Source organism: Variovorax sp. Varisp41 (genome assembly GCF_047325085.1).
Lineage (GTDB): Bacteria > Pseudomonadota > Gammaproteobacteria > Burkholderiales > Burkholderiaceae_C > Variovorax.
The window spans coordinates 5,680,758-5,789,672 of sequence record NZ_CP168540.1 but is presented as its reverse complement, the minus strand read 5'-3'; the positions used below and the strand labels follow the sequence as shown (position 1 = coordinate 5,789,672).

115 protein-coding genes and 1 tRNA gene (2 of these 116 running past the window's edge) are annotated in these 108,915 nt (G+C 69.7%); 53 read left to right on the top strand and 63 right to left on the bottom strand.

Going from position 1 to position 108,915, the window contains the following annotated elements:
* Both selB and ACEN9J_RS26895 read left to right on the top strand, forming a co-directional pair.
* Positions 1-1,019 carry the 3' portion of a selenocysteine-specific translation elongation factor gene (gene selB, locus ACEN9J_RS26900; protein WP_413762513.1) on the top strand. Its footprint begins 889 nt before the window's first position, so only the last 1,019 of its 1,908 coding nucleotides appear in the window; the start codon falls outside the window, past its left edge; its stop codon occupies positions 1,017-1,019.
* Between the two features lie 14 nt (positions 1,020-1,033).
* Positions 1,034-1,126: transfer RNA gene (locus ACEN9J_RS26895), tRNA-Sec, on the top strand.
* Between the two features lie 150 nt (positions 1,127-1,276).
* Here ACEN9J_RS26895 and selD read toward each other — a convergent pair.
* Positions 1,277-2,344, bottom strand: a complete 1,068-nt coding sequence (gene selD, locus ACEN9J_RS26890; RefSeq protein ID WP_413762512.1) for a selenide, water dikinase SelD — start codon at positions 2,342-2,344, stop codon at positions 1,277-1,279.
* Positions 2,345-2,418: 74 nt separating this feature from the next.
* Here selD and ACEN9J_RS26885 point away from each other — a divergent pair, with 74 nt between their 5' ends.
* Genes ACEN9J_RS26885 through mnmH form a run of 5 tightly spaced genes read left to right on the top strand, consistent with a single transcriptional unit; the run spans position 2,419 to position 6,837 of the window.
* The gene (locus tag ACEN9J_RS26885) at positions 2,419-3,276 is read left to right on the top strand and encodes a putative selenate ABC transporter substrate-binding protein (protein WP_413762511.1); all 858 of its coding nucleotides are present in this window, start codon (positions 2,419-2,421) and stop codon (positions 3,274-3,276) included.
* Between the two features lie 22 nt (positions 3,277-3,298).
* On the top strand, positions 3,299-4,111 hold the full coding sequence (locus tag ACEN9J_RS26880) for a phosphonate ABC transporter ATP-binding protein (protein ID WP_413762510.1): 813 nt from the start codon (positions 3,299-3,301) through the stop codon (positions 4,109-4,111).
* A complete protein-coding gene (locus tag ACEN9J_RS26875; protein WP_409976575.1) occupies positions 4,102-4,935 on the top strand; it encodes a PhnE/PtxC family ABC transporter permease in 834 nt (277 codons plus the stop codon). Before ACEN9J_RS26880 ends, ACEN9J_RS26875 begins: the two co-directional genes overlap by 10 nt.
* Positions 4,932-5,726: a phosphonate ABC transporter, permease protein PhnE gene (gene phnE / locus ACEN9J_RS26870; protein WP_261214882.1), complete on the top strand. Its 795-nt coding sequence runs from the start codon at positions 4,932-4,934 to the stop codon at positions 5,724-5,726. Before ACEN9J_RS26875 ends, phnE begins: the two co-directional genes overlap by 4 nt.
* Before the next feature lie 40 nt (positions 5,727-5,766).
* A complete protein-coding gene (gene mnmH, locus ACEN9J_RS26865) occupies positions 5,767-6,837 on the top strand; it encodes a tRNA 2-selenouridine(34) synthase MnmH (RefSeq protein ID WP_413762509.1) in 1,071 nt (356 codons plus the stop codon).
* Here mnmH and fdhD read toward each other — a convergent pair.
* From fdhD to ACEN9J_RS26835, 6 genes are all read right to left on the bottom strand, one after another.
* Entirely contained in the window at positions 6,771-7,679 is a 909-nt protein-coding gene (gene fdhD, locus ACEN9J_RS26860) for a formate dehydrogenase accessory sulfurtransferase FdhD (protein WP_413762508.1), read from the bottom strand. The two genes, mnmH and fdhD, sit on opposite strands and share 67 nt — an antisense overlap.
* 61 nt (positions 7,680-7,740) lie before the next feature.
* The gene (locus ACEN9J_RS26855) at positions 7,741-8,037 is read right to left on the bottom strand and encodes a hypothetical protein (protein ID WP_413762507.1); all 297 of its coding nucleotides are present in this window, start codon (positions 8,035-8,037) and stop codon (positions 7,741-7,743) included.
* Positions 8,038-8,051: 14 nt separating this feature from the next.
* Positions 8,052-10,409, bottom strand: a complete 2,358-nt coding sequence (locus ACEN9J_RS26850; RefSeq protein ID WP_413764621.1) for an FdhF/YdeP family oxidoreductase — start codon at positions 10,407-10,409, stop codon at positions 8,052-8,054.
* A gap of 120 nt (positions 10,410-10,529) precedes the next feature.
* A complete protein-coding gene (locus ACEN9J_RS26845) occupies positions 10,530-10,844 on the bottom strand; it encodes a type II toxin-antitoxin system RelE/ParE family toxin (protein ID WP_261214890.1) in 315 nt (104 codons plus the stop codon).
* Entirely contained in the window at positions 10,841-11,122 is a 282-nt protein-coding gene (locus tag ACEN9J_RS26840) for a YlcI/YnfO family protein (protein ID WP_261214892.1), read from the bottom strand. Before ACEN9J_RS26840 ends, ACEN9J_RS26845 begins: the two co-directional genes overlap by 4 nt.
* Positions 11,123-11,181: 59 nt before the next feature.
* A complete protein-coding gene (locus tag ACEN9J_RS26835; RefSeq protein WP_203202580.1) occupies positions 11,182-12,096 on the bottom strand; it encodes a LysR family transcriptional regulator in 915 nt (304 codons plus the stop codon).
* Positions 12,097-12,205: 109 nt separating this feature from the next.
* Between ACEN9J_RS26835 and ACEN9J_RS26830 the strand changes: the two genes are divergently transcribed.
* Complete coding sequence (locus tag ACEN9J_RS26830; protein WP_413762506.1) at positions 12,206-13,066, top strand: NAD(P)H-binding protein; 861 nt, start codon at positions 12,206-12,208, stop codon at positions 13,064-13,066.
* A gap of 6 nt (positions 13,067-13,072) precedes the next feature.
* Here ACEN9J_RS26830 and ACEN9J_RS26825 read toward each other — a convergent pair whose 3' ends face one another.
* The 3 genes from ACEN9J_RS26825 to modB are packed head-to-tail and all read right to left on the bottom strand — an operon-like array spanning position 13,073 to position 15,327.
* Positions 13,073-13,864: an ABC transporter ATP-binding protein gene (locus ACEN9J_RS26825; RefSeq protein WP_057592937.1), complete on the bottom strand. Its 792-nt coding sequence runs from the start codon at positions 13,862-13,864 to the stop codon at positions 13,073-13,075.
* Entirely contained in the window at positions 13,861-14,625 is a 765-nt protein-coding gene (modA, locus tag ACEN9J_RS26820) for a molybdate ABC transporter substrate-binding protein (protein WP_057592936.1), read from the bottom strand. Before modA ends, ACEN9J_RS26825 begins: the two co-directional genes overlap by 4 nt.
* Before the next feature lie 18 nt (positions 14,626-14,643).
* A complete protein-coding gene (gene modB, locus ACEN9J_RS26815) occupies positions 14,644-15,327 on the bottom strand; it encodes a molybdate ABC transporter permease subunit (RefSeq protein ID WP_057592935.1) in 684 nt (227 codons plus the stop codon).
* Between the two features lie 192 nt (positions 15,328-15,519).
* On the opposite strand from modB, the gene ACEN9J_RS26810 reads away from it, so the two are divergent.
* Positions 15,520-15,816 (top strand): hypothetical protein, encoded by a 297-nt coding sequence (locus ACEN9J_RS26810; protein ID WP_261214899.1) that lies wholly within the window; start codon positions 15,520-15,522, stop codon positions 15,814-15,816.
* A complete protein-coding gene (locus ACEN9J_RS26805; RefSeq protein WP_413762505.1) occupies positions 15,813-16,460 on the top strand; it encodes a nitroreductase in 648 nt (215 codons plus the stop codon). Before ACEN9J_RS26810 ends, ACEN9J_RS26805 begins: the two co-directional genes overlap by 4 nt.
* Here the strand turns inward: ACEN9J_RS26805 and tsaA are convergent.
* Positions 16,457-16,954, bottom strand: a complete 498-nt coding sequence (gene tsaA / locus ACEN9J_RS26800; RefSeq protein WP_413762504.1) for a tRNA (N6-threonylcarbamoyladenosine(37)-N6)-methyltransferase TrmO — start codon at positions 16,952-16,954, stop codon at positions 16,457-16,459. The two genes, ACEN9J_RS26805 and tsaA, sit on opposite strands and share 4 nt — an antisense overlap.
* Complete coding sequence (locus ACEN9J_RS26795) at positions 16,951-17,298, bottom strand: winged helix-turn-helix domain-containing protein (RefSeq protein ID WP_057592932.1); 348 nt, start codon at positions 17,296-17,298, stop codon at positions 16,951-16,953. The genes tsaA and ACEN9J_RS26795 overlap by 4 nt, the downstream gene beginning before the upstream one ends.
* A gap of 170 nt (positions 17,299-17,468) precedes the next feature.
* Here ACEN9J_RS26795 and ACEN9J_RS26790 point away from each other — a divergent pair, with 170 nt between their 5' ends.
* Positions 17,469-18,044 (top strand): hypothetical protein, encoded by a 576-nt coding sequence (locus ACEN9J_RS26790; RefSeq protein WP_413762503.1) that lies wholly within the window; start codon positions 17,469-17,471, stop codon positions 18,042-18,044.
* A gap of 34 nt (positions 18,045-18,078) precedes the next feature.
* On the opposite strand, the gene ACEN9J_RS26785 is transcribed toward ACEN9J_RS26790, so the two are convergent.
* The 3 genes from ACEN9J_RS26785 to apbC all read right to left on the bottom strand — a co-directional run bounded on the left by ACEN9J_RS26785 (position 18,079) and on the right by apbC (position 22,161).
* Entirely contained in the window at positions 18,079-19,770 is a 1,692-nt protein-coding gene (locus ACEN9J_RS26785; RefSeq protein ID WP_057592930.1) for an OFA family MFS transporter, read from the bottom strand.
* 140 nt (positions 19,771-19,910) lie between these two features.
* On the bottom strand, positions 19,911-20,858 hold the full coding sequence (locus ACEN9J_RS26780) for a LysR substrate-binding domain-containing protein (protein ID WP_413762502.1): 948 nt from the start codon (positions 20,856-20,858) through the stop codon (positions 19,911-19,913).
* Positions 20,859-21,069: 211 nt separating this feature from the next.
* Positions 21,070-22,161 carry an iron-sulfur cluster carrier protein ApbC gene (gene apbC / locus ACEN9J_RS26775; RefSeq protein WP_413762501.1) on the bottom strand — a complete coding sequence of 364 codons (1,092 nt, stop codon included), beginning with the start codon at positions 22,159-22,161 and terminating at the stop codon, positions 21,070-21,072.
* 76 nt (positions 22,162-22,237) lie between these two features.
* Here apbC and ACEN9J_RS26770 point away from each other — a divergent pair, with 76 nt between their 5' ends.
* A complete protein-coding gene (locus tag ACEN9J_RS26770) occupies positions 22,238-23,455 on the top strand; it encodes a patatin-like phospholipase family protein (protein WP_413762500.1) in 1,218 nt (405 codons plus the stop codon).
* 11 nt (positions 23,456-23,466) lie between these two features.
* On the opposite strand, the gene ACEN9J_RS26765 is transcribed toward ACEN9J_RS26770, so the two are convergent.
* The 4 genes from ACEN9J_RS26765 to ACEN9J_RS26750 form a co-directional block, all read right to left on the bottom strand.
* The gene (locus ACEN9J_RS26765; RefSeq protein ID WP_413762499.1) at positions 23,467-24,147 is read right to left on the bottom strand and encodes a YceH family protein; all 681 of its coding nucleotides are present in this window, start codon (positions 24,145-24,147) and stop codon (positions 23,467-23,469) included.
* Positions 24,148-24,178: 31 nt separating this feature from the next.
* Positions 24,179-24,907, bottom strand: coding sequence for a phosphodiester glycosidase family protein (locus tag ACEN9J_RS26760; RefSeq protein WP_413762498.1), 729 nt, complete (start codon positions 24,905-24,907; stop codon positions 24,179-24,181).
* 25 nt (positions 24,908-24,932) lie between these two features.
* Positions 24,933-25,964, bottom strand: coding sequence for an isocitrate/isopropylmalate dehydrogenase family protein (locus ACEN9J_RS26755; RefSeq protein WP_413762497.1), 1,032 nt, complete (start codon positions 25,962-25,964; stop codon positions 24,933-24,935).
* 112 nt (positions 25,965-26,076) lie between these two features.
* Complete coding sequence (locus ACEN9J_RS26750; protein ID WP_413762496.1) at positions 26,077-26,463, bottom strand: DUF4180 domain-containing protein; 387 nt, start codon at positions 26,461-26,463, stop codon at positions 26,077-26,079.
* 109 nt (positions 26,464-26,572) lie between these two features.
* Here ACEN9J_RS26750 and metG point away from each other — a divergent pair, with 109 nt between their 5' ends.
* Together metG and ACEN9J_RS26740 are read left to right on the top strand one after the other, a co-directional pair.
* Positions 26,573-28,669: a methionine--tRNA ligase gene (metG, locus tag ACEN9J_RS26745; protein WP_413762495.1), complete on the top strand. Its 2,097-nt coding sequence runs from the start codon at positions 26,573-26,575 to the stop codon at positions 28,667-28,669.
* Between the two features lie 29 nt (positions 28,670-28,698).
* Positions 28,699-28,917 (top strand): hypothetical protein, encoded by a 219-nt coding sequence (locus ACEN9J_RS26740; protein WP_177239243.1) that lies wholly within the window; start codon positions 28,699-28,701, stop codon positions 28,915-28,917.
* Between the two features lie 23 nt (positions 28,918-28,940).
* Here the strand turns inward: ACEN9J_RS26740 and ACEN9J_RS26735 are convergent, their stop codons facing one another.
* Positions 28,941-29,693, bottom strand: a complete 753-nt coding sequence (locus ACEN9J_RS26735; protein WP_413762494.1) for a response regulator transcription factor — start codon at positions 29,691-29,693, stop codon at positions 28,941-28,943.
* 139 nt (positions 29,694-29,832) lie between these two features.
* Between ACEN9J_RS26735 and ACEN9J_RS26730 the strand changes: the two genes are divergently transcribed.
* Positions 29,833-31,266, top strand: coding sequence for an amidase (locus ACEN9J_RS26730; protein WP_057597498.1), 1,434 nt, complete (start codon positions 29,833-29,835; stop codon positions 31,264-31,266).
* Positions 31,267-31,270: 4 nt separating this feature from the next.
* On the opposite strand, the gene ACEN9J_RS26725 is transcribed toward ACEN9J_RS26730, so the two are convergent.
* From ACEN9J_RS26725 to ACEN9J_RS26710, 4 genes are all read right to left on the bottom strand, one after another.
* Entirely contained in the window at positions 31,271-34,822 is a 3,552-nt protein-coding gene (locus tag ACEN9J_RS26725; protein WP_413762493.1) for an autotransporter outer membrane beta-barrel domain-containing protein, read from the bottom strand.
* 131 nt (positions 34,823-34,953) lie between these two features.
* Positions 34,954-36,771, bottom strand: a complete 1,818-nt coding sequence (locus ACEN9J_RS26720; protein ID WP_413762492.1) for a sensor histidine kinase — start codon at positions 36,769-36,771, stop codon at positions 34,954-34,956.
* Positions 36,771-37,484 (bottom strand): response regulator, encoded by a 714-nt coding sequence (locus tag ACEN9J_RS26715; RefSeq protein WP_413762491.1) that lies wholly within the window; start codon positions 37,482-37,484, stop codon positions 36,771-36,773. The genes ACEN9J_RS26720 and ACEN9J_RS26715 overlap by 1 nt, the downstream gene beginning before the upstream one ends.
* A gap of 81 nt (positions 37,485-37,565) precedes the next feature.
* Positions 37,566-38,072, bottom strand: a complete 507-nt coding sequence (locus ACEN9J_RS26710) for a YjgB family protein (protein WP_261213951.1) — start codon at positions 38,070-38,072, stop codon at positions 37,566-37,568.
* Between the two features lie 41 nt (positions 38,073-38,113).
* Between ACEN9J_RS26710 and ACEN9J_RS26705 the strand changes: the two genes are divergently transcribed.
* The 7 genes from ACEN9J_RS26705 (at position 38,114) to ACEN9J_RS26675 (ending at position 43,830) form a co-directional block, all read left to right on the top strand.
* Positions 38,114-38,320: a DUF3460 family protein gene (locus ACEN9J_RS26705; RefSeq protein WP_057597652.1), complete on the top strand. Its 207-nt coding sequence runs from the start codon at positions 38,114-38,116 to the stop codon at positions 38,318-38,320.
* 75 nt (positions 38,321-38,395) lie between these two features.
* The gene (locus ACEN9J_RS26700; protein WP_261213953.1) at positions 38,396-39,238 is read left to right on the top strand and encodes a segregation and condensation protein A; all 843 of its coding nucleotides are present in this window, start codon (positions 38,396-38,398) and stop codon (positions 39,236-39,238) included.
* Positions 39,239-39,364: 126 nt separating this feature from the next.
* Positions 39,365-40,945 carry an L-aspartate oxidase gene (nadB, locus tag ACEN9J_RS26695; RefSeq protein ID WP_413762490.1) on the top strand — a complete coding sequence of 527 codons (1,581 nt, stop codon included), beginning with the start codon at positions 39,365-39,367 and terminating at the stop codon, positions 40,943-40,945.
* Positions 40,946-41,014: 69 nt separating this feature from the next.
* The gene (gene panB, locus ACEN9J_RS26690; RefSeq protein WP_413762489.1) at positions 41,015-41,908 is read left to right on the top strand and encodes a 3-methyl-2-oxobutanoate hydroxymethyltransferase; all 894 of its coding nucleotides are present in this window, start codon (positions 41,015-41,017) and stop codon (positions 41,906-41,908) included.
* A 44-nt stretch (positions 41,909-41,952) separates the two neighbouring features.
* Positions 41,953-42,804, top strand: coding sequence for a pantoate--beta-alanine ligase (panC, locus tag ACEN9J_RS26685; protein WP_057592029.1), 852 nt, complete (start codon positions 41,953-41,955; stop codon positions 42,802-42,804).
* Positions 42,801-43,439: a 7-carboxy-7-deazaguanine synthase gene (gene queE / locus ACEN9J_RS26680; protein ID WP_057592030.1), complete on the top strand. Its 639-nt coding sequence runs from the start codon at positions 42,801-42,803 to the stop codon at positions 43,437-43,439. The genes panC and queE overlap by 4 nt, the downstream gene beginning before the upstream one ends.
* A gap of 28 nt (positions 43,440-43,467) precedes the next feature.
* Positions 43,468-43,830: a 6-carboxytetrahydropterin synthase gene (locus tag ACEN9J_RS26675; protein ID WP_057592031.1), complete on the top strand. Its 363-nt coding sequence runs from the start codon at positions 43,468-43,470 to the stop codon at positions 43,828-43,830.
* Here the strand turns inward: ACEN9J_RS26675 and ACEN9J_RS26670 are convergent.
* The 3 genes from ACEN9J_RS26670 to ACEN9J_RS26660 all read right to left on the bottom strand — a co-directional run bounded on the left by ACEN9J_RS26670 (position 43,761) and on the right by ACEN9J_RS26660 (position 47,506).
* The gene (locus tag ACEN9J_RS26670; RefSeq protein WP_413762488.1) at positions 43,761-45,314 is read right to left on the bottom strand and encodes an amino acid permease; all 1,554 of its coding nucleotides are present in this window, start codon (positions 45,312-45,314) and stop codon (positions 43,761-43,763) included. The genes ACEN9J_RS26675 and ACEN9J_RS26670 overlap by 70 nt on opposite strands.
* A gap of 90 nt (positions 45,315-45,404) precedes the next feature.
* Entirely contained in the window at positions 45,405-46,337 is a 933-nt protein-coding gene (gene rocF / locus ACEN9J_RS26665) for an arginase (protein ID WP_413762487.1), read from the bottom strand.
* A 62-nt stretch (positions 46,338-46,399) separates the two neighbouring features.
* A complete protein-coding gene (locus ACEN9J_RS26660) occupies positions 46,400-47,506 on the bottom strand; it encodes an ornithine cyclodeaminase (protein WP_413762486.1) in 1,107 nt (368 codons plus the stop codon).
* Between the two features lie 117 nt (positions 47,507-47,623).
* Here ACEN9J_RS26660 and ACEN9J_RS26655 point away from each other — a divergent pair, with 117 nt between their 5' ends.
* Entirely contained in the window at positions 47,624-48,082 is a 459-nt protein-coding gene (locus ACEN9J_RS26655) for an Lrp/AsnC family transcriptional regulator (RefSeq protein ID WP_093340944.1), read from the top strand.
* Between the two features lie 133 nt (positions 48,083-48,215).
* Positions 48,216-49,070, top strand: a complete 855-nt coding sequence (locus ACEN9J_RS26650) for a 5'-nucleotidase, lipoprotein e(P4) family (protein WP_413762485.1) — start codon at positions 48,216-48,218, stop codon at positions 49,068-49,070.
* A 9-nt stretch (positions 49,071-49,079) separates the two neighbouring features.
* On the opposite strand, the gene nadA is transcribed toward ACEN9J_RS26650, so the two are convergent.
* From nadA to ACEN9J_RS26620, 6 genes are all read right to left on the bottom strand, one after another.
* Positions 49,080-50,195: a quinolinate synthase NadA gene (gene nadA, locus ACEN9J_RS26645; RefSeq protein WP_296728965.1), complete on the bottom strand. Its 1,116-nt coding sequence runs from the start codon at positions 50,193-50,195 to the stop codon at positions 49,080-49,082.
* A gap of 13 nt (positions 50,196-50,208) precedes the next feature.
* Entirely contained in the window at positions 50,209-51,084 is an 876-nt protein-coding gene (nadC, locus tag ACEN9J_RS26640; protein WP_413762484.1) for a carboxylating nicotinate-nucleotide diphosphorylase, read from the bottom strand.
* 40 nt (positions 51,085-51,124) lie between these two features.
* Positions 51,125-52,153 (bottom strand): NAD(P)H-dependent glycerol-3-phosphate dehydrogenase, encoded by a 1,029-nt coding sequence (locus ACEN9J_RS26635; RefSeq protein WP_057592034.1) that lies wholly within the window; start codon positions 52,151-52,153, stop codon positions 51,125-51,127.
* Positions 52,154-52,182: 29 nt separating this feature from the next.
* The gene (gene secB, locus ACEN9J_RS26630) at positions 52,183-52,647 is read right to left on the bottom strand and encodes a protein-export chaperone SecB (RefSeq protein WP_057592035.1); all 465 of its coding nucleotides are present in this window, start codon (positions 52,645-52,647) and stop codon (positions 52,183-52,185) included.
* Between the two features lie 129 nt (positions 52,648-52,776).
* Positions 52,777-53,043 (bottom strand): glutaredoxin 3, encoded by a 267-nt coding sequence (gene grxC, locus ACEN9J_RS26625; protein ID WP_057592036.1) that lies wholly within the window; start codon positions 53,041-53,043, stop codon positions 52,777-52,779.
* A gap of 20 nt (positions 53,044-53,063) precedes the next feature.
* Positions 53,064-53,447: a rhodanese-like domain-containing protein gene (locus tag ACEN9J_RS26620; RefSeq protein WP_281077002.1), complete on the bottom strand. Its 384-nt coding sequence runs from the start codon at positions 53,445-53,447 to the stop codon at positions 53,064-53,066.
* 108 nt (positions 53,448-53,555) lie between these two features.
* Between ACEN9J_RS26620 and gpmA the strand changes: the two genes are divergently transcribed.
* The 3 genes from gpmA (at position 53,556) to ACEN9J_RS26605 (ending at position 56,708) form a co-directional block, all read left to right on the top strand.
* On the top strand, positions 53,556-54,299 hold the full coding sequence (gene gpmA / locus ACEN9J_RS26615; RefSeq protein ID WP_057592037.1) for a 2,3-diphosphoglycerate-dependent phosphoglycerate mutase: 744 nt from the start codon (positions 53,556-53,558) through the stop codon (positions 54,297-54,299).
* Between the two features lie 109 nt (positions 54,300-54,408).
* A complete protein-coding gene (locus ACEN9J_RS26610) occupies positions 54,409-55,851 on the top strand; it encodes a S41 family peptidase (RefSeq protein WP_413762483.1) in 1,443 nt (480 codons plus the stop codon).
* Positions 55,852-55,943: 92 nt separating this feature from the next.
* Positions 55,944-56,708 carry a HesA/MoeB/ThiF family protein gene (locus ACEN9J_RS26605; protein ID WP_296742399.1) on the top strand — a complete coding sequence of 255 codons (765 nt, stop codon included), beginning with the start codon at positions 55,944-55,946 and terminating at the stop codon, positions 56,706-56,708.
* Between the two features lie 11 nt (positions 56,709-56,719).
* Here ACEN9J_RS26605 and ACEN9J_RS26600 read toward each other — a convergent pair whose 3' ends face one another.
* Positions 56,720-58,738 carry an AsmA family protein gene (locus tag ACEN9J_RS26600; protein ID WP_413762482.1) on the bottom strand — a complete coding sequence of 673 codons (2,019 nt, stop codon included), beginning with the start codon at positions 58,736-58,738 and terminating at the stop codon, positions 56,720-56,722.
* Positions 58,739-59,017: 279 nt separating this feature from the next.
* Here ACEN9J_RS26600 and ACEN9J_RS26595 point away from each other — a divergent pair, with 279 nt between their 5' ends.
* On the top strand, positions 59,018-59,416 hold the full coding sequence (locus tag ACEN9J_RS26595) for a response regulator (RefSeq protein WP_057592040.1): 399 nt from the start codon (positions 59,018-59,020) through the stop codon (positions 59,414-59,416).
* A gap of 24 nt (positions 59,417-59,440) precedes the next feature.
* On the opposite strand, the gene ACEN9J_RS26590 is transcribed toward ACEN9J_RS26595, so the two are convergent.
* Complete coding sequence (locus ACEN9J_RS26590; protein WP_057592041.1) at positions 59,441-60,073, bottom strand: response regulator transcription factor; 633 nt, start codon at positions 60,071-60,073, stop codon at positions 59,441-59,443.
* 131 nt (positions 60,074-60,204) lie between these two features.
* Here ACEN9J_RS26590 and ACEN9J_RS26585 point away from each other — a divergent pair, with 131 nt between their 5' ends.
* The 6 genes from ACEN9J_RS26585 (at position 60,205) to ACEN9J_RS26560 (ending at position 63,806) form a co-directional block, all read left to right on the top strand.
* Positions 60,205-61,515 (top strand): CHASE3 domain-containing protein, encoded by a 1,311-nt coding sequence (locus ACEN9J_RS26585; RefSeq protein ID WP_261213971.1) that lies wholly within the window; start codon positions 60,205-60,207, stop codon positions 61,513-61,515.
* Between the two features lie 212 nt (positions 61,516-61,727).
* On the top strand, positions 61,728-61,892 hold the full coding sequence (locus ACEN9J_RS26580) for a DUF1328 domain-containing protein (RefSeq protein WP_082321940.1): 165 nt from the start codon (positions 61,728-61,730) through the stop codon (positions 61,890-61,892).
* A gap of 51 nt (positions 61,893-61,943) precedes the next feature.
* On the top strand, positions 61,944-62,315 hold the full coding sequence (locus ACEN9J_RS26575; protein WP_057592043.1) for a hypothetical protein: 372 nt from the start codon (positions 61,944-61,946) through the stop codon (positions 62,313-62,315).
* A gap of 33 nt (positions 62,316-62,348) precedes the next feature.
* On the top strand, positions 62,349-62,732 hold the full coding sequence (locus ACEN9J_RS26570; RefSeq protein ID WP_261213972.1) for a hypothetical protein: 384 nt from the start codon (positions 62,349-62,351) through the stop codon (positions 62,730-62,732).
* Complete coding sequence (locus tag ACEN9J_RS26565) at positions 62,719-63,255, top strand: hypothetical protein (protein WP_413762481.1); 537 nt, start codon at positions 62,719-62,721, stop codon at positions 63,253-63,255. Before ACEN9J_RS26570 ends, ACEN9J_RS26565 begins: the two co-directional genes overlap by 14 nt.
* Positions 63,252-63,806 (top strand): ferritin-like domain-containing protein, encoded by a 555-nt coding sequence (locus ACEN9J_RS26560; protein WP_261213976.1) that lies wholly within the window; start codon positions 63,252-63,254, stop codon positions 63,804-63,806. Before ACEN9J_RS26565 ends, ACEN9J_RS26560 begins: the two co-directional genes overlap by 4 nt.
* Positions 63,807-63,881: 75 nt before the next feature.
* On the opposite strand, the gene ACEN9J_RS26555 is transcribed toward ACEN9J_RS26560, so the two are convergent.
* The 20 genes from ACEN9J_RS26555 to serA form a co-directional block, all read right to left on the bottom strand.
* Entirely contained in the window at positions 63,882-64,388 is a 507-nt protein-coding gene (locus tag ACEN9J_RS26555; RefSeq protein ID WP_261213978.1) for a BON domain-containing protein, read from the bottom strand.
* A 68-nt stretch (positions 64,389-64,456) separates the two neighbouring features.
* Positions 64,457-64,654 carry a CsbD family protein gene (locus ACEN9J_RS26550; RefSeq protein ID WP_413762480.1) on the bottom strand — a complete coding sequence of 66 codons (198 nt, stop codon included), beginning with the start codon at positions 64,652-64,654 and terminating at the stop codon, positions 64,457-64,459.
* Positions 64,655-64,801: 147 nt separating this feature from the next.
* Positions 64,802-65,647, bottom strand: coding sequence for a DUF429 domain-containing protein (locus ACEN9J_RS26545; protein WP_413762479.1), 846 nt, complete (start codon positions 65,645-65,647; stop codon positions 64,802-64,804).
* Positions 65,648-65,650: 3 nt separating this feature from the next.
* Positions 65,651-66,532, bottom strand: coding sequence for an EamA family transporter (locus tag ACEN9J_RS26540; protein WP_413762478.1), 882 nt, complete (start codon positions 66,530-66,532; stop codon positions 65,651-65,653).
* A gap of 74 nt (positions 66,533-66,606) precedes the next feature.
* A complete protein-coding gene (locus tag ACEN9J_RS26535) occupies positions 66,607-67,029 on the bottom strand; it encodes a BLUF domain-containing protein (RefSeq protein WP_057592051.1) in 423 nt (140 codons plus the stop codon).
* Between the two features lies 1 nt (position 67,030).
* On the bottom strand, positions 67,031-67,762 hold the full coding sequence (gene folE / locus ACEN9J_RS26530) for a GTP cyclohydrolase I (protein WP_057592052.1): 732 nt from the start codon (positions 67,760-67,762) through the stop codon (positions 67,031-67,033).
* 73 nt (positions 67,763-67,835) lie between these two features.
* The gene (locus ACEN9J_RS26525; RefSeq protein WP_057592053.1) at positions 67,836-68,591 is read right to left on the bottom strand and encodes an endonuclease/exonuclease/phosphatase family protein; all 756 of its coding nucleotides are present in this window, start codon (positions 68,589-68,591) and stop codon (positions 67,836-67,838) included.
* A complete protein-coding gene (gene nudB / locus ACEN9J_RS26520; RefSeq protein WP_296729575.1) occupies positions 68,588-69,052 on the bottom strand; it encodes a dihydroneopterin triphosphate diphosphatase in 465 nt (154 codons plus the stop codon). The genes ACEN9J_RS26525 and nudB overlap by 4 nt, the downstream gene beginning before the upstream one ends.
* A gap of 84 nt (positions 69,053-69,136) precedes the next feature.
* A complete protein-coding gene (gene aspS / locus ACEN9J_RS26515; RefSeq protein WP_413762477.1) occupies positions 69,137-70,948 on the bottom strand; it encodes an aspartate--tRNA ligase in 1,812 nt (603 codons plus the stop codon).
* A gap of 35 nt (positions 70,949-70,983) precedes the next feature.
* Complete coding sequence (locus tag ACEN9J_RS26510; RefSeq protein ID WP_057592056.1) at positions 70,984-71,619, bottom strand: DUF502 domain-containing protein; 636 nt, start codon at positions 71,617-71,619, stop codon at positions 70,984-70,986.
* 43 nt (positions 71,620-71,662) lie between these two features.
* On the bottom strand, positions 71,663-71,989 hold the full coding sequence (locus tag ACEN9J_RS26505; RefSeq protein WP_057592057.1) for an FmdB family zinc ribbon protein: 327 nt from the start codon (positions 71,987-71,989) through the stop codon (positions 71,663-71,665).
* A 107-nt stretch (positions 71,990-72,096) separates the two neighbouring features.
* Positions 72,097-73,545, bottom strand: coding sequence for a sodium:solute symporter family protein (locus ACEN9J_RS26500; protein WP_261213993.1), 1,449 nt, complete (start codon positions 73,543-73,545; stop codon positions 72,097-72,099).
* Positions 73,546-73,620: 75 nt separating this feature from the next.
* Positions 73,621-75,186, bottom strand: coding sequence for a ubiquinone biosynthesis regulatory protein kinase UbiB (gene ubiB, locus ACEN9J_RS26495; RefSeq protein ID WP_413762476.1), 1,566 nt, complete (start codon positions 75,184-75,186; stop codon positions 73,621-73,623).
* On the bottom strand, positions 75,183-75,749 hold the full coding sequence (locus tag ACEN9J_RS26490; RefSeq protein ID WP_057592116.1) for a hypothetical protein: 567 nt from the start codon (positions 75,747-75,749) through the stop codon (positions 75,183-75,185). The genes ubiB and ACEN9J_RS26490 overlap by 4 nt, the downstream gene beginning before the upstream one ends.
* A gap of 51 nt (positions 75,750-75,800) precedes the next feature.
* Positions 75,801-76,817 carry a Tim44 domain-containing protein gene (locus tag ACEN9J_RS26485; RefSeq protein WP_261213994.1) on the bottom strand — a complete coding sequence of 339 codons (1,017 nt, stop codon included), beginning with the start codon at positions 76,815-76,817 and terminating at the stop codon, positions 75,801-75,803.
* Between the two features lie 31 nt (positions 76,818-76,848).
* Positions 76,849-77,580 (bottom strand): bifunctional demethylmenaquinone methyltransferase/2-methoxy-6-polyprenyl-1,4-benzoquinol methylase UbiE, encoded by a 732-nt coding sequence (gene ubiE / locus ACEN9J_RS26480; RefSeq protein ID WP_057592061.1) that lies wholly within the window; start codon positions 77,578-77,580, stop codon positions 76,849-76,851.
* A gap of 147 nt (positions 77,581-77,727) precedes the next feature.
* A complete protein-coding gene (locus ACEN9J_RS26475; RefSeq protein ID WP_296729585.1) occupies positions 77,728-78,141 on the bottom strand; it encodes a DUF971 domain-containing protein in 414 nt (137 codons plus the stop codon).
* A gap of 10 nt (positions 78,142-78,151) precedes the next feature.
* Positions 78,152-78,601, bottom strand: a complete 450-nt coding sequence (locus ACEN9J_RS26470) for an HIT family protein (RefSeq protein ID WP_261213998.1) — start codon at positions 78,599-78,601, stop codon at positions 78,152-78,154.
* The gene (locus ACEN9J_RS26465) at positions 78,598-82,476 is read right to left on the bottom strand and encodes an FAD/FMN-binding oxidoreductase (protein ID WP_261214000.1); all 3,879 of its coding nucleotides are present in this window, start codon (positions 82,474-82,476) and stop codon (positions 78,598-78,600) included. The genes ACEN9J_RS26470 and ACEN9J_RS26465 overlap by 4 nt, the downstream gene beginning before the upstream one ends.
* 129 nt (positions 82,477-82,605) lie before the next feature.
* Positions 82,606-83,838 (bottom strand): phosphoglycerate dehydrogenase, encoded by a 1,233-nt coding sequence (gene serA / locus ACEN9J_RS26460; RefSeq protein WP_057592118.1) that lies wholly within the window; start codon positions 83,836-83,838, stop codon positions 82,606-82,608.
* A gap of 231 nt (positions 83,839-84,069) precedes the next feature.
* Here serA and ugpB point away from each other — a divergent pair, with 231 nt between their 5' ends.
* From ugpB to ACEN9J_RS26430, 6 genes are all read left to right on the top strand, one after another.
* Positions 84,070-85,383: a sn-glycerol-3-phosphate ABC transporter substrate-binding protein UgpB gene (gene ugpB, locus ACEN9J_RS26455; protein ID WP_057592064.1), complete on the top strand. Its 1,314-nt coding sequence runs from the start codon at positions 84,070-84,072 to the stop codon at positions 85,381-85,383.
* A 128-nt stretch (positions 85,384-85,511) separates the two neighbouring features.
* Entirely contained in the window at positions 85,512-86,393 is an 882-nt protein-coding gene (gene ugpA, locus ACEN9J_RS26450) for a sn-glycerol-3-phosphate ABC transporter permease UgpA (RefSeq protein ID WP_057592065.1), read from the top strand.
* Between the two features lie 63 nt (positions 86,394-86,456).
* Positions 86,457-87,305 carry a sn-glycerol-3-phosphate ABC transporter permease UgpE gene (ugpE, locus tag ACEN9J_RS26445; protein WP_057592066.1) on the top strand — a complete coding sequence of 283 codons (849 nt, stop codon included), beginning with the start codon at positions 86,457-86,459 and terminating at the stop codon, positions 87,303-87,305.
* Positions 87,306-87,322: 17 nt separating this feature from the next.
* Positions 87,323-88,330: a sn-glycerol-3-phosphate ABC transporter ATP-binding protein UgpC gene (gene ugpC / locus ACEN9J_RS26440; protein WP_413762475.1), complete on the top strand. Its 1,008-nt coding sequence runs from the start codon at positions 87,323-87,325 to the stop codon at positions 88,328-88,330.
* Positions 88,331-88,337: 7 nt separating this feature from the next.
* On the top strand, positions 88,338-89,078 hold the full coding sequence (ugpQ, locus tag ACEN9J_RS26435) for a glycerophosphodiester phosphodiesterase (protein WP_296729598.1): 741 nt from the start codon (positions 88,338-88,340) through the stop codon (positions 89,076-89,078).
* Positions 89,079-89,148: 70 nt separating this feature from the next.
* Positions 89,149-91,572, top strand: coding sequence for a DUF3772 domain-containing protein (locus ACEN9J_RS26430; RefSeq protein ID WP_413762474.1), 2,424 nt, complete (start codon positions 89,149-89,151; stop codon positions 91,570-91,572).
* A gap of 18 nt (positions 91,573-91,590) precedes the next feature.
* On the opposite strand, the gene ACEN9J_RS26425 is transcribed toward ACEN9J_RS26430, so the two are convergent.
* Positions 91,591-92,061 (bottom strand): Lrp/AsnC family transcriptional regulator, encoded by a 471-nt coding sequence (locus ACEN9J_RS26425; RefSeq protein ID WP_057592070.1) that lies wholly within the window; start codon positions 92,059-92,061, stop codon positions 91,591-91,593.
* Positions 92,062-92,267: 206 nt separating this feature from the next.
* Here ACEN9J_RS26425 and ACEN9J_RS26420 point away from each other — a divergent pair, with 206 nt between their 5' ends.
* From ACEN9J_RS26420 to ACEN9J_RS26405, 4 genes are all read left to right on the top strand, one after another.
* Positions 92,268-93,242 (top strand): ABC transporter substrate-binding protein, encoded by a 975-nt coding sequence (locus ACEN9J_RS26420; protein WP_409976567.1) that lies wholly within the window; start codon positions 92,268-92,270, stop codon positions 93,240-93,242.
* Positions 93,243-93,318: 76 nt separating this feature from the next.
* Positions 93,319-94,215: an ABC transporter permease gene (locus tag ACEN9J_RS26415; protein WP_057592072.1), complete on the top strand. Its 897-nt coding sequence runs from the start codon at positions 93,319-93,321 to the stop codon at positions 94,213-94,215.
* Positions 94,215-95,009, top strand: a complete 795-nt coding sequence (locus tag ACEN9J_RS26410; RefSeq protein ID WP_093341008.1) for an ABC transporter ATP-binding protein — start codon at positions 94,215-94,217, stop codon at positions 95,007-95,009. Before ACEN9J_RS26415 ends, ACEN9J_RS26410 begins: the two co-directional genes overlap by 1 nt.
* A complete protein-coding gene (locus ACEN9J_RS26405; RefSeq protein WP_413762473.1) occupies positions 95,006-95,506 on the top strand; it encodes a GNAT family N-acetyltransferase in 501 nt (166 codons plus the stop codon). Before ACEN9J_RS26410 ends, ACEN9J_RS26405 begins: the two co-directional genes overlap by 4 nt.
* Positions 95,507-95,516: 10 nt before the next feature.
* Here the strand turns inward: ACEN9J_RS26405 and ACEN9J_RS26400 are convergent, their stop codons facing one another.
* A complete protein-coding gene (locus ACEN9J_RS26400) occupies positions 95,517-95,795 on the bottom strand; it encodes a hypothetical protein (protein ID WP_057592075.1) in 279 nt (92 codons plus the stop codon).
* 93 nt (positions 95,796-95,888) lie between these two features.
* On the opposite strand from ACEN9J_RS26400, the gene hemA reads away from it, so the two are divergent.
* The 6 genes from hemA to ACEN9J_RS26370 all read left to right on the top strand — a co-directional run bounded on the left by hemA (position 95,889) and on the right by ACEN9J_RS26370 (position 101,438).
* On the top strand, positions 95,889-97,160 hold the full coding sequence (gene hemA / locus ACEN9J_RS26395; RefSeq protein ID WP_057592076.1) for a glutamyl-tRNA reductase: 1,272 nt from the start codon (positions 95,889-95,891) through the stop codon (positions 97,158-97,160).
* Positions 97,161-97,256: 96 nt separating this feature from the next.
* Positions 97,257-98,345, top strand: a complete 1,089-nt coding sequence (gene prfA, locus ACEN9J_RS26390) for a peptide chain release factor 1 (RefSeq protein WP_057592077.1) — start codon at positions 97,257-97,259, stop codon at positions 98,343-98,345.
* Entirely contained in the window at positions 98,342-99,193 is an 852-nt protein-coding gene (gene prmC, locus ACEN9J_RS26385) for a peptide chain release factor N(5)-glutamine methyltransferase (RefSeq protein ID WP_413762472.1), read from the top strand. Before prfA ends, prmC begins: the two co-directional genes overlap by 4 nt.
* 29 nt (positions 99,194-99,222) lie before the next feature.
* Positions 99,223-99,549: a Grx4 family monothiol glutaredoxin gene (gene grxD / locus ACEN9J_RS26380; RefSeq protein WP_057592080.1), complete on the top strand. Its 327-nt coding sequence runs from the start codon at positions 99,223-99,225 to the stop codon at positions 99,547-99,549.
* 13 nt (positions 99,550-99,562) lie between these two features.
* Positions 99,563-100,075, top strand: a complete 513-nt coding sequence (locus tag ACEN9J_RS26375) for a cupin domain-containing protein (protein ID WP_057592084.1) — start codon at positions 99,563-99,565, stop codon at positions 100,073-100,075.
* 79 nt (positions 100,076-100,154) lie between these two features.
* Entirely contained in the window at positions 100,155-101,438 is a 1,284-nt protein-coding gene (locus ACEN9J_RS26370) for a hemolysin family protein (protein ID WP_057592085.1), read from the top strand.
* Between the two features lie 15 nt (positions 101,439-101,453).
* On the opposite strand, the gene ACEN9J_RS26365 is transcribed toward ACEN9J_RS26370, so the two are convergent.
* Together ACEN9J_RS26365 and ACEN9J_RS26360 are read right to left on the bottom strand one after the other, a co-directional pair.
* Positions 101,454-102,137 (bottom strand): lytic transglycosylase domain-containing protein, encoded by a 684-nt coding sequence (locus tag ACEN9J_RS26365; RefSeq protein ID WP_057592087.1) that lies wholly within the window; start codon positions 102,135-102,137, stop codon positions 101,454-101,456.
* Positions 102,134-103,879 carry a proline--tRNA ligase gene (locus ACEN9J_RS26360; protein WP_413762471.1) on the bottom strand — a complete coding sequence of 582 codons (1,746 nt, stop codon included), beginning with the start codon at positions 103,877-103,879 and terminating at the stop codon, positions 102,134-102,136. The genes ACEN9J_RS26365 and ACEN9J_RS26360 overlap by 4 nt, the downstream gene beginning before the upstream one ends.
* A 137-nt stretch (positions 103,880-104,016) precedes the next feature.
* Between ACEN9J_RS26360 and ACEN9J_RS26355 the strand changes: the two genes are divergently transcribed.
* Together ACEN9J_RS26355 and ACEN9J_RS26350 are read left to right on the top strand one after the other, a co-directional pair.
* The gene (locus ACEN9J_RS26355) at positions 104,017-104,694 is read left to right on the top strand and encodes an RNA pyrophosphohydrolase (RefSeq protein WP_057592091.1); all 678 of its coding nucleotides are present in this window, start codon (positions 104,017-104,019) and stop codon (positions 104,692-104,694) included.
* Positions 104,615-105,235, top strand: a complete 621-nt coding sequence (locus ACEN9J_RS26350; RefSeq protein ID WP_413762470.1) for a CNP1-like family protein — start codon at positions 104,615-104,617, stop codon at positions 105,233-105,235. Before ACEN9J_RS26355 ends, ACEN9J_RS26350 begins: the two co-directional genes overlap by 80 nt.
* Before the next feature lie 70 nt (positions 105,236-105,305).
* Here the strand turns inward: ACEN9J_RS26350 and proB are convergent, their stop codons facing one another.
* From proB to rplU, 4 genes are all read right to left on the bottom strand, one after another.
* Positions 105,306-106,445 carry a glutamate 5-kinase gene (gene proB, locus ACEN9J_RS26345; RefSeq protein WP_413762469.1) on the bottom strand — a complete coding sequence of 380 codons (1,140 nt, stop codon included), beginning with the start codon at positions 106,443-106,445 and terminating at the stop codon, positions 105,306-105,308.
* Between the two features lie 78 nt (positions 106,446-106,523).
* Positions 106,524-107,600, bottom strand: a complete 1,077-nt coding sequence (gene cgtA / locus ACEN9J_RS26340; protein ID WP_413762468.1) for an Obg family GTPase CgtA — start codon at positions 107,598-107,600, stop codon at positions 106,524-106,526.
* A gap of 71 nt (positions 107,601-107,671) precedes the next feature.
* Positions 107,672-107,932 carry a 50S ribosomal protein L27 gene (gene rpmA / locus ACEN9J_RS26335; RefSeq protein WP_057592096.1) on the bottom strand — a complete coding sequence of 87 codons (261 nt, stop codon included), beginning with the start codon at positions 107,930-107,932 and terminating at the stop codon, positions 107,672-107,674.
* Between the two features lie 12 nt (positions 107,933-107,944).
* Positions 107,945-108,256, bottom strand: a complete 312-nt coding sequence (gene rplU, locus ACEN9J_RS26330) for a 50S ribosomal protein L21 (protein WP_057592097.1) — start codon at positions 108,254-108,256, stop codon at positions 107,945-107,947.
* Between the two features lie 184 nt (positions 108,257-108,440).
* Here rplU and ACEN9J_RS26325 point away from each other — a divergent pair, with 184 nt between their 5' ends.
* On the top strand, positions 108,441-108,915 hold the beginning of the coding sequence (locus ACEN9J_RS26325; protein WP_057592098.1) for a polyprenyl synthetase family protein. Its footprint extends 518 nt past the window's final position; only the first 475 of its 993 coding nucleotides appear in the window; its start codon is at positions 108,441-108,443; its stop codon lies off the right edge, out of view.

The following is a 108,915-nucleotide window of genomic DNA, read 5'->3' as shown; positions in this document are numbered from 1 at the left end:
TGGGCGCGAGCGACACCATGGCCTCGCTCGCGCTGCTCGACCGCGAACTGCTGCAGCCCGGCGAAACCGCGCTCGCGCAACTGGTGCTGCGCGAGAAGATCGCCGCCTGGCACGGCGACCGCGGCGTACTGCGCGATGCCTCGGCCACGCGCACCATGGCCGGCGCGCGTGTGCTCGATCCCTTCGCGCCGGTGCGCTACCGGCGCACGCCCGAGCGGCTGGACACGCTCGCGGCCTGGCGCCTCGACGCGCGCGACGACCGCATCGCGGCCCTGCTGCGCCACGCGCCGCTGGGCCTCGACACCGCGCAGGTGGCGCGTGCCCTCTCGCTGGCCGACGAGGCCGCGCTGCCATTGCCCGCCGAGGCGCAGCGCGTCGCCGGCACCGCCATCGCGCGCGAACAGCTCGACGCGCTCGAGGCCCGGATCGTGGCGCGGCTCGACGACTTCCACCGCGACGCGCCCGACGAGGTCGGCCCCGACGCGCGCCGCCTCAAGCGCCTGGCCGGCCCGCGCACCGGCGACGCGCTGTGGCGGCATGCGGTCGAGTCGCTGGTGGCGCGCGGCGCGCTGGTGCGCAGCGGCACCTGGCTGCACCGCCCCGACCATGCGGCGCGGCTCGGCGAGGCCGAGCAGAAGCTCGCGCAGAAGCTGCTGCCGAAACTGGCCGACGGCGGCTTCGATCCGCCCTGGGTGCGCGACCTCGCCAAGGACTGCGGCGCGAGCGAGGCCGTGGTGCGGCAGACGCTCGCGAGCCTCGCGCGGCGCGGCGAGGCCTTCCAGGTGGTCAAGGACTTGTACTATCCGCAGGCGACGGTCGAACGCCTGGCGGCGATCGCGCGCGATTGCCTGCGGGGGCCCGAGGGCCTGCAGGCCGCGAGTTTCCGGGACGCGACCGGGCTGGGCCGCAAGCGCGCGATCCAGCTGCTGGAGTTCTTCGACCGGGTCGGCTTCACGCGGCGCGTGAAGGACACGCACCTGCTGCGGCCCGACACGGTGCTGTTCGAGGCACGGCCTTGAAGGGCCGTGCGCATGGGAGGGGATCGTCCCTGGTGGGGCGGCCGGGCTTCAAACCCGGTGGGTGGCGCCAGTCGTCGCTTGGAAGGTTCGACTCCTTCCCCCTTCCGCCTTTTGGCGGGCATTCGCCTGCTGCGCGATTCGATCTTGCACCTGCGATGCTCGACGTACCTGAGTACGTCTGCGCTTCTCGGCGCAACCTCGAACCGCTCGCTACGGCGACTGCCCACCAAAAGCTTGGACGATGGGCAACTGTATGGTCAGGGGACGACGCGCAGCGATGGGCCGTTCGCTTCCACGCGGCCGATGACGGCGGCGCGGTCGAAGCCCTCGTCGCCGAACACCTTCAGCACGGCATCGACGGCCTCCGGCGCGCAGCTCACGAGCAGGCCGCCCGAGGTCTGCGGATCGCTGAGCAGCGCCTGCGCGGTCGGCGGCAGGCCGGCGGCGAGTTCGACCTCGGCGCCGTAGCCGGCCCAGTTGCGGCCCGAGGCACCGGTGACGAAGCCCTCGGCGGCCATGGCCTCGACGCGGTCGAGCAGCGGCACCTTCGACCATTCGACGACGGCCGAGAGCTTCGCGCCGCGCGCGAGCTCGAGCGCATGGCCCGCGAGGCCGAAGCCGGTGACGTCGGTCAGCGCATGCACGCCCTCGAGCGCCGAGAGCGCGATGCCGGGCGTGTTGAGCTTCGTCGTGTTCTCGATCAGCTGGCGGTAGCCGGTCTCGGACAGCTGCTCCTTCTTGAGCGCGGCCGACAGCACGCCGACGCCCAGCGGCTTGCCCAGCACCAGCACGTCGCCCGCCTTCGCGTCGGCATTGCGCCGCACGCGCTTCGGATGCACCAGGCCCATGGCGACGAGCCCGTAGATCGGCTCGACCGAATCGATGGTGTGGCCGCCCGCGATCGGGATGCCGGCGGCGCGGCACACGTCCTGCCCGCCGCGCACGATCTCGGCGATGACCTCCACCGGCAGCTGGTTGATCGGCATCGCGAGGATGGCCAGCGCCATGATCGGCCGCCCGCCCATGGCGTAGACGTCGCTGATGGCATTGGTGGCGGCGATGCGGCCGAACTCGTAGGGGTCGTCCACGATCGGCATGAAGAAATCGGTGGTGGCGATCAGCGCCTGCTCGTCGTTGAGCCTGTAGACGGCCGCGTCGTCGGCGGTCTCGATGCCCACCATGAGCTCGGGCGGGATCAGGCCGCCGCCATGGTTCTTCAGGATCTGCGAGAGCACGCCCGGCGCGATCTTGCAGCCGCAGCCGCCGCCGTGCGAAAAACTCGTGAGGCGCAGCGGCGCGAGCGGATTCATGAGAGTCGGGTTCATGGGCCGATTATCGAATCGGGCCCGCTTTCTACAATCCCGACCTTTCCAAAACCGCGAGCCTCCAAGGCGCATCCATGAAAAAGACACTCACACGACTGGCCCTTGCCCTGGCCTTCTCCGCCGCCAGCCTCGGCGCCTTCGCGCAGGGCGTGCTGCGCGTCTCGGCCATTCCCGACGAGGCGCCGACCGAACTGCAGCGCAAGTTCACGCCGCTGGGCGACTACCTCAAGAAGGAAACCGGCATGGACGTGCAGTTCACGCCCGTGACCGACTACGCTGCCGTGGTCGAGGGCCTCGCCACCCACAAGATCGACCTCGCCTGGCTCGGCGGCTTCACCTTCGTGCAGGCGCGCATCCGCACCAACGGCGGCGCGGTGCCGATCGTGCAGCGCGCCGAGGACGAGGTCTTCACCAGCAAGTTCATCGTGCCGCTGGACAGCAGCGCGAAGACGCTCGCGGACCTCAAGGGCAAGACCTTCGCGTTCGGCGCGCCCTCCTCCACCTCGGGCAGCCTGATGCCGCGCTACTTCCTGCTGCAGGCCGGCATCAACCCCGAGAAGGACTTCAAGACGGTCGCGTTCTCGGGCGCGCACGATGCCACCGTGGCCTTCGTGGCCGCCTCGCGCGCCGAGGCCGGCGTGCTCAACGCCTCGGTGTGGGACAAGCTGGTGGAGGCCAAGAACCCCAACGCCGCCAAGGTGCGCGTGCTGGCCACCACGCCGACCTACTACGACTACAACTGGACCGTGCGCCCGGGCCTCGACGCGGCGCTCACGAAGAAGCTCACCGACGCCTTCCTCAAGCTCGATCCAGCCAACCCGGCGCACAAGGAGATCATGGCGCTGCAGCGCGCGAGCAAGTTCATCCCGACCAAGTCGTCGAACTACGACGGCATCGAGACGGCGGGCAAGTCGGCCGGCCTGATCAAGTAAGCACCAGGGAGAGAAAGCGCGCATGGGTTTCTCGCTCGACGGCGTGGGCGTGGTGCACCCCAACGGCCAGCGCGCGCTGGCCGGGGTGAAGCTCGCGGCGCGCGACGGCGAACGCCTCGCGGTCATCGGCCCTTCGGGCGCGGGCAAGACCACGCTGCTGCGCGTGCTCGGGGCCGCGCTGCGACCCGGCGAAGGCGAGGTGCGAACGCTCGACGCGCAGCCCTGGCAACTGCCGGCCGCTGCGCTCAAGAAATTGCGCGCGCGAATCGCCACCGTGCACCAGGCACCGCCGATCGCGCCGCGGCTGCGCGTGGTCACGGCCGTGCTCGCGGGCCGGCTGGGCCAGTGGTCGAGCTGGCGCGCGCTGGCCTCGCTGTTCCATCCTTCCGACATGGCCGGCGCGCACGAGGTGCTGGCGCGCCTGTCGCTCGAGGACCGCCTGTTCGAGCGCTGCGACCGGCTCTCGGGCGGGCAGCTGCAGCGCGTGGGCATCGCGCGCGCGCTCTACCAGCGGCCGGCGCTTCTGCTGGCCGACGAGCCTGTCTCCGCGCTCGACCCCACGCTGGCCGATGCCGCCGTGGGCCAGCTGGTCGCGCAGAGCGAAAGCACAGGCGCCACGCTGGTCGCCTCGCTGCATGCGGTGGACCTGGCGCTGCGCTGGTTTCCGCGCGTGGTCGGCATGCGCAACGGGCAGCTGATGTTCGACCTGCCGACCGCCGAGCTCACGCCCGCGCTGCTCGACGCGCTCTATGCCAGCGAAGGCGGCGTGGCAGTGCAGCGCGCGCCGCAAACCGTGGCGGCCGAGGCGGCCTTCCAGCGGCCGGGCTGCGCTTGAGCGCGAGCGCCGTCCACCGCGATCCGCAGGCGCGGCGCCGGCTCGGCTTCGGGCTCGCCGCGCTGGTCGTCGCCTGGCCGATGCTGACGCTGGCCGAGTTCAAGCCGTGGGCGCTGTTCGGCAGCGGCAACCTCGCGGTCATCGGCGGCTTCCTCGCGGGCTTTCTTCCGCCCGACGGCTCGCCCGCCTTTCTCGCGCTGCTCGCCAAGGCCACGCTAGAGACGCTGGCCATGGCCACGGCCGGCACCGCGCTCGCGCTGCTGATCGGCGCGCCGCTGGCCTTCGTGACCACGCGCGCGCTGTCGATCTCGCGCATCGGCCCCGGGCCGGGCCGCGTGCGCGCGGGCATCGTGCGGCAGGCGGCGCGCTGGCTGCTGATGGTGCTGCGCGCGATCCCCGAGATCGTCTGGGCGCTGCTGTTCGTGCGCGCGCTGGGCCTCGGTCCCGCGGCCGGCGTGCTGGCGCTGGCCATCACTTACGGCGGCATGCTCGGCAAGGTCTACGCCGAGATCCTCGAATCGACCGACACCCGCCCCGCGCGCGCGCTGCTCGAGGCCGGCAGCGGCCGGCTCGCGGCGCTGTGCTATGGCCTCTTGCCGCACACGGCGCAGGAGCTGGCCTCCTACACCGTGTACCGCTGGGAGTGCGCGGTGCGCGCCTCGGTGGTGATGGGCTTCGTCGGCGCCGGAGGGCTGGGCCAGCTGATGGACCAGTCGATGAAGATGCTCAACGGCGGCGAGGCCAGCAGCATCCTGCTGGTGTTCCTGCTGCTGGTGCTGCTGGCGGACGCGATGAGCAACGCACTGCGCAGGCTGCTGGCATGAACCTGCCGCCACGTCCTCCGCCCTGCGTGCGCTGCCGGATCGCACTGCTGCTGATCGCGGCGGCGGTGGTCGCGAGCTTCGTCTACCTCGGCATCGATTACCGCGCGCTGGGCTCGGCCGAGTCGCTCGCGCTCATGGGCAAGTTCATCGCCGAGTTCTTCCCGCCCGACCTCTCGGGCGGCTTCCTCGCCAAGGTCGGCCATGGCGCGCTGCAGACGCTCGCGGTGTCGGCGCTCGGCACCGTGCTCGCGGCGCTGGCGGGTGCCCTGCTCGCGCTGCCCGCATCGGGCCGCGCCGGCTGGCTGCCGCGCCACACCGCGCGCTTCGTCCTCAACCTGCTGCGCAGCGTGCCCGAGCTGGTCTGGGCCGCGCTGATGGTGCTGGCCGCGGGCATCGGGCCCTTCGCGGGCGCGCTCGCGCTGGCGCTGCACACCACGGGCGTGCTGGGCCGCCTGTTCGCCGAGGCGCTCGAGAACGCGCCGCGCGAGCCCGAGCACGCGCTGACGCTCGCGGGCGCCGGCCCGGTCGCGGCCTTCAGCTACGCCAGCCTGCCGATCGTGCTGCCGCAGTGGGTGGCCTACACGCTCTACCGCTGGGAGATGAACATCCGCATGGCCGCGGTGCTGGGCTTCGTGGGCGGCGGCGGGCTCGGCCAGCTGCTGTACTTCCACCTCTCGATCTTCCAGCAGCAGCAGGCGATGACGGTGCTGCTCGCGATGTTCGCGCTGGTCACGCTGGTGGACTTCGCGAGCGCTCGCTTGCGCCGGGGCCTCGGGCCCGCCTACGCCTGAATCCGTCGGAGGCGACAATCGGGGGCATGAGGTTCCCGCCATGAGTCACCGCCAGCCCGTGCGGGTCGTCGATCGCCACGCCTTCGACACGATCATCGACGCCCGTTCGCCGGCCGAGTTCGCGCTCGACCGCATTCCCGGCGCCATCAACTGCCCCGTGCTCGACGACGAGGAGCGCCACATCGTCGGCACCGTCTACGTGCAGACCGGCGCCTTCGAGGCGCGGCGCATCGGCGGCGCGATGGTCGCGGCCAACATCGCGCGGCACCTGCGCGACACGCTGGCCGACCGGCCCGAGAAGTGGAAGCCGCTGGTCTACTGCTGGCGCGGCGGCATGCGCAGCGGCTCGATGGTGACCTGGCTGCGACTGGTGGGCTGGGACGCGCAGCAGCTCGCGGGCGGCTACAAGAGCTTCCGGCGCCACGTGATCTCGCAGCTCGACGCGCTGACGCCGCGGCTCGACCTGCGCGTGGTCTGCGGCGCCACCGGCAGCGCCAAGACCCGCGTGCTGCATGCGCTGGCCGCGCGCGGCGAGCAGGTGCTCGACCTCGAGGACTTCGCGCACCACAAGGGCTCGCTGCTGGGTTCGCTGCCGGGCGTGGCGCAACCCTCGCAGAAGCATTTCGAGACCCGCATCGCGACGGTGCTCGAAGGCATCGACCTGCAGCGCCCGCTGTACGTCGAGGGCGAGAGCATCCGCATCGGCCGGCTCTCGCTGCCGCTGTCGCTGGTGGCGAAGATGCGCGCCGCGCCCTGCATCGAGGTGGTGGCCACGCCCGAGGCGCGGCTGGCCTACCTGCTGCGCGACTACGCCTACCTCGGCGACGACCGCGCGGCGCTGGCCGGCCAGCTCGGCCTGCTCAAGGAACTGCAGGGCAAGGAAACGGTGGCGCGCTGGCAGCAGTGGGCGCACGAGGCGCAGCTGCCGCTGCTCTTCGCCGAGCTGATGGCGCTGCACTACGACCCGCACTACGAGAAGTCGCAGGAGCGCCATTTCAAGACCTGGGCCGCCCGGCGCCGCGTGGCCGCGGCCGACCTCGGCGATCAGGGCATCGAGGCGCTGGCCGACGCGGTGCGCGCGCTCGAGGACGACGCCAGCCCGTCGGCATAGAGCACGCCGCGCGGCGCGCGGCACAGCCCCCACAGCCGCAGTCCGCTGAGCTCGGCCATGCGCACGCCCATCGCGGTGGGCGCCGAGATGGTGGCCATGGCCGCGATGCCCAGCCGCGCGCACTTGCGCACCAGCTCGTGGCTGCCGCGGCTCGACAGCACCACGAAGCCCGGCTCGCCGAGGCGCCCGGTGCGCGCGAGCCGGCCCAGCAGCTTGTCGAGCGCGTTGTGGCGGCCGACGTCCTCGAGCACCTCGACCAGCTCGCCCTCGAGCGTGGCCCAGCCCGCGGCATGGATCGCGCCGGCACTCGCATTGAGCAGCTGGCGCGCGGGCAGCGCCGCGAAGGCGCGCAGTACGGTGGGCAGGTCGATGCGCGCGAGCCAGTCGTGCGCCGGCAGCCGTTCGGACGCGAGGTCGAGCGCCGCGAAGCTCTCGACGCCGCAGACGCCGCAGCCGGTGCGGCCCGCGAGGCTGCGCCGGCGGCCCTTGAGGCGCTCGAAGGCGCGCGTGGAGATCTCGAGCCGCACCTCCACGCCGGGCATGCCCTCGGGCAGGCCGGCATCGTGCGCATCGACCGCCTCGACCTCGATGCCGCGGCAGTCGTCGGCGGCGTCGAGGATGCCCTCGCTGAGCGCGAAGCCCAGCGCGAAGTCCTCGAGCTCCTGCGGCGTGGCCATCATCACCGCGTGCGAGAGGCCGTTGAACACCAGCGCCACCGGCACCTCGGCCGCGAGCGTGTCCTCGCGCGCGATGCCGGCGGGTGGCGCGCCAGCCTCGCCGTAGACGCGCACGCCGAGGCGCGAGATCGAGGGCAGCGGTGCGAGTTCGGTGTCGGTGGACATGGCGCTGAGGCGAAGGAGTGAGCGCCTATTGTGGGCCTGCCCGCCGCGGCGGGCCAGGCGTTCAGGCGGCGGGCGCGTCGCTGACGAGGGATTCGGCCAGCGCGCGGCCGGCGTCGCTCAGGCGCGCCAGCCAGCGCTCGCCGTCGCGCTCGACCGCGACCCAGCCCGGCCCCGGCACGCCGCCGATGGCCGCGTCGCCCATCAGCGCGAGCTGGCGCATCAGCACGCTCGCGCCCTGGCCCAGCCGCTTGCCCAGGCGCGGCAGCGAGACGCTCTCCAGGCCCTCGGCCTTGAATTCAGCCAGCGCGAGCAGGATCGCGGCGGGCAGCGGCAAGGCGTCGTTCGCTTCGTCGGACATGGCGCGCACGCAGCTCAGGCCGCGACTTCCTCGCCCGTGACCGAAGCCGGACCTTCCTCGGCCTGCGCAACGTGCGCCACCAGCATCACGGGAATCGACTTCGAGGTCGGCGTGCCCGCGTTCTCGGCCACCGAGGACAGCGGCACCAGCGGATTGGTCTCGGGGTAGTAGGCCGCGAGGTTGCCGCGCGGAATGTCGTAGGCCACCAGCTTGAAGCGGTCGGCGCGCCGTTCCTGGCCGTCGTCCCACACCGTGAGGATGTCGACCCAGTCGCCGTCCCTGAAGCCCAGCGCGCGGATGTCCTCGGCATGGATGAACACCACGCGGCGCTGGCCGAACACGCCGCGGTAGCGGTCGTCCATGCCGTAGATGGTGGTGTTGTACTGGTCGTGCGAACGCGTGGTCAGCAGGGTGAAGACCTTCGCGTCGCCCTTGCGGCCGTGGCGCGCGCGTGCGCGGTGCACCGGCGTGTCGATCGGCACGGCGTGGGTGAAGAAAACGGCCTTGTGCTGCGGCGTGTTCCACACCCGCTCGCTCGCGGTGTTGCGCAGGCGAAAGCCGCCGGGCACTGCCACGCGCGTGTTGAAGTCCGCGAAGTCGTCGAACACGGCCTCGATCTTGTCGCGGATGCGCGCGTAGTCCTCGATCATCCAGAGCCACGGCGTGCGGCTGCGCGCACCGAGCGTGGCGGCCGCGAGGCGCGCGACGATGGCGGGCTCCGACAGCAGCTGCGCCGAGGCCGGCGGGTTGATGCCCATCGAGATGTGCACCATGCTCATCGAGTCCTCCACCGTCACGCCCTGCGCGCCGGCGGCCTGCATGTCGATCTCGGTGCGGCCCAGGCAGGGCAGGATCAGCGCCTCGCGCCCGTGCACCACGTGGCTGCGGTTGAGCTTGGTCGCGACGTGCACCGTCAGGTCGCACTGGCGCAGGCCCTTCCAGGTCTGGTAGGTGTCGGGCGTGGCGGCCGCGAAGTTGCCGCCGAGCGCGAAGAACACGCGGCCGCGGCCGTCGAGCATGGCCTGGATCGCCTCCACGGTATCGAAGCCGTTCTCGCGCGGCGGCTCGAAGCCGAACACCTGCTGCAGCCGGTCGAGCAGCGCGGCCGGCGGCTTCTCCCAGATGCCCATGGTGCGGTCGCCCTGCACGTTGCTGTGGCCGCGCACCGGGCAGGCGCCCGCGCCCTCGCGGCCCATGTGGCCGCACAGCATCAGCAGGTTGACGATCATCTGGATCGTGGCCACCGAATGCTGGTGCTGCGTGATGCCCATGCCCCAGCAGGCGATGACGCGCTTGGCGCCCAGGTAGACCTCGGCCGCGGCGCGGATGTCGGCCTCGGCCAGGCCCGACTCCTGTTCGAGCAGCTCCCACGACTCGGCGCGCAGGTCGGCGGCCAGCGCCTCGAAGCCGGTGGTGTGGATGGCGATGAACTCGCGGTCGAGCAGCGAGGCGCCGCTGGCGGCGATGCTCCGGTCGTCGCGCTCGATGACGTGCTTCATCATGCCCTTGAGGGCCGCGAAGTCGCCGCCCACGCGCAGCTGGTAGTAGTGGGTGCTGATCGGCGTCGAGCCCAGCGTGGCCATCTCGATCTTGCTCTGCGGATCCTGGAAGCGCTCGAGGCCGCGTTCGCGCAGCGGGTTGAAGCTCACGATGCGCGCGCCGCGCTTCGAGGCCGCGCGCAGTTCGCCGAGCATGCGCGGATGGTTGGTGCCGGGGTTCTGGCCGAAGATGAAGATCGCGTCGGCCTTGTCGAAGTCGTCGAGCGTGACCGTGCCCTTGCCCACGCCGATCTGCGGCCGCATGCCGCTGCCGCTGGGCTCGTGGCACATGTTCGAGCAGTCGGGGAAGTTGTTGGTGCCGTACTCGCGCACGAACAGCTGGTAGAGGAAGGCGGCCTCGTTGCTGGCGCGGCCCGAGGTGTAGAAGATGGCCTGGTTGGGATCGGGCAGCGCGTTCAGATGGCGCGCGATCAGCTCGAAGGCCGCGTCCCACTCGATCGGACGGTATCTGTCGCTCGCGCGGTCGTAGACCATCGGGTGCGTGAGCCGGCCCTGGTCCTCGAGCCAGAAGTCGCTCTGCTGCATCAGCTCGGCCACCGTGTGCTTCGCGAACAGCTCGGGCCCGGCGCGGCGCGCGGTGGCCTCGGCCGCCACGGCCTTCACGCCGTTCTCGCAGAACTCGAAGGTCGAGGCGTGGTTGCGGTCGGGCCAGGCGCAGCCCGGGCAGTCGAAGCCGTCGGGCTGGTTGGCCGACAGCAGGGTCTTCGCACCCTTGATGGGAATGTCCTGCCGCAGCAGCGTGTTCTTCACGCTGCGCAACGCGCCCCAGCCGCCCGCGGGGCCCTTGTAGAACTCGATCTTCTGTTCGCCGATATCGCCAATGCTCATGCGGGAGAGTGTTCGCCGCGCGCGCCGGGAGCGTCAAATTGAATCGGGACATGCTCCGATTCAAAACGGAAATGACGATCCGTCGCGCCCCGGGGCCGGCCCGGCTCAGTGGTAGTCGTCTTCCCGTTGATGCCTGACGGCGGCCACGACGATCGACTCGTTCGTTTCAATCTCGAACAGCGCGACATAGCCGCTCCCGCCGAACGGAATCACAAGCTCGCGGATCCATGGGCTGTCGCCTGCCTTGCGGCAGGTGAACGGCGAGAAACCCAGCGTGGCGATGCCGCTTTCGATGGCGTCGAGCGCTCGCGACGCCAGTGCCAGGTCCCCGCCCCGCGCGAGTTCCCGCTCGATGATGAAGTCATACAGCCGCTCCAGGTCCTCGACCGCCTGGAGGGTGAAGCGGACCTTGTAGTTCACCGGTGCGCCGAACGCTGCCGCTTCCTGGCCACCTCGAGCTTTGTCTTGAGACGATCGACCACCTCGCCCGCATCGACATACGCGCCGCTACGACGTGCGCTGGCCAACGACGCGAGGCCGCGGACCACGAATTCGGCCTGATCCTTGCGCTGCTGAACGCGCGCGCGTATCGCGGACTCGACGAATTGCGACAAGGACTCGCCCTCGCCCAGCACCTGCTCGACTTCGGTACGGAATTCGGGCTCCACGCGCAACGACGGGATGGTGGCGGTTTTCATCGCTCAATTGTATCGCCGATGCGATGCAAGACGATCAGCCGTGCGAGCGCCGGGCCGGCTCAGCCCGCGGCGCGCGGCGCCAGCACCTCCTCGACGAAGCCGATGAAGGCGCGCACCTTGGCGGCCGGCAGGTGGCGCGAGGGATAGAGCACGTGCAGCGAGAAGCGCTCGTCGGGCCAGTCGGGAAAGAGGTCGACCAGTTGCCCGGCGTCGAGCAGTTCCTGGATGCCCAGCGCCTTGATCTGCGCGATGCCCGCGCCCGCGACGCAGGCGCCGAGGATGGTGCCGGGGTCGGTCAGCAGCAGCCGGCCCGCGGTCGGCACCTCGATGGCCTTGCGGCCGCGCCGGAATTCCCAGGCGAAGGGCTGGCCGGTCAGCGGATCGCGCACCTGGATGCAGACATGTCGGGCGAGCTCGGCCGGCTTCGCGGGCCGGCCGTGGCGCGCGAGGTAGCCGGGCGCGGCCACGGTCGCGACGCGGGTCTCGATCAGCTTGCGCGCCACCAGCGAGGAGGCCGGCGGCGTGCCGAAGCGCAGCGCGATGTCGAAGCCCTCGCCCACCAGGTCGCCGAGCTGGTCGCGCGCGATGAGCTCGAGCGAGAGCTGCGGATGCCGCTCGACGAAGCGGTGGATGTGCGGCGCCAGCAGCAGCCGCGAGGTGAAGGCGTCGACGTTGACGCGCAGCCGGCCCTGCACCGCGCCCGCGGAACCGCTGGCGCGCGTCACCGCGTCCTCGATGCCGAGCACCAGCGGATTGATGCTGGCGTAGAGCTCGCGGCCCTCGTCGGTCAGGCCCAGCGAGCGCGTGGTGCGGTCGAGCAGCCGCACGCCGATGCGCGCCTCGAGCCGCGCGATGGCCCGGCTCACGCCCGAGGGCGTGACGCCCAGCGCATCGGCCGCCTTGGCGAAGCTGCCGCTGTCGACGACGGCGGCGAGCACGCTGACGTTGGAAAGCAGTCGTCCGTCGAGAGCCATGGATTCATCCGTGATTTGGAGTCACGAATGATATGAGCTGCCCGGCATTTACTCAAAGGCCTGCGATTCCTAGCATCCACCCCGTCGCATTCGTTCAAGGAGAAATCACATGCATGCCATCACTGGAATCACGGGCAAGGTCGGCGGCGCCGCCGCGCGCGCCCTGCTCGCTTCGGGCCAGAAGGTCCGCGCCGTCGTGCGCGATGCCGACAAGGCCCGGCCCTGGGCCGCGCTCGGTTGCGAGGTCGCCGTCGCCGAGATGGAAGACGCCGACGCGCTGGCGCGCGCCTTCGCCGGCTGCACCGGCGTGTTCGTGCTGCCGCCGCCATGCTTCGATCCGCTGCCGGGCTTTCCCGAGGCACGTGCGTCCATCGCGGCCGTGCGCCAGGCGCTCGAGGCGGCGCGGCCCGCGCGCGTGGTCTGCCTCTCGACCGTGGGCGCGCAGGCCACGCAGCCGAACCTGCTGAGCCAGCGCTCGCTGATGGAAGAAGCGCTGTCGCCCCTGCCGCTGCCGCTCGCGCTGCTGCGGCCGGCCTGGTTCCTCGACAACCTGGCCTGGGACGTGGCACCGGCACGAGAACGCGGCGTGCTGCCCGGCTTCCTGCAGCCGCTCGATCGGCCGGTGCCGATGGTCTCGACGCTCGACGTGGGCCGCGTGGCCGCCGAGCTGCTGCAGGAGGACTGGCAGGGCCGGCGCGTGGTCGAGCTCGAGGGGCCGGCGCGCGTGACGCAGCACGAGATCGCCGCCACCTTCGCGCGCGTGCTCGACCGGCCGGTGCACGCCGAGGCCGTGCCGCGCCAGACCTGGGGCGCGCTGTTCCGCGAACAGGGCATGCGCGACCCGGTGCCGCGCATCCAGATGCTCGACGGCTTCAACGAAGGCTGGATCGCGTTCGAGGGCGACGATGCCTCGGTGCGCAAGGGGCGCGTGACGCTCGAGGACGTGGTGCGCCAGCTCGTGGCCGGTTGAGCCCGCTCAGGCGCCCGGCGCGTCCTGCATCAGCAGCCCGCGCAGCTTGCTGCGCAGCGGCGTGTCCTCGACGGCCGGCACGCCGGCCGCCTCGCGCAGCGAGATCTCGCGGCTCTCGGCGGTGTGCAGGTCGATCTCGCGCACCACCTGGCCGTCCTTGTAGACGAAGGCCACGTCGGCCAGCGCAAGCACGTCCTCGATGTCGTGCGTGATCATCAGCACCGGAATGCCCCAGGCGCGGCGCACCTCGGCGAGCTCCTCGCGCAGCTCGGCGCGCAGCATCGGGTTGAGCGCGGCGAAGGGTTCGTCGAGCAGCAGCACCTGCGGCCGGCAGGCCAGCGCGCGCGCGAGCGCCACGCGCTGCTGCTGGCCGCCCGAGAGCTTCTGCGGCCGGCTGTCGGCCAGCGCGGCCAGGCCGAAGCGATCGAGCAGCGACTGCACATTGTCGGCCTCCTCGCTCGGCAGGCGCCGGCGGCGCCAGGAGGTCAGGCCGAAGGCCACGTTCTCGCGCACCGTGAGGTGCGGGAACAGTGCGTAGTTCTGGAACAGGTAGCCCACGCGCCGCTCGGAGGCCGGCACGTCGATGCCGCCGGCGGCGTCGTAGAGCGTGCGGCCGTCGAGCCGCACATGGCCGCCCGCGGGGCGCAGCAGGCCGGCGATGGCCTGCAGGGTCAGCGACTTGCCGGCACCCGAGGGACCGTAGAGCGCGGCGAAGGGAACGTCGGTCGAGAAGCGCGCGGCCAGGTCGAAGCGGCGGCTGCCGTCGGTGACCGTGAGCTTCAGATCGACATCAATCATGGTTTGCCGAAACCATAGCGCGTGAGCACCTCCTGTGCCGCGTCGGTCGAGAGGAAATCGATGAAGTCCTTGGCGGCGGCCTTCTGCTTGCTCTCGGCCACCACGGCGATCGGGTAGGTCACGGGGCTGTTGCCGCTGGGCGAGAGCACGATCTTGACCTTGTCGCCCATCACGGCGGCGTCGGTGCGGTAGACGAAGCCGGCCTCGACCTCGCCGCGGCCCACGTAGTCGAGCACCTGGCGCACGCTGTCGGCCTGCACGAACTTGGGCTCGAGCGTGGTCCAGAGGTTGGCGGCGTCGAGCACCTGCTTGGTGTAGCGGCCGACCGGCACGGTGGCGGTCTTGCCCACGGCGATCTTCTTCACGGCCGGGCCGGCGAGGTCCTGCAGGCTCTTGACGCCCACGCCGTCCTTCGACGGCTCGATCAGCACCAGGCTGTTGCTGACGAAGTTCTTGCGCGTGTCGGTGTCGATGTGCTTCTGCTCGACGCCGCGGTTCATGGTCTCCTGGTCCGCGCTCGCAAACACGTCGACCGGCGCGCCCTGGCCGATCTGCTGCAGCAGCACGCCCGAGGCGGCGAAGTTGAAGCGCACCGTGGTGCCGGCCTTGGCGGCCTCGAACTTGGGACCGATCTCCTTGAAGGCATCGGTCAGGCTGGCCGCGGCCGACACGGTGATCTGCTGCGCGGCCGCGCCCAGCGGGATCGCGAGGGCGAGGACGGAAGCGAGGGCGAGGGACGACAAGGCGCGGATGGAACGCATGCGAAGCTCCTGGATGAATCAGCGAAGGGAAAAGAAACGGTTGGACAGCACCAGCACCGTGATCGACAGCAGCGAGGTCACGATCACCAGCAGCAGCGCGAGCTCGTCGTGGCCGGCCTGCACGGCGTCGTAGATCGCCATCGACAGGGTCTGGGTCTGTTGCGGGATCGAGCCGGCCACCATCAGCGAGGCGCCGAACTCGCCCATGGCGCGCGCGAAGGCCAGCAGCGTGCCGGCCAGGATGCCGGGCCAGGCCAGCGGCAGGGTGACGCGCAGGAACACCGAGAAGCGCGACTGGCGCAGGGTGCTGGCCGCGGCCTCGAGCGAGCGGTCGACGCCCGCGAAGGCGGCGCTGGCCGACTTGAGCACCAGCGGCAGCGCGACCACGGCCGAAGCCACCACGGCGCCATGCCAGCTGAAGATGATGGTGTAGTCGAAGTGCTCGCGCATCCAGGCGCCGAGCGGGCTGCGCCGGCCCGCCACCACCAGGATGCCGTAGCCGATGACGGTGGGCGGCAGCACCAGCGGCAGCATGAACACCGCCTCGAGCACGCTGTGGCCCCAGAAGCGCTTGCGCGCGAACAGCCAGCCCAGCGCCAGCCCGACGACCAGCGCGAGCAGCGTCGCCACGGTGGCGACCTGGATCGACAGCACCAGCGGATGCCAGTCGGTCTGCGTGATGAGCGATTGCGTCGTGTTCATGAAGATACGGCGTAATTGTTGCATGACGCGCCGGCACGGCTCGGCGATGGAACACGGGTTCCAGGTTTTATTAGGGTAAATCCAGTGTGCGCCGGGAGCACGACGGATGCATATCCCGGGCCTCCTCCATATACTGGCAGATACAGCGTCGAGGACTCTTCACCCCCAGGGCCGCGGCGCGAGATCCACCCCATGTCCCACGAGGACCAGGACCGACCGCCGACCATGCGCTCCTCCGCCCACGACACCGTTGTCCGCTCGATCTCCGGCCGGCCCGAGCTGCGCCAGGTGACGCAGGTCCAGGAATGGCGCGTCGAGCGCACGCTCGAGGGCGACGGCGGCGTGGTGCTGTCGATCGTGGCACCGGGCGGCGAGAGCCAGTCCTTCCTGGTCGGCCAGGCCGACGCGCACGACATCGGCGAGGTGCTGCGCCGCAAGGCCGCCTGGGTCGAGCGGCTCGAACACGGGGATCCGCAGCGCCGGCCATGAGGTGGCGCCACATGACGGGTGCCGAGCGCATCCTCGAGGTGCTGCTGACGCGGCGTTCGGTCTCGCCGCGCCGGCTGCAGCCGCCCGGCCCCAATCCCGAGGAACTCGACGGCCTGCTGCAGGCCGGCCTGCGCGCGCCCGACCACGGCGCGCTGCATCCCTGGCGCGTGATCGAGTTCAGGCCCGCGAGCCGCGAGGCGCTGGCCGATTGCTTCGAGCAGGAGAAGCTGCGCCGCGACCCGCTCGCGAGCCCCGCCGACCTGGGCCGCGCGCGCGAGCATGCGACCCAGCCGCCGCTGCTGCTGGCCTTCGTGGTGTCGCCGCGCGCGCGCAGCCAGGTGCCCGCGCGCGAGCAGTGGCTCAGCGCCGGCGCGGCGCTCGGCAACATCCTGAGCGCGGCGCACCAGCTCGGCTACGGCGCGATCGTGCTCAGTGGCGAGCGCTGCTTCGACGAGACGCTGGCACGCCAGCTCGGCGTGCAGCCCGGCGAGGAGCTGGTCGGCTTCATCAGCGTGGGCACGATCGCGGAGGCACCGCCGCAACCGCGCGAGACGCTGTCGCAGAACGTGTGGTCGTGCTGGCAGGGCGAGGCGCCGTGGGTGGCGTCGCCCGGCGCGCTGCCGCCGCCGCCGGAAGCCGGCTAGCGCATCCGGTCGTCGGAGCGGGTCTCGGGCAAGCGCTCGAGCCGCGCGCCGAACCAGCCCACGCGCCCGGTCTCGCGCACGTCGAAGCGCGGAACGTAGGGCTTGATGTCGAGCACCGGGGTGCCGTCCATCATGTCGTTGCCGCTGAAGTGCAGGATGCGGCCCTCCACCGCCGTGAGCCGCACGATCGACAGCCCGAGCCGGTTGGGCCGCGCGGGCGCGCGGGTGGCGAAGACGCCGTGCGAGCTGTCGTCGAGGAAGGGCACGACCTCGAGCTTCTCGTTCTCGCAGGCATGCAGCCGCGTGATCAGGATCAGGTAGTCGAAGCCCTCGATGTCGCGCAGCCCCGGCGCGAATTCGGGATGGACCTCGACACGGCCCGTCTCCTCGGGCGCGCCCGCGGTCTGGATCGGCATGCCGGTGGCCTCGGTGAAGCGGCTGCGCACCACGCCCACGGGGCGCAGCACGATCTGGTCGCGCGCTTCGGCGCTCATGGCGCGAGCAGCCGCGTGAGGGCGCGGATGTCGGCGGCCGTGGCCAGCCGCGCGGCATTCTCGATTGCGCGGTAGTGCTTGACGATCTCCTCGCCCACGGGCGTGAGCGCCGTGCCGCCGCCATGCGAACCGCCGGCGGCGGTGTTCACCGCGGGCGAGCTCAGCGCATGGTTCATCTCGTCGATCAGCATCCAGGCGCGCCGGTACGACATGCCCAGGAGCCGGGCCGCGCCCGAGATCGAGCCGGTCTCGGCCACGGCCTCGAGCACGGCGATCTTGCCGGGGCCGATGGCGATGACGTCGTCGCGGTAGACGCGCAGGCGGAACTGGACTTTGGATTTCATGGCGGACGGAAAAAGCGCGGGCGTGGGCGAGAAGGGTAAACGATGCGGCGACCGGCCCGGCCGCCGGATTACCCGATGGCGCGGACTCGCCCGTCGAAGTCGTCATGTCAGAATGAACACAGCGCCAGGGCCGGCCCACGCCGGCCCGCCATCGGATGAGGAATCGAACCATGCGCCCCCTGTCCCTCGAAGCCCCCGGCAGCACCGCGCGCCGGCTGCTCGGCATCGCAGCGATCGTCGCCCTGCTCGCGGGCTGCGCCGGCACGCCGCCCACCGCACCGGCCGCGGCCACGGGCCATGGCCCCTCGACCAGCGACGAGGCCTCGCCGGCCTTCACGGTCTCGGGGGCGGTACTGAAGCGCGCGCGCTTCGACCTCGCCGAGCTGCGCGCCATGCCCGCGACCACGCTCACGGTCGGTGCCGACACCTACACCGGCGTGAGCCTGTGGTCGCTGCTCAACGATCCCGCGGTCGGGCTGCAGGCCGATGCGCGCGTGCGCAACCCGCTGCTGTCGATGTACGTGGTGGCGATCGGCAGCGACGGCTATCGCGCGGTGGTGTCGCTGGGGGAAATCTCGCCGGAGTTCGGCAACAGGACGGCGCTCCTGGCCTATGCGCGCAACGGCACGCCGCTGGGCCGCAACGGCGCGGCGCGCCTGGTGGTGGCCGGCGACCAGAAGCCGGGCCGTTCGGTGGCGCGGCTGGCCGCGATCGAGGTGTTCGCGGCGCAGCCTTCGGCGCGCTGAGGATGAAGCCGGGACCGCGGGCCCCGGCGGGAGGTCAATGGAAGAACTTGGCCGCGCTGATCAGCGTCTTGTAGACGCCCCAGGCCAGCGGAATGCCCACCGCGGCCCAGGCCAGCACCACGACCACGGGGCTCACGGTGTCGGCACGGCCCGAGCCCTCGCCCACTTCGGAGGCCGCGGCCTTCTCGTGCGCGAGCTTCTTCTCGATGGCGAGTTCGGCATCGCTCATGAAGTGCTTGTCGGCCACCGGGCGCACCAGCAGGTTGGCGATGAAGCCGATCGCCAGCATGCCCACGAGGATGTACATGGTCTGGTTGTAGACCTGCTCGCGCGGCAGGCCCAGGCCGAGCTGGTACTCGCGCATGTAGTTCACGACCACCGGGCCGAGGATGCCGGCCGTGGCCCAGGCCGTCAGCAGGCGGCCGTGGATGGCGCCCACGAACTGGGTGCCGAACAGGTCGGCCAGGTAGGCCGGCACCGTGGAGAAGCCGCCGCCGTACATCGAGACGATGACGCAGCAGGCGCCCACGAACAAGAGCTTGCTGCCCGCGCCGGCCGACGAGGGAATGCTCGCGTAGAGCACCGCGCCGAGCACGAAGAACACGGTGTAGGTGAGCTTGCGGCCGAGCTTGTCGGACAGGCTGGCCCAGACGAAGCGCCCGCCGATGTTGAACAGCGACAGCAGCGCGGTGAAGCCGCCGGCCACGACCGCGATGGCCGCGAGCTGGGTCTTGTCGAGTTCGCCGAACTTGCCCGGCAGGTCGATCAGCGCGCCGCCGAACACTTCCTGCAGCATCGGCGAGGAGATGCCGATCACGCCGATGCCGGCGCTCACGTTCATGCACAGCACCAGCCACACGAGCCAGAACTGCGGAATGCCCCAGACCTTCTTCACGTGCACGTGGCGCTGCGTGATCATGGCGTTGCCGGCCTGCGCGGGCGGTGGCGTCCAGCCGGCCGGCTTCCAGCCCGTGGGCGGCACGCGGTAGCCGAGCGCGCCGGCCATCATGAAGACGAAGTAGCCGAGCGCCATCACGACGAAGGTCTGCATCACGCCGACGTCGTGCGCATCCGAGAAGCGCTTCATGAGGTCGACCGCGAGCGGCGAGCCGATCATCGCGCCGCCGCCGAAGCCCATGATGGCCATGCCGGTGGCCATGCCGCGGCGGTCGGGGAACCACTTGATCAGCGTGCTGACCGGCGAGATATAGCCCAGGCCCAGCCCGATGCCGCCGATGACGCCCGAGCCGAGGATCATGAGCCAGAACTGGTGCAGGTGGATGCCCAGCGCCGACAGCAGCATGCCGCCGCACCAGCACACGGCCGACACCACGCCGGCCTTGCGCGGACCCGCGCGTTCGAGCCAGCCGCCCCACAGGGCCGCCGAGCAGCCGAGGAAGACGAAGAACAGGGTGTACATCCAGCCCAGCGTGGCCACGCGCCAGTCGCAGTGGGTGGCGAACAGCTCGGCGAAGAAGCTCATCTCGCGCGCGCAGGCCTGGGCGCCGGTGCCGGCGGTGGCAAGCGCCTTCGACAGCGGCAGCCAGAACACCGAGAAGCCATAGGCCATGCCGATGCACAGGTGGATGGCCAGCGCTGCAGGCGGTACCAGCCAACGGTTGTAGCCGGGGCCGGCGATGATGCGTTCCTTGTCGAGGAAGCCGGGCGCGGCGCCCGAGCCTTGGATGCGATCTCCCTCGAGAACGCCTGCAGTTGAACCTGCCATATCACTCCTAAATTGCCGGATCTGGAAAAACGGACTGTTGAAAATTTCCGGCGGCGGAGTGTGGGCGGCACGGCCATGCGCCGTCAAATTCGATCGGCGCATGGGCCGATTCAAGAACTAAATGGCGACCGCCATCCGCACTATTCGCCCAGCGTGCCGCTGTGCAGCGCGGCCTGGGCGAGCCACTCGGGCGTCTGCAGGAAGGCCAGCGCGGCCTCGAGGGCGCGCGAGGCGCGCACGCCGTCCTGGGTCATGAAGCCGATGGGGGTGCGAATCTCGGGCGCCACCAGCGGCAGGGCCTCGAGCTCGCGGTAGCTGCGCACGGCCGCGACCATGGCGCCGGGCAGCACGCTGCTGACCTTGCCCGCGGTGACGGCGAGCACGAGCGCGAGCACGGAGTTGGTCTCGATGGCCGGCGCCACGACGGTGCCGACGGCCTCGCGCAGCGCCTGGTCGACGATGGCGCGGTTGTGCATGTCGGGCGTGAGCAGGCACAGCGGCAGCTTGGCGGCATCGGCCCAGGCCAGGGGCTTGCCGATGCGCAACTGGTCGTCGGAGGGCACGGCGGCGCGGCGCAGCAGGAAGTAATGTTCGACGCTCTGCGGCCAGGCGGTGAGCTTGATGCCGGGCATGTGCATGCGCTCGGTGTAGCCGAGCGCAAGATCGACCGAGAGGCTCTCGAGGCCGGTCTCGAGTTCCTGCGAACTCATGGAGATGACGCCGGGCACGATGCCCGGATGGCGCTGGTGCAGCATGGCCGCGAAGCGCGAGAGCATGGGTATCGCCGTGGGCACGGCCGCCATGCGCAGGCTGCCGCGCGGTTCTCCGGCCTCGCTGCGCAATTCCTGCAGCAGCACTTCGTTGTCGCGCAGCATGCGTTGCGCGGTGGCGAGCACGCGTTCTCCCTCGTGCGTGAGGCCGACATAGACGCGGGCGCGCTTGACGATGACGACGCCGAATTCGGACTCGAGCGCGCGCAGGGCATTCGACAGCGCGGGCTGGGTGATGTGGCAGGCGGCGGCGGCGCGGCCGAAATGCTTGTGTTCGCTGAGGGCTACGAGGTAGCGCATGGAGGCGAGGAGGTTCATCCCGCTGTCCTTGCTTCGAGGCGCTGTTCTTCGGGGCGCGGCGGTGGTGCGAGCGGTTCAACCACGATTGCGTCCCGGCTCACGTCGATGGGGTACTCCCCGCAGCGAAATAAAGGAGGAGCCCGATGGGCGGGGGACATTCGCGGAGGGGAGTACCCCTTCGGCGTGAGCCCACCCCCGCCCACAACTGATCGACCCCCCGAATCCCATCCTAGGTACTCTTGCTGACCGTGATGGTCGGAAACTTGCCCGAGAAATCCTTGGCCTTCTCGGCAATGCCCACCGCCACCTGCAATGCCACGGCACGGTAGAGCCCCGCGATCTCGCCCTCGGGATCGGCCACCACCGTGGGCTTGCCGCTGTCGGCCTGCAGCCGGATGTCGATCGACAGGGGCAGCGCGCCCAGGTAGGCCATGCCGTCCTGTTCGGCCAGCTTCCTGCCGCCATCGGCGCCGAAGATGTGCTCGACGTGGCCGCAGTTCGAGCACACGTGCACCGCCATGTTCTCGACCAGGCCGAGGATCGGCACGCCGACCTTCTCGAACATCTTGATGCCCTTCTTCGCGTCGAGCAGCGCGATGTCCTGCGGCGTGGTCACGATCACCGCGCCGGTCATCGGCACGCGCTGGCTCAGCGTGAGCTGGATGTCGCCGGTGCCCGGGGGCATGTCGACGATCAGGTAGTCGAGGTCCTTCCAGTTGGTCTGGCGCAGCAGCTGCTCGAGCGCCTGCGTGGCCATCGGGCCGCGCCAGATCATGGCCTGGTCGGCGTCGACCAGGAAGCCGATCGACATCACCTGCACGCCGTGGTTCTCCAGCGGCTCCATGGTCTTGTTATCGGTGCTCTCGGGGCGGCCCTCGATGCCCATCATCATCGGCTGGCTCGGGCCGTAGATGTCGGCGTCGAGCAGGCCCACGCGCGCGCCCTCGGCCGCCAGCGCCAGCGCCAGGTTGGCCGCGGTGGTGCTCTTGCCCACGCCGCCCTTGCCCGAGGCCACGGCCACGATGTTCTTCACGTTGGGCATCAGCTGCACGCCGCGCTGCACCGCATGGCTGATGACCCTGGTCGTGATGTTGACCGACACGTTGTCCACGCCCGGCACCGTCTTGGCCGCGGCCACCAGCGCCTTGCGCAGCGCCGCGTGCTGGCTCTTCGCGGGATAGCCGAGCTCGATGTCGAAGGACACGTCGCCCTCCGAGATCTGCAGGTTCTTGAGCGCGCGGGTGGACACGAAGTCCTTGCCGGTGTTGGGGTCTGCGACGCTCTTGAGCGCGTTCGAGACTGCCTCGGGGGTGATGGCCATTGATCTAACTCCTGGAAGGCGGGTAGTCTAGTGCGCCCCACCCGGGGCGACCTCCAACGCCTCGAATAACCGAAAAATGCCAGAGACAAGCCCCCCGACGACCGGCCTGCTGCTCACCGGCGGCGGCGCCCGCGCCGCCTACCAGGTGGGGGTGCTGCAAGCCATCGCCGAGATCCGGCGCGTGGCCGGCGCCGCGGGTGGCGGCAACCCCTTCCCGGTCATCACCGGCACCTCGGCCGGCGCCATCAACGCGGCCGTGCTGGCCTGCGGCGCCGACGACTTCGACGCCGTGGTGGCCCACATCGCGCAGTTCTGGGGCGAGTTTCGCGCCGGCCAGGTCTATCGCGCCGATTCGCTCTCGGTCATCGGCAGCGGCGCGCGCTGGCGCATGCTGCTGGGCCTGGGGCGCTTCGCGGCCAACTGGATGCGCGTGAAGCCGCGCTCCCTGCTCGACAACACGCCGCTGTCGCAGATGCTCGAGCGCATGGTGCCGCTGGACCGCCTGCCCAAGCTGATGCAGCAGGGCCACCTGCGGGCGCTGGCGGTCACGGCCTCGAGCTACAGCTCGGGCGAGCACGTGACCTTCTTCGAATCGGGCACGCCGATGGAACCCTGGGTGCGCTCGCAGCGGCTGTCGGTGGGCTGCCGCATCTCGCACGCCCACCTGCTGGCCTCGGCCGCGATCCCCTTCGTGTTCCCGGCCACGGCGCTGCCGATGGAAGGCCACACCGAGTACTTCGGCGACGGCTCGATGCGCCAGTCGGCCCCGATCGCCGCGGCCATCCACCTGGGCGCGCAGCGCATCGTGGTGATCGGCGCGGGCCGCATGCACGAGCCGCGCGAGGCGCCCGCGCCCAACACCCACAGCGGCTACCCGACCATGGCGCAGATCGCGGGCCATGCGCTGTCGAGCATCTTCCTCGACGCGCTGGCGGTCGACATCGAGCGCCTGCGCCGCATCAACCACACGCTGGGCCTGATCCCCGAGGAGGCGCGCGCCGAGAGCGCGCTGCGACCGATCGACCTGCTGGTGATCTCGCCCTCGGAACGCCTCGACGTGATCGCCGCGCGCCACGTCGACGCCCTGCCCGGCGCCGTGCGCCACCTGCTCGGCGGCTCGCAGGTCGCGGCCGACGTCAAGGGCGGTGCGCTCGCGAGCTATCTGCTGTTCGAGTCGGGCTACACGCGCGAACTGATGGCGCTCGGGCATGCCGACGCGATGAAGCAGCGCGAGGAGGTGCTGCGCTTCTTCGGCTGGGAGGAGGCGCTGCAGCCGCAATCGACGGCGGCCTGAGCGCCGACCGTTCAACCCGCGTCGGAAATCCCGAGCTCCGAGCACACCCGCCCGAGCAGCGCCTTGAGCTGCGCCACCTCGGCCTCGAGCCGCGCCACGTTGGCCTTGAGCGCCGCCACCTCGCCCAGCGAGACATCGTGCGCGGCGCGCGGCGCCTCGTAGCCGCCCGCGGACGCCGGCTCCTCGGCCGGCGTGCCGCTCAGCAGGTGCGCCCAGCGGCTCTCGCGCGCGCCGGGCAGGCGTGCGAGCTTCACCACCAGCGCGCCTGCCGAACGCTCGGACAGCTCGTCGAGGAAGCCCTCGACCGAGGAGATGTCGGCGAAGTTGTGCATGCGGTCGCAGGCGATGCGCAGCTCGCCCGCGGTCTGCGGGCCGCGCAGCATCAGCACCGTGAGCAGGATCACCGACTGCGAGGGAATGCGCAGCACGCGGTCGATGTTGTGCTCGTAGCGCCAGGCGCGGCCGCCGCTGGTCTCGGCCACCAGGCTGTAGCCCTTGAGGCTGTCGATCGCGGCCTGCACCTGCGACTCGCTGAGCTCGAGCACCGGGTTGCGGCTCGTCTTCTGGTTGCAGCCCGACACCAGCGCGTTGAGCGTCAGCGGATAGCTGTCGGGCACGGTGCGCTGCTTTTCGGCCAGCACGCCGAGGACGCGGGTTTCGACAAGGGACAGGACGGGCAGCGCAGTGGTCATGGCTCGGCGGGAAAACGAAGGGGAACGGGATTCAGGGCGAAACGACCGCGAGTATGGGCCCGAGCTCGCGCACGAAGTCGCTGCGCCCGAGCGCGGTCGAATGCAGGGCCGAGACGGTGCCGTCGAGATAGAGCGCGTCGCGGCAATGCAGCACGTCGCGGAAGTAGAGCGCGAACTCGTGGAAGTTCACGGGCGTCTCGCTGAGCACGAAGATCGCCGTGTGGCCCGACACGCCGACGCCGTTGCGGATCTTGCGCGAGGGCGAGTCGACGATGAACGAGCGATGCACCGCGCCATGGCGCAGCAGCAGCGGGCCCGACTGGGTGGCGATCGACAGGCCGCGCAGCCGCGGCGCGAGCGCCGGGTATTCCGACGACTCGATCACGCGCGGCCCCTCGTCCGAGACCAGGAACACGCCGTTGGGCCGGAGGAAGAAATTGCCGGCGCCGGCCTCGAGGTTGAGCGGCGACTCCTCGCGGCCCTCGCGCACCAGGAGGCCCACGGGCGCGAAGTCGGCGTGGTACATGCCGGCATTCACCGCGAAGTCGAGCCGGCGCCCGCGCTCGGCCAGCCAGGCCTGCAGCCGGTCGAAGCGCTTGAAGGCGGTGCCGCTGTCGTCGTTGAGGAACAGCGAGAGCCGGTCCTTGCGCAGGTCGACGCGCACCACCGTGTAGCGCGCCGGCTCGGCGCGCGCCGACGCGGCCAGGCCCAGCACGAGCCCCGCCACCAGCATCGACAGCCACAGCAGGCGCCTGGGCATCGGGATCGTCGCCGGTGCGCGTGCCTCAGGCGTTCTGGATGCGCGCCACCAGCGCCTTCGTGAAGGCTCCGGTGCCGGCGCTGCCGCCCAGGTCGCCGGTGCGCACCTGGTCGATGTTGAGCGTGTCGTCGATGGCCTGGCGCAGGCGCGTGGCGAGCTCGGGCAGCTTGCAGTGATCGAGCATCAGCGCGGCCGCCAGCATCAGCGCGATCGGGTTCGCGATGCCCTTGCCCGCGATGTCGGGCGCCGAGCCGTGCACCGCCTCGAAGATCGCCGCGTTGGTGCCGATGTTGGCGCCGGGCGCCATGCCCAGGCCGCCGACCAGGCCCGCCACCAGGTCCGACAGGATGTCGCCGAACAGGTTGGTGGTGACCAGCATGTCGAACTGCCAGGGGTTGAGCACCAGCTTCATCGCGCAGGCGTCGATGATGACCGTGTCGAGCTCGAACTGGCCCTTGTACTTCTTCTCGTAGAGGTCGAGGCCGGTCTCGAGGAAGATGCCCGTGAGCGCCTTCATGATGTTGGCCTTGTGCACGATCGTGACCTTCTTGCGGCCGGTGGCCACGGCGGTCTGGAACGCGTACTCGAGGATGCGGCGGCTGCCCTGGCGCGTGTTGATGCCGGTGGCCATGGCCACGGCATGCGGGTCGCCGTCGATCGGCACGTAGTGCTCGTGGCCGATGTACAGGCCCTCGAGGTTCTCGCGCACCACCATCAGGTCGATCTTGTCGAAGCGCCCGCCCGGGATGATGGTGCGCGCCGGGCGCAGGTTGGCGTAGAGCTCGAACTCCTCGCGCAGCCGCACGTTCGACGAGCGGTAGCCGCCGCCCGAGGGCGTCTCGAGCGGGCCCTTGAGCGCGAGCCGGGTGCGGCGGATGCTGTCGAGCGTGGCCGCGGGCAGCGGATCGCCCGAGGCCTTGACGCCGCCCAGGCCGGCGATCTGGCGGTCCCATTCGAAGGGCGCTTTCAGCGCGTCGAGCGCGGCCAGCGTGGCGTCGACGATCTCGGGGCCGATGCCGTCGCCGGGGATCAGGGTTGCGGGAATGGGGGTGGTCATGAAGGGCGCCCTTGGTCGAGGAATGGGGAGTCGCGGCCGCCGGGGCGCGCGGAGGCCGAAGAATAACGCCGGGCCCATGGCACCGCCTTGACGAGGCCCGGCGCCGCGAGGGTCATTCGCGGGCCAGCCAGGCCAACGCCTCCTCGCGGCTGTCGAGGAAACGGCAGTAGCGGCCCTGGCGGGCCTCGCGCAGGTATTCGGCGAAGCGCTCGCCATGCTCGGCCGCGGGCGACACCACCACGGCCGCGCGCAGGCGGTAGGTCTGCAGCTTCTCGAGGAATTCGCCCGCGAAGCGGGTGCGCAGCGCGAAGAAGGCCGGCGGCAGCACGGCCTCGTCGAGCAGCAGGCGGTCGGTGTCGTGCTCGAAGCAGGCGCCGACCACGTCGGTGGCCTCGCGGGCGTCGGTCAGCGGATGGGTCCACTCGACGATGCGCGCCGGGCCGTGGACGAGCAGCGCGTGTCGGGCGGGCGGAAATTCGGGGTCGTCAAGCTGCGGCATGGGGTCGATGCTGCCATCGAACCCGCCGGAACGCGGCGCCACCTAAAATGCCCGGTTCTCCCGCTGCGTCGCTTCCGACGCTCCCGCAACTCCGAAAGCGCCTCCCCCGATGTCCGCCCCGCGCAAGCTCTTCGTCACCACCGCCCTGCCGTACGCCAACGGCAAGTTCCACATCGGCCACATGATGGAGTACATCCAGGCCGACATCTGGGTGCGGAACCAGCGAATGAACGGTGCCGACGTCAACTTCGTCTGCGCCGACGACGCGCACGGCGCGGCGATCACCATCGCGGCCGACAAGGCCGGCGTGACGCCGCAGGCCTTCGTGGCCGAGATCGCCGCGGGCCGCAAGCAGTACCTCGACGGCTACCACATCGCCTTCGACAACTGGCACTCGACCGACGGCCCCGAGAACCACCAGCTGGCGCAGGACATCTACCGCGACCTGCGCGCCAACGGCCTGATCAGCACCAAGAGCGTCGAACAGTTCTACGACCCCGAGAAGGGCATGTTCCTGGCCGACCGCTTCATCAAGGGCGAGTGCCCGAACTGCCACTCGAAGGACCAGTACGGCGACAACTGCGAGGTCTGCGGCGCGGTCTACGCGCCCACCGAGCTGATCAACCCTTACTCGGCGCTCTCGGGCGCCAAGCCCGAGCTGCGCAGCTCCGAGCACTTCTTCTTCAAGCTGTCGGACCCGCGCTGCGAGGCCTACCTCAAGGAATGGACCGCCGCGCCCGGCCACGTGCAGCCCGAGGTGCAGAACAAGATCCGCGAGTGGCTCTACAAGGACGACGAGGGCAAGGGCGGCCTCGGCGACTGGGACATCAGCCGCGACGCACCCTACTTCGGCATCGAGATCCCCGATGCGCCGGGCAAGTACTTCTACGTCTGGCTCGACGCACCCGTGGGCTACCTGGCCTCGCTCAAGAACCTGCTCGACAAGCGCTGCATCGAACTGGGCGGCGACGGCATCTCGTACACCGAGTACATGGCCGATCCCGAGCTCGAGCAGGTGCACTTCATCGGCAAGGACATCATCACCTTCCACACGCTGTTCTGGCCCGCGATGCTGCACTTCAGCGGCCGCAAGGCGCCCGACGCGGTCTACGTGCACGGCCACCTGACGGTCAGCGGCGAGAAGATGAGCAAGAGCCGCGGCACCGGCATCGACCCGCTCAGGTACCTGTCGCTCGGCCTCAACGCCGAATGGCTGCGCTACTACATCGCGGCCAAGCTCAACGGCCGCAACGAGGACATCGACTTCAACCCCGAGGACTTCGTCGCGCGCGTCAACAGCGACCTGGTGGGCAAGTACATCAACATCGCGAGCCGCGCGGCCGGCTTCATCGGCAAGCGCTTCGGCGGCAAGCTGGGCGAGGTGTCGGCCGATGGCGACGCGCTGCTGTTCGCGCTGCGCGAGGCGGCCGGCCAGGTCCATGCGCTCTACGACGGCCGCGACTATGCGCGCGCGCTGCGCGAGGTGATGGCGCTGGCCGACAAGGTCAACGAGTACGTCGACCAGAACAAGCCCTGGGAACTGGCCAAGAAGGAAGGCGCCGAGGCGCGGCTGCACGACGTGTGCACGGTCTGCATCGAGGCCTTCCGCCTGCTCACGCTGTACCTCAAGCCGGTGCTGCCGGCGCTGGCCGCGAACGTCGAGGCCTTCCTCAAGATCGCGCCGCTCGAGTGGGCCGACGCCGCGCAGGCGCTGCCCGCGGGCCATGCGATCGGCGAGTACAAGCACCTGATGCAGCGTGCCGACGCCAAGGTGGTCGACCAGCTGTTCGACGCGCCCGAGCCGGTGGCCGCTCCCGCCGCCGCACCTGCGGCCGATGCGCTGCCCGGCGGCGAGGCCATCGCGCCCACCATCGGCATCGACGACTTCGTGAAGATCGACTTGCGCATCGCGAAGATCGTGGCCTGCGAGAAGGTCGAAGGCTCGACCAAGCTGCTGCGCCTCACGCTCGACGCCGGCGAAGGCAAGACGCGCAACGTGTTCAGCGGCATCGCCTCGGCCTATCAGCCCGAGCAGCTCGTGGGCAAGCTCACGGTGCTGGTCGCGAACCTCGCGCCGCGCAAGATGAAGTTCGGCGTCAGCGAAGGCATGGTGCTCGCCGCCAGCCACGCCGACGAGAAGGCCCAGCCGGGCATCCACGTGCTCGAGCCCTGGCCCGGCGCCACGCCCGGCATGCGCGTGCGCTGAATCCCGCGTTCTTCCGAAGAGGTCCCGCCATGACGACACCGCTGCCGATGTTCTTTCGCGCCACCCTCGCGGCGGCGCTGCTGGCCGTGCTCGGCGGCTGCGCGGTGGTCTCGGTGGCGAGCACCGCGGTCAGCGTGACCGCGGGCGCCGTGGGCCTCGCGGCCGACGCGGCGATCGGCACCGCGCGCATCACCGGCAAGGCGGTGGGCGCGGCGGCCGATGCGGTGATTCCCGACGGCGACAAGTAAGCGAGCAGGCGCGGCGTTCGGGCCTATGCGGCCTGCGCGCCCACCAGCCGCGCCATCTGCACCTTGCTCGTGACGCCCAGCTTGGCATAGACCTGCCGCAGGTGATGGCGCACCGTGGCCGGCGAACTGCCGAGCGTGCGCGCCACCATCTTGTAGCTCTGCCCCTGCGCGAACAGCCGCGCCACCTCGGCCTCGCGGCGGCTCAGCAGCGTGAGGGCAGCCGGTGCCGGCACCGGCGCCTCGTGCAATCCCAGCCCCTGCACCAGCACCAGGTGCGGCATCAGCAGCTCGACCAGCGCCTGCGCGCGCGCCCCGAGGCCGGCCGCCTCGCGGCTGTAGAGCGACAGGTGCATCCACCACGGCGAACCGGGCGCGGGCACGATCACGCTGAGCGCCTGGCCGATGCCATGGTCGGCCGCGAAGGCGCGCATCGAGGCCACGGGCGGCAGCTCGTGCGCGGCCAGCGCGACGCCATGGCCGGGCTGCGCCATGGCCGCCGGCACCACGGGATCGATGTGCCGCACGCGGCACCAGTCGTTCACGAAACCGGGCGCCAGGCCGCGCGTGTGGCCGCCCTGCGGCCGCAGGGTGCCAGCCTCGAACAGCGAGCGGCCGAACCAGGCGCCGTCGAAGGCGATGTGGCGCGCCAGCCAGTCGAGCAGCGCGCCCGCGCCCAGCCGCTCGGGCTCGGCCGCCAGCGGATAGAGGCCGAGCAGCATCGCACCGAGCTGCTCGGCGGGAACGCCCGACATCGACGGAAAAGCCTGCTGCGCCATGCGGCGCGATCTTAGGCGTGCCCCGTGCGCCTGGGGCACGGAGATTCCCGCATCGTTCATCTGAACGACTGCCGCGACGGGCCACGCCCACCTACGCTGCGGGCGGCCTTTCACTCCAACGAAGACACAGGACCCCGCCATGCATCTCGCCGACTACAGCCGCCTCGACGCCACCGCGCTCGCCGACGCCATCCGCCGCAAGGAGACCACCGCCGCCGAGGCGCAGCGCTGCGCGCGCGAGGCCGCGGCCGCGCTGAATCCGCAACTCAACGCCATCATCGAGCTGTTCGACGCGCCGCTCGCGCACGAGGCGCAGGGTCCGTTCGGCGGCGTGCCCTTCCTCATCAAGGACCTGGTGCTGCAGGCCGAGGGCGTGCGCTGCCAGGCCGGCAGCCGGCTGTTCGGAGCGGGCCTGCCCGCGCCGGCCGACAGCGCGCTGATGGCGCGCTTCCGCCGCGCGGGCTTCGCCACGCTGGGGCGCACGCACACGCCCGAGTTCGGCTTCAACGCCACCACCGAGAGCGCCTTCGGCGGCGCCACGCGCAACCCCTGGAACCCGGCGCACAGCACGGGCGGCTCCAGCGGCGGCTCGGCCGCGGCGGTGGCCGCGGGCATCGTGCCGGTCGCGCATGCCAACGACGGCGGCGGCTCGATCCGCATCCCGGCCGCGGCCTGCGGCCTGGTCGGGCTCAAGCCCAGCCGCGGCCGCGTCAGCGCGGGCCCGGGCTACGGCCTGCCGCTGATGGGGCTGGGCATCGAGGGCGTGGTGTGCCGCACGGTGCGCGATGCCGCCGGCGCGCTCGACGCGATGCACGGCCCCGAGCTCGGCGATCCCTTCCTGATGGCGCCGCCCGCGCAGCCCTATGCGCAGGCCATCGGCACGCCGCCGCGCCGGCTGCGCATCGCGGTCACGACGCAGTTCCCGGGCACGCAGCCGGCCGCGCGCGCCTGCGTCGAGGCGGTCGAGGCCACGGCGGCGGTGCTCGCCGACCAGGGCCACGTCGTGGAATGGGACACGCCCGCCTATGCGCACGAGGCCTTCCTCGCGGCCACGCGCACCTTCTGGTCCTCGTTCCTCGCGGCCGGCGTGGCGGGGGTGGCGCAGGCGCTGCAGATCACCGTCGACCAGGCGCTGGCCCAGGTGCAGGCCTGCACGCGCGCCACCGCCGAGCACGGGCTGCGGCTGAGCGCGCTCGACCTGGAACTGGCGCTGATGCAGATGAACGCGGTGTCGCGCGAGGTCGCGCCCTTCTTCGCGCGGCACGACATCCTGCTCTCGCCCACGATGCGCACCCCGCCGGTGGCGCTGGGCGTGCTCGACCAGGACGATGCCGCGCGCGATGCGCAGGGCTTCTTCGACCACCTGTTCGACTACGCCGCCTGCACCCCGCTGGCCAACCTCACGGGCCAGCCCGCGATCTCGCTGCCGCTGGCGATGGCCGGCGACCTGCCGATCGGCGTGCAGTGCATGGCGCCGATGGGCGACGAGGCCACGCTGCTGCAACTCGCGGCGCAGCTCGAGCAGGCGATGCCCTGGAGCGCGCGGCGGCCGGCGCTGCACGCGGCGGCCTGAGTTCTCACCAGCGCACGTTGATCCCCGCGCTCGCCTGCACCGAGGCGCGCGAGCGCAGGTTGCCGCCGAGCGCGAAGCGGCGGCCCAGTTCGCCGTAGACGCTGACCGCGGGCCCGAGGCGCCACGAGAAGCCGCCCGCGAGCTCGGCCGAGGTGCCGCTCGCGCCGCTCGCGATGTCGGTGGAGGCAGCCGGCCCCGCGAAGCGCGCGATATCGTGGCCGGCCGAGGTCTTGTAGACATTGAGCCGGCCATAGGGCTCGACCACGCCATCGCCCGCGGCGATGCGGCCTTTCAGGCGCAGGCCGGCGCGCAGCAGCCAGCCGTTGGCGCTGTCCTGCGACACCGTCGCGGCGGGGATCAGCGCCTCGTCGATCGAGCGGCTCTGGTGGATCAGCTGCAGCTGCGGCTCGAGCGCCCAGCCGGCGCCGAGCTCGAAGGGCTGGCCGATCTCCACCGAGGCCACGGTGCTGCGGCCCTTGCCCTCGACCGGCAGCGCGGCCAGCGGACGGGCCGTGTAGTCGTGGCGGCCGAACTGCAGCACCACGTCGGCATAGAAGCCCGCGGCATTCGCATAGGTGGCGTAGCCGCCGAGGTAGCGGCTGCGCAGGTCGGTGCGGCCGATGGCGCCCCACAGGCCGCTCGCGAAGCCCTGCACGTCGGCCTTGCCCTCGAGCTGGCCCACGTAGACGCCGGCGCGCCAACCGGCGCCGGCCCAGAGGTCGGTGCCGGCCTGGAAACCGCCCAGGTGCATCTCGCTGCGCGGGTCGACCGCGCCGCGCTGCGCCAGCGTCGGATCGGCCACGATGACGCGGCCCCAGGCGCGGCGCAGGGGCGGGCCGTCGCCGGCGGCCGGCAGCGCGCCGCTGCGCTGGTGCAGGTTCGACAGCATCGTGAGGTCGCTCTCGCGCAGTTGCGCGGGCAGCGCGGCGAGCATCGGCACCTGCACGCGGTAGGCCGGGCGCTCGACCGGCGCGGGGGCCGGCGGCAGCGTCGGCGGGGGCGCGGGCGGCGGCTCGGCGCTGCCGCCGCCGGACGAAGGCGGCGCGGGGGGCGGAGGGGGCGGCGGCGGAGGTGGCGGCGTCACCCCCACGCTCGAGCGCAGGTACCAGTTCTCGCCGAGCCCCTGCGCATCGGCCGCGTGCAGCCGGTATTCGAAGGCGCCCGCGTCCACGTGGCCGCCCACGAGCGCGAAGGCATCGCGCGTGGTCTGCGCGGTGGTGGTGGCGCCATTGATCGCGCTCACGACCTCGATGCCGTCGCCGGTGGTCAGCGCGCCCAGGCCGCCGAGGTTGACGATCTGCACCTGGGTGCGGCCCGTGACGCTGGCGGCGGCATTGGCGCGCAGGCCGGTCGCGGTGGCGCTCACGGTGCCGGCCTTCAGGGCGAGGGTCTCCTCGCGGACGCCGCCGTCGATCACCAGCCGGTCGCTGAGGCTGCCGCTGTCGCCGAGCCGGGTGCCCAGGCGCAAGGTGCCGTCCTGCCCCACATAGGGACCGCGCACGGTCAGCCGCGTGCCGGGCTCGGTGCCGACCAGCGACACCGTGCCCGCCACCGTGAGGCCCGCCACGGTCTGGTCGTGGCCCGCGAGGTCGAGCGTGCCGCCGCGGCGCACGTCGTGGTGCGAGGCCTCGCTGAAGGTGTTGGCGCGGCCCGCGCGCAGCACGCCCTCGTCGACCGCGGTGACGCCGCCGTGGTCGTTGCGGCCCGCGAGCACCAGCGTGCCGGGGCCGGTCTTGAGGATGCCGCCCGGGCCCTCGATGCCCACGTTGAAGGTGGCGGTGACGCCCGCGTCGACGCGCACCGGCGCCTCGTCCAGCTGCGGCACCAGCCGCCCGGGCAGCGAGCCCTCGGCATGCGAGCCCTCTTCGAGCCGGTAGCCGTCGCTGCGGAACTGCATGCCCTTGAAGTCGAACAGGCCGTCGATGGTGACCGCGCCCGCGCGGCCCTGGAAGATCGCCATGTTGCCGTTCCAGGCCTCCGCGTTGCGTCCCGCGATGTCGGTCCATTGCGGCTCGAGGTAGCGCCAGCTGCCATCGCCGCCCGCGACCACGCCGTCGCCGGCCGTGCCGCCGCCGTCCCAGAACTGGTTGGTGCCGACCGCGCCGCCGCTGACCTCCAGCTCCACCGTCGAGCCGCGCACATGCACCGCGTGCGTGAAGCCCGTGGGCATGGCGCCGAGCTCGAGGCCGTTGTCGGCGATGCTGCCGTCGACCCGCATCAGGGTCTGCACGCCGTTGCCGTAGCCCACGCGCTCGCTGACGTCGAGGCTGCCGTCGAGCGTGAGGTTGCCGGCCACGGTGACGAGGTCGCCGGCGCCCGGCACGCCCGGCGTGCCGAGGTCGTAGTGCAGCCGGCTGCCGGGATCGAGTGTCAGGTCGCCGAGCACGGCGAAGGTGCCCACGCCGCCGTCGCCGGGCGCCAGCGTGCCGCCCGCGCGCACCGTGGCCGCCTTCACCTGCCCGAGGCCGCCCAGGGTGGCGCCACTCGCCACCTCGACCGTGCTGCGCGGCAGCGCGCCGTTGACCAGCAGCGTGCCGCCGAGCACGCGCGTGCGGCCGTCGGTGTCGTGCGCGCCGCCGAGCGCCAGGGTGCCGGCGTTCTCCTTGTCGATCGCGATGCTGCCGCCGATGGCGCCGTCGTAGGCCACGCGGCCCGGGCCGCGGTCGAACACCACGCGGCCGAAGCCCGAGAGGTTGCCCGTGATGGAGCCCGCGTTCGCGCCGTCGCCCACGCGCAGCGTGCTGCCCAGCACGATGTCGCCGCCCTGGGTGTTGTCGCCGGTCAGCGTGACCGGGCTCGAGACCTCGAGCCGGCCCGGGCCGGAGATCGCCGCGCCCAGCACCAGCGGCGCCGTGCCGGCGCGCGAGATGGCCAGCGTCGAGCCCGGCGTGGCGAGCACGATGCGCTCGGCCACCAGCGCATCGACCGGGGTCTCGCCGATCACCAGCACATGGCCGTCGGCCGTGCCCGCCTGCCCGAGCTGCAGCGTGCCCGCGCTCACGCGCGCGCCCTCGTCGAGCTGCATCATCCCGGTGCCGCTGCGGCCGATCTGCAGCTCGCCGGCGACGTTGAGCGCGCTGCCCGCGCCGCTCAGCGACACCGTGTTCTCGGTGCCTCCGCCGCCCTGCGAGACGAAGCGCGCGGCATTCACGATGCCGCCGCCGCCGATGCGCAGCAGGGTCTGCACGTCGCGGCCGTCGCTGCTGCCGAGGTTGAACAGGCCCGTGTCGAGCCGGCCCGCGCCCTCCACCACCATCAGCGTGCCGTTGGAGGCATCGACCGAGGCCGCGCTGGCCGGGCCCGAGACGATGCCGACGACGGTGCCCGGCACGAGGCTCACGGTCACGGCCGTGCCGGCGCCGGGCACGCCCGCGCTCCAGTTGGCGGCGTTGAACCAGTCGGCGCGCGCCATGTCGGCATAGGGCGGCGCGGAGGTCCACGCGCTCTGCGCGAAGGCGCGCGGCAAGGCGGATGCGCACACCAGGCCGGCGACGGCGGCGGCGGCGGCGATCAGGGTCGGCGTGAAGACGGCACGCGGCCGGGAAGCAGGTGTCATGGCGAGGAGGCGCAAAGGGGTGGAACGACCCGTGCGCACGAGGCCTGGCGGGCCTGTGCGATGCGCAGCGGGGGCTGCGTTCGAATCTAGGAAAACGGGGCGCGCGGCGCGCCCCATAAAGATGGCGGTTCCTACGCCAGCGGCAGCCGCAGCACCACGCGCGTGCCGGGCTCGGCCTTCTCGATGCGCAGTTCGACGCCGGCCTGCGCGGCGCGCTGGCGCATCGAGCGCAGGCCGTTGCCGCGCGCCTCGCCGAGGCCGCAGCCGTCGTCGCGCAGCACGATCTCGATGGCATCGCCACCGACCGTCGTGCTGACCGCCGCGCTGACCGCGAGCACGCGTGCGCGCGCATGCTGCAGCACGTTCGAGATCGCCTCCAGCAGCATGTACTGCAGGTGCCGCGTGGCCTCGTCGGAATCGCAGCGCCAGCGCGGCAGGTTCGCCACCGACCAGTCGAGCGCGAGCCCCGCGGCCTCGATGCGCGGCTGCAGCCGGAAGCGCATGCTCGCGAGCAGCGCGTTGGCGTCGCCGGCCGGCAGGTTGATGGCATCGATCGACAGCCGCAGCTGGTCGAGCGATTCGCGCAGGGTCTGCATCACCTCCGACTTGGTGGCCACGCCGCGCTCGAGCTGCAGCATGGCGGTGATCAGGTGCGCGCCGGCGCCGTCGTGCATGTCGCGCAGGATGCGGGCGCGCTCGGCCGCCACCGCGCTCGCATGCTCGAGCCGGCGCAGCTCGGCATGCTTGTCGGCCAGCTCGGATTCGCGCAGGCGGATGCGGTCCTCGAGCGACAGGTGCAGCTGGCGCAGTTCCTCGCGCGTGCGCTGGAAGCGGATGCCCACGATGGCGAGGATCGCGAGGCTCACCAGCACGGCCGCGAACTTGGTCCAGCCGGCCTCGTCGAAGCGCTCGACCAGGAGCCGCGCGATCACGCTGTCGCGCACCAGCGCGACCCAGCCCGCGACCAGGATCAGCAGCATCCAGGCGCGCTCGCCGGCCCGCTGGCGCCAGGTCTCCCAGCCCAGCCGCAGCGACAGCGCGAGCCAGCCGGCCACCAGCAGCAGGATCCAGCCGAGCACCCAGTTCTGCGTCTGCTGCAGCGTGCCGAGCGCCAGCGCCACCGGGCCCAGGCCCAGCACGCCCCAGACCAGCCATTGCTCGCGCCGCGGCCGGCCGTGCCAGACCTCCCGGATCACGAGGTAGGTCGCGATGTGGCCGAGCCAGAACACCGCGAGCACCACCTTGAACCAGCTCGGCCAGGCGAGCAGGCCCTCCTCCCACCAGGTGGCGGCGATGCGCAGGCTCCACAGCGCCTCGCACAGCGCGGCCCAGCCGTAGACGGCCTCGCGCTGCTGCGCCCACAGCATCAGGCAGAACACCGCCACCAGCAGGCTGAACAGCGTGATCACGCGCGGCAGGGTGACGTGGCGCCATTCGAGCGCGTCCCACTGCGGCTGCAGCAGGCGCTCGGCGCCCAGGCGCACCGGCGCGATGCCGGCGCGGCGCGAGGGATCGGCGCGCACGGCGATCTCGAGCAGGTTCTCGCCGTCGCGCAGCAGCGAGGGCGGCACGCGCAGCCACAGCGGGCGGCGGTTCGACCAGCCGTCGTTGATCTGCTCGAGCTTGCCGGCGGCCGCGATCACCTGGCCGTTGAGCTTCACGCGGTAGGCGTTGCCGATGCGGCTGACGAGCAGCGCCTGCGGCTCGTCGGCATGGCCCGCGGGCGCGGCGAAGCGGATGCGCACCTGGGCCCAGCCGACGGCGCGCGGCCAGTGGGCGTCCCAGTGCAGCGGCAGCGTGACCTCGGCCGGCGGCGGCGAAGGGCGGCCGACGAAGCGCAGCTGCAGTTCGCCGCGGTCGAGCGCAAGCACCTCGTGGGTGCCCCCTGCCGCGGCAGGCGCCAGCAAAGCGGCGACCAGCACGAGGACGGCGAGCAGCAGGCGGCGCATCAGCCCAGCATGCGCCCCAGCAGCCCCATGCGGCTGGCCTCGAACACGGCCTCGCCGCGCGAATGCACCGCGAGCTTGCTGTAGAGGTTCTTGATGTGGCCCTGCACCGTGTGCTTGGTCACGCCCTGCAGGCGCGCGATTTCGCCGTACGAGTAGCCGCGCGAGATCAGCTCCAGCACCTCGGTCTCGCGCGGGGTCAGCATCATGGCGGCGGCCGGGTCGGGCGCGGCCGCGGGCCGGGCGTCGGCGCCGCCGCGCACGTGCAGCAGCAGCTTGCGCGCGATCATCGGCGAGATCGGCGAGGCGCCGTGCTTGATGTCGACGATCACCTGCGCGATGTCGGCCGGCGAGGAGTCCTTCTGGATGTAGCCCACCGCGCCCGCGCGCACGCAGTCGAGCACCGTGTCCTCGTCACCGAAGACCGAGACCACCAGCACCTCGCAGGCCGGCTGGCTGCGCACCACCTGGCGCAGCAGCTCGAGCGCATGGCCGTCGGGCAGCGCGAGGTCGGTCAGCAGGATGTCGGCCTGGTGGCTGTCGAACCAGGCCACGGCCTCGGCCATCAGGCCCAGCGAGGCGACCAGCTCGAGCTCGGGATGGGCCGCGATGCAGGCCTCGAAGAAGTGCCGGACCTCGGCATCGTCCTCGAGCAATGCGACGCGCCAGCGCAGCGCGGAGGAGGAAGCGGCGGGGATGGCGGCGGCGTCGGGCATGGCGGTGGCGCCGAGCTTAGTCGGCGCCGCGCGCTTCGCGCCCCCCATTTTCATGGGGTGACCGGGGCGCGTTTCCCGGCCTCAGGGCGCCTCGGTGCCGCGGTCGGGCGACGAGCCGCTGCGCACCACGCGCTGGTCGTCGTTGAGCACCGCGGTGAACACCATCGGCGAGTTGGGCGGCTGCACCCAGCGCCATTCCCATTCGTACTCGCGGCGCAGCGGATAGGGCGTGACCTTGGCGGGCTTGCCGAGCATCTTGCGCAGGTCCTCCATCGCCATGCCGTTGGTCACGCGCGCGAAGTTCTCGGGCGTGAGCACCTGGCGCAGCGCGCTCATCTTTCCGTCGGCGCCGATGGTGATCATGTAGTTCTTCTGGCCCTGGGGCTGGCGGTTGTATTCGAACACCCGGCCGCCGGGCGCGTCCCAGACGTTCTCGGGTTCGCCGAAGCGCGCGCGCACGTCGGCCTCGGTCGACACGCCCTCCTCGAGCTGCTCGATGCGCTGCGAATCGCAGCCCGCGACGAGGGCCGCCACCACCGCCAGCCACACGGCCGCCACCCCGATCCGCCAGACTCGTACCTGCCCCATGCCGTCCCCCGGTAAAATTCGCGCCCACAAAGGTTCAGTCTATGTCCATCTTCCGCCGCCCCCACTACACCTCCGAGATCACCAGCTTCATCGACGAGATGAAAACCAAGAAGCCGACGCTCGAGGCGGAACAGCGCGCGGGCCGCGCCCTGCTCTGGGACAAGCACCTCGACCGCGGCCTGCTCGAGGAATACGCGGAAGCCCGCGTGCCGCAGCAGCCCTACGTCTACCAGACCCAGGCCAAGTAAAAACATGATGCCGATGCGGCATCCGTCGCCCGCCAATGCTGGGCACGGCGCTACTTTTTCGATAGCGCCTGCCCGATGAGCGGACCGCGCGACGAGGACAGCGACACGCTGGTCGTGGCCATGCCCGAGGTGGTCGACCAGGTCGCGCTCGCCCGGCTCTACGGCGAGCCGCTGTTCGCGATGCCGAAGGACCTGTACATCCCGCCCGAGGCGCTGCAGGTCTTCCTCGAGGCCTTCGAGGGCCCGCTGGACCTGCTGCTGTACCTGATCCGCAAGCAGAACTTCAACATCCTCGACATCCCGATGGCCGCGCTGACGCGGCAGTACCTGAGCTACGTCGACGAGATCCGCCAGACCAACCTCGAACTCGCGGCGGAATACCTGCTGATGGCCGCGATGCTGATCGAGATCAAGTCGCGCATGCTGCTGCCGCCCAAGAAGGCGGCCGAGGGCGAGGAAGCCGAGGACCCGCGCGCCGAGCTCGTGCGCCGGCTGCTCGAGTACGAGCAGACCAAGCTGCAGGCCGCCTCGCTCAACGCGATGCCGACCTACGGGCGCGACTTCTGGCGCGCCCAGGTCTACATCGAGCAGTCGCTCAAGCCGCGCTTCCCCGAGGTGGCGGTGGTCGACCTGCGCGATGCCTGGGCCGACATCATGAAGCGCGCCAAGCTCGTGCAGCACCACAAGATCTCGCGCGAGGAGCTCAGCGTGCGCGAGCACATGAGCATCGTGCTGCGCCACCTGCAGGGCCAGCGCTTCGTGGAATTCGAGAAGCTGTTCGACGTCTCGCGCGGCGCGCCGGTGATGGTCGTGACCTTCATCGCGATGCTCGAGCTGGCCAAGGAAACGCTGATCGAGATCACGCAGGCCGAGGCCTTCGCGCCGATCTACGTGCGGCTGGCCTACTCCCCAGCCTGAGTCCCATGCGGCCCACCTCCTTCGCGCGCCACCCGGCGGCGCGGCAACTTCCTCTCACCCTGCCGTCGGGCCGGACCGGTGCGCTGCCGCACCACCGATCCTGACCCTCGTCCCTTCCCGCGCGCCATGGCCTCCTCCCTCGATTTCGACGTCCTCATCGTCGGCAGCGGCCTCGCCGGGCTCTCCGCGGCCCTGCTGCTGGCGCCCGCGCACCGCGTGGCGGTGCTGACCAAGCGCGCGCTGGCCGACGGCTCGAGCGGCTGGGCCCAGGGCGGCATCGCGGCGGTGCTGGCCGCGGGCGACAGCTTCGACGCCCATGTCGACGACACGCTGGTGGCCGGCGCCGGACTGTGCGATGCGGCCGCCACGCGCTTCGTGGTCGAGCACGCGCCCGAGGCCATCGGCTGGCTGCGCGAGCTCGGCGTGCCCTTCTCCGAGGAGGATGGCGACCTGCACCTCACGCGCGAGGGCGGCCACAGCCAGCGCCGCATCGTGCACGTGACCGATGCCACCGGCGCGGCCGTGCAGCAGGTGCTGATCGAGCGCGTGCGCCGCACGCCCAACGTCACGCTGTTCGAGCACCACACGCTGGTCGACCTGGTCGCCGGCGAGCGGCTCGGTGCGCCCGAGGCGGGCTGCGCGGGCCTCTACGCGCTCGACGACGCCAGCGGCGACGTGCTGGCCTTCCGCGCGCCGCACACCATCCTGGCGACGGGCGGCGCGGGCAAGGTCTACCTCTACACCACCAACCCCGACACCGCCACCGGCGACGGCATCGCCGCCGCCTGGCGCGCGGGCTGCCGGGTGTCGAACATGGAGTTCATCCAGTTCCATCCGACCTGCCTCTACCACCCGCATGCCAAGTCCTTCCTGATCAGCGAGGCGGTGCGCGGCGAAGGCGGGCTGCTCAAGTTGCCCGACGGGACCCGCTTCATGCCGCGGCACGACGAGCGCGCCGAACTCGCGCCGCGTGACGTGGTGGCGCGCGCGATCGACTTCGAGATGAAGAAGCACGGCCTGGACTGCGTGCACCTCGACATCTCGCACCAGAGCCCGGATTTCCTGCGCGCGCATTTCCCGAACATCCTCGCGCGCTGCGCCGAGCTCGGCATCGACATCACGCGCGAGCCTATTCCCGTGGTGCCGGCGGCCCACTACACCTGCGGCGGCGTGGTCACCGACCTGGCCGGCCGCACCGACCTGCCGGGCCTCTACGCGATCGGCGAGACCGCCTGCACCGGGCTGCACGGCGCGAACCGGCTGGCCAGCAATTCGCTGGTGGAGTGCATGGTGTTCGCGCGCGCGGCGGCCGCGGCCATCGGCGCCGCGCCGGCACGCGCGCCGGTGGCGCTGCCGGCCTGGGATGCGAGCCAGGTGACCGATGCCGACGAGGCGGTGGTGATCTCGCACAACTGGGACGAGCTGCGCCGCTTCATGTGGGACTACGTGGGCATAGTGCGCACCAACAAGCGCCTGGAGCGCGCCAGCCACCGCATCGCGCTGCTGCAGGCCGAGATCCACGAGTTCTACGCCAACTTCCACGTCACGCGCGACCTGCTCGAACTGCGCAACCTGGTGCAGGTGGCCGAGCTGATCGTGCGTTCCGCGCAGGCCCGCCACGAGAGCCGGGGCCTGCATTTCAGCCGCGACTATCCTTCGCTCGCCGAGCCCACCGCGCCCACGGTGCTGGTACTGGCCGACCGATAGACCCACCCGTTCCCGCCTTCTTCAACCCAGGATGCCCGGCCACCGACGCCCGCAGGGAGAAACCCAACCATGTCCAACGCCTCCACCCCGAACGAAGCCACCACTGCCACGCCCTACGGCACGCTGCCGCCGGCCTCGCAGCCCGCCACGCGCAAGCCGCTCGGCCTGCCGCGGCTGGCCGAGCTGCATGCGCGCGGCGAGAAGATCGCGATGCTCACGGCCTACGACGCCACCTTCGCGGCCGTGGCCGATGCCGCGGGCGTCGAATGCCTCCTGGTCGGCGATTCGCTCGGCATGGTCTGCCAGGGCCTGTCGAGCACGGTCAGCGTCACGCTCGAGACCATGCGCCACCACACCGACAGCGTCTCGCGCGGGCTGCGCCGCGTGCAGGGCACGGCCTGGCTGATCGCCGACCTGCCCTTCGGCAGCTACCAGGAGTCGCGCGAACAGGCGCTGCGCAGCGCCACCGTGCTGATGCAGGCCGGCGCCCACATGGTGAAGCTCGAGGGCGGCGGCTGGACCACCGAGACCGTGCGCTTCCTGGTCGAGCGCGGCATCCCGGTGTGCGCGCACCTGGGCCTGACGCCGCAGACCGTGCATGCGCTCGGCGGCTACCGCGTGCAGGGCAAGGGCGACGCCGCCGCGGCCCGGCTGCGCGAGGAAGCCCAGGCGCTGCAGGACGCGGGCGCCGCGATGCTGGTGCTCGAGATGGTGCCGGCCGCGCTGGCCACCGCGCTCACGGCCGAACTCACGCGCTGCGCCACCATCGGCATCGGTGCCGGCCGCGGCACCGCGGGCCAGGTGCTCGTGCTGCACGACATGCTGGGCCTGAACCTGGGCCGCATGCCGAAGTTCGTGCGCAACTTCATGGACGGCGCCGGCGGCATTCCGCAGGCGCTCGCGGCCTATGTGCGCGCCGTCAAGGACGGCAGCTTTCCCGACGACCGGCTGCACGCCTGGTAAGCCCCCCCTCTTCTTTTTTCCATCGTTCCAAGGAGGACCGCCTCATGTTCATCGCCCGCACCATCCCTGAGCTGCGCGACCACCTGGCGCGCTTCGAGCGCCCTGCCTTCGTGCCGACCATGGGCAACCTGCACGACGGCCACATCGCGCTGGTCACGCAAGCGAAGCCGCTGGGCGACGCCACCGTCGCGAGCATCTTCGTGAACCGGCTGCAGTTTTTGCCGCACGAGGACTTCGACACCTATCCGCGCACCTGGGACAGCGACTGCGCCAAGCTGGAAGCCGCCGGCTGCGACGTGCTGTTCGCGCCCGACGAGAAGGCGCTCTATCCCGAGCCGCAGACCTGCAAGGTGCATCCCGACCCGGCGCTGGCCGACATCCTCGAGGGCCACTTCCGGCCCGGCTTCTTCGTCGGCGTGTGCACCGTGGTGATGAAGCTGTTCAGCTGCGTGCAGCCGCGCGTGGCGGTGTTCGGCAAGAAGGACTACCAGCAGCTGATGATGATCCGCCACCTGGTGCGGCAGTTCGCGCTGGCTATCGAGATCGTGGGCGGCGAGACCCGCCGCGCCGACGACGGCCTCGCGCTCTCCTCGCGCAACGGCTACCTGAGCGAAGGCGAGCGCGCCGAGGCGGTGCAGCTCTCGCGTGCGCTCAAGGAGATCGCCGAGGCCGTGCGCGGCGGCGGCGAGCTCGCGGCGATCGAGGCGCGCGCGATGCAGGCACTGGCCCAGCGCGGCTGGCAGCCCGACTACCTGACGGTGCGCCGCCGCCTCGACCTGCAGCCGCCGGCCGCGCTCGACGGCACCGAGCCGCTGGTGGCGCTCGCGGCCGCGCGCCTGGGCAGCACGCGGCTGATCGACAACCTCGAGATCGAGCCCTGGGCGGCGACGCGATGAGCTATAGCGTCAAGGAGATCTTCTACACGCTGCAGGGCGAAGGCGGCCAGGCCGGCATGCCGGCCGTGTTCTGCCGCTTCGCTGGCTGCAACCTCTGGAGCGGCCGCGAGGCCGACCGCGCCAGCGCCGTCTGCCGTTTCTGCGACACCGATTTCGTCGGCACCGACGGCACGCTGGGCGGCAAGTTCAAGGAGGCCGATGCGCTGGCCGACACCATCGCCGCGCAGTGGCCCGCCGACGATGCCGGCCACCGCCTCGTGGTGCTGACCGGCGGCGAGCCGCTGCTGCAGGTCGACGCCGCGCTGATCGATGCGCTGCATGCGCGCGGCTTCCGCATCGCCGTCGAGAGCAACGGCACCGTGGCCGCGCCCGAGGGCATCGACTGGCTCTGCATCAGCCCCAAGGCCGGCGCGCCCTGGGTGCAGCGGCGCGGCCAGGAACTCAAGCTGGTGTGGCCGCAGGAGGGCATCGACCTCGACGCGATGGCGCGCAGCGGCGAGTTCGCGCACCGCTTCCTGCAGCCCATGGACGGCCCGCGGCAGGCCGCCAACACCGCGCTGTGCATCGACGCCTGCCTGCGCCAGCCGCGCTGGCGCCTCAGCGTGCAGACCCACAAGTTCACCGGCATCCGCTGATGCCCGCTTCCCCGTTCCTGCGTTCCCCATGCGATTCACGATCAGCCAACGCTTCTTCTTCGACGCCGCCCACACCCTGAAACGCGAGATCGAGGCCGAAGGCAGCCGCCGCATCCACGGCCACACCTACCACGCCGAGGTCTGGCTCGCGGGCGAGCGCGATCCCGCGACCGGCATGGTGATCGACCTGGGCCTGCTGCGGCGGCGGCTCGACGATGTGCGCGATCGGCTCGACCACCGGCTGCTCGACGAGGTGCCGGGGCTGCATCCGCCCACGCTGGAGAACCTGTGCCTGTTCATCGCCGAGGCGCTGGGCGAGCTTCAGGCTTCGCTGGCGCGCGTGCGGGTGTGGCGGGAGGCGCTCGGCGATTCCTGCACGCTGGAGTTCTGAGCCGCCGGCAAGTCCTCGTCCACGACGAAACGCATCTCGCGCCAGCGCACGAAGCGCGACTTCTTCATCAGCCTGTAGCCGAGCCAGGTCAGCAGGAACAGCGGGATGCCGATGTAGGTGGCGATCGCCCCGCCCCAGTCGATCCGTCCCTGCGTGAAGGCCTGGTAGTTCTGCCCGAGCGTGATGAGAAGGCACAGCACGAAAGCGATCAACGGCCCGAAGGGAAACAGCCCCGCCCGGTAGGGCAGCCGTGCGAGGTCGTGCCCCTGCAGCACGTAGCCGCGGCGAAACCGGTAGTGGCACACGGCGATGCTGAGCCAGACGATGAACTCGGTCATGCCCGCCGTGTTGAGCAGCCAGATGTAGACCACCTGCGGGCTGAAGATCGCGCTGAACAGGCACAGGCAGGCCAGCGCCGTGGTGCACATCAGCGCATTGAAGGGCACGCCCGCGCGCGTGAGCCGGGCCAGCGCGCGCGGCGCCTTGCCCTCGACCGCGAGGTTGAACAGCATGCGCGTGGCGGCGTACATGCCGGAGTTGCCGGCCGACAGCACCGACGTGAGGATCACGGCATTCATCACCGTGGCCGCCGACAGCAGCCCCGCGCGCTGGAACACCAGCGTGAACGGGCTCACCGCGATGTCGCTGACCTCGCTGCGCAGCAGGTGCGGATCGGTGTAGGGGATCAGGAAGCCGATCACCACGATGGCCAGCACGTAGAACAGCAGGATGCGCCAGAACACCTGCCGCACCGCGCGCGGCACGTTGCGCTTCGGATCCTCCGATTCGCCCGCCGCCACGCCCACGAGCTCGGTGCCCTGGAACGAGTAGGCCACGATCATCGCCACGCCGATCAGGGTGGCGAAGCTGCCGGCGAACGGCGCGTCGCCCGTGTGCCAGTTGGAGAAGCCGACGTTCTCCGCGCCGCGGACGATGCCCAGCAGCATGGCGACGCCGGTCACGATGAAGCCGATCACGGCCACCACCTTGATGAGCGCGAACCAGTACTCGCTCTCGCCGAAGCCCCGGGCCGAGAAGGCATTGAGCCCGACCATCAGCAGCAGGAACAGCAGGCTCCACACGATGCCGGGCATGCCGGGCCACCAGTAGGCCATGACCAGTTGCACCGCCACCAGGTCGACCGCGACCACGATCGCCCAGCTGAACCAGAAATTCCAGCCGAGCGCGAAGCCGAAGCCCTCCTCCACGTAGCGCGAGGCATAGGTCGAGAACGAGCCCGCCACCGGCATGAAGGCCGCGAGCTCGCCGAGGCTGGTCATGATGAAGTAGACCATCGCGCCGACGACCAGGTAGGTCAGCAGCGCGCCGCCGGGTCCGGCCTGCGCGATGGCCGAGCCCGAGGCGACGAACAGGCCGGTGCCGATCGCGCCGCCGATGGCGATCATGGACAGATGGCGCGCCTTGAGCACGCGATGCAGGCCGGCGGGCTCGGCGCGGGGCGCCGGCGCGGAAGAAGAAGGCATGGGCAGTCTCTTTGTCTCGTTGGCGCACCGCCGGCCCGCGGGCCGCGGCGATGCCGTCTTGTTGTGATGCGCGAACCGGCGCGTTGCCGGCTAGCGTTGCCGTGCGGAAGGCACCAGGGTGCTCTTGCCGAACAGGCTTTCCGTCAGGTCGACGACCAGCTCGGCGGTCTGGTTGCGCAGGTCGAGCGCCGGGTTCAGCTCGACGATGTCGAGCGAGCCGAGGCGGCCGGTGTCCGCGATCATCTCCATGCACAGCTGGGCTTCGCGGTAGTTGGGGCCGCCGCGCACCGTGGTGCCCGTGCCCGGCGCGATCTCGGGGTCGAGGAAGTCCACGTCGAAGCTCACATGCAGGTGCACCTCGTCGCCCGCCACGCCTTCGAGGGCCCGGCGCATGGTCTCGCGCATGCCGAGCTCGTCGATGGCGCGCATGTCGTAGACCTCGATGCCGAGCTCGCGGATCATGCGCTGCTCCGACGCGTCGACGCTGCGCAGGCCGACCTGGCACAGCGCATCGGGACGGATGGCGGGCACCGTGTCCGACAGCGCCGAGAGGCCGGGCGGCCCGAGCCCGCAGAGGCTGGCCACCGGCATGCCGTGGATGTTGCCCGAGGGCGAGACCTCGGGCGTGTTGCAGTCCGAGTGCGCATCGAGCCAGAGGATGCGCAGGCGCCGGCCGCGCGCGCGGCAATGGCGGGCCACGGCGCTGATGGAGCCGATCGCCAGGTGGTGGTCGCCGCCTAGCAGGATCGGCAGGCGCTCCGCGCCCAGTTCGGCCGCCACGGCATCGTGCACGGCCTGGTTCCAGCGCACGCACTCGGCGAGGTTGCGCAGGCCGTCCACGCGCTCGCCCTGCGGATTGGGCGGGCCTGCGAGGTTGCCGATGTCCCGCACGTCGATGCCGAAGCGGCGCAGCGCCGGACTGAGCTGCGCGACTCGCAGCGCATCGGGGCCCATGGCGGCGCCGAGCCGGCTCGCGCCCGCGTCGGTCGGAGCACCGATCAGCGTGACGGCACACTTGCTCATCGAAGTACCTTCGTGCTTCGCACTGCGGTGCGAGCTTGCTTGGGAGCGGCCCGGCGCGGCGCTCATGCCGCCACCGCCGTGCGCGCGGCCACTGCCGACTCGGCCGCGGCCGGCGGCTGCAGCAGCGCGTAGAGGTTCTTCGGATCCGCCAGCTCGGGGATCAGCTCCAGCCGCTCGAGCACGCCGGCGGCGCCGGCCAGCGCGCGCATATAGCGCAGCGCCGAATAGTCCTCGAGCGCGAAGCCCACCGAGTCGAACACCGTGATCTGCGCGGCCGAGGTCCGCCCGGGTGCCTCGCCGCGCAGCACGCGCCAGAACTCGGTGACCTCGAAGTCCGCGGGCATCTGCTGCAGGTCGCCCTCGATGCGGGTCTGCGGTTCGTACTCGACGAACACGCGGCCCTTGCGCAGCACCTCGGCCGCGAGCTCGGTCTTGCCGGGGCAGTCGCCGCCGACCGCGTTGACGTGCATGCCGGGCACGACCTGGTGGCCGCCGAGGATGGTGGCGTAGGCCTTGTCGGCCGTGACCGTGGTCACGATGTCGGCGCCGCGCAGCGCCTCATCGGTGCTGCCGCAGCACACCACCTCGAGCGCGTGCGGCGCCAGGTTGGCGGCCAGCTTGCGCGTGGCGGCCGGGTCGACGTCGTACAGCCGCAGCTGGCGGATGCCCAGCAGGCCGTGGAAGGCGAGCGCCTGGAATTCGCTCTGCGCGCCGTTGCCGATCAGCGCCATGGTGCGGCTGTCGGGGCGCGCCAGCCGGCGCGCGACCATGACCGAGGTGGCGGCGGTGCGCAGCGCGGTGGTCAGCGTGAGCTCGCTGATGAACTCGGGCATGCCGGTGTCCACGCTGGCCAGCGCGCCGAAGGCCATCACCGTCGGCAGGCCGCTGCGCGTGTTGATCGGATGGCCGTTGACGTACTTGAAGGCGAACTCGCGGTCGTCCGAGACCGGCATCAACTCGATCACGCCGTGCGGCGAATGGTTGGCGGTGCGCGCGGACTTCTCGAAGTCCTGCCAGCGCCCGAAATCCTCTTCCAGAGCCTGCGCCATGCCGCGCATGGTTTCGACCACGCCGGTGCGCCGGACCAGTTCGGCGGCGCGCGTGGGGCTCAGGAAGAAGGTCTCGAGGTGGTGGGGCGCCGCGTCTCGCGCCGTGTGTTTTCGTGTCATTCGCTCATCTCCTGGTTGGGACGTTCAAAGGCTCCCACAGAAGAAGATCAAATCAAATCGCCAAGACTGCCTTTAATATGGCAATAGTCGATCAATTTGAATGATCCATTTGCCGAAATGAACGATCTCGACGCGAAGCTCATCGCGCAGCTGCACCACAACGCGCGCGCCAGCGTGGCCACCCTCGCGGCCCGCCTCGGGGTCTCGCGCGGCACCGTGACCAACCGCATCCGCAAGCTCGAGGACGCCGGCGTGATCGTGGGCTACACGGTGCGGCTGCGGCCCGAGACCGAACTCAGCGGCCTCACGGCATGGATGAGCATCTCCGTCGAGGGCAACGACACGCGCCGCATCACGGCCTCGCTGCTGGGCGAGCCCGGCGTGGCCTCGCTGCACAGCACCAACGGCCGCTGGGACCTGCTGGCCGAGCTGCAGGTGGGCAGCCTGGTCGAGCTGGCCCACGTGCTGGAACGCATCCGGCTGATCAAGGGCATCAGCAACAGCGAGACCAGCATCCACCTCGAAACCATCAAGGCGCCGCTGCGCAAGGAAAGCCGGACGCCGAAGCCGGCCTGACGAAATGACGCGGCACCGGTGGCGAAATGCACGCAACCGGCGCCAAGCGCGCATTCGGCGCCCTGTGTTCTGCCCGGCGCCCGTGTCACGCTCGGTGCGTTTTTTTCTTCGACACCACAGGGAGGACTCCAGCTTGAAAACCCATTCGACCCCACGCCGCTTCGCGGCCATCGCCGGCGCCACGGCCGCGCTGCTGCTCGCCGCGGGCTGCGCCCAGACGCAGGCCCCGCCCGCCGCCGCGGGCGCCGGCACGAACAACCTGCTGATCGGCGCCGTGGCCTGGAAGCAGACCGCGGCCGAGTACCGCGCGCTCTATCACCAGGGCTTCAACGTGGCGCGCATGCACGTGGAAGCGGCGCTGCAGAAGCGCCGCCCGGGCGACAAGCCGCTGGCGGTGGTGACCGACATGGACGACACGATCCTGCTGCCGCTGGCCTACTGGGGCTACCTGATCAACGAGGGCCAGGACTTCTTCGACGATCCGAAGTGGGACGCGTGGATCCCGAAGAACCAGATCGTGCCCTCGCCCGGCTCGCAGGAGTTCCTGCGCTTCTGCCGGGAGAACGGCGTAGAGGTGTTCTACGTGACCAGCCGCGAACAGGGCGAACGCACCTACGAATACGCGATGGAACACCTCAAGGTGCTGGGCGCGCCCTATGCCGACAAGGAGCACCTGACCGTGCTGCGCGACAGCAGCAACAAGCAGCCGCGGCAGGAGCAGATCGCGCAGCAGTTCGACGTGGTGGTCTACCTCGGCGACAACCTCAACGACTTCCGGCGCAAGTACTACGTGAAGAACGTCGACCAGCGGATCCAGGCGATGGAAGCCGACCGCGAGCAGTTCGGCCGCAAGTACGTGCTGTTCCCGAACCCGACCGACGGCCACTGGATGGCCGCGATCTTCGGCGACTCGGAGCCGCCGGCGAGCGACGCCAACCGCCAGCTGTTCAGGAAGGCCGCGACCCGCTCCGCCTGGGACGGGCGCTGAGGGGCTTCGTCAGGCCGCGCCGATCCCCGCCACCAGGCTGCCCGGCGCGATGCCGTTCTTCAGCCCGGCCGTGAAGGCCAGCATGCGGTCGATCGGCACGCGCGCGCGCAGGCCCAGCGCCGGGTCGACGTGGATCTCGCCGGCGCCGGTCTCGAGCGCGTTCGCGAGGTCGGCCAGCCCGTTCATCGCCATCCACGGGCAATGCGCGCAGCTCTTGCAGGTGGCGCCGTTGCCGGCCGTGGGCGCCTCGATGAAGGTCTTGCCCGGATTGAGCGTGCGCAGCTTGTGCAGCATGCCGTTGTCGGTCGCGACGATGAACTCGGTCGCGTCGAGCTGGCGCGCGGCGTTGAGGATCGCCGAGGTCGAGCCCACGGCATCGGCCAGCGCGATCACCTCGGCCGAGGATTCGGGATGCACCAGCACCTTGGCGCGCGGATGGGCCTGCTTGAGCAGCTCGAGCTCGAGCGCCTTGAATTCGTCGTGCACGATGCAGGCGCCGTTCCAGCTCACCATGTCGGCACCGGTCTGGCGCTGGATGTAGTCGCCGAGGTGGCGGTCGGGGCCCCAGAGGATCTTGCGGCCCTGCGCATGCAGCGCGCCCACCACGTCGAGCGCGCAGCTCGAGGTGACGAGCCAGTCGGCGCGCGCCTTCACGGCGGCGCTGGTGTTGGCGTAGACGACCACGGTGCGGTCGGGATGGGCGTCGCAGAAGGCGCTGAACTCGTCGACCGGGCAGCCCAGGTCGAGCGAGCAGTTGGCGTCGAGGTCGGGCATCAGCACCCGCTTCTCGGGCGACAGGATCTTGGCGGTCTCGCCCATGAAGCGCACGCCCGACACCACCAGCGTGCCGGCCGCGTGGTCGCGGCCGAAGCGCGCCATCTCGAGCGAATCGCTGACGATGCCGCCGGTTTCCTCGGCCAGGTCCTGCAGGTCGGGGTGGACGTAGAAGTGCGACACCATGACCGCGTTGCGCTCGCGCAGCAGGCGGCGGATGCGCTCCTTGAGCGCCTCTCGCTCGGTGGGCGTGGGCTCGGGCGGCACGCGGGCCCAGGCGCGGCGGGTGTCGCAGACGCTCCCTTCGGCCGGCTGTTCGTACTCGACATCGATGACGGCGGAGGAAGCCATGTGCGCGTCTCCCTCAGCGGTCCTGGAAGCGCATCGAGAAATCGATGGCCTTGACGTCCTTGGTCAGCGCGCCGACCGAGATCCGGTCGACGCCGGTCTCGGCCAGTTCGCGCAAGCCCTCGAGCGTGACGCCGCCCGATATCTCGAGCACCGCGCGGCCTTCGCCGGCGGCGTCGTTGATGCGCACCGCCTCGCGCAGGGTCGGCAGGTCCATGTTGTCGAGCAGCACCATGCGCGCGCCGGCGTCGAGCGCCTCGCGCAGCTGCGCCAGGGTCTCGACCTCGATCTCGACGAAATCGGCACGCTCGGCGGCCGGAGCCACGGCGCGCAGCGCGGCGGCCACGCCACCGGCCGCGGCGATGTGGTTTTCCTTGATCAGCACGGCGTCGTACAGGCCGATGCGGTGGTTGAGGCCGCCGCCGGTGCGCACCGCGTACTTCTGCGCCAGGCGCAGGCCCGGCAGCGTCTTGCGGGTGTCGACGATGCGCGCGCGCGTGCCCTCGACGATGTCGCTGTAGAGCGCGGCCTTGGTCGCGACGGCGCTCAGCAGCTGCAGGAAGTTGAGCGCGGTGCGCTCGGCGGTCAGCAGCGCGCGGGCCGGGCCTTCCATCTCGAGCACGACCTGGTTCGGCTCGCAGCGCCCGCCCTCGGCGCAGCGCCAGTCGATGCGCACCTGCGGATCGAGCTGCGCCAGCGTGGCCTCGACCCAGGGCGCGCCGCACAGCACGGCCGGCTCGCGCACCAGCACGCGCGCCTGGGCGCGGCGGCCGGCATCGACCAGGGAGGCGGTGAGGTCGCCGTCGGCGACGTCCTCCTGCAGTGCGCGGGCTGCATCGGCCTGGGCCAGCGCGGCGATGGCCGGCGCGGAGAAATCGAAACGGGAACGCATGGGGCGGCTTGTCTTCCGGATGTTGTTATGGGGGCCGCCTTCAGGGCGGCGGCCGGACCGATTCGGGCACCGGGTCGCGCCCGGTCAGCGCGGCCACAGCATCGGCCGGGCTCACGCGGCCGTCGAGCAGCGCGACCACGCCTTCGGCGATGGGCATTTCCACGCCCAGCCCGCGCGCGCGCTGCACCACGGTGCGGGCGCAGTAGACGCCCTCGGCCACGTGGCCCAGCGAATCGACCGCCTGCGCCAGGGTGCGGCCCTGGGCCAGCAGCAGGCCGACCTTGCGGTTGCGCGACAGGTCGCCGGTGGCGGTGAGCACCAGGTCGCCCAGGCCCGACAGGCCCATGAAGGTGTCGGTGCGGGCGCCGAGCGCGAGGCCGAAGCGGGTCATCTCGGCCAGGCCGCGCGTGATCAGCGCGGCGCGCGCGTTGAGGCCCAGCGCGAGGCCGTCGCACAGGCCTGTGGCAATGGCCAGCACGTTCTTGACCGCGCCGCCGACCTCGACGCCGACGATGTCGTCATTGGCATAGACGCGCAGCGCGGGGCCATGGAAGGCGTCGACCAGCGCGTCGCGCACGGCGGCATGCGGGCTGGCCGCGACCAGCGCGGTCGGGCGGCCCTCGGCCACTTCCTGCGCGAAGCTCGGGCCGCTGAGCACGCCGGCCAGCAGATCGGGCGCGACCTGCGCGCGGATCTCGTGGGCCAGCAGGCCGAAGGAGGAGGCGGTGGTGTTCGCGGCCTGCGCGGGCTCCACGCCCTTGCAGAGCCAGGCGACCGGCACGCGGGTGCCGCTGTCGCGCAGGGTCTCGAGCTGCCGGCGCAGCGCGGCCATGGGCGTGGCCACGATGACCAGGTCGGCGCCGGCCTGCGCCTGGCCGATGCCGCCCGCGCGCACCGCGAGCGAGGCCGGCAAGGCCAGCCCCGGCAGGTAGCGGGTGTTCTCGCGGGCCCGGGAGATGGCCTCGGCCTGGGCCGCGTCACGGGCCCACAGCGTGACCTCGTGGCGGGCGGCCGCATTGACGGCCACCGCCGTGCCCCAGGCGCCGGCGCCATGAACGCAGATCTTCATCGGCGTCGCGGCGTTGCGTGCCGTCAGGCTTACTGCGTGACGATGGGCGAAGGCTGGCCGGCGGCCTGGGCCTGCTGCTGCTCGTACATGGCCTGGAAGTTGATCTCGGCCAGGTGCACGGGCGGGAAGCCGCCGCGCTGGATCACGTCGGCCACGTTGCCGCGCAGGTAGGGGTAGACGATCTGCGGGCAGGCGATGCCGAGGATCGGGCCCATCTGGTCTTCGGGCAGGTTGCGGATCTCGAAGATGCCGGCCTGCTTGGCTTCGACCAGGAACACGGTCTTGTCGCCGATCTTGGTCTGCACGGTGGCGGACACCGACACCTCGAAGATGCCGTCGGCCACGGGCTGGGCGTCCACGCCGAGCTGGATGTCGACGGTGGGCTGTTCCTGTTCCAGCAGGATCGCGGGCGAGTTGGGTTGTTCGAGCGACAGGTCCTTGAGGTAGACGCGCTGGATCTGGAACACGGGATCTTGGGCTTGCTGGTCGGCCATGGCTGAACTTTCGAGGGTCAAAACAAGGCCCGCCGGGGGATGGTTTCCCGCGGCGGGCCGCAGATGGTGAACGGGCGATTATCGCCCGGCGATGTGACGGCTACGGACCGGCGGTCGGCCGGCCTTGAATCAGGCCGCCTGGCCCTGCAGCAGCGGCACCAGGCCGCCGCGGCTGTCGAGCGCCATCAGGTCGTCGCAGCCGCCCACGTGGGTGTCGCCGATGAAGATCTGCGGCACCGTGCGGCGCTGGGTGATCTCCATCATGGCCATGCGCGCCTGGGGATCGCTGTCGATGCGGATCTCCTCGATCTGCTCGACACCCTTGGACTTGAGGATCTGCTTGGCGCGTGTGCAGTAGGGGCACACGGCGGTGGTGTACATCTTGACGGCTTGCATGGTTCGTATCTCGGTGGGGTTCAGGCCTTTTCAACCGGCAGATTAGCCGCTTTCCACGCCTTGAGTCCGCCGGACACCGCTTGGGCCTGCTCGTAACCCAGCTTCTTGGCCGCGGCCACCGCGCGCTGCGCGCGCGAGCCGTTCTCGCACACCAGCAGCAGCGGCACGTTCTTGTTCTTGACCGTGGAGGCCAGCTTTTCCTCGAGCTGGGCGAGCGGCACATTCTTCGCGCCGATCATGTGGCCGGCGGCGAATTCCTCGGGATCGCGCAGGTCCACCAGCACCGCGCGCTCGCGGTTGATGAGGTGCACCGCCGCGTCGGCCGTCAGCGTGCCGCCCCCCGCGCCGCGAATCAGCGGCCAGGCCAGCATGGCGCCCGAGCTGAGCACGATCAGGACCAGCATCCAGTTCGCGGTGACGAATTCGATCAATTTCACGGGGGTTCCTTGGAGAGAGGCAAACCCGGGATTTTAGAATGTCGGGTTTACAAAGCGCTGCCAAAGGCCTCCGACATGCACAAACTGGTACTGATCCGCCACGGCGAATCGACCTGGAACCTCGAAAACCGCTTCACCGGCTGGACCGACGTCGACCTGACCGAGACCGGCGTCGAGCAGGCCAAGCAGGCGGGCCGGCTGCTGAAGGCCGAGGGCTACGACTTCGACGTGGCCTACACCAGCGTGCTCAAGCGCGCCACCCGCACCCTGTGGCACACGCTCGACGAACTCGACCGCACCTGGCTGCCGGTGGTGCATTCGTGGCGCCTCAACGAACGCCACTACGGCGGCCTGCAGGGCCTGAACAAGGCCGAGACGGCCAAGAAGTACGGCGACGAGCAGGTGCTGGTCTGGCGCCGCAGCTACGGCACGCCGCCGCCGCCGCTGGAAGCCGACGACCCGCGCAGCGAGCGCGGCGACGTGCGCTACGCCAAGCTCGCGCCCGAGCAGATCCCGCTGACCGAATGCCTGAAGGACACGGTGGCGCGCGTGCTGCCGTTCTGGAACGAGTCGATGGCCCCGGCCATCCGCACCGGCCGCCGCCTCGTGGTGGCGGCGCACGGCAACTCGATCCGCGCGCTGGTGAAGTACCTGGACGGCATCTCGGACGACGACATCGTCGGCCTGAACATCCCGAACGGCATTCCCCTGGTGTACGAGCTCGACGACGATCTCAAGCCGCTGCGGCACTACTACCTGGGCGATGCCGCCGCCGCCGAGAAAGCCGCCGCCGCGGTCGCCTCGCAAGGCAAAGGCTGAAGCCGCGCTGTAGAAAAACCGTGCCCGCCGCTCCACCCGTGGAACCCCGGCGGGCAATTTGTTTCCAAGCTGTGTATATTGGTTCGACAGCCGACAAGGACACTTACCCATGGGCCAGAAACTCAAGATCACCGGCTGGGTCGCCGCCGGCGCCGTCGCAGGCGTCCTGACCACCGCCTCGCTGCAGACCGTCGCGCGCGGCTCGCTCGCGCCACTGCCGCTCGAGGAACTGCAGCAACTCGCTGCCGTGTTCGGCATGGTCAAGAGCGACTACGTCGAACCGGTCGACGAGAAGAAGCTGATTTCCGACGCCATCTCCGGCATGGTCGCCGGGCTCGACCCGCATTCCCAGTACTTCGACAAGAAGTCCTTCAAGGAATTCAGGGAAGGCACCACCGGCCGCTTCGTCGGCGTGGGCATCGAGATCTCGCAGGAAGACGGCCTGATCAAGGTGGTCTCCCCGATCGAGGGCTCGCCCGCGTTCCGCGCCGGCCTCAAGCCCAATGACCTGATCACCAAGATCGACGACACCGCGGTGCGCGGCCTGTCGCTCAACGAGGCGGTCAAGCGCATGCGCGGCGAGGCCAACACCAAGGTGCTGCTGACGATCTTCCGCAAGGACGAGAGCCGCACCTTCCCGGTCACGATCACGCGCGAGGAAATCCGCACCCAATCGGTGCGCGGCAAGATGATCGAGCCGGGCTACGGCTGGATCCGCCTGTCGCAGTTCCAGGAGCGCACGGTCGACGACTTCGTGAAGAAGATCGACGACCTGTACAAGGAAGACCCGAACCTCAAGGGCCTGGTGCTCGACCTGCGCAACGACCCGGGCGGCCTGCTCGACGCGGCCGTGGCGGTATCGGCGGCCTTCCTGCCCGAGAACGCCACGGTGGTCACCACCGACGGCCAGCTCGCCGAGAGCAAGGCGGTCTACAAGGCGGCGCCCGAGTTCTACCAGCGCCGCTCCGGCAGCGACCCGCTGCGCAGCCTGCCGACCGCGCTGAAGTCGGTGCCGCTGGTGGTGCTCGTGAACGAAGGCTCGGCCTCGGCCAGCGAAATCGTCGCGGGCGCGCTGCAGGACCACAAGCGCGCCACCATCATGGGCAGCCAGACCTTCGGCAAGGGCTCGGTGCAGACCGTGCGCCCGCTCGGCCCCGACACCGGCCTGAAGATCACCACCGCGCGCTACTACACGCCCAGCGGCACCTCGATCCAGGCCAAGGGCATCGTGCCGAACGTGCTGGTCGACGAGAGCGCCGAGGGCAGCCCCTTCGCCGCGCTGCGCATGCGCGAGGCCGACCTCGAGAAGCACCTGGCCAGCGGCCAGGGCCCCGAGGTCAAGGACCCCGAGCGCGAGAAGGCCCGCGACGAGGCCCGCAAGCGCCTCGAGGAAGAAGCCAAGAAGCCGCCGCAGGACCGCAAGGTGCCCGAGTTCGGCTCCGACAAGGACTTCCCGCTGGTGCAGGCGCTCAACCGCCTCAAGGGCCAGCCGGTGCTGGTCAGCAAGACGCAGGTGATCGTCGACAACAAGGAAGAGAAGAAGGAGAACTGACCGGCCGGGGCGCGAGCCCCTTCCGGACGCTCCGACTTCGCATCCCACCGCAGGGGACCGGCCAGACCGGTCCCTTTTGCTTTCTCCCCGCCATGAACGAAGACGACGACCTGCTGCGCTATTCGCGCCACATCCTGCTCGAGGAATTCGGCATCGATGGCCAGGCGCGCGTGAGCGCCGGCCGGGTGCTGGTGATCGGCGCCGGCGGGCTGGGGTCGCCGGCCGTGCTCTACCTCGCGGCGGCGGGCGTGGGGCGCATCGTGCTGGTCGACGACGACGAGGTCGACCTGACCAACCTGCAGCGCCAGGTCGCCCACACCGAGGCGCGCGTGGGCCAGCCCAAGGTGGCGTCGGCGGCGCAGGCCATGCGCGACATCAATCCCGGCATCGCCATCGAGACCCACGTGCTGCGCCCCGACGCCGACCAGCTGTCGGCGCTGGTCGCGGCGGCCGACGTGGTGCTCGACTGCACCGACAACTTCGTGACGCGCCAGGCCGTCAACCGCGCCTGCGTGGCGCACGGCAAGCCGCTGGTGGCGGGGGCCGCGATCCGCTTCGACGGGCAGCTCAGCGTGTACGACGTGCGTGATCCGGCCTCGCCCTGCTATGCCTGCCTGTTCCCGCCCGACGCGGCCTTCGAGGAGACGCTGTGCGCGGTGCTCGGGGTGTTCGGGCCGGTGGTCGGCACCATCGGCACCCTGCAGGCGCTCGAGGCGCTCAAGCTGCTCGCGGGCATCGGGCCGTCGCTGGCGGGCCGGCTGCTGATGTTCGATGGGCGAAGCGCTTCGTTCGACACGCTTCGCGTGGCGCGCGATCCGCATTGCGGCGTCTGCGCGGCGCACCGCCCCGCACCCTAGCCCCGCTCGGGTCAGGGCTGCTGCTTCGCGCCCTTGGCCCGTGCCGCACCGTTGGCGGCGGCACCGGCGGTCGGCTTGTTGGCCTGGGCCAGCACCGCCTTGCAGTCGGAATCCTCGCCGGGACCGGTCTCGATGGTCGCGGCCAGCGCCAGCAGCGGGTTGACCGCGCCCAGCGCCAGCGCAGCCAGCCCGCGGCCCGCCAACGGCCCGACCTGCAGCCCGCCCTTGGGATCGCCGAAGCTGCCGCTGACCACCAGCGGCGTGCGGATCGACAGCAGGCTCTTGCTCTTGGGCTCCTGGTGGACCACGAAGTCCAGCCCCTCGGTGGCGAAATTGGCCTGCCCCGTGGCCGTGAAAAGCGCGTTGGTGGTGTCGACCATCAGCGTGCGGCCGGTCGCCAGCCCCTTGTTCACGTCGAAGGCCACGGCCGCGCAGCGCAGTTCGACGTCGCGGTCGCCGCGCAGCAGGAACTTGAGGATGTCGCCGCCCACCAGCGTTGCGAACACCGGCAGCAGGTTGCCGAACTGGCCGCGGCCGGCCAGCACCGCCACGTCGCCCGAAGCGCCGCCGAGCCAGTTGGCGACCGTGCTGCCCGAGCCCGAGAGGTTGATGCGGCCGTCGAGCCGGCCCAGGCTGTTGCCGGTGGTCTCGAGCTTGGGGAACAGCCGCGCGAGCTGCATCGCGCGCACGTCGAGCGCGGCGCGGATGTCGGCCGGGTTCTTCGAGCCGTCGATGCGGATCGCGCCGCCCAGCTTGCCGCCGGCCACGCCGAGCAGCAGCGGATCGAGCGTGAGCACACCATCCTTGAGCTTGACCTGCACGCTGCCGCTGTCGAGCGGGACGTCGCGCACGTTGCGGATGCGCTCGGCCGTGTACTTCACGTCGGCATTCATCGCGCGCAGGCGCTCGAAGTCCAGCGGCGCGGTCGGCAGCACCTTGCCGCCCGGGCGCTTGACCTGGGTCACGGTCGGCGGCGGCGCCACGCCCTCGACGGTGGCGGCTGTGCGCGCGGTCGGCGGCAGGCCGATCAGCGGGCCGAGGTCGTCCATGTCCATCACCTTGGAGCGCAGTTCGCCCGCGAGGTAGGGCACCTGGGTCGCCTGGTCGAAGCGCATGTCGCCCGCGATGTCGGACAGGCCCAGCTTGCCCTGCAGCGCCTTGGCCTCCCACAGGCTGCCGCGCTTGCTGAGATTGCCGCGTACCGCGTAGGGCGAGGTCTGCGGCAGCGCGATGCCCAGCAGCGGGAACAGCGCGCCCAGGGTCTGGCCACGGATGTCGAACTTCGCATCGATGCCGTCGAGGTCGGCGAGCGAGCCCACGGTGCCGCCCGCCTTGAGCTTGGTCTGGCCGGCGGCCGCGTCGATCTCGAGCGGGAACGGCGGCGCGCCGGCCGCGTTGATCTGCATCACGTTGCCGGTGCGGCCCTGGGCCGTGAGCGGCTGACCCTTGTAGCGGCCCTTGATTCGGTAGTGCACCGGCAGCGCGCCGCGCGCGGTGTCGTAGCTGACATCGGCATGGATGTCCACGCCCAGGTGCTTGGCCAGGAAGTCGATGGCGCCGCCATCGACCTCGATGGTGCCGATGGTGGGCGCGGTGCCGGCGTCGGAGGTGTCCTTGCCGAAGGCCCAGGTGCGCCGGCCGTCGGCTTCCATCTGCAGGCCCACGGTGGGCGAGGCGAGCACCAGCCGCGGGATCTCGATGCGGCGCGACACCAGCGGCCAGAGGCGGATGTCGAACTCGGCGCGCTCGGCCTTCACGAGGTAGGGGTCACGCGCCCACGAGGGGTTGGCGAACTCGATGCCGTCGAACTTGACGGTGGCGCGGCGCCAGCCGAGATCGACGTCGAGCCGGCGCGTGATCTCGAACTTGCGGCCGGTCTTCTCGCTCACGTAGCGGTTGACCGGCTCGCGCAGCACGTCCCAGGGGAAGAACAGGATGGCGATCACCAACGCCGCGAGCAGCGCGAGCAGCAGCACGATCAGCTTCTGCCACAGCGGAAATCTGCGCGGGAGGGTGCGGGTGGAATCCATCGCCATGGCTGCATGATGACCGCATCGCGCGCGCCGTCCAGGTCGGCGCAGGGCCGCATCCCGCGTGCGGCATCACCTACCGCGCGCCGAGCGACGCCAGGGCCCTCGCCTGCGGGGGCGTCGGAACCCGCCTACAGATGCCTCGCACTGAACCCTGCATGATGCGCGGCAGGGAGGCCTCATCGTCCAGAGCCCGGTCCAGCCGCCGCCAGCCACGAGAACACGGCGGGCGCCGCGGCCCACATCATTCGGGCAACGTCGGAGGAAGCGCGGTTCGTCATGGATTCCAGATTGAAGACCTACATCGTCGAGGACAACCTCACGATCCGTGAAAACCTCATCGGCACCCTGGAAGAACTGGCGCGCACCGTGGTGATCGGCTACGCGGAAACCGAAGACCACGCGGTCGAATGGCTGCGCACGCATGCCGCCGACTGGAACCTCGCGGTGGTCGATCTCTTTCTCAAGCAGGGCAGCGGGCTGGGCGTGCTGAAGGCCTGCACCGAGCGGCGCCCCGAACAGAAGGTGGTGGTGCTCAGCAACTATGCGACGCCCGACATCCGCAGGCGTTGTGCGCAGTTCGGCGTGGACGCGGTGTTCGACAAGTCCAACGAGATCGACGCGCTGGTCGATTTCTGCCTGCGCGCGGTGGCGCTGCAGCCACCGGAGCCGGGCTGAGGCCCGGCGCGAACGGTGGCTTTCTCAGTCGATCAGCTTGTTCTTGAGGGCGTAGTACGTGAGGTCGCTGTTGGAGGAGAGGTTCATCTTCTCCATCAGCCGCGTGCGGTAGGTGCTCACGGTCTTCACCGACAGCGACAGCGTCTTGGCGATGTCGCCCGCGGTCTCGCCCTTGGCCAGCTTCAGGAACACCTGGAACTCGCGCTCCGAGAGCTGCTCGTGCGGCGCGGCGTCGTCCTTGCGGTCGAGCTGGCGGGCCAGCAGTTCGGCCACGGCCGGGGTGATGTAGCGGCGGCCCAGCGCGATGGTGCGGATCGCGTTGACGATCTCCATCGGATCGCACTCCTTGTTGAGGTAGCCGCTCGCGCCCTGCCGGATCAGGTTCATCGCGTAGTGCTCCTCGGGGTAGCCGCTCAGGATCAGGATGCCGACGTCGGGCGCCTTGGCACGGATCATGGCAAGCGCATCGATCCCGCTCTGGCCCGGCATCGACAGGTCCATCACCAGCACGTCGAGCTCGGTGGTGCGCACGAGCTCGATCGCCTCGCGACCGCTGGCGGCCTCGCCGGCCACGCGCAGATCCACGTGCTCGGAGAAGAACTGCCTGAGGCCCGATCGCACGATGGCGTGGTCGTCCACAATTCCAATTTTGATCATCTGTTACTTTCGTCGTTGTGTTGCCGGTCCGCGGGCCGCAACATGCCGGTTCCCTGATCGTTGTCAATTATTCACGATCTTGTCTTGAAAGCGGATCCAAAAGTTTCATGCGTTGGCTAGCGTTCCCAAAAATGGCCTTGAGCCTGCTGCTCGCCGCACTGGCGGCGCTGGCGCTCGTCGGCATCAACGAGGCGGGCTACCGGCAGTCCAGTATCGCCCTGGCCGAGATCGACGCCGCGCAGAAGGTGCGCAGCGTGCTCAACCAGCTGCTGCAGAACATCCTCGATGCCGAAACGGGCCAGCGCGGCTATCTGCTGACAGGGGAAGCCGCCTACCGGCAGCCCTACGACAACGCCATCAAGCAGATCGACGGCAACCTGGCGAGCCTGCGCGAGCAGTACGCCGGCCGGCCGGCCGAGACGGCCCAGCTGGCGGAGCTGTCGAAACACGTGCTGCGCAAGGTGTCCGAGATGGACATGAGCGTGCGCCTGCGCTCGGACGGCAAGGAGGACGCCTGGAAGTTCGTCATCACCACCGACGTCGGCCGCGAGGAAATGGATGCCATCCGCGAGAAGGCCCGGGGCCTGGTGGAACTCAGCAACAAGACCCTGCACGACAGCCAGACCCAGGTGATGCTGTCGCTGCGGCTGGCGCGCTTCGGCACCAGCATCGTGGCGCTGGCCGCCCTGTTCGCCTTCTTTCTGTACCTGCGCCAGACGCACGTGCTGCGCTCGATCGGCGAGCGCCAGCAGGAGACCCTGCAGCGCGAGCGCAATGCCCTGGAGGACGAGGTGCGCGAGCGCACCGCCTCGCTGGCCGAGCTGGCGACCCACCTGCAGGACGTGCGCGAGACCGAGCGCGGCTTCCTGGCGCGCGAGCTGCACGACGAGCTGGGTTCGCTGCTGACCGCCGCCAAGCTCGACGTGGCGCGGCTGAAGTCGCGGCTGGCCGACGCGCCCGATGCGATCCAGCGGCTGCAGCATCTGACCGAGCTGCTCAACAGCGGCATCGCGCTCAAGCGCCGCATCATCGAGGACCTGCGCCCGTCGTCCCTGGCCAACCTCGGGCTGGTGGCCTCGCTCGAGATCCTCGGGCGCGAGTTCGGCGAGCGCTCGGGCATTCGCGTCGACATGCAGCTGGAACCGGTCAGCACCGACGAGTCGCGCCAGCTCACCATCTACCGGATGGTGCAGGAGAGCCTCACCAACATCGGCAAGTACGCCGAGGCCACCGAGGCCACGATCGCGATGAAGAACCACGACACGCACGTGGTGGTCGAGGTGCTCGACAACGGCAAGGGCTTCGACGCCCAGAAGATGCGCCCGTCGACGCACGGCCTGGCCGGCATGCGCCACCGCGTGGAGGCCGCGCGCGGCAAGCTCACGGTGACATCGACGCCCGGGCATGGCACGCGCATCGCGGCGATGCTGCCGGTGGCATAGGCCCGGACCACGCCCCCCGCGCCGGCGCATCCGTGCCGGAATTCACGCGATTTCCAGGGCCGCCGGGCGGACTCGGCCATCTCCTACGCCCCGCCCCCCCTGCCACTGACAGGTCCGCCATGGGCCGGCCCTTAAGGTCTGTCCATGCCGTGTTCCTCCTCCTCGGACACGCGGCTTTTCCAACAACGAGGGCAGCCTCCAAGGAGTTCCGCATGTTGCACTACGCAGTGGTCTTTCTGGTCATCGCGCTGATCGCCGCCTTGTTCGGCTTCGGCGGTATCGCCGCCAGCGCCGTCGGTATCGCCAAGATCCTTTTCGTGATCTTCGCGGTGCTCGCCATCGCGAGCTTCCTGGCCGGCTTGCTACGAAGCAAGTAGCGTCGGTACGATCCACAGGCTCTCGCAATTCATTCCCGGAAAGGACTTTTCATGAACACGACCAAGACCCCCCAGCAACTCGCCGACGACGCACGCCAGACCGCCAACGACGCTGTCGATACCACGCGCGCCTATGCACAGAATGCGGTGAATGCGGCGGGCGAAAAGGTCCGCGAGCTGCGTCGCGACGCGGAACCGGCGGTCGAGCAACTGGCGGCGCGCGTGCAGCAGGCCGTGCAGCGCGGCCTCGATGCCGCCTCGACCACCAGCGCGCGCGCGCAGCGCCGCCTCGAGCAGGCCGCCGACGTGACCGGCCGCTACATCTCCGACCAGCCCGTGCGCTCGGTGCTGATCGCCGCCGCGGCCGGTGCCGCCATCACCGCACTGATCGTGCTGGCCAGCCGCCGTCGGGACGACTATTGATCGACTGAAGCATCGGCTCCGCTCCGCAGCACCATGCTTCATCCGATCTTTTCCACGGTGCTCGGGCACCCGGAGCTCATCGCCGAACACATCGCCAACTACGCGGCCCTGGTCCGGCAGGAGTCGGGCACCGCGGCCCGCGGGCTGATCGCCCGCATCGTCGCGGGTATCCTGGCCGCAGCCACCTTCGTGCTGGCGCTGGGACTCATCGGCGTGGCGGTGCTGCTGGGCGTGCTGCACGGCAGCTTTCATTGGGTGCTGGTCGCGGTCCCCGGCGTGGCGCTCGCGATCGCCGCGATCTGCGCCTGGATCGCATCCCGTCCCTTCATCGCCCATGGGTTCGACGATCTGCGTGCGCAGGTCGACGCCGACCTGCAAGCCCTTCACGAAGCCGGAGGCCGCCATGGCCGGCACTGATCCCCGCGCCCTGCTGACGCCGAAGGAAAGGCTGGCGCTCTCGCGCCGCGCGCTGGTGCGCGAGCTCAACGGCGGCCGCGATCCCGAGCCGGAGCACCGCACGCCGCAGCAGGAACGCGCCCGGCGCGATGCCGAGGCGGCCTTCGCGCAGTCCGACCCCGACGATGCCGGCGCCGCCTTCGAAGGCCAGCGCGCGCACGATCCGGGCGGCGGCCGCGGCGGCAATGCCCGCATCTGGGCCTCGGTCGCGCGCAGCATGGCCGAGCGCTGGTGGCGCCGCCATCCGGCGCATGCGGCGGGCCAGCTGGCGCGGCCGCTGCTCGAACGCTATGCGCGCAAGGAGCCGGCCAAGCTGATGGCGATCGCCGCCGCCACCGGCGCGGTGGTGGTGCTGGTCAGGCCCTGGCGGCTGCTGTCGGTGACGGCGGTGCTGGCGGCGGTGCTCAAGACTTCCGACCTGGCCGACATCGTGAACACGCTCATGCAGCAGAAAACAACTCCCCCACGAAAGGATCCCCCATGAAAGCCAATGCCTCCACTCCGGCGAAGGACCACCAGCACCTGGTGCTGGACCAGAAGGGCCTCGACGCCGCGGCCAAGAGCCTCGACGACGGCGCCGTCACCCCGGCCTACGGTCCGTGGCGCGACGACATCGTCAAGCTGCTGAACGACGCGCTCGCCACCGAGCTGGTCTGCGTGCTGCGCTACAAGCGCCACTACTTCACCGCCAACGGCGTGGAATCGCCGGCCATCGCCGACGAATTCCTCGTGCATGCCAACGAGGAATCGGCGCATGCCGACCGCATCGCCGAGCGCATCGTGCAACTGGGTGGCGAGCCCGATTTCGCGCCCGAACACCTGCGCGAACGCAGCCATGCCGGCTACGACGAATCGACCGACCTGCAGGCCATGGTGCGCGCCAACCTCGTGGCCGAGCGCATCGCGGTCGAGTCGTACCGCCAGATGATCAACCTGATCGGCGACAAGGACCCGACCACCCGCCGCATGCTCGAGGACATCCTCTCGGACGAGGAAGAGCATGCCGACGAACTGAAGGACTGGCTGGGCCACTGACCCGGCAGCCACCCAAGAGAAAGCCCGGCATGCCGGGCTTTCTTTTTGGGAGGCGGAAAACGCGGATCCGGAAACTCAGCCCTTCACCTCGAGCCGGTTGTCGACCGAGGTCACGCCCTGCACGCCCTTGGCGATCTGCTCGGCGCGCTCCTTGGCGGCGGCGCTCGGTGCAGGTCCCTGCAGGCTCACGGCGCCGGCCTTGGTGTCGACGTCGATCTTGATGGCGCTGAGATCGGGATCCTTCGCCAGGCCGGCCGAGATGGCGGCTGTGATGGCCGCGTCGTCCACCGTGTTCGCCACGGCGGTACCGGCGTCCTTCACGGCTTCCTTCGCATTGGCGGCACCGTCCCTCACGCTTTGCGAATCGATCTTGGCCTTGGCCTCCTCGGCCATCTGGACGGTCTTGTCGCGCGCGGTGTCGACGGCCTGGCCCGTGCGCGCCACCGCGCTGTCGAGCTTCTCGCCGGCGGTGCGGCCGTCGTTCCTGTCGCAGGCGGCGAGCGCAAGGCTGCCGCCGGCGATCGCCAGCACGGCAAGCCAGGTGCGCGTGCGCGAGGCGGACGGCTGTATCGAGAGGGTCATGGGAACCTCCACATCGATGGAATGAAAAGAAAAATGGCTGCGCGCCCGCGGGCCGCAGCCATGTTGCATCAGAGCTTGTCGGCGCCGGACTTGATGGCGTCCTTGGCCTTTTCCTTCACGTCGCCGTAGGTGCTCTGCACCTTGCCGGTGGCCTGGTCGGCGATGCCCTCGCCCTGGAGCTTCTCGTTGCCGACGACCTTGCCGGTGACTTCCTTGATCTTGCCCTTGGCCTGGTCGACGCGGCCTTCCACTTGATCCTTGTTCATTGCGATGTCCTTCCTGATTCGGTCACGAAGCACCCGGAGACCGGATGCATGAGCCGGCGGCCCATGACTTCAATCTAGCGACGCGACCTGTGAGCCACGCCACGACGGGGGCGCAAAGCGCTGTAGGACAACCGGGGCCGGCCGGGGTCAGGCGGAGACGATCCAGCCCTCGAGCGGATCGATGCCCGCGGGCAGTCCGTAGCCAGGGCCCGCGCTGTCCGCGCGCTGCAAGCCCCAGGCCGCCTGCACCAGGCACAGCACGGCATCGAGGTCGTCGCCGCGCGGGTCGTCGAGCAGCTCGCGGCGCCGCCCGGGCGAGAGCTCGAGGCGCAGGCCGAGCCGCGTGCGGCCGGCCTCGAGCGCGGCCAGCAATTCGACCCGCACGTCACGGCGCTCGGGCGTCTGTTTGACGAGCTCGTCGCTCTTGTAGCTGCGGCGCCCGACCAGCTCGCGCGCCAGCAGCCCGGGATAGGCCTCGAGCGCCACCCGATCGGCCGGCTGCACCGCGCGCAGCCCCGGCAGATGCGCATCGGCCGCGAGCAGCGGCGGCACCCCGGCATGCAGCATGAAGGCCACCGGCGGATTGACCCACTTCATCGACGGGCTCGAACCCGCGGGCGCATCGGTGGCGCGATGCGCGAATTTCCCGCCCACCGGCCGCGCGGCGCAGAAGGCCGCGAAGGTCTCGCGGATCTCGGCACGGGTGAGCGCGGCGTAATGCGCGATCAGCGGCTCGAAGTGCAGCGGCCAGCCCAGGTGCTCGACCAGTTCTCGCGGCAGGCTGAACGGGAAGTCGAAACCGCCGACCCAGGCCGGCGTGGCGTGCAGCCAGCGGCTCCAGGCCTCGAGCGTGCTGAAGCGCTGCAGATCGCGCAGCGCCAGGACGCCATCGGGCATCGATTCGCCGGTGGCGACCACGATCGGCTTGCGCGCGGTCGGTGCGCTCGAGAAGTCGCAGCCGAACAGCAGCGGGCCCGGGCGCGTCTGGCTCATGGCTCAGCCCAGCGCGAGCGCCACCACGCCCGCGGCGATGAAGAGCGCGCCCAGCAGGCGCAGCAGCCGGTCGCCCTCGCGCAGCAGGTGGCCGCCGATCAGCGCCGCGAACAGCATCGACACCTCGCGCGCGGGCGCCACGTGCGAGATCGGCGCCTGCTGTACCGCGTAGAGCACCAGCACGTACGACACCGGGCTCACGGCCGCCACCACCAGCGCGTACTTCCACTGCGCGCGCCACATGCGCGCGGTGGTGGCGCGATCGTGCAGCGCGGCCGGCAGCAGCAGCACCAGGCGCACGAAGTTGCCGAAGTAGTCGAGCAGGATCGGCGACATCGCGAGGAACTTGACGGCGTAGCTGTCGGCCACGGTGTAGGCCGCGATGAAGCCGCCGGTCAGCACGCCGTAGCGGATGCCCTTGTGCACGCGTTCGCGCTGCGCCGGGTCGTGCGCCTTGTGCCAGAGCTTCGGGCCACCGGCGACCAGGAACACGCCGCCCACCACGCCCAGGATGCCCGCCACGCCCACGAGACTGATCTTCTCGCCGAGGAACAGCACCGCCACCAGCGACGACAGCAGCGGGCCCGAGCCCCGCGCCAGCGGATAGACCACCGTGAGGTCCGACTTGCGGTAGCCGCGCAGCAGCACGATGAAATAGAAGATGTGCAGCACGCCGCTGAGCACGACGAAGCCCCACTCGGTCGCGCCCCAGTGGGGCACCACGTTCCAGCCCAGCGCGATGCCCACCGGCGCCCAGATCAGCATGTTGAACACGCTGGTCTGGAAGCTGAAGCGCACGTCGCCGTTGGCCTTCTTGGCGACGATGTTCCAGCCCGCGTGGATGAGCCCTGCCAGCAGGATCAGCGCGAATGCGGAAAGAGGCACGGGATCAGATCAGGGAAGTCGCTCGCCCGCCGGCCGGCGGGCAACAAAAAGGGGGCCGAGGCCCCCGACGCATTTCAGTGGCGCCCGACGATGGCCGCCGTGGCCATCAATTCCTCGAGCAGCGCCAGCGAGACCTTGCCCGAGACCTTGTACGGGTCGAGCTCGGGCTTCTCGGAGTACTTCAGCAGCGTGGAGGCGTTGAGCTTGGAGAGGTTGACCTGCCCCATGGTCCAGCCGCCGAAGCGGCGCTCGAAGATTTCCTCGTAGTGCAGCAGCACCACGTCCTTGTGGCGCGCATCGCGCTGGATGTGGCCGTAGAGCTCGCTGATCGCCATGCGGCCGCCTTCGATCGCCTGCAGGAAGGTGCCGCCTCCATAGCAGAGGATGCCCGTGATGCCGCAGGCCGTGTTGTGCGAGCGCGATTGCGTGAGGATCGCCTCGATGGCCGCGGGGCTGGTGTCGACGGCGCGGCTGGCGTAGAGGAGTCGGACCAGCATGTCAGCTCTTTCGGGGCAGGAGGGACAGGAATTCGCGCCGCAGGCTCGGGTCCTTGAGGAACACGCCGCGCATCACGGAATTGATCATCTTGCTGTCCATTTCCTTCACGCCGCGCCAGGCCATGCAGAAGTGCTCGGCCTCCATGACCAGCGCGAGGCCGTCGGGCTGGGTCTTTTCCTGGATCAGGTCGGCCAGCTGCACCACGGCCTCTTCCTGGATCTGCGGACGGCCCATGACCCATTCGGCGAGGCGCGCGTACTTCGACAGGCCGATGACGTTGGTGTGCTCGTTGGGCATCACGCCGATCCAGAGCTTGCCGATGATCGGGCAGAAATGGTGCGAGCAGGCGCTGCGCACCGTGATCGGGCCGACGATCATCAGCTCGTTGAGGTGTTCGGCATTGGGGAATTCGGTCAGCGGCGGCGCCGGCACGTAGCGGCCGCGGAACACCTCGTTGACGTACATCTTGGCGACGCGCCGCGCGGTGTTGTCGGTGTTGTGGTCGTTCTCGATGTCGATGACCAGGCTCTCGAGCACGCCCTTCATCTTGACCTCGACCTCGTCGAGCAGAGCCTCGAGCTCGCCGGGTTCGATGAACTCGGCGATGTTGTCGTTGGCGTTGAAGCGCCGGCGCGCCGCGTTCAGGCGCTCGCGGATCTTCACGGAGACGGGCGTGCCCTCGTCGTCGTCTTTGGGAACGGGGAGCGTGTCCACTTCGGTTTTCCTCAGCATCGGGCCATCGTACCAGTGAATCGATGCCCGCCGTTCGGGCCGCGAATGCCCGCCCCTTCTGCGGGCCTTGCTATCAATTCGGCAGCAAGAAATCGGTGACCAGCGGCAGGTGGTCCGACATGCGGGCCCAGATCGGGCCGCGCGGCACGCTGCTGGTCAGGGGTTCGAGCTCGCGCCCGTAGATGAAATCGAGCTGCGCCACCGGCAGCCGCGAGGGATAGGTCAGCGTGCGCGGGCCGCGCAGGTCGCTGGTGTCGCGCAGGCCCATGGCGTTCATCGCGTAGCGCATGCGCGCGCCCCAGTCGTTGAAGTCGCCCGCCACCACCACCGGCTCGCCATCGGGTACTTCGCGCTCGATGAATTCGCGCAGCCGCGCCACCTGCCGCACGCGGCTGCCCTTGATCAGCCCGAGGTGCACCACGATGGCGTGCACCGGTCGCCCTTCGACCTCCATCACCACGTGCAGCAGGCCGCGCTGCTCGAAGCGGTGGTCGGAAATGTCCTGGTGGTTGGTGCGCAGCACGGGCCAGCGCGTGAGCAGCGCGTTGCCGTGCTCGCCGTGGCGCGTGACGGCATTGGTCTCGTAGACCGCCGTGTAGCCCTCGGGCGCGAGGAAATCGGCCTGCGGCAGCTCGGGCCAGCGCGGAAAGCGCACCGCGGCCTGGCGGTTCATCTTGCGCACTTCCTGCAGGCAGACGATGTCGGCATCGAGCTGCTCGATGGCGTGGCCGAGGTTGTGGATTTCGAGCCGCCGCGCGGGCCCGATGCCCTGCACCCCCTTGTGGATGTTGTAGGTGGCGACCCGGAAGTTGGGCGTCTGCGAGTTCATCGCGCAAATTCTGGCAGCAACAGAATGGCTTCGGCGTTCGATGGGGAAAAGCAGGCGTCGGCGGCCTCGCGGTACGGCAGCCAGCGCCAGTCGGTGTGCTCGTGCGGCGCCAGCACCGGCACGACGCGCTCGGGCACGCACAGGCCGAACAGGTGCTCGGTGTTGTGCGTGACACCCGGCGCATAGCGCGCGCGCCAGCGCGGATAGATCTCGTAGACGTTGCGCAGCTCCCAGTCGACCAGCTGCGCCGCGAGCGCACTGCCCTGCCCGCACAGGATGCCGGTCTCCTCCGCGACCTCGCGCGCGGCCGTGAGCGCGAGCGGCTCGTCCTCCGCGTCCTTGCTGCCCGTGACCGACTGCCAGAACTCGGTCTCGGCGTCGGCGCGGCGGATCAGCAGCACATCGAGGGCGGGCGTGTGGATCACGACCAGCACGGACTGGGGGATCTTGAAAGACCGCATGGGGCGAGGCTCCTTCGTGTCACCGGCTTCGCAAGGAAGCTGACAAGAAAAAAAAGGGCACTCATCGAGTGCCCCTGTCGCCGATCAGGCCGCCTGCTGCGGCTGCACGTTGCGCAGCCGGATGTGCAGCTCGCGCAGCTGCTTCTCGTCGACCGGGCTCGGCGCCTGCGTCAGCAGGTCCTGCGCGCGCTGGGTCTTCGGGAAGGCGATCACGTCGCGGATCGACTCGGCGCCGGTCATCAGCATGACGAGGCGGTCCAGGCCGATGGCGATGCCGCCGTGCGGCGGGGCACCGTACTGCAGCGCGTCGAGCAGGAAGCCGAACTTGAGCTGCGCGTCCTCCGCGCTGATCTTGAGCGCGCGGAACACCTTGCTCTGCACTTCCTCGCGGTGGATACGCACCGAGCCGCCGCCCATCTCGATGCCGTTGAGCACCATGTCGTAGGCCTTGGCGATGCACTTCTCGGGCGCGGTGTCCATGAGGTCCTCATGGCCGTCCTTCGGCGCGGTGAACGGGTGGTGCACGGCGCTCCAGCGCTGGCCTTCCTCGTCGAACTCGAACATCGGGAAGTCCACCACCCACAGCGGTGCCCAGCGGTCGTCGAACAGGCCGCTCTTCTTGCCGAAGGCGCTGTGGCCGATCTTCACGCGCAGCGCGCCGATGGCGTCGTTGACCACCTTCTCCTTGTCGGCGCCGAAGAACAGGATGTCGCCGTTGCGCGCGCCGGTGCGGGCGATGATCTCGGCCAGCGCGTTGTCGTCGAGGTTCTTCACGATCGGGCTCTGCAGGCCCTCGCGGCCCGCGGCCGCGTCGTTGATCTTGATGTAGGCCAGGCCCTTGGCGCCGTAGATCTTCACGAACTCCTGGTAGGCGTCGATCTCGCCGCGCGACAGGCCGCCCTCGGCACCGCCGCCCGGCACGCGCAGCGCGACCACGCGGCCGCCCTTCATCGTGGCGGCGTTCGAGAACACCTTGAATTCCACGCGCTTCATCAGCTCGGTGAGTTCGGTGAATTCGAGCTTCACGCGCAGGTCGGGCTTGTCCGAGCCGTACTTGAACATCGCCTCGCCGTAGGTCATGGTCGGGAACACCGGCAGCTCGATGCCCGCGGCGTTGCGGAACACGTTGCGGATCATGCCTTCGAACATCTCGCGGATCTCTTCCTCGGCGAGGAACGAGGTCTCGATGTCGATCTGCGTGAACTCGGGCTGGCGGTCGGCGCGCAGGTCCTCGTCGCGGAAGCACTTCACGATCTGGTAGTAGCGGTCGTAGCCGGCCACCATCAGCAGCTGCTTGAACAGCTGCGGCGACTGCGGCAGCGCGAAGAAGCTGCCGTCGTGCACGCGGCTGGGCACGAGATAGTCGCGCGCGCCTTCGGGCGTGGACTTGCCGAGCATCGGGGTCTCGATGTCGATGAAGCCGTTGGCGTCGAGGAACTTGCGCGTTTCCATCGTCACCTTGTAGCGCAGCATCAGGTTGCGCTGCATCGCCGGGCGGCGCAGGTCCAGCACGCGGTGCGTGAGGCGCGTGGTTTCCGACAGGTTGTCGTCGTCGAGCAGGAACGGCGGCGTGACCGAGGGGTTGAGCACCTTGAGCTCGTGCGCCAGCACTTCGATCTTGCCGCTCTTGAGCTGGTCGTTGGTGGTGCCTTCGGGGCGTGCGCGCACGAGGCCCGTGATCTGCATGCAGAACTCGTTGCGCAGGTTCTCGGCGACGGCGAAGGTCGAGGCGCGATCCGGGTCGCACACCACCTGCACGTAGCCTTCGCGGTCGCGCACGTCGATGAAGATCACGCCGCCGTGGTCGCGGCGACGGTTGACCCAGCCGCAAAGGGTGACGGTTTGGCCCAACAGGGCTTCGGTCACGAGACCGCAATAGTGAGTACGCATGGCCATGGCTAGATTCCGGCGCCGTTGCGGCGCGTTCGTTTTTATGGGTTGGACGGTTTGGTCGTCGCGATGCTGGCGGGGCTGCCAGGAACGACCACCCCCATCGAGACGATGTACTTGAGCGCCTCGTCCACGCTCATCCGGAGCTCGATGCAGTCGCTGCGCTTGAGCATCACGAAGTAGCCGCCCGTGGGATTGGGCGTGGTGGGCACGTAGACGCTGAGGAACTCCTCGTTGCCCAGGTGTTCCGCGACCTCGTTGCCGGGCGCGCCGGTGACGAAGGCGATGGTCCACACGCCCTCGCGCGGCCACTGCACCAGCACCGCGGTGCGGAAGGCGTTGCCGTTCTCGGAGAACAGCGTGTCGGAGACCTGCTTGACGCTCGAATAGATCGAGCGCACCACCGGGATGCGGCGCACCACGGCGTCGCCCCAGCCGAGCAGGCGCTTGCCGACGAAATTGCTCGCGGCGGCGCCCACCACCAGCAGGATCGCCAGCGTGAGCAGCACGCCCAGGCCGCGCACCCGGTGGTCGCTGAGCCAGACCTGCCACTGCTCGGGCAGCAGCCACAGCGTCTGGTCGAGCGTGCCGATGATCCAGTTCAGCACGCCGAGCGTGATGACCAGCGGCACGATCACCAGCAGGCCGGACAGCAACCATTTGCGCAGGGCGAGCATCGGGAGGTTTCTCTTCTGGGACAGCGGCGGGCGGTTCGGCGCCTCAGTCGGCGCTCTTGGCGGCCGGCGCGGGGGCGGGAGCCGGCGCGGGTGCCGGGCTGGGCGCGGCGGCGGGCGCATCGGCGGACTTGGCGGCGCCATCGCCCGAGGCGACCGGCGCGGTGGCGGCTTCGGACTTCTTGCCGCCGCCGTCGCGGAAGTCGGTGACGTACCAGCCCGAGCCCTTGAGCTGGAACCCGGCCGCGGTGACCTGCTTTTCGAACGCGCTCGCGCCGCATGCCGGACACACCGTCAGAGGCGGATCGGACATCTTCTGCAGGGCATCCTTGGCGAAGCCGCAGGCGCTGCACTTGTAGGCGTAGATGGGCATGGGAAATCGAGTGGGGAAAGCGGCCAGGCGGCCGCTCGCAAAGCCCTCGATTATAGGGGCGCCCCCCGGCCGCCCGACGTCCCCGGGGATTGCGCCCCGGGTCGGATTCAGGCCGTTTCGGTCGCCAGCGGGCGGTGCGGCGTGTGAGTGTTCACCACCCACTGCGGCGCCAGCGAGCCGAGCACCATGCCCGCGAACGAGGCCAGCACCCCCGCGAGCTGGGCCGGGAACACCGCGCCCCAGGGCATGGCCATGAACAGCAGCCAGGTGCCGATGCCGAACAGGATGGCGGCGATCGCTCCCTGGGTGGTGGCGCGCTTCCAGTAGAGGCCGAACACCAGCGGGACGAAGGCCCCGACCAGCGGCACCTGGTAGGCGCCCGAAACCAGTTCGTAGATCGGCGTGCCCTGCATGCGGATCGCGTAGGCCAGCACCGCGGCGCTGAACAGCAGCACCGTGATGCGCATCGTCATGAGGTTTTCGCGGTCGGTGCCCGAGGGCCGGAACTGGCGCCAGATGTTCTCGGTGAAGGTGACGCTGGGCGCCAGCAAGGTGGCCGAGGCGGTCGACTTGATGGCCGACAGCAGCGCACCGAAGAACAGCACCTGCATCACGAACGGCATCTTCTCGAGCACCAGCGTGGGCAGCACCTTCTGCGGATCCTCCTTGAGCAGCGTGGCGGTCTGCTCCGGCATGATCAGGAGCGCGCTGGCCACGAGGAACATCGGCACGAAGGCGAACAGGATGTACGCCAGGCCGCCGATCACCGGGCCACGCGTGGCGGCCTTGACGCTGTTGGCCGACATCACGCGCTGGAACACGTCCTGCTGCGGGATCGAGCCGAGCATCATGGTGATGGCGGCCGCGAAGAAGAAGACCATGTCGTGCCAGTTCGGCTCGGGCCAGAACTTGAACAGGTCCTTGCTGACCGCGAAGGCGACCACCTTGTCGGCGCCGCCGGCCATGTTGCCCGCGAACATCGCGATGATGGCCAGGCCGGCCACCAGGATGATCATCTGGATGAAGTCGGTGACCGCCACCGACCACATGCCGCCGAACAGCGTGTAGGCCAGGATCGAGACCACGCCGATCACCATGCCGGTCGACAGCCCGATGGCGCCCCCCGAGAGCACGTTGAACACCAGGCCCAGCGCCGTGACCTGCGCCGAGACCCAGCCCAGGTAGCTCAGCATGATGATCAGCGTGCAGGCCACCTCCACGCCGCGGCCGTAGCGCTCGCGGTAGTAGTCGCTGATGGTCAGCAAGGTCATGCGGTAGAGCTTGCCCGCGAAGAACAGGCCCACGAGGATCAGGCAGGTGCCGGCGCCGAACGGGTCCTCGACCACGCCGTTGAGGCCGCCCTCGATGAACTTGGCCGGGATGCCCAGCACCGTCTCGGAACCGAACCAGGTCGCGAAGGTGGTCGTGACGATCATGAAGAGCGGCAGGTGCCGCCCGGCGATCGCGAAGTCGGTGGTGTTCTTCACGCGCCGGGCCGCATACAGGCCGATGGCGATGGTGAGCAACAGATAGACGATGACCAGGGTCAGCAGCACGTCAGGTTCTCCTCTTTCCTCGTTCCAAGGCAGCACGCCTTTCTTCCAGGCCGTGGCGGCCAGCCCCCGCGCGGTTCAGAAAATCCGAACGCGCACCAGCAACTGCATGGCCAGCAGACCCAATACAAAACCTATGCCACCGTAGAGGATGGACTGGAGCAACCGGTTGGTGCGCTTCTGCGCGGCCAGCAGCTCCAGCAGCTCGCGCCGGTGGTCGGGCGGCCGATTCTCCAGGAAATCGTGCAAGAGGCGCGGCAATTCCGGCAACAGCTTGGCGTACCGCGGCGCCTCGTCCTTGAGCTGCTGGAACAGCTTCTTGGGGCCGATCTGGTCGACCATCCACTTCTCGAGGAAGGGCTTGGCCGTGTGCCAGAGGTCGAGTTCGGGGTCGAGCTGGCGGCCCAGCCCCTCGATGTTGAGCAGCGTCTTCTGCAGCAGCACCAGCTGCGGCTGGATCTCGACATGGAAGCGGCGCGAGGTCTGGAAGAGGCGCATCAAGACCATGCCGAGCGAGATCTCCTTGAGGGGCCGATCGAAGTAGGGCTCGCAGACGGTGCGGATCGCGGCCTCGAGCTCGTCGATGCGCGTGCCCTCGGGCACCCAGCCGCTCTCGAGGTGCAGCTCGGCCACGCGCTTGTAGTCGCGCCGGAAGAAGGCCACGAAGTTCTGCGCCAGGTACTCCTTGTCGGACTCGGTGAGCGTGCCGATGATCCCGAAGTCCAGCGAGATGTAGCGCCCGAAGGCCTCGGGCTCGAGGCTGACCTGGATGTTGCCCGGGTGCATGTCGGCATGGAAGAAGCCGTCGCGGAACACCTGGGTGAAGAAGATGGTGACGCCGTCGCGCGCGAGCTTCGGGATGTCGACGCCCGCGGCGCGCAGCCGCTCGAGCTGCGCGATCGGCACGCCGTTCATGCGCTCCATCACGATCACCTCGGGATGGCAGAAGTCCCAGAACATCTCGGGGATCAGCACCAGGTCGAGCGAGGCCATGTTGCGGCGCAGCTGCGCGGCATTGGCGGCCTCGCGCACCAGGTCGAGCTCGTCGTGCAGGTACTTGTCGAACTCGGCCACCACCTCGCGCGGCTTGAGCCGCTTGCCGTCGGGCGAGAGCTTCTCGACCCAGCCGGCCATCATGGCCATCAGGCCCAGGTCCTTCTCGATCACGCCGCGCATGTTGGGGCGCAGCACCTTGACCGCCACCTCGCGCAGCTGGCCGTCGCCGGTGCGGATGGTCGCGAAGTGCACCTGCGCGATCGAGGCGCTCGCGATCGGCGTTTCGTCGAACTGCACGAACACGTCGCCGACGGGCCGGCGGAACGCGCGCTCGATGGTCGCCACCGCCACCGCCGAGGGGAACGGCGGCACGCGGTCCTGCAGGAAGGTCAGTTCGTCGGCGATGTCGGGCGGCAGCAGGTCGCGCCGCGTGGATAGCACCTGGCCGAACTTGACGAAGATCGGGCCCAGCCGCTCGAGCGCCTCGCGCAGCCGCTGGCCGCGCGGTGCATCGAGCCGGCGGCCGAAGGAGACGATGCGCGCGACCACGCGCAGCCAGGGCTTCTGGAAGCTCGTGAGCACGAGCTCGTCGAGGCCGTAGCGCAGCGCGACCCAGACGATGAAGAGGCTGCGATAGAAGCGGCTCATTCGGCGGTGCCCGCCGAACCGATACCGGATCTGCCGGCCGCCGCGCGGTTGCCCACGAACTGACGCAACGCGCCCACCACGCGCCGCACCGCATTGCCGATGGCATGCGCGGGCACGTCGCCGATCACGCGCGCGAGGTCGTCCTCGACGTCCCAGCGCACGTGGTCGACCAGCCAGTTGACCTCGGCCGCGAGCTGCACGTCGCCCACGATCTGCACCGAGGGCTTGTCGCCGCGCAGCGTGGCGCGCGCGATCTCGAAGGGGTTGTCATCGGTGACAGACAGCGTGAGCTCTGGCACCGAGCCCGGCGGTGCCAGGTCGAGCAGGCCGGCGGGCGTGGCCACCAGTTCCATCGTGACGAAGCGCCACTGGAAGCGCACCACGCGGCCCTGCTGGCGCACCAGCCGCTGCTGGGCCTCGGGCTCCTGCTGCAGCACGTGGTTGAGGAACAGCACGGCGCGGTGCTGGATCTCGTGCACGGCCCAGGGCGGCGGCTGCAGGCGCTCGCCGACACGATTGAACAGATCGCCGAGCAAAGAAAAAGGGGACGATGGTGTGGCCATGGTCCCCATTATCCTTTCTGCAGGCGGCCGGGCCGCCCTCGAAGCCGCTGCTTATTGCAGGGCTTGCACGCCGGCCACGAGCCAGCCGTTGCCGCCGGTGGTCGGACGCGTCATGTTCCAGACTTCGCGGAACGGGCCCGGGCCCGCCGAGGCGTCTTCGCGGATCATGCCGGAGAACTCCACGCTGGCCATGTAGGCATCGGCCAGTTCCTCGATGCCGAGCAGCTTGGCGTCGAGCATCACGACCTCGGTCTTGTTCGACGCGCCACCGGTGTGGCTGGCGCGGTCGGCGAGCTGGCTGCGGATCTCCGCGATCATCTCGTCGGTCATCATCGAACGCAGCATGGTGATGTCGGCACGGTCCCAGGCGTCCTGCAGCGTCACGAAGTTGCGCTTGGCCGCGGCCAGGAAACCGTCGACGTCGAAGCCGGCCGGAATGCCCCAGCTCTGCGAACCCGCGAGGGCCGAGCCGATCATGCTGCCGCCACCGGCCGCGGCACCCGCGGACGAGAGGCTGCTGCCGTGCGAGGTCGCGGCGGGCGTGGCATCGAAGTTCGTCGTGTTGCGCTCCCACGGACGGGCCGAGGCATCGTTGCCGACGTTGTTCGGGCTGTACTGCGCCGGCGCCGCCGGGTTGCCCGGACCGCCCGCGCCCTGGAAGGCGAAGCCGCCCTGGCGTGCACCGGCGGGCTGCGAGCGCGACTTGATCATGCGCCACACGAACACCGCGGCCAGCACCAGCAGGCCGATCAGCAGGATGTTGGCGAAGCCCGCGCCCAGGCCCAGCGAGTTCGCGAGCCAGGCCAGGCCCAGGCCCGCGGCCAGGCCGCCGAGCATGGCGCCCCACGGACGCTTCGGAGCCGCGGCGGCGGGCGCCGGCGTGCCGGGCCTCGGCGCCGCGTTGGCGGCGTTCTGTTGCGCGGGCGCGGCCGGCGGCGTGGCCTGGCGTTGCGTCACGTTCGAGGATTGGCGGCCGACCGACTTGCCACCGCCCATGCGTGCGGCGTCGGCCTGGATGCTGACGAGCGCCAGTGCGCCGGCCAGAAGCAAAGTACCCAAACTCTTCATAACGTCTCCTCTCGAACGAAATCTCGTCTGATCAACACTTGATTCCAACATGGAGGGCGACCACGCCACCCGTCATGTTGTGATAGTCCACATGCCCGAAACCGCCCTCTTTCATGAGGGACTTGAGCTCGTCCTGGCCCGGATGCATGCGGATCGATTCGGCCAGGTAGCGGTAGCTCGCGTCGTCGCCCGCCACCACCTTGCCCAGGCGCGGCAGCACGTTGAAGGAGTACCAGTCGTAGACCTTCTCGAGCGGCTTCGCGACCTTCGAGAACTCGAGCACCAGCAGCTTGCCGCGCGGCTTGAGCACGCGGTTCATCTCCTTGAGCGCGACGTCCTTGTGCGTCATGTTGCGCAGGCCGAAGGCGACGGTGACGACGTCGAAGTGATCGTCGGGGAAGGGCAGCTTCTCGGCGTCGCAGACCGTGGTGGGCAGCACCACGCCGGCGTCGAGCAGGCGGTCGCGGCCGGTGCGCAGCATGGCCTCGTTGATGTCGGTGTGGACCACCTGGCCGCTGGCGCCGACCTTCTTCGCGAAGGCCAGTGCGAGGTCGCCGGTGCCGCCCGCGATGTCGAGCACGCGCGAGCCTTCACCGACGTTCGCGACCATGACGGTGTAGGCCTTCCATGCGCGGTGAAGCCCCATGGACATGAGGTCGTTCATCAGGTCGTAGCGCGTGGCGACCGAGTCGAACACGCCGCGCACGCGGCCGGCCTTCTCGCTCTCGTCGACTTTCTCGAAGCCGAAATGGGTGGTGGTCATGCGACCGATGTTAGGCCGTTCGTCCTCGCATCAAGACGACGACCCCGCTGTACCGGCGGTCATTTGTTGCTTTTTCTGCAAACGCAGAGGTCTTGTAACGCCCGTCACGTCTACCGACGAAGCTATGCTTTCAATAGCAAACGCCGGTCAATGGCTGCCGCAGGCGTGGCCGCCCTTCGCGGCCATCGGTGCATCGCGATCGACGCCCGCTTCGGCCAGCTTCCGCTCGTAGGCGGCCCAGAGTTCGGCCTCTTGCGAGCCCAGCTGATACAGCAGGTCCCACGAGTAGATGCCGGTGTCGTGCCCGTCGCTGAAGGTGGGCTGCACCGCGTAGTTGCCCACCGGCTCGAGCGCGACCAGCTCGACCTCGCGCTTGCCGGTCTGCAGCACTTCCTGGCCCGGGCCATGGCCCTGCACCTCGGCCGAGGGCGAATGGATGCGCATCAGCTCGAACGGAATGCGGAAGGTGGCGCCATCGGAGAAGCCCACTTCGAGCACGCGCGAGCGGCCGTGAACGGTGATCGATTGCGGCGTCGGTGCGCCCTGTTTCAAGCCTGCCATCGCGAACTCCTCAGATGCCTCGACCACCCATGCGGCCGAGGCGCTCGATCATCGCAGCCTCCGCGGCCGGCAGGCTCGCCGCGACTTGCGCTTCGCGCTCAGCATCGCGTTCGCGCTGCGCGCCGGCCCACACCGAGCCCGGGAAATGGCTGTCGTCCGCGAAGCGCGCGATCACGTGCCAATGCAGGTGCGCCACCATGTTGCCGAGCGCGGCCAGGTTGATCTTCGCCGGCCGCAGGTGCTCGCGCAGGCACTGCTCGACCACCGTCACGGCCTCCATGCAGCGCACGCGGTCGGCCGCGTCGAGGTCGGAGAACTCGGGCGCATGCGCGGCCCACACGACGCGGTAGAAGGCCGGGAAGCCCGCCTCCTGCGCATGGATCACGCGCAGCTTCGCGCCCTCGAACACGAGGCGCCCGCCGGGCCCCTCGCACAGCACGCAGCCCGGCGCCGCGCTCACACCAGCACCCGTTCGATGCCACCCTGGTTCGCGGCCGCCACGTACTCGGGCATCCAGTCGGCGCCGAGGATCTTGTTGGCCATCTCGACCACGATGTAGTCGGCCTCGAGCAGGCCGTTGTTCAGGTCGCTGCCGTAGCGCGACAGGCCCTGCAGGCAGCTCGGGCAGCTGGTGAGAATCTTCACGTTCTCGCCAGCGCCGATCTTGCCGCCGTCGCGCAGCGCGGCCTCGCCCTTCTTCAGCTCCTCTTCCTTGCGGAAGCGGATCTGCGTCGAGATGTCGGGCCGCGACACGCCCAGCGTGCCCGACTCGCCGCAGCAGCGGTCGTTCTTGAGCACGTTGTCGCCGACCAGCGCCTTCACCGTTTTCATCGGGTCCTGCTGCTTCATCGGCGTGTGGCAGGGGTCGTGATAGAGGTAGCCGGCACCGCCGGCGTCGCCCAGCGTGATGCCCTTCTCGAGCAGGTACTCGTGGATGTCGATGATCCGGCAGCCCGGGAAGATCTTGTCGAACTGGTAGCCCTGCAGCTGGTCGTAGCAGGTGCCGCAGCTCACCACCACCGTCTTGATGTCGAGGTAGTTGAGCGTGTTCGCCACCCGGTGGAACAGCACGCGGTTGTCCGTGATCATCTTCTCGGCCTTGTCGAACTGGCCGCTGCCGCGCTGCGGATAGCCGCAGCACAGGTAGCCCGGCGGCAGCACCGTCTGCACGCCCGCATGCCAGAGCATGGCCTGCGTCGCGAGCCCGACCTGCGAGAACAGCCGCTCCGAGCCGCAGCCCGGGAAATAGAACACCGCCTCGGTCTCCGAGGTCGTGGCCTTGGGGTTGCGGATGATCGGCACGTAGTCGGCGTCCTCGATGTCGAGCAGCGCGCGCGCCGTCTTCTTCGGCAGGTTGCCCGGCATCTTCTTGTTGATGAAGTGGATCACCTGCTCCTTGACCGGCGCCGGCCCGAGCGAGGCCGGCGGCGCCGCCGTCTGCTTCTTCGCGAGGCCGCGCAGCAGGTCGTTGGCCATGCGCTGCGCCTTGAAGCCGATGCCCACCATGCCCGCGCGCACCGTCTTGATGGTCTGCGGATTGGTCGCGTTGAGGAAGAACATCGCGGCCGCGTTGCCGGGACGGAAGCTCTTCTGCCCCATCTTGCGCAGCAGGTTGCGCATGTTCATCGACACGTCGCCGAAGTCGATCTTCACCGGGCAGGGCGTGAGGCACTTGTGGCACACCGTGCAGTGGTCGGCCACGTCCTCGAACTCCTCCCAGTGCTTGATGCTCACGCCGCGCCGGGTCTGCTCCTCGTAGAGGAAGGCCTCGACCAGGAGCGAGGTCGCGAGGATCTTGTTGCGCGGGCTGTAGAGCAGGTTGGCGCGCGGCACGTGGGTGGCGCACACCGGCTTGCACTTGCCGCAGCGCAGGCAGTCCTTGACGCTGTCGGCGATGGCGCCGATGTCGCTCTGCTGCATGATGATCGACTCGTGCCCCATCAGGCCGAAGCTCGGCGTGTAGGCATTGGTCAGGTCGGCATGCAGCGACTGCGCGCCGGCACCCGGCTCGCGCAGCAGCTTGCCCTTGTTGAAGCGGCCCTCGGGGTCGACGCGCTGCTTGTACTCGGCGAAGGGACGCAGCTCGTCGTCCGACAGGAACTCGAGCTTGGTGATGCCGATGCCGTGCTCGCCCGAGATCACGCCGTCGAGCCGGCGCGCCAGCTTCATGATGCGCGCGACCGCCTCGTGCGCGGTCTGCAGCATCTCGTAGTTGTCGCTGTTGACCGGGATGTTGGTGTGCACGTTGCCGTCGCCCGCGTGCATGTGCAGCGCGACCCACACGCGTCCCTTGAGCACGCGCTTGTGGATCGCCGTGCACTCGGCCAGGATCGGCGCAAAGGCGGCGCCCGCGAAGATGGCCGACAGCGGCTGGCGCAGCTGGGTCTTCCAGCTCGCGCGCAGCGAATGGTCCTGCAGCTGCGGGAACAGCGCATCGACCTCGTCGAGCCAGCCGGCCCACAGCGCGCGCACCTCCTGCAGCAGCGCCACGGCCTGCGCCACGCGGTCCTCGAGCAGCTCGGCCGAGGGGATCTCGTTGGCATCGTCGGTCTTGCCCAGCGGCAGGTTGCCGTGCACGAAGAACTTCTCGAGCTCGTCGACCAGCGCGAGCTTGTTGCGCAGCGAGAGCTCGATGTTGATGCGCTCGATGCCGTCGCTGTACTCGGCCATGCGCGGCAGCGGGATCACCACGTCCTCGTTGATCTTGAAGGCGTTGGTGTGGCGGCTGATCGCGGCGGTGCGCTTGCGGTCGAGCCAGAACTTCTTGCGCGCCTCGGGGCTGATGGCGATGAAGCCCTCGCCGCTGCGCGAGTTGGCGATGCGCACCACCTCGGAGGTGACGCGCGCCACCGCGTCGGCGTCGTCGCCCGCGATGTCGCCGAACAGCACCATCTTCGGCAGGCCGCCGTGCTTCTTCGACTTGGTGGCGTAGCCCACGGCCTTGAGATAACGATCGTCGAGGTGCTCGAGGCCGGCCAGCAGCACGCCCGAGCGCTTCTGCTCGGCGAACATGAAGTCCTTGATCTCGACGATGCTGGGCACCGCGTCCTTGGCGTTGCCGAAGAACTCGAGGCAGACGGTGCGCGTGTGCGCCGGCATGCGGTGCACCACCCAGCGGCAGCTCGTGATCAGGCCGTCGCAGCCTTCCTTCTGGATGCCCGGCAGGCCCGAGAGGAACTTGTCGGTCACGTCCTTGCCGAGGCCCTCCTTGCGGAAGGTGCGGCCCGGGATGTCCAGGCGCTCGGTGCGCAGCGGCGTCTTGCCGTCGGCCGCGAAGTACTGGAGCTCGAACAGCGCGCTCTCGGCGTCGTGGATCTTGCCGAGGTTGTGGCCGATGCGCGTGACCTCGAGCCATTCGGCCTGCGGCGTGACCATGCGCCACGAGGCCAGGTTGTCGAGCGCGGTGCCCCACAGCACGGCCTTCTTGCCGCCGGCGTTCATCGCGACGTTGCCGCCGACGCACGAGGCCTCGGCCGAGGTCGGGTCGACCGCGAACACGTAGCCCGAGCGCTCGGCCGCGTCGGCCACGCGCTGCGTGACCACGCCGGCCTCGGTCCAGATGGTGGGCACGGGCGCTTCGAGGCCCGGCAGCGCGACCAGCTCGACCTCGGTCATGGCCTCGAGCTTCTCGGTGTTGATGACCACGCTGTTCCAGGTCAGCGGGATCGCGCCGCCGGTGTAGCCGGTGCCGCCGCCGCGCGGAATGATGGTCAGGCCCAGCTCGATGCAGCCCTTGACCAGCAGCGCCATCTCGGCCTCGGTGTCGGGGCACAGCACGACGAAGGGGTACTCCACGCGCCAGTCGGTGGCATCGGTGACGTGGGCCACGCGCGAGAGGCCGTCGAACTTGATGTTGTCCTTGGCCGTGAGCCGGCCCAGCACGCGCGTGGCCTTGCGGCGCAGCGCGGCGACGTCGCGGAACAGGGTGTCGAAGGCCTGCACGGCCTCGCCGACGCGGGCCGTGAGCTCGCCCACGAGCTGGTCGCGCGGCAGGTCGCTGTCGGGCGTGCGGCGCTTCTGCACCTCGGCCAGGCGATGCCGCAGCGCATCGACCAGCAGGCCGCGGCGGCGCGGGTTGTCGAGCAGGTCGTCGATCAGGTAGGGGTTGCGCTGCACGACCCAGATGTCGCCGAGCACCTCGTAGAGCATGCGCGCCGATCGGCCGGTGCGTCGCTCGGCGCGCAGCGTCTGGAGCAATTCCCAGGCGCGCTCGCCCAGCAGGCGGATCACGATCTCGCGATCGGAGAAGCTGGTGTAGTTGTAGGGGATCTCACGCAGTCGTGCGGGCTCTGCGGCCTGCGACAGCAGCGCGTTCAACGCGGTCGGAGCATTCATCGGGGTGGGGCCTCGGCCGGGCGCCACGCGTCCATAGCCGGGGTGGGGATTTTAGGTCAGGGGACCGCTCCCTGCCTTGGCGCCCGGTATTGCGCCCTCCCCCGCCGGGGGAGGGAGAAAGTCAGAACATCAGAACAGCACGCGGCTGCGGATCGTGCCCTGCACCTTCGCGAGCTTCTCGAGCGCGAGGTCCGAGGAGGCGGCGTCGATGTCCATCACCACGTAGCCGATCTTCTCGTTGGTCTGCAGGAACTGCGAGGAGATGTTGATGTTGTTGTCCGAGAAGATCTTGTTGATCTCCGACAGCACGCCCGGCACGTTGCGGTGCACATGCAGCAGACGGTGCTTGCCCGGATGCGCGGGCAGCGCCACCTCGGGGAAGTTGACCGACGAGGTCGAGGTGCCGTTGTCGCTGTACTTGACCAGCTTCTCGGCCACCTCGAGGCCGATGTTGGCCTGCGCCTCCATCGTCGAGCCGCCGATGTGGGGCGTGAGGATCACGTTGTCGAGTCCGCGCAGCGGCGACTGGAACTCGTCCTTGTTGCTGCGCGGCTCGACCGGGAACACGTCGATGGCGGCGCCCAGCAGCTTCTTCTCCTTCAGCGCGCCGGCCAGCGCATCGATCTCGACCACGGTGCCGCGCGAGGCGTTGATGAGGATCGAGCCGGCCTTCATGGCCGCGATCTCGGCCGCGCCGATCATCCATTGCGTGGCCTGCGTCTCGGGCACGTGCAGGGTCACGATGTCGCTCTGCGCCAGCAACTGGTGCAGGTCGCGCACCTGGCGCGCATTGCCCAGCGGCAGCTTGGTGACCACGTCGTAGAAGGCCACGTGCATGCCCAGCGCCTCGGCCAGCACCGACAGCTGCGCGCCGATCGAGCCGTAGCCCACGATGCCCAGCGTCTTGCCGCGGATCTCGAAGGCGTTCTCGGCCGACTTGAGCCAGCCGCCGCGGTGCGCCACCGCGCTCTTCTCGGGCACGCCGCGCAAGAGCAGGATCGCCTCGGCCAGCACCAGCTCGGCCACCGAGCGGGTGTTGGAGTAAGGCGCGTTGAAGATCGCCACGCCGTGCTCGCGCGCGGCCTCGAGGTCGACCTGGTTGGTGCCGATGCAGAAGCAGCCGGCGGCCACCAGCTTGTGGGCGGCCGCGAACACCTCGGCCGTCAGCTGGGTGCGCGAGCGGATGCCGAGGAAGTGCACGTCGGCGATCTTGGCCTTGAGCTGCTCGTCGGGCAGCGCGCCCGGCAGCGACTCGACGTTGGTGTAGCCCGCCGCATGGAGCACCTCCACGGCCGAGGGGTGGATACCCTCGAGCAGAAGAAACTTGATCTTGCTTTTGTCGAGGGAGGTCTTGCTGCTCATGCTGCTGCTCGCGGTAGCCCCGGCCATGGCAACAGGCTAGGCCGAAAAAGGGAGGGCGATGCTAGCATGGTGCAGCGCAGCAAGCAGGGGCCCGGCGCGCGAGCGCCCTGTCGTCCAAGGGGGTTTACCCGGGTTTCTCGACGTGTGCACTCCGTGCGACAAAGCCGCAGAACCGTCACGTATGTAACCTAACATCGCCGGTTTTACTTACTTTTCCCTACAGGAGTCTTAATGCGCTTCAAGACGCTCGCCATCGCCTCTACGCTGGCTGCCGCTCTGGCCGTGCCAGCCCTTGCCCAGGCCCAGACCGAGATCCAGTGGTGGCACTCGATGGACGGCGCCCTCAACGACTGGGTCAACGACCTCGCCAAGCAGTTCAACGAGAGCCAGAAGGACTACAAGGTCGTGCCCACCTACAAGGGCGAATACGACCAGTCGATGGCGGCCGGCATCGCGGCCTACCGCTCGGGCAACGCGCCCGACATCCTGCAGGTGTTCGAAGTGGGCACCGCCACCATGATGTATTCCAAGGGCGCAATCAAGCCCGTGGCCGACGTCATGAAGGAAGGCGGCCAGAAGTTCGACCCCAAGGCCTACATCCCCGCGGTGGCCGGCTACTACACCGCCCCCAACGGCCAGATGCTGTCGTTCCCGTTCAACAGCTCGACGACGGTGTTCTATTACAACAAGGACGCCTTCAAGAACGCCGGCCTCGACCCCGAGAAGGCCCCCGCCACCTGGCCCGAAGTGGTCTCGGCGGCCGCCAAGCTCAAGGCCAGCGGCAGCCAGTGCCCGTTCACCACCTCGTGGATGAGCTGGGCCCAGCTCGAGAGCTTCTCGGCCTGGCACAACACCTCGTACGCCTCGAAGAACAACGGCTTCGGCGGCCTCGACGCCCGCCTGGAATTCAACTCGCCGCTGCACGTGCGCCACTTCGAGAACCTGTCGAACATGTCCAAGCAGGGCCTGTTCGTCTACAAGGGCCGCGCCAGCAAGCCGATCACCTCGTTCACCTCGGGTGAATGCGCGATGTTCATCGGCTCGTCGGGCAGCTATGCCAGCGTGAAGCGCGACGCCAAGTTCAAGTTCGCCGAATCGGCGCTGCCCTACTACCCGGACGTGCAGGGCGCGCCGCAGAACACGATCGTCGGTGGCGCCAGCCTGTGGGTGATGTCGGGCAAGCCGGCCGCCAACTACAAGGGCGTGGCCGCGTTCTTCAGCTTCCTGTCGAGCCCCAAGGTGCAGTCGGAAAGCCACATGCGCACCGGCTACCTGCCGATCACCACGGCCGCCTACGAGCTGACCGAGAAGGCCGGCTTCTACAAGGAAAACCCGGGCACCGACGTCGCGGTGAACCAGATGATCAAGAAGACCACCGACAAGTCGCGTGGCGTGCGCCTGGGCAACCTGCCCCAGATCCGCGCCATCGAGGACGAGGAAACCGAGCTGATCTGGACCGGCAAGAAGACCCCGAAGGAAGCGCTGGACAGCGCCGTGAAGCGCGGAAACGAACTTTTGGTGAAATTCCAGGCCGCAAACAAGTAAGCTCCGCACCCGGATCGGCGCGAACGAATGTTCGTTTCGGTTCGTTTGACCCGCAACAAGCCAGGCTGACCCGTGCAGTCCTGGCTGTTTGCTTATTTAGTGTGTCCGTGACCTGAACGCCCTGCCCCATGGAAAAACGCGTCATCTTTCGTTCGAACTGGCTGCCCTGGGCATTGCTGGCGCCGCAGCTGATCGTCGTCGGCGTCTTCTTCTTCTGGCCCGCCGGCCAGGCGCTGGTGCAGTCGCTGCAGCAGCAGGACGCCTTCGGCAACTCGATCACCTGGGTGGGGCTGGACAACTTCGAGGCGCTGTGGAACGACAGCACCTACATGGCCTCGTTCCACACGACCATCGTCTTCTCGGTGCTGGTGACGGTCCTGGGCCTGAGCATCGCCCTGGTGCTGGCGGTGTTCGCCGACCGCGTGGTGCGCGGCACGCGCTTCTATCGCAGCGTGCTGATCCTGCCGTATGCGGTCGCCCCCGTCGTGACCGGCCTGCTGTGGTCGTTCATGTTTTCCTCCTCGATCGGCATCGTGGCCTACTGGCTCAAGAAGATCGGGTTCAACTGGAACCACCTGCTCAACGGCGACCACGCCATGGCGCTGGTCGTGATGGCCTCGGTCTGGAAGCAGATCTCCTACAACTTCCTGTTCTTCCTCGCGGGCCTGCAGTCGATCCCGAAGTCGCTGATCGAGGCCGCCGCCATGGACGGCGCGCGCCCGATGCGCCGCTTCTGGACCATCCAGTTCCCGCTGCTGACGCCCACCACCTTCTTCCTGCTGGTGATCAACATGGTGTACGCCTTCTTCGACACCTTCGCGATCATCGACGCCACCACCCAGGGCGGCCCCGGCAAGGACACCGCCACGCTGGTCTACCGCGTGTACTTCGACGGCTTCCGCGGCATGGACTTCGGCGGCGCCGCGGCCCAGTCGGTGGTGCTGATGGTGATCGTCATCGCGCTGACGGTGGTGCAGTTCCGCTACGTCGAGAAGAAGGTCCAGTACTGATGACCGCCCCCATGCATTCCCTCTTCCCCGCGCGCCGCGCGGCCAACGCCACGGAGGCCCGCCATGGTTGAGCGCCGCCCCTCCCTGGGCATCCTCGCGCACGTGATCATGATCATCGGCGTGCTGCTGGTGATGTTCCCGATCTACCTGGCCTTCATCGCCTCGACCCACACGCCGCAGGAGATCATGCAGGCGCCGATGCCGATCCTGCCCGGCAGCAACTTCTGGGAAACCTACAAGGCGGCGCTGACCGGCGGCGGGCGCACCAGCGCCAACGTGTCGGTGGCGCGGATGATCTGGGTGAGCACGGTCATCACGCTCGTCATCACCTTCGGCAAGATCAGCATCTCGCTGCTGTCGGCCTTCGCGGTGGTGTATTTCCGCTTCCCGCTGCGCGGCCTGTGCTTCTGGCTGATCTTCATCACGCTGATGCTGCCGGTCGAGGTGCGCATCGGCCCGACCTACCAGGTCGTGGCCAGCCTCGGCATGATCAACAGCTTCGCCGGCCTCTCGATACCGTTGATCGCGTCGGCGACCGCCACCTTCCTGTTCCGGCAGTTCTTCCTGACGGTGCCCGACGAGCTGGTCGAGGCCGCGCGCGTCGACGGCGCCGGGCCGATGCGCTTCTTCAAGGACATCCTGCTGCCGCTGTCGAAGACCAGCATCGCGGCGCTGTTCGTGATCCAGTTCATCTACGGCTGGAACCAGTACCTGTGGCCGCTGATCGCCGCCACCAGCGAGGACATGTACCCGATCGTCGTCGGCATCAAGGCCATGATCGGCAACGGCGAGTCGCCGGTGGACTGGAACGTGGTGATGGCCACGGCCGTGCTGGCCATGCTGCCGCCCGCGGTGGTCGTGGTGCTGATGCAGAAGTGGTTCGTCAAGGGCCTGGTCGATACCGACAAATAAAACGCTGAACTGAAAACATGGCTGCCATTTCCCTACGCAACGTCATCAAGCGCTACGGCCACGGGCCCAAGGCCAACCAGGTCATCCACGGCGTGAGCGCCGAGATCGCCGACCACGAGTTCGTCGTCATCGTCGGCCCGTCGGGCTGCGGCAAGTCCACGCTGCTGCGCATGGTGGCCGGCCTGGAGGAGATCTCCGCCGGCGAGATCGCCATCGGCAACAAGGTGGTGAACCAGCTCGAGCCCTCCGAGCGCGACATCGCGATGGTGTTCCAGAACTACGCGCTCTATCCGCACATGACGGTGTTCGCGAACATGGCCTACGGCCTGAAGATCGCGAAGGTGCCGACGGCCGAGATCAAGGTCCGCGTGGACAAGGCCGCGAAGATCCTCGAACTGGGCCACCTGCTCGAGCGCAAGCCGCGCGAGCTCTCGGGCGGCCAGCGCCAGCGCGTGGCCATGGGCCGCGCCATCGTGCGCCAGCCGCAGGTGTTCCTGTTCGACGAGCCGCTGTCGAACCTCGACGCCAAGCTGCGCGCGCAGACCCGCCTCGAGATCCAGAAGCTGCACCGCGAGCTCGGCATCACCTCGCTGTTCGTCACCCACGACCAGGTCGAGGCCATGACGCTGGCGCAGCGCATCATCGTGATGAACGGCGGCGTGATGGACCAGTTCGCGACGCCCGAGGAGGTCTATTCGCGCCCCGCCACCACCTTCGTCGCGAGCTTCATCGGCTCGCCGCCGATGAACCTGCTGCGCCACGCGCCGGGCGTGCGCCCGGGCCAGATCCTGGGCATCCGCCCGGAGCACATGGCACTCGACGAGAACGGCTGGTCGGTGCAGGTGGAGCAGGTCGAGCTGCTGGGCGCCGAGCGCCTGGTCTACGGCCGCATCGGCGACGAGCAGATCATCATGCGCACCGACGAGGCCGACCGGCCGCCGATGGCGGGCGACACGGTGAAGATCGCCGCGCGCGAGGACAAGCTGCACTGGTTCGACGCCGGCTCCGGCAAACGCGCGGAATGAGCGCGGAATGAGCACGCCCTGGCCCTATCCACGCTGGATCGCCCACCGCGGCGCCGGCAAGCTCGCGCCCGAGAACACGCTCGCGGCCTTCCGCTTCGGCGCCGCGCACGGCTATCGCATGTTCGAGTGCGATGCCAAGCTCAGCGCCGACGGCGTGGTGTTCCTGATGCACGACGCCACGCTGGAACGCACCACCAGCGGCCGAGGCATCGGCGGCCGGAAGCCCTGGAGCGAACTGGCTCAGCTCGACGCGGGCGGCTGGCATTCGCGCGCCTTCGCGGGCGAGCCGCTGCCCACGCTCGAGAACCTCGCGCGCTTCTGCCTGGCCAACGGCCACCTGCTGAACATCGAGATCAAGCCCACGCCGGGCACCGAGCGCGAAACCGGCGAGGCGGTGGCGCGGCAGGCCGCGGCGCTGTGGCGCGATGCGGCCGTCCCGCCGCTGCTGACCTCGTTCCAGGTCGATGCGCTGAAGGGCGCGGCGACCGCCGCGCCCGAACTGCCGCGCGGCCTGCTGCTCGACACGCTCTGGAACGGCTGGCTCGAGACCGCGCGCGAACTCGGCTGCGTGGCCATCGTCTGCAACCATGCGCTGTGGGACGCCGCCGTGGTGGCGCAGGTGCACGGCGCCGGCCTGCGCGCGCTGAGCTACACGGTCAACGACGACTGGGCCGCGCAGCGCCTGATCGACCTGGGCACCGACGGCATCATCACCGACCGCGTCGACCTGTTCAGCCCCGCGCGCTGAACGCGGCGCCGTCACATGCTGTGACGCGCCGCGAAGCCGGGCCTTCAGGTGCGGCTTCTATGATGCGTCCATGAGCTGGACCTCCCGTCTCGCGGCCTTCCTGATGGCCGCCCTGCTGCTGTGCGGCACCGCCTTCGCGCAGCAGGACCCCGACCTCGCGGCCGCGCCGCCCGCGCCCACCGTGGCCGAGCTGCGCGCGCTGCTCGCGAAGATCGACCAGTCCACCGGCTCGGAAGACGACGCGCGCAGCCGCCTCACGCAGATCAACGCGATCGGCGCGCAGGCCGACAAGTTCGTGGCGGCGCGCACCGGCGAGCTCAATGACCTCAACGCACGCCTGGGCGAGCTCGGCAATCCGCCCGCGGCCGGCGCCAGCGAAGACCCCGACATCACGCGCCAGCGCGCGCGCCTGACCAAGGAACGCAACGCGCTCGACGCCGACATCCGGCTCGCCAAGCTGCTGGCGATCGACGTGCGCCAGCGCGGCACCGACCTGCTGACGCAGCGCCGCGCGGTGTTCGAGGCCCAGCTCACCGAGCGCGCGGCATCGCCGCTCACGGGTGAGTTCTGGAGCGACCTGCAGGAGGCCTGGCCCGAAGACGTCGACCGGCTCCAGGGCATGGCCGCGGGCGTGCAGACCGGCCTCGCCACCGCGTTCGGCGGCGAGGGCCGCACGCTGGTGATCGCGGCGCTGGCCGGCGCGCTGCTGCTGGCCTTCGCGGGCGTCTGGGCGGCCGAGCACGGCCTGGCCCGGCTCGCGGTGAAGCTGCTGCCCGCCGGACGGCTGCGGCGCTCGCTGCTGGTGATCGCCATCGTCGCGGCCCACGTGCTGCTGGTGGCGCTGGCGGCGCACGGCTTCGTCCATGTGCTCGAGCAACACGCGGGCTGGGCGCCGCAGGCGCGCAAGGCGATGCTGTCGCTGGCGCAGTCGCTGGTGTTCATGGCCTTCGTGATCGGCCTGGGCCGCGCGCTGCTGGCCACCGGTCGGCCGTCGTGGCGGCTGCCGCCGATTCCCGACGCCATGGCCGCGCGGCTCGCGGCCCTGCCCTGGCTGGTGGCGCTGGTGGCGGCCCTGGCCTGGGCGCCGGCCGAGATCAACGCGCTGGTCGACGCCAGCTTCTCGGCCGTGGTCGCCACGCACGTGCTGACCGCGCTGCTGCTGACCGCGCTGGTCGGCGCGGTGCTCTACCGGCTCAAGGCGCTGCGCGCGGGCGCCCCCGGCGAGGACCTGCCCGAGCGGCCGATGTGGGTCGGCATCCTGGTCGCGCTGATCGCCATCCTGATGGTCGCGATCTGGGTGCTGGTGGCCGTGGGCTACGTGGCGCTCGCGAGCTTCCTGGCCTCGCAGCTCACCTGGAGCGGCATCGTCGCCACCGCGTTCTACGTGCTGTTCAAGTTCGCCGACGACGTGTTCATGGCCACGGTGTCGTCGCGCAGCGGCTTCGGCCAGCGGCTGCAGAAGAGCTTCGGCCTGGCGCCGCAGACGCTCGACCAGATCGCCACCGTGCTGTCGGGCCTGAGCCGGGTGGCGCTGTTCTTCTACATGCTGATCGCGCTGGCCGCCCCGCTGGGCACCAGCCCCGGCGAGGTGTTCCAGCGCAGCGGCAAGTTCGGCACCGGCGTGAAGATCGGCGAGTTCCAGCTCGTGCCGGGCGCGATCCTCAGCGCGGTGGCGGTGCTGGCCGTGGGCTTCGTGATGCTGCGCATCTTCAAGCGCTGGCTGGCCGCGAGCTACCTGCCGACCACCAAGTTCGAGCCCGGCATGCAGAGCTCGATCAGCACCCTGCTGGGCTACGTGGGCGGCATCCTGGTGATCGCGTTCTCGCTCTCGGCGCTGGGCATCGGCATCGAGCGCATCGCCTGGGTGGCGAGCGCGCTGTCGGTGGGCATCGGCTTCGGCCTGCAGGCGATCGTGCAGAACTTCATCTCGGGCCTGATCCTGCTGGCCGAGCAGCCCGTGAAGGTGGGCGACTGGGTGGTGCTCGGCACGGCCGAGGGCGACGTGCGGCGCATCAACGTGCGCGCCACCGAGATCCAGCTCGGCGACCGCTCCACGCTGATCGTGCCGAACTCGGAATTCATCACCAAAACCGTGCGCAACATGACCTTGGCCAACGCCGAGGGCCGGGTGCTGATCCGCCTGCCGATGCCGCTGACCACCGACGCGCAGAAGGTGCGCGACCTGATCCTCGAGGCCTGCAAGGCGCACGAGGGCGTGCTCGAGACGCCGGCGCCCTCGCTCACGCTCGAGGGCATCGAGAACGGGCTGCTGATCTTCCAGGCGATCGCCTACGTGGCGAGTCCGCGGCTGGCCGGCGGCGTGCGCAGCGACCTGCTGTTCACCATCCTCGACGCGCTGCGCCAGGCCGACCTGCCGATGGCGACGCCCACGCTGGTGATGGCGGCCGCGCCGGCGGCCCCCTCGGCGCTCTCGACCGCGCCCTCGCCGGCGCCCTCCTCGCCGGCCTCGCCGCTGCCGGGCGTACAGGGCTGAGGGCCGGCCGCGCCCGGCTCAACCCAGCGGCAGGGTGGTCGTGCACTTCACCTCGTTGAGGCACACGCTCGAGCGCACCGCCGACACGCCCGGCATGTGCATCAGCGTGTCCATCAGGAACTGCGACAGCGAGTGCAGGTCGCGCGCGACCACCTTGATGACGTAGTCGAAGTCGCCGGTGACCGAATAGCACTCGAGGATCTGCGGCAGGTCGGCCACCAGGTCCTGGAACTTCGGCAGCTCGCCGATGTGGCCGCGCGCCATGGTCACGTGGATGAAGGCGATCACGCCGAGCCCCACCTGGCGCGCGTCGAGCCGGGCCGCGTAGCCGCTGATGAAGCCCATCTCCTCGAGCCGCCGGTGCCGCCGCAGGCACTGGGCCGGAGAAAGATTGGCCACTTCGGAGAGTTCGAGGTTCGATGCGCGGCCATGCGCTTGCAGATGCTCCAGGATCTTCCTGTCGATGCGGTCGAGCGTGATCTCGTGCAATTTCGTCTCCTTCAAATGCAGATGGCCGCAATCATATTTCTCAAAGCGGGGTAAGCACTGGCGCGGGATGCACCTTAATTGTGCAAACCACGCTCTAGACTCCAGGCTCGTGGAAGTGCATGCCGCATTTCCGTGCCATCGATTCCCTGCCCCGGTGCAAGCCGTGGCGTCGGACCCGCCCCCTTCCCTCTTTCCGGAGATCCCACGTGAAATTCGCCCTGCTTCGCACCCCTGTCGCCGCCGCCCTGGCCCTCGGCATGCTCGCCGCCGCGCCCGCCTTCGCGGCCGACAAGTCGGTGGCCGTGACCGCCATCGTCGAGCACCCGGCGCTCGACGCCGTGCGCGACGGCGTCAAGGCCGAGCTGAAGGCGGCCGGCTACGAAGAGGGCAAGAACCTCAAGTTCACCTACCAGAGCGCGCAGGGCAACGTGGGCACCGCGGCCCAGATCGCGCGCAAGTACGTGGGCGACCAGCCCGACGTGATCGTCGCGATCGCCACCCCCTCGGCCCAGGCCACGCTGGCCGCCACCAAGACCATCCCGGTCGTCTACTCGGCCGTGACCGACCCGGTGGCCGCCAAGCTGGTGAAGAGCTGGGACGCCAGCGGCACCAACGTGACCGGCGTGTCGGACCTGTCGCCGCTGGACAAGCACATCGCCCTCATCAAGCAGGTGGTGCCCACCGCCAAGCGCATCGGCGTGATCTACAGCCCCGGCGAAGCCAACTCGGTGGCGATCGTGGCCGACCTCAAGAAGGCCGCCGCGGCCGCCGGCATGACGGTGGTGGAAGCCGCCGCCGCGCGCACCGTGGACGTGCCGACCGCCGCCCAGAGCCTGGTCGGCAAGGCCGACGCGATCTACACGCCGACCGACAACAACGTGGTGTCGGCCTTCGAGGGCATCGTGAAGGTGGCGCAACAGGCCAAGCTGCCGGTGGTGGCGGCCGACACCGCCACCGTCGAGCGCGGCGCGGTCGCGGCGCTGGGCCTGAACTACACCGACATCGGCCGCCAGACCGGCAAGATCGTGGTGCGCATCCTCAAGGGCGAGAAGCCCGGCGCGATCGCCTCGCAGACCAGCACCAACTTCGAGCTGGTGGTGAACCCGGGCGCGGCCAAGCTGCAGGGCGTGACCCTGTCGGACGAGCTGCTGAAGACCGCCAAGGTCGTGAACACCAAGTAAGCCCCGGCCTCATCGCCAGCGACGGGTCGTCCTGCGGGCGGCCCGTCTTTTCGTTCTTGCCGGGAGCTTCCTCCTCATGTCCCTCATCGCCTCGCTGGGCGCCATCGAGATCGGCCTGATATTCGGGCTGGTCGCGCTGGGCGTCTTCATGTCCTTCCGCATCATCAACTTTCCCGACCTCACGGTGGACGGCAGCTTCCCGCTCGGCGCCGCCGTGGCCGCCACGCTGATCGTGGCCGGCTGGAACCCGGTGGCGGCCACCGCGGTGGCCTGCGTCGCGGGCGCCGTCTCGGGCTGGGTCACGGCCTGGCTCAACGTGAAGCTCAAGATCATGCAACTGCTCGCGAGCATCCTGGTGATGATCGCGCTCTACTCGATCAACCTGCGCGTGATGGGCAAGCCCAACGTGGCGCTGATCACCGAGCCCACCGTGTTCAGCATGGCCAGCTTCGGCGGCATGCCCGAGCAGTGGGCCAAGCCGCTGTTGCTGCTCTTGATCGTGATCGCCGCGAAGATCGTGGTCGACCTGTTCTTCGCCTCCGAGGCCGGCCTGGCGATGCGCGCCACCGGCGGCAATGCGCGCATGGCGCGCGCCCAGGGCATCTCGACCGACTTCCACACCATGGCGGGCCTGGCGCTGTCGAACGCGCTGGTGGCGCTGGCCGGCGCGCTGTTCGCGCAGAGCCAGGGCACGGCCGACATCTCGATGGGCGTGGGCACGATCGTGATCGGCCTGGCGGCGGTGATCATCGGCGAGACGCTGATGCCCGCGCGCAGCATGGTGATCACCACGCTGGCCTGCATCCTGGGGGCACTGCTCTATCGCTTCTTCATCGCGATGGCGCTGAACACCGACTTCATGGGCCTGCAGGCGCAGGACCTGAACCTGGTGACCGCCGTGCTGGTGGCCTTCGCGCTGCTGGTGCCTGCCTACAAGCGCAAGCTCGGCGGGCTTTTCAAGGGGAAGAACTGATGCTGCGCGCCGAACAACTCGAGATGACCTTCAACCCGGGCACGCCGATCGAGAACCGCGTGCTGCGCGGGCTCAGCCTGGAGATTCCCACCGGCCAGTTCGTCACCGTGATCGGCTCGAACGGCGCCGGCAAGTCGACCTTCCTCAATGCGGTCAGTGGCGACCTGATCGTCGACAAGGGCCGCATCGAGATCGACGGCAAGGACGTGACGCGGCTCAATGCCTGGCAGCGTTCGGGCATGGTGGCGCGCGTGTTCCAGGACCCGATGGCCGGCACCTGCGAGGCGCTGACCATCGAGGAGAACATGGCGCTGGCCTGGAAGCGCGGCGAGCGGCGCGGCCTGGGCCTGTCGCTCAACCGCGGCCTGCGCGAGCTGTTCCGCGAGAAGCTGTCGATCCTCAAGCTCGGGCTGGAGAACCGGCTGGCCGACCGCATCGGCCTGCTGTCGGGCGGCCAGCGGCAGGCCGTGAGCCTGCTGATGGCTTCGCTCAAGCCCTCGCGCATCCTGCTGCTCGACGAGCACACGGCCGCGCTCGATCCGAAGACCGCGGCCTTCGTGCTCGAGCTCACGGCGCGCATCGTCGAGGAGAGCAAGCTCACCGCGATGATGGTCACGCACAGCATGCGCCAGGCGCTGGACTACGGCTCGCGCACGGTGATGCTGCACGAGGGCCAGGTGATCCTCGACGTGGCCGGCCCCGAGCGCTCGGGCCTCGATGTGCCCGACCTGCTGCGCATGTTCGAACAGACGCGCGGCGAGAAGCTCGACGACGACAAGCTGCTGCTGGCATGACCGCAATGCGCGCGATGCGGCCCGAGGACCTGCAGGCCGTGCTGGCGATCCAGCTCGCCTGCTACGGCACGGGCTTCGTGGAGGACGGGGCGCTGATCGTGCGCCGGCTCGCTGCGGCGCCGCGCACCGGCTGGGTGGTCGAGCACGCGGGACGGGTGGCCGCCTACCTCGCGGCCTATCCCTCGCGCGTGGGCAAGCTCACGGCCCTGCACGGCGATTTCGAGGTGCTGCCCGAGACACAGGCCGACGCGCTCTACCTGCACGATCTCGCGGTCGACCCGGCGGCCTCGGGCCATGGCCTGGGACCGGCGCTGGTGCGGCATGCGCTGGCCTTCGCCGACACGGCGGGCTGGCGGCGCTCGGCGCTGGTGTCGGTGCAGTCCTCGCTGGGCTTCTGGGAACGCCACGGCTACGCGGTGCATGCGCTGGCCGACGCGGCACAGCAGGCGCGCCTGGCGAGCTATCCCGCGCCGGCGCACTACATGGTGCGGACCTGAAGGCCGCCGCTCAGCGCCGCCAGCCGCGCTGCAGCAGCCACTGCACGGTGCCGCAGACCACCACCAGCGCGGCATAGCTCGCGATGCGGCCGTCGTGGCCCGTGAACACCAGGCCGGCCAGCAGGACCAACACGCCAGCTATCGTATTGATAGCGAATTGCGCCCAGATGGCAGGCGTTCCGGGCTTCCGCGGCATCAGGAAGCGGCCGCACAGCGCGAGCACCCCCGCCACGAAGACAGCCGGCAGCGCGAAGTTGAGGAGGTGGTTGAGCAGGGCGAGCGCGGACATTCGGGAAGGGGCGGAAGCGTCATCCGCCAGCCGCTATGGAGGTCATAGACAGCACGGTGCCGGGACGGGCTCCGCAAATTTTATAATCGTGACATGTCTGTCTGGGCTCTTGGCTTGAACCACACGACCGCGCCGCTCGATCTGCGCGGTCGTTTTGCGTTTGCGCTCGACCAGATCGCTCCCACCCTGCAGAGCCTGCGCAGCTCGTTCTCGAGCGGCCGCCACCCGCAGGTCGAGGCCGCCATCATCTCGACCTGCAACCGCACCGAGATCTACTGCGCCGCCGACCATGCCGCGATCGACCACACGGTCGGCTGGCTGGCCCAGAGCGGCGGCGTGGCCCCCGCGCTGCTGCGCTCGCATGCCTACACCCTGCACGACGGTGACGTCGCGCGCCATGCCTTCCGCGTGGCCAGCGGCCTCGATTCGATGGTGCTCGGCGAAGCCCAGATCCTCGGCCAGATGAAGGACGCGGTGCGCGCCGCCGAAACCGCCGGCGCGCTGGGCAGCACGCTCAACCAACTCTTCCAGCGCTCGTTCGCGGTCGCCAAGGAAGTGCGCACCGCCACCGAGATCGGCGCGCACTCGATCAGCATGGCGGCCGCCGCCGTGCGCCTGGCCGGCCAGCTGTTCGAGGACCTGCGCCAGACGCGCGTGCTGTTCGTCGGCGCCGGCGAGATGATCGACCTCGCGGCCACGCACTTCGCGGCCAAGGAGCCGAAGTCCATCGCCATCGCCAACCGCACGCTCGAGCGCGGCGAGAAGCTGGCCTCGCGCTTCGGCGGCGAGGCGATGCGGCTGGCCGACCTGCCGGCACGGCTGGCCGAGTTCGACATCGTCGTGAGCTGCACCGCGAGCACGCTGCCGATCATCGGCCTGGGCGCCGTGGAACGCGCGCTCAAGTCACGCAAGCACCGCCCGATGTTCATGGTCGACCTGGCCGTGCCGCGCGACATCGAGCCCGAGGTGAAGGCACTCGAGGACATCTACCTCTACACCGTGGACGACCTCGCCCAGGTGGTGCAGCAGGGTCAGGCCAACCGCCAGGCCGCGGTGGCGCAGGCCGAGGTCATCATCGACGCCGGCGTGCAGAGCTTCATGCACTGGCTGGGCCAGCGCGGCACGGTGCCGCTGATCCAGCAGCTCAACGCCCAGACCGACGAATGGCGTGCCGCCGAACTGGCGCGCGCGCGCAAGCTGCTCGCCAAGGGCGAATCGGTCGACGCCGTGCTCGAAGCCCTGTCGCGCGGGCTCACGCAGAAGATGCTGCACGGCGCGCTGGCCGAGCTGCACGCGGGCGATGCCGCCTCGCGCGAGCAGACGGCGCAGACCATCTCGCGCCTGTTCCTGCGCAAAGAGCGTTAGCGGCGCTCGTCCGCGAGCCCGGCACGGCGTGCCGCGGCCTCCATGCGCCTTGCCGCCATGCCGCGGCACTTCCCCTCTTTTTCGAATCTCTCCGCCGTGAAGCCCTTCCTCCGCCACCAACTCGAACGCTATGCCGCCCGCCTCGGCGAACTCGACTTCCTGCTCTCGCGCGAGGACATCATGGGCGACATGGCGCAGTACCGCACCATCTCGCGCGAGCATGCCGAGGTGACGCAGGTGGCCGGCCGCTATGCGCGCTACGTGCAGCGCGAGGCCGACATCGCCGGCGCGAAGGAAATGCTCGACGACCCCGACATGGCCGAGATGGCCGCGCAGGAGATCGCCGAGGCCGAGGCCGAGCTCACGCAGCTGGAAGACGAGCTGCAGCGCCTGCTGCTGCCCAAGGACCCCGACGACGCGCGCAACGCCTTCCTCGAAATCCGCGCCGGTACCGGCGGCGACGAATCGGCGCTGTTCGCGGGCGACCTGCTGCGCATGTACACGCGCTACTGCGAGCGCGCCGGCTGGCGCTGCGAGATCGTGAGCGAGAACGAAAGCGAGCTCGGCGGCTACAAGGAAGTGGTGGTGCGCATCTCGGGCGACGAGGTGTTCGGCAACCTGCGCTTCGAATCGGGCGGCCACCGCGTGCAGCGCGTGCCGGCCACCGAGACGCAGGGCCGCATCCACACCAGCGCCTGCACGGTGGCGGTGCTGGCCGAGCCCGACGAGGCGCAGGCGGTGCAGATCAATCCGGCCGACCTGCGCATCGACACCTACCGCGCCAGCGGCGCCGGCGGCCAGCACATCAACAAGACCGATTCGGCGGTGCGCATCACGCACATCCCGACCGGCATCGTGGCCGAGTGCCAGGACGACCGCAGCCAGCACCGCAACAAGGCGAAGGCGCTGCAGGTGCTGTCGGCACGGATCCAGGAGAAGGAGCGCAGCGAGCGCGCCGCCAAGGACGCCGCGCTGCGCAAGGGCCTGATCGGCAGCGGCGACCGCTCCGACCGCATCCGCACCTACAACTTCCCCCAGGGCCGGCTCACCGACCACCGGATCAACCTCACGCTCTACAAGCTGCTCGCGATCATGGAGGGCGACCTCGGCGACGTGCTGGCGGCGCTGCGCGCGGCGCGCGAGGCGGAGCAACTGGCCGAGCTCGAATCGAGCCTGCCCTCATGAGCACCGAGCCGCTCGCGCCCTCGACCGTGGCCCAGGCGCTGGCCGCGGCCGCGCGGCTGGGCGTCGACCGGCTCGACGCCCAGTTGCTGCTGCTGCATGCGCTGGGCCGGCCGCCGCACGACCGCGCCTGGCTGCTCGCGCACGACACCGACACGCTGCCCGAGCCGCTGTGGACCGCGCTGTCGGCGCAACTGCTGCGCCGCCTCGCGGGCGAGCCGGTGGCCTACCTGCTGGGCGAGAAGGAATTCCACGGCCTCGCGCTGCGCGTCGACCTGCGCGTGCTGGTGCCGCGACCCGACACCGAGACGCTGGTCGACTGGGCGCTGGAATGCCTCGAAGGCCAGGCCGCGCCGCGCGTGCTCGACCTGGGCACCGGCAGCGGCGCGATCGCACTGGCGCTGCAGCATGCGCGCGCCGATGCGCAGGTCGATGCGGTGGATGCCAGCGCCGATGCGCTTGTGGTGGCCCGCGCCAACGCCGAGCGCCTGGCGCTGCCGGTGCGCTTCGCCCAGGCCGACTGGCTGGCGGGCGCGGCCCAGGGTTACGCGCTGATCGCCAGCAACCCGCCCTACATCGCCGCCGGCGACCCGCACCTGCCGGCGCTGCAGCACGAGCCCGCCTCGGCGCTGGTGGCCGGCGCCGACGGGCTCGACGACATCCGCCGCATCGTTGCCGACGCGCCCGCGCACCTGGCCGAAGGTGGCTGGCTGCTGCTGGAGCACGGCCACGACCAGGCCCCCGCCGTGCGCCAGCTGCTGGCCGCCCAGGGCTTCGCCGAGGTGCAAAGCCGCGAGGACCTGGCAGGCATCGCGCGCTGCTCGGGCGGAATCCGGCGCACGGTGAAATAATCCCTCCAGCCTACTTTTCAGGAGCCCCCATGTCCGACGCCCAGCAACGCATCGACGACCTCGTCAAATCCAACGATCTCGTGCTCTTCATGAAGGGCAACGCCAGCTTCCCCATGTGCGGCTTCTCGGGCCGCGCGATCCAGATCCTCAAGGCCGTGGGCGTCGACACCCGTTCGCTCAAGACCGTCAACGTCCTCGAGGACGACGGCATCCGCCAGGGCATCAAGGACTACAGCAACTGGCCCACCATCCCGCAGCTCTACGTCAAGGGCGAATTCGTCGGCGGCTCGGACATCATGATGGAGATGTACGAGTCGGGCGAACTGCAGAAGGTGCTGGCCGGCGACGCTGCCTGATCCGGGCCCGGCGATGAGCCACGGCCACGATCACGACCACGGACATCCGCACGACGAGGCTGCGGCCCCGGCGTGGAAGCACGACGGCGTGCGGGTGATCGCGGCCAACCAGCTCGACGTCAACACCGCCCAGACGCCCGGCATGAACCGGGCCGCGGCGATCAATTTCGCGCGCGTCGGCGCGCAGAAGCTCTGGGCCGGCACGGTCACCATCCATGCCGACGCCAAGACCGGCGCCCACCACCACGGCCACCTCGAATCGGTGATCTACGTCGTGCGCGGCCGCGCGCGCATGCGCTGGGGCGAGCAGCTCGAGTTCACGGCCGAGGCCGGGCCGGGCGACTTCATCTACGTGCCGCCCTACGTGCCGCACCAGGAAATCAACGCCAGCCCGACCGAGACGCTCGAGTGCGTGCTGTGCCGCAGCGACGGCGAGGCCGTCGCGGTGAACCTCGACATCGAACCGGTCGAGAAGCCCGAGTCGGTGCTGTGGGTCGACCCGACCCATCCGCACGGCGGGGTCTGAGCACCCTTTCGTCCGCGGGCCGCGCCCGTGGCGGGCGCCCCCTGCGCCATGGCACCATCGGGGTCTGCTGGTGACCACCATGACCCTGACCCAAAGCCTGCTCGTCATCGCGCTGCTGATCGCGATGAGCGCCTTCTTCTCCCTCGCCGAGATCGCGCTGGCCGCCTCGCGCCGGCTGCGCCTGCGCCAGATGGCCGACGACGGCGACGCGCGCGCCGACCTCGTGCTGCGCATCCAGGAGCAGCCGGGCTACTACTTCACCGTGGTGCAGATCGGCCTCAACGCGGTCGCGATCCTCGGCGGCGTGGTCGGCGAGGGCGCGCTGAGCCCCTACTTCGCGCGCCTGTTCACGGGCTGGCTCGGCCCCGAGGGCGCGCAGAGCGCGGGCTTCCTGTGCTCCTTCGTGACCATCATCGCGGTGTTCCTGGTGTTCGCCGACCTGTTCCCCAAGCGGCTGGGCATGAACGACCCCGAGCGCCTGGCGGTGCGCATCGCCAAGCCGATGCAGTTGCTGATCACCACCTTCAAGCCGCTGGTGTGGCTGTTCACCGCCTGCACCGACCTGCTGTTCAAGCTGCTGGGCATGCCGATGGCGCGCGACGACAAGATCACCTCGGCCGACATCCTCGCGATGACCGAGGCCGGCGCGCGGGCCGGGGTGCTCGCCGTGCGCGAGCAGCAGGTGATCGCCAACGTGTTCGAGCTCGAGACGCGGCTCGTGAGCAGCGTGATGACCGCGCGCGACAGCATCGCCTGGTTCCTGCACGACGACCCCGAGTCGGTGCTGCGCGCGCGCATCGTGGCCGAGCCCTTCTCGGCCTACCCGGTGTGCGACGGCGACATCGACCACGTGCTGGGCTACGTCGACGCCAAGGACATGTTCCAGCGCGTGCTCAGCGGCCAGCCGCTGGCCTTCGACCAGGGGCTGCCGCTGCACAAGGCGCTGGTGATTCCCGACCGGCTGTCGCTGACCGAGGTGCTCGAGCAGTTCCAGCAGGCCCACGAGGACTTCGCGATCATCGTCAACGAGTACAGCCTGGTGGTGGGCGTGATCACGCTCAACGACGTGATGAGCACGGTGATGGGCGACCTGGTGTCCACGCCCGACGAGGAGCAGATCGTGCGCCGCGACGAGAACTCCTGGCTGATCGACGGCATCACGCCGATCCAGGACGTGCAGCGCGCGCTGCACATCGACGAGCTGCCGCATGCCGACGAGTACGAGACGCTCGCGGGCTTCCTGATGGTGATGCTGCGCCGCGTTCCCAAGCGCACCGACAGCGTGAGCTGGGGGGGCTATACCTTCGAGGTGATGGACGTCGACAGCTACCGCATCGACCAGGTGATGGTCACCAAGACCTGACGGCCCGCACCCGGGTCAGGCCGCGGAACGGGCCTTGTCCTGTTCCTTGCGCTCGATCTCGCGCTCGCGGTCGGCCCAGGCCCACAGCCGCTGGTTCGAGAACACCGCGTTCGGGTACGGCGCCTTGCCGCGGCTGCCGTTGTAGCGGCCCAGCGTCATGAACAGGTCGCCGCTCTCGCGGTCGAGGTAGTGGCGCAGGATCACGCAGCCGAAGCGCAGGTTGGTCTGCATGTGGAACAGCTTGGCCGGGTCGCTGTCGCCGATCACGCGGGTCCAGAACGGCATGACCTGCATGTAGCCGCGCGCGCCCGCGCTCGACACCGCGAACTTGCGGAAGTTGCTCTCGACCTGGATCAGCCCGAGCACCAGGCTCACGTCGAGCCCCGAGCGCTTGGCTTCGTACCAGACCGTCTGCAGGAATTCGATGCGCGAGGGTGCGTCGGCGATCTTCTTCTTGAGCCGTTCGCTCATCTCGCCGAGCCAGCGCAGGTAGGCGAGGCGCGCCTCGGTGTTCGCGAACTGCGGCACCGGCGGTGCCTTGTTGTGGATGGCCGAGCTCAGCGCCGTGCGCACCGAGTCGATCAGCGGCTCCTCGATCTGCGCGCCGGCCAGTGCGGGGCGCGGCAGCGACAGCGCCGCGAGGGCGCCCGCCGCGGCCCCGATGCAATGGCGCCGCGAGAAGCCGCCCGCAAGGCTCATGCCGCGAGCTTGCCCGCGATGAAGTCCGCGATGCCGGCGGCCGGCACCTTGGTCGCGGCAGTGTCGCGGCGATGCTGGTATTCGAGCTGGCCTTCCTTGAGGCCGCGGTCGGAGATCACCACGCGGTGCGGCACGCCGATCAGTTCCCAGTCGGCGAACATCGCGCCCGGACGCTCGCCGCGGTCGTCGAGCAGCACGTCGACGCCCTTGGCGAGCAGCTCCTCGTAGAGCGCCTCGGCCGCGGCCTTGACCTCGGCGCTGCGGTCCATGCCGATCGGGCACACCACCACGGTGAACGGCGCGATCGCATCGGGCCAGATGATCCCGCGCTCGTCGTGGTTCTGCTCGATGGCGGCCGCCGGCAGGCGCGTGATGCCGATGCCGTAGCAGCCCATCTCGAGGAACTGCGGCTTGCCGGCCTCGTCGAGGAAGGTGGCGTTCATCGACTTGCTGTACTTGGTGCCCAGCACGAAGACGTGGCCCACCTCGATGCCGCGCTCGATCGCCAGCACGCCCTTGCCGTCGGGCGAGGCATCGCCCGCGATCACGTTGCGCAGGTCGGCCACCAGCTCGGGCTCGGGCAGGTCGCGGCCCCAGTTGACGCCGGTCATGTGGAAGTCGATCTCGTTGGCGCCCGTGATCCAGTCGGCCATCAGCGCGACTTCGCGGTCGGCCACCAGCTTCACCGGCTTCTTGAGGTTCAGCGGGCCGAGGTAGCCCGGCTTGCAGCCGAAGTGCGCATCGATCTCGGCCAGGGTCGCGAAGCGGAAGCCCTTGTCGAGGCCGGGCAGCTTGCCGACCTTGATCTCGTTCATCTCGTGGTCGCCGCGCAGCAGCAGCAGCCAGACCTGCGAGCCCGTGATGTTGCCGGCCTCGTCGACGATGTCGGTGGCCAGCACCAGCGACTTCACGGTGGTGGCGAGCGGCACGCCGAGCAGCACGGCGACGTCCTCGCAGGTGCTCTTGCCGGGCGTGGGCGTCTTCTCGAGCGCGTTGGCGGCGGCGGGACGCGGGCCGGCCGGGGCCAGCGCCTCGGCCTTCTCCATGTTGGCCGCGTAGTCGCTGTCGGGGCAGTAGACGATCGCGTCCTCGCCGGTGGCGGCGATGACCTGGAATTCCTCGCTGAGATCGCCGCCGATGGCGCCGCTGTCGGCCGCCACGGCGCGGTAGCGCAGGCCGAAGCGGTCGAAGATGTTGCGGTAGGCCTGCGCCATCGCCTGGTAGCTGGCCTTGGCCGCGTCGAGGTCGCGGTCGAAGCTGTAGGCGTCCTTCATGATGAATTCGCGCCCGCGCATCAGGCCGAAGCGCGGACGGCGCTCGTCGCGGAACTTGGTCTGGATCTGGTAGAAGTTCTTCGGCAGCTGCTTGTAGCTGCGGATCTCCTGGCGCGCGATGTCGGTCACCACCTCTTCGCTGGTGGGCTGCACCACGAAGTCGCGGTCATGGCGGTCCTTGATGCGCAGCAGCTCGGGGCCCATCTTGTCGAAGCGGCCCGACTCCTCCCAGAGTTCGGCGGGCTGCACCACCGGCATCGTCATCTCGACCGCGCCGGCGCGGTTCATCTCCTCGCGCACGATCGCCTCGACCTTGCGGATCACGCGCAGGCCCATGGGCATGTACGTGTAGATGCCGGTGCCGACCTTCTTGATCATGCCCGCGCGCATCATGAGACGGTGGCTCGCCACCTCGGCATCGGCCGGCGCTTCCTTGAGGGTGGAGACGAAGAAACGGGATGCTTTCATCGGAAATGCGGTGCTGGTTCGGAGTGAAACGAGACGGACGACGGTCTCCGTAGAGACCCTGAGAGCCCGGAACCGGTCGCTTGCCGAGTGCAACCCGGCATGCATAATCGACTCAGTTCAAAAATTGGGGTTTGATTATGCTCGACCGGGACGGCTTCAGGCCCAACGTCGGCATCATCCTGCTCAACCAGAAAAACCAGGTTTTTTGGGGCAAACGCATCCGCACGCATTCCTGGCAGTTTCCGCAAGGCGGCATCGACCGCGGCGAAAGTCCCGAGCAAGCCATGTTCCGGGAATTGCACGAGGAAGTGGGTCTCCATCCGGAGCACGTGCGTATCGTGGCCCGTACCCGCGACTGGTTGCGCTACGAGGTGCCGGATCGGTTCATCCGACGAGACGCACGAGGTCACTACAAGGGCCAGAAACAAATCTGGTATCTGCTGCAACTGGTCGGCCACGACTGGGATCTCAACCTGCGTGCCACGGACCATCCCGAATTCGACGCCTGGCGCTGGCACGACTACTGGGTGCCGCTCGACGTGGTCGTCGAATTCAAACGGGGCGTCTACGAAATGGCGCTCACCGAGCTTGCTCGCTACCTGCCACGGCAGGATTTCCGCAACCGCTTCCTGCGCAGCAACGTGCGCGCCCGAGAGTTCGAGCGCCATCCTTCCGCGGGCGGCCACGACGCCAACTTCGAACTGCCTCCGGGCGCGAGCTTCGACCCGGATCCCAATGTCAAACCTGCGACCGACTCTTCCGACGCACCCGTCTTCCCGTCCGCATCCGCTGCGCAGCCTCCCACGCCGCGCTAGCCCGGCGCTCGTTCTCGCGAGCGCCCTGCTGCTGGCGGCCTGCGGCTCGGGCCAGCACAACACCGACAACCCCGACTGGGCGCAAGGCGGCATGCCGCCACCGCCCAAGACCACGGTGTCGGATGGCGAATGGCAGGAATCGGCGGCACCGCCACCGCCGGCCTTCGACCAGAACCGCCTGGTGCCGATCGAGATGCCGCCCTACATGACGCTGAAGTTCGGCATCGACCCGCAGACCATCACGATCACGCCCGACGGCATCGTGCGCTACGTGGTGGTGGCAAGCAGCAAGTCCGGCGGCACGCTCAACGCCTTCTACGACGGCGTGCGCTGCAAGACCGGCGAGATGAAGAGCTATGCGCGCTACAGCGGCAATGCCTGGGAGCTGGCCAAGGCGCCCGAATGGAAGCGCATCACCGACCTCAACTCGCGCTACACCTGGGCCATCGCGACCCAGGGCCTGTGCCGCGACAGCGCACCGCGCTCGACGGCCAGCGAGATCGTCCAGTACATCCGCAATCCGGTGCGCGAAGTGCAGTGAGCGGCACGCCGGCACGATGAGAAAAGGCCCCGATCGGGGCCTTTTTCTTTGGCGCGGGTCGAGGCGAGCCTCAGACCGGCATCAGCACCATGTTGTCCCGGTGCACCATCTCCGGCTCGGCCGCGTAGCCCAGCAGCCGCTCGAACTCGGCCGAGGGCTTGCGGCACAGCAGCCGCGCCTCGACGCTCGAGTAGTTGGCGAGGCCGCGCGCCAGCTCGATGCCCTCGGCGTCGCGCACCGCGATCACGTCGCCGCGCGAGAACTCGCCCAACACGCCCGTCATGCCGATCGGCAGCAGGCTCTTGCCCTCGGCGCGCACCTTGGCGGCCGCGCCGGCATCGACGATCACGGCGCCACGCAGTTGCAGATGGTCGGCCATCCAGCGCTTGCGCGCCTGGTGCTTCGCGGTCTGCGCCACCAGCAGCGTGCCGATCGCCTCGCCTTGCGCGAGGCGCAGCAATGCGTCGGTCTCGCGGCCCCAGGCGATTACGGTGGAAGCGCCCGAGCCGGCCGCGCGCTTGGCCGCGAGGATCTTGGTGATCATCCCGCCCTTGCCGATGCTCGAGCCCGCACCGCCGGCCATGGCCTCGAGCGCCGGGTCGCCCGCGGCGGCCTCGTGGATGAACTTCGCTTCGGGGTCCTTGCGCGGATCGGCCGAATAGAGACCGCGCTGGTCGGTGAGGATCACCAGCGCATCGGCCTCCACGAGGTTGGCGACCAGTGCGCCGAGCGTGTCGTTGTCGCCGAACTTGATCTCGTCGTTGACCACGGTGTCGTTCTCGTTGATGACCGGCACCACGCCGAGCCGCAGCAACGTCACCAGGGTCGAACGGGCATTGAGGTAGCGCTCGCGGTCGGCCAGGTCGGCATGCGTGAGCAGCACCTGCGCGCTGCCGATGCGGTTCTCGCGCAGCTTGGTCTCGTACATCTGGGCCAGGCCCATCTGGCCGACGGCCGCGGCGGCCTGGAGTTCGTGCACCTCGTGCGGCCGGGTCTTCCAGCCGAGGCGCTTCATGCCTTCGGCGATGGCGCCGCTCGACACCATCACCACCTCGCGCCCGTCGCGCACCAGCGCGGCCAGCTGCCGGCACCACTCGCCGATGGCGCCCTCGTCGAGGCCGCGGCCCTCGTTCGTCACGAGGCTCGAGCCCACCTTGACGACGATGCGGCGGGCGTCCCGCAGGGCTGTGGATCCGGTATTCGAGGTCATGGAAGGCTGTAGCAGGCGTGAAGACTGGCGATTATGCTATTTATTCAATAGCAATGCAGAAGTCGGGCCGAGGCCCGCTCAAGACTTTTCGGGCGGCAGCTCGACGAAGCGCGGATCGATCTCGGCCGGCGGCTGCTCGGCCACCTGCTGCGCCTTCACCTGCTGGTAGATCGCATGCACGAGCGGCTCGCAACCCTCGCGGGTCAGCGCGGAGATCTCGAACACCGGGCCCTTGAAGCGCAGGCGCTTGACGAAGTCCTTCACGCGCGCGGCGCGCTCGTCCTCGGGGATCATGTCCAGCTTGTTGAGTACCAGCCAGCGCGGCTTCTCGTAGAGCTGCGCGTCGTACTTCTTGAGTTCACCGACGATCGCCTTGGCCTGCGCGACCGGGTCGATGCCCTCGTCGAAGGGCGCGAGGTCGACCACGTGCAGCAGCAGCCGGGTGCGCTGCAGGTGGCGCAGGAACAGGTGGCCGAGGCCGGCGCCCTCGGAGGCGCCTTCGATCAGACCGGGCAGGTCGGCCACCACGAAGCTCTGCTCGGGGCCGACGCGCACGACGCCGAGGTTGGGATGCAGCGTGGTGAACGGGTAGTCGGCGATGCGCGGACGCGCGTTCGAGATCGCGCTGATCAAGGTCGACTTGCCGGCGTTCGGCATGCCCAGCAGGCCCACGTCGGCCAGCACCTTGAGCTCGAGCTTGAGGCTCTTGCGCTCGCCGGGCCAGCCGGGCGTCTTCTGCCGGGGCGCGCGATTGATGGCGCTCTTGAAGCGCAGGTTGCCGAAGCCGCCGTCGCCACCCTTGGCGATGGTGATGACCTCGCCCGGCGTCAGCAGCTCGTAGAGCACCTCGCCGGTCTCGGCGTCGCTGATGATCGTGCCGACCGGCATCTTCAGCGTGATGTCGTCGCCCGCGGCGCCGAACATGTCGGAGCCCATGCCGTGCTCGCCGCGCCTGGCTTCGTGCCGGCGCGAGTAGCGGAAATCCACCAGCGTGTTGAGGTTCGAGTCGGCCACGGCGAACACATGGCCGCCGCGCCCACCATCGCCACCGTTGGGGCCGCCGAATTCCTTGTACTTCTCATGGCGGAACGACACGCAGCCGTTGCCGCCATCGCCGGCGGCGATGTCGATGAAGGCTTCGTCGACGAACTTCATGGGATGTCCAGTTTACAAATGAAGAAGCCCCGGCAAAGCGGGGCTCCGAGACAGTCGAAGTGGCTGGAGGCTCAGGCCGCCGGCGTCACATTGACCATGTGCTTGTTGAGCGCACCCTTGAAGCCGAACGACACGTGGCCGTCGACGAGGGCGAACAGCGTGTGGTCCTTGCCCACGCCGACGTTCACGCCGGGGTGGAACTGGGTACCGCGCTGGCGCACGATGATCGAGCCGGCGCTGATCAGTTGGCCGCCGAAGGCCTTCACGCCGAGCATCTTGGGCTTGGAATCGCGCCCGTTTCGCGTGGAGCCGCCGCCTTTTTTCTGTGCCATGGAGTCTGCTCCTTAACCGGCGATCGCGCCGATTTGCAGCTCGGTGAACTGCTGGCGATGGCCTTGACGTTTCTGATAGTGCTTGCGACGGCGCATCTTGAAGATGCGAACCTTGTCGTGCTTGCCGTGCGACAGTACCGTGACCGTCACCGTTGCACCGGACACCAGGGGCGTGCCAACCTTGATTTCAGCGCCGTTTCCGACGGCCAGAACCTGGTCGATCACGATTTCCTGGCCAACGTCCGCAGCAATCTGTTCTACTTTGATTTTCTCGCCGGAAGCAACGCGATACTGCTTGCCACCGGTTTTTATGACCGCGTACATGTGAACCTCTTGAGGATGGAGTCTCCGCGGCGAATTCCGCAGAGCCCAAGACTATAGCACGGTTTGCGTACGCTCACATGCCCAAGCAGTCGGTCCAGGCCGGCCACCTCCTCCCGCTCCCTATAATCGGCGCCTTCCGGCGTCCGCGCCATCCCTGTATTCAGCAGCGCCCAGCGCCCACGCTTTGTCAGTTCCCGCCGCCGACACCTCCCCCACCGCCGCAGTCCTCGGCCTGATCGCCGGTGACATGGTCGAAGTCGACCGCGTGATCTCCAACCGCCTCGACACCGGGGTACCGTTGGTCAGCCAAGTCTCGAAGTACATCATCTCCGCAGGCGGCAAGCGCCTGCGGCCGGCCCTGCTGCTGCTGATGGCCGGCGCGCTCGGCTACACCGGCGAGCAGCGCTTCAATCTCGCGGCCGTGGTGGAGTTCATCCACACCGCCACGCTGCTGCACGACGACGTGGTCGACGAATCCACGCTGCGCCGCGGCCGCCCGACCGCCAACGAATCCTTCGGCAATCCCGCCAGCGTGCTGGTCGGCGACTTTCTCTATTCGCGCGCCTTCCAGATGATGTTGGATGCCAACAACATGCGCGTGATGCAGATCCTGGCCGAAGCGACCAACGTGATCGCCGAAGGCGAGGTGCTGCAGCTGA

Bases quoted from the DNA above. Each gene is read 5' to 3' on its own strand.
- ACEN9J_RS26605 (WP_296742399.1), top strand. From the start codon at position 55,944: ATGAACGAAGACGACGACCTGCTGCGCTATTCGCGCCACATCCTGCTC.
- ACEN9J_RS26825 (WP_057592937.1), bottom strand. From the start codon at position 13,864: ATGATTGATGTCGATCTGAAGCTCACGGTCACCGACGGCAGCCGCCGC.
- ACEN9J_RS26375 (WP_057592084.1), top strand. From the start codon at position 99,563: ATGAGCCACGGCCACGATCACGACCACGGACATCCGCACGACGAGGCT.
- ACEN9J_RS26475 (WP_296729585.1), bottom strand. From the start codon at position 78,141: ATGGCAGGCTTGAAACAGGGCGCACCGACGCCGCAATCGATCACCGTT.
- ACEN9J_RS26760 (WP_413762498.1), bottom strand. From the start codon at position 24,907: ATGCCCAGGCGCCTGCTGTGGCTGTCGATGCTGGTGGCGGGGCTCGTG.
- ACEN9J_RS26565 (WP_413762481.1), top strand. From the start codon at position 62,719: ATGGCCGGCACTGATCCCCGCGCCCTGCTGACGCCGAAGGAAAGGCTG.
- ACEN9J_RS26415 (WP_057592072.1), top strand. From the start codon at position 93,319: ATGTCCCTCATCGCCTCGCTGGGCGCCATCGAGATCGGCCTGATATTC.
- prmC (WP_413762472.1), top strand. From the start codon at position 98,342: ATGAGCACCGAGCCGCTCGCGCCCTCGACCGTGGCCCAGGCGCTGGCC.
- ACEN9J_RS26830 (WP_413762506.1), top strand. From the start codon at position 12,206: ATGCATGCCATCACTGGAATCACGGGCAAGGTCGGCGGCGCCGCCGCG.
- grxC (WP_057592036.1), bottom strand. From the start codon at position 53,043: ATGCAAGCCGTCAAGATGTACACCACCGCCGTGTGCCCCTACTGCACA.
- ACEN9J_RS26855 (WP_413762507.1), bottom strand. From the start codon at position 8,037: ATGTCCGACGAAGCGAACGACGCCTTGCCGCTGCCCGCCGCGATCCTG.
- grxD (WP_057592080.1), top strand. From the start codon at position 99,223: ATGTCCGACGCCCAGCAACGCATCGACGACCTCGTCAAATCCAACGAT.
- ACEN9J_RS26505 (WP_057592057.1), bottom strand. From the start codon at position 71,989: ATGCCCATCTACGCCTACAAGTGCAGCGCCTGCGGCTTCGCCAAGGAT.
- cgtA (WP_413762468.1), bottom strand. From the start codon at position 107,600: ATGAAGTTCGTCGACGAAGCCTTCATCGACATCGCCGCCGGCGATGGC.
- ACEN9J_RS26635 (WP_057592034.1), bottom strand. From the start codon at position 52,153: ATGAAGATCTGCGTTCATGGCGCCGGCGCCTGGGGCACGGCGGTGGCC.
- ACEN9J_RS26750 (WP_413762496.1), bottom strand. From the start codon at position 26,463: ATGCCGCAGCTTGACGACCCCGAATTTCCGCCCGCCCGACACGCGCTG.
- modA (WP_057592936.1), bottom strand. From the start codon at position 14,625: ATGCGTTCCATCCGCGCCTTGTCGTCCCTCGCCCTCGCTTCCGTCCTC.
- secB (WP_057592035.1), bottom strand. From the start codon at position 52,647: ATGGCCGACCAGCAAGCCCAAGATCCCGTGTTCCAGATCCAGCGCGTC.
- ACEN9J_RS26550 (WP_413762480.1), bottom strand. From the start codon at position 64,654: ATGAACAAGGATCAAGTGGAAGGCCGCGTCGACCAGGCCAAGGGCAAG.
- gpmA (WP_057592037.1), top strand. From the start codon at position 53,556: ATGCACAAACTGGTACTGATCCGCCACGGCGAATCGACCTGGAACCTC.
- ACEN9J_RS26465 (WP_261214000.1), bottom strand. From the start codon at position 82,476: ATGAATGCTCCGACCGCGTTGAACGCGCTGCTGTCGCAGGCCGCAGAG.
- nadA (WP_296728965.1), bottom strand. From the start codon at position 50,195: ATGGCTTCCTCCGCCGTCATCGATGTCGAGTACGAACAGCCGGCCGAA.
- ACEN9J_RS26545 (WP_413762479.1), bottom strand. From the start codon at position 65,647: ATGAGCCAGACGCGCCCGGGCCCGCTGCTGTTCGGCTGCGACTTCTCG.
- ugpE (WP_057592066.1), top strand. From the start codon at position 86,457: ATGGTTGAGCGCCGCCCCTCCCTGGGCATCCTCGCGCACGTGATCATG.
- ACEN9J_RS26620 (WP_281077002.1), bottom strand. From the start codon at position 53,447: ATGCTGGTCCTGATCGTGCTCAGCTCGGGCGCCATGCTGGCCTGGCCG.
- ACEN9J_RS26595 (WP_057592040.1), top strand. From the start codon at position 59,018: ATGGATTCCAGATTGAAGACCTACATCGTCGAGGACAACCTCACGATC.
- ubiB (WP_413762476.1), bottom strand. From the start codon at position 75,186: ATGAGCCGCTTCTATCGCAGCCTCTTCATCGTCTGGGTCGCGCTGCGC.
- ACEN9J_RS26805 (WP_413762505.1), top strand. From the start codon at position 15,813: ATGAGGTGGCGCCACATGACGGGTGCCGAGCGCATCCTCGAGGTGCTG.
- ugpA (WP_057592065.1), top strand. From the start codon at position 85,512: ATGGAAAAACGCGTCATCTTTCGTTCGAACTGGCTGCCCTGGGCATTG.
- ACEN9J_RS26715 (WP_413762491.1), bottom strand. From the start codon at position 37,484: ATGCCCGACGCCGCCGCCATCCCCGCCGCTTCCTCCTCCGCGCTGCGC.
- ACEN9J_RS26590 (WP_057592041.1), bottom strand. From the start codon at position 60,073: ATGATCAAAATTGGAATTGTGGACGACCACGCCATCGTGCGATCGGGC.
- ACEN9J_RS26570 (WP_261213972.1), top strand. From the start codon at position 62,349: ATGCTTCATCCGATCTTTTCCACGGTGCTCGGGCACCCGGAGCTCATC.
- hemA (WP_057592076.1), top strand. From the start codon at position 95,889: ATGTCTGTCTGGGCTCTTGGCTTGAACCACACGACCGCGCCGCTCGAT.
- ACEN9J_RS26705 (WP_057597652.1), top strand. From the start codon at position 38,114: ATGTCCATCTTCCGCCGCCCCCACTACACCTCCGAGATCACCAGCTTC.
- phnE (WP_261214882.1), top strand. From the start codon at position 4,932: ATGAACCTGCCGCCACGTCCTCCGCCCTGCGTGCGCTGCCGGATCGCA.
- ACEN9J_RS26740 (WP_177239243.1), top strand. From the start codon at position 28,699: ATGACGACACCGCTGCCGATGTTCTTTCGCGCCACCCTCGCGGCGGCG.
- ugpQ (WP_296729598.1), top strand. From the start codon at position 88,338: ATGAGCACGCCCTGGCCCTATCCACGCTGGATCGCCCACCGCGGCGCC.
- metG (WP_413762495.1), top strand. From the start codon at position 26,573: ATGTCCGCCCCGCGCAAGCTCTTCGTCACCACCGCCCTGCCGTACGCC.
- ACEN9J_RS26350 (WP_413762470.1), top strand. From the start codon at position 104,615: ATGTCAAACCTGCGACCGACTCTTCCGACGCACCCGTCTTCCCGTCCG.
- ACEN9J_RS26490 (WP_057592116.1), bottom strand. From the start codon at position 75,749: ATGGCCACACCATCGTCCCCTTTTTCTTTGCTCGGCGATCTGTTCAAT.
- ACEN9J_RS26535 (WP_057592051.1), bottom strand. From the start codon at position 67,029: ATGCTGGTCCGACTCCTCTACGCCAGCCGCGCCGTCGACACCAGCCCC.
- proB (WP_413762469.1), bottom strand. From the start codon at position 106,445: ATGACCTCGAATACCGGATCCACAGCCCTGCGGGACGCCCGCCGCATC.
- ACEN9J_RS26710 (WP_261213951.1), bottom strand. From the start codon at position 38,072: ATGGGGCAGGTACGAGTCTGGCGGATCGGGGTGGCGGCCGTGTGGCTG.
- ugpB (WP_057592064.1), top strand. From the start codon at position 84,070: ATGCGCTTCAAGACGCTCGCCATCGCCTCTACGCTGGCTGCCGCTCTG.
- panC (WP_057592029.1), top strand. From the start codon at position 41,953: ATGTTCATCGCCCGCACCATCCCTGAGCTGCGCGACCACCTGGCGCGC.
- ACEN9J_RS26365 (WP_057592087.1), bottom strand. From the start codon at position 102,137: ATGAGCCTTGCGGGCGGCTTCTCGCGGCGCCATTGCATCGGGGCCGCG.
- ACEN9J_RS26780 (WP_413762502.1), bottom strand. From the start codon at position 20,858: ATGAACCTCCTCGCCTCCATGCGCTACCTCGTAGCCCTCAGCGAACAC.
- ACEN9J_RS26510 (WP_057592056.1), bottom strand. From the start codon at position 71,619: ATGCTCGCCCTGCGCAAATGGTTGCTGTCCGGCCTGCTGGTGATCGTG.
- ACEN9J_RS26755 (WP_413762497.1), bottom strand. From the start codon at position 25,964: ATGACCACCCCCATTCCCGCAACCCTGATCCCCGGCGACGGCATCGGC.
- nadB (WP_413762490.1), top strand. From the start codon at position 39,365: ATGGCCTCCTCCCTCGATTTCGACGTCCTCATCGTCGGCAGCGGCCTC.
- ACEN9J_RS26555 (WP_261213978.1), bottom strand. From the start codon at position 64,388: ATGACCCTCTCGATACAGCCGTCCGCCTCGCGCACGCGCACCTGGCTT.
- tsaA (WP_413762504.1), bottom strand. From the start codon at position 16,954: ATGAGCGCCGAAGCGCGCGACCAGATCGTGCTGCGCCCCGTGGGCGTG.
- ACEN9J_RS26660 (WP_413762486.1), bottom strand. From the start codon at position 47,506: ATGACACGAAAACACACGGCGCGAGACGCGGCGCCCCACCACCTCGAG.
- ACEN9J_RS26355 (WP_057592091.1), top strand. From the start codon at position 104,017: ATGCTCGACCGGGACGGCTTCAGGCCCAACGTCGGCATCATCCTGCTC.
- rpmA (WP_057592096.1), bottom strand. From the start codon at position 107,932: ATGGCACAGAAAAAAGGCGGCGGCTCCACGCGAAACGGGCGCGATTCC.
- rplU (WP_057592097.1), bottom strand. From the start codon at position 108,256: ATGTACGCGGTCATAAAAACCGGTGGCAAGCAGTATCGCGTTGCTTCC.
- ACEN9J_RS26700 (WP_261213953.1), top strand. From the start codon at position 38,396: ATGAGCGGACCGCGCGACGAGGACAGCGACACGCTGGTCGTGGCCATG.
- ACEN9J_RS26580 (WP_082321940.1), top strand. From the start codon at position 61,728: ATGTTGCACTACGCAGTGGTCTTTCTGGTCATCGCGCTGATCGCCGCC.
- ACEN9J_RS26885 (WP_413762511.1), top strand. From the start codon at position 2,419: ATGAAAAAGACACTCACACGACTGGCCCTTGCCCTGGCCTTCTCCGCC.
- ACEN9J_RS26600 (WP_413762482.1), bottom strand. From the start codon at position 58,738: ATGGATTCCACCCGCACCCTCCCGCGCAGATTTCCGCTGTGGCAGAAG.
- ACEN9J_RS26840 (WP_261214892.1), bottom strand. From the start codon at position 11,122: ATGAAAACCGCCACCATCCCGTCGTTGCGCGTGGAGCCCGAATTCCGT.
- apbC (WP_413762501.1), bottom strand. From the start codon at position 22,161: ATGGCCATCACCCCCGAGGCAGTCTCGAACGCGCTCAAGAGCGTCGCA.
- queE (WP_057592030.1), top strand. From the start codon at position 42,801: ATGAGCTATAGCGTCAAGGAGATCTTCTACACGCTGCAGGGCGAAGGC.
- ACEN9J_RS26765 (WP_413762499.1), bottom strand. From the start codon at position 24,147: ATGACCACTGCGCTGCCCGTCCTGTCCCTTGTCGAAACCCGCGTCCTC.
- ACEN9J_RS26835 (WP_203202580.1), bottom strand. From the start codon at position 12,096: ATGGCTCTCGACGGACGACTGCTTTCCAACGTCAGCGTGCTCGCCGCC.
- folE (WP_057592052.1), bottom strand. From the start codon at position 67,762: ATGCTGAGGAAAACCGAAGTGGACACGCTCCCCGTTCCCAAAGACGAC.
- nudB (WP_296729575.1), bottom strand. From the start codon at position 69,052: ATGCGGTCTTTCAAGATCCCCCAGTCCGTGCTGGTCGTGATCCACACG.
- ubiE (WP_057592061.1), bottom strand. From the start codon at position 77,580: ATGACCACCACCCATTTCGGCTTCGAGAAAGTCGACGAGAGCGAGAAG.
- mnmH (WP_413762509.1), top strand. From the start codon at position 5,767: ATGAGTCACCGCCAGCCCGTGCGGGTCGTCGATCGCCACGCCTTCGAC.
- rocF (WP_413762487.1), bottom strand. From the start codon at position 46,337: ATGAGCAAGTGTGCCGTCACGCTGATCGGTGCTCCGACCGACGCGGGC.
- ACEN9J_RS26770 (WP_413762500.1), top strand. From the start codon at position 22,238: ATGCCAGAGACAAGCCCCCCGACGACCGGCCTGCTGCTCACCGGCGGC.
- ACEN9J_RS26485 (WP_261213994.1), bottom strand. From the start codon at position 76,817: ATGAAGAGTTTGGGTACTTTGCTTCTGGCCGGCGCACTGGCGCTCGTC.
- ACEN9J_RS26720 (WP_413762492.1), bottom strand. From the start codon at position 36,771: ATGCGCCGCCTGCTGCTCGCCGTCCTCGTGCTGGTCGCCGCTTTGCTG.
- ACEN9J_RS26785 (WP_057592930.1), bottom strand. From the start codon at position 19,770: ATGGCAGGTTCAACTGCAGGCGTTCTCGAGGGAGATCGCATCCAAGGC.
- ACEN9J_RS26360 (WP_413762471.1), bottom strand. From the start codon at position 103,879: ATGAAAGCATCCCGTTTCTTCGTCTCCACCCTCAAGGAAGCGCCGGCC.
- ACEN9J_RS26610 (WP_413762483.1), top strand. From the start codon at position 54,409: ATGGGCCAGAAACTCAAGATCACCGGCTGGGTCGCCGCCGGCGCCGTC.
- ACEN9J_RS26880 (WP_413762510.1), top strand. From the start codon at position 3,299: ATGGGTTTCTCGCTCGACGGCGTGGGCGTGGTGCACCCCAACGGCCAG.
- ugpC (WP_413762475.1), top strand. From the start codon at position 87,323: ATGGCTGCCATTTCCCTACGCAACGTCATCAAGCGCTACGGCCACGGG.
- ACEN9J_RS26575 (WP_057592043.1), top strand. From the start codon at position 61,944: ATGAACACGACCAAGACCCCCCAGCAACTCGCCGACGACGCACGCCAG.
- ACEN9J_RS26410 (WP_093341008.1), top strand. From the start codon at position 94,215: ATGCTGCGCGCCGAACAACTCGAGATGACCTTCAACCCGGGCACGCCG.
- ACEN9J_RS26675 (WP_057592031.1), top strand. From the start codon at position 43,468: ATGCGATTCACGATCAGCCAACGCTTCTTCTTCGACGCCGCCCACACC.
- ACEN9J_RS26655 (WP_093340944.1), top strand. From the start codon at position 47,624: ATGAACGATCTCGACGCGAAGCTCATCGCGCAGCTGCACCACAACGCG.
- fdhD (WP_413762508.1), bottom strand. From the start codon at position 7,679: ATGTCCACCGACACCGAACTCGCACCGCTGCCCTCGATCTCGCGCCTC.
- ACEN9J_RS26370 (WP_057592085.1), top strand. From the start codon at position 100,155: ATGACCCTGACCCAAAGCCTGCTCGTCATCGCGCTGCTGATCGCGATG.
- ACEN9J_RS26585 (WP_261213971.1), top strand. From the start codon at position 60,205: ATGGCCTTGAGCCTGCTGCTCGCCGCACTGGCGGCGCTGGCGCTCGTC.
- nadC (WP_413762484.1), bottom strand. From the start codon at position 51,084: ATGCGTTCCCGTTTCGATTTCTCCGCGCCGGCCATCGCCGCGCTGGCC.
- panB (WP_413762489.1), top strand. From the start codon at position 41,015: ATGTCCAACGCCTCCACCCCGAACGAAGCCACCACTGCCACGCCCTAC.
- ACEN9J_RS26430 (WP_413762474.1), top strand. From the start codon at position 89,149: ATGAGCTGGACCTCCCGTCTCGCGGCCTTCCTGATGGCCGCCCTGCTG.
- ACEN9J_RS26735 (WP_413762494.1), bottom strand. From the start codon at position 29,693: ATGGCGCAGCAGGCTTTTCCGTCGATGTCGGGCGTTCCCGCCGAGCAG.
- ACEN9J_RS26670 (WP_413762488.1), bottom strand. From the start codon at position 45,314: ATGCCTTCTTCTTCCGCGCCGGCGCCCCGCGCCGAGCCCGCCGGCCTG.
- aspS (WP_413762477.1), bottom strand. From the start codon at position 70,948: ATGGCCATGCGTACTCACTATTGCGGTCTCGTGACCGAAGCCCTGTTG.
- ACEN9J_RS26560 (WP_261213976.1), top strand. From the start codon at position 63,252: ATGAAAGCCAATGCCTCCACTCCGGCGAAGGACCACCAGCACCTGGTG.
- ACEN9J_RS26400 (WP_057592075.1), bottom strand. From the start codon at position 95,795: ATGTCCGCGCTCGCCCTGCTCAACCACCTCCTCAACTTCGCGCTGCCG.
- ACEN9J_RS26810 (WP_261214899.1), top strand. From the start codon at position 15,520: ATGTCCCACGAGGACCAGGACCGACCGCCGACCATGCGCTCCTCCGCC.
- ACEN9J_RS26795 (WP_057592932.1), bottom strand. From the start codon at position 17,298: ATGAAATCCAAAGTCCAGTTCCGCCTGCGCGTCTACCGCGACGACGTC.
- modB (WP_057592935.1), bottom strand. From the start codon at position 15,327: ATGAACACGACGCAATCGCTCATCACGCAGACCGACTGGCATCCGCTG.
- ACEN9J_RS26405 (WP_413762473.1), top strand. From the start codon at position 95,006: ATGACCGCAATGCGCGCGATGCGGCCCGAGGACCTGCAGGCCGTGCTG.
- ACEN9J_RS26730 (WP_057597498.1), top strand. From the start codon at position 29,833: ATGCATCTCGCCGACTACAGCCGCCTCGACGCCACCGCGCTCGCCGAC.
- selD (WP_413762512.1), bottom strand. From the start codon at position 2,344: ATGAACCCGACTCTCATGAATCCGCTCGCGCCGCTGCGCCTCACGAGT.
- ACEN9J_RS26790 (WP_413762503.1), top strand. From the start codon at position 17,469: ATGCGCCCCCTGTCCCTCGAAGCCCCCGGCAGCACCGCGCGCCGGCTG.
- serA (WP_057592118.1), bottom strand. From the start codon at position 83,838: ATGAGCAGCAAGACCTCCCTCGACAAAAGCAAGATCAAGTTTCTTCTG.
- ACEN9J_RS26525 (WP_057592053.1), bottom strand. From the start codon at position 68,591: ATGAACTCGCAGACGCCCAACTTCCGGGTCGCCACCTACAACATCCAC.
- ACEN9J_RS26725 (WP_413762493.1), bottom strand. From the start codon at position 34,822: ATGACACCTGCTTCCCGGCCGCGTGCCGTCTTCACGCCGACCCTGATC.